This is a genomic window from Azospirillum sp. FG154, from assembly GCF_057809575.1.
In genome coordinates this window covers 57,672-147,249 of sequence record NZ_JBMDKF010000015.1, presented here as the reverse complement: position 1 = coordinate 147,249, position 89,578 = coordinate 57,672, and the positions used below count along the sequence as shown (strand labels likewise).

Annotated in this window: 87 protein-coding genes and 1 tRNA gene (1 of these 88 running past the window's edge); 50 read left to right on the top strand and 38 right to left on the bottom strand. The window is 66.5% G+C overall.

Features of this window, described 5'->3' with window-relative positions; genetic code table 11:
• Positions 1-285 precede the first annotated feature (285 nt).
• From ACODS4_RS17985 to ACODS4_RS17950, 8 genes are all read right to left on the bottom strand, one after another.
• Positions 286-1,164, bottom strand: coding sequence for a 3-hydroxybutyryl-CoA dehydrogenase (locus tag ACODS4_RS17985; protein WP_488866071.1), 879 nt, complete (start codon positions 1,162-1,164; stop codon positions 286-288).
• 52 nt (positions 1,165-1,216) lie between these two features.
• On the bottom strand, positions 1,217-2,158 hold the full coding sequence (locus ACODS4_RS17980) for an electron transfer flavoprotein subunit alpha/FixB family protein (protein ID WP_488866069.1): 942 nt from the start codon (positions 2,156-2,158) through the stop codon (positions 1,217-1,219).
• Between the two features lie 2 nt (positions 2,159-2,160).
• Positions 2,161-2,910, bottom strand: a complete 750-nt coding sequence (locus tag ACODS4_RS17975) for an electron transfer flavoprotein subunit beta/FixA family protein (protein WP_488866067.1) — start codon at positions 2,908-2,910, stop codon at positions 2,161-2,163.
• A 130-nt stretch (positions 2,911-3,040) separates the two neighbouring features.
• Positions 3,041-3,610 (bottom strand): cob(I)yrinic acid a,c-diamide adenosyltransferase, encoded by a 570-nt coding sequence (locus ACODS4_RS17970; RefSeq protein ID WP_119831130.1) that lies wholly within the window; start codon positions 3,608-3,610, stop codon positions 3,041-3,043.
• A 7-nt stretch (positions 3,611-3,617) separates the two neighbouring features.
• The gene (locus tag ACODS4_RS17965; protein WP_488866064.1) at positions 3,618-3,812 is read right to left on the bottom strand and encodes a twin transmembrane helix small protein; all 195 of its coding nucleotides are present in this window, start codon (positions 3,810-3,812) and stop codon (positions 3,618-3,620) included.
• A gap of 76 nt (positions 3,813-3,888) precedes the next feature.
• Complete coding sequence (locus ACODS4_RS17960; protein WP_488866062.1) at positions 3,889-4,596, bottom strand: hypothetical protein; 708 nt, start codon at positions 4,594-4,596, stop codon at positions 3,889-3,891.
• Positions 4,597-4,600: 4 nt separating this feature from the next.
• Positions 4,601-4,726, bottom strand: a complete 126-nt coding sequence (locus ACODS4_RS17955) for a hypothetical protein (protein WP_274379630.1) — start codon at positions 4,724-4,726, stop codon at positions 4,601-4,603.
• A 5-nt stretch (positions 4,727-4,731) separates the two neighbouring features.
• Positions 4,732-5,073, bottom strand: coding sequence for a hypothetical protein (locus ACODS4_RS17950; RefSeq protein WP_488866060.1), 342 nt, complete (start codon positions 5,071-5,073; stop codon positions 4,732-4,734).
• A 217-nt stretch (positions 5,074-5,290) separates the two neighbouring features.
• On the opposite strand from ACODS4_RS17950, the gene ACODS4_RS17945 reads away from it, so the two are divergent.
• The gene (locus ACODS4_RS17945) at positions 5,291-6,727 is read left to right on the top strand and encodes a GH1 family beta-glucosidase (RefSeq protein ID WP_488866058.1); all 1,437 of its coding nucleotides are present in this window, start codon (positions 5,291-5,293) and stop codon (positions 6,725-6,727) included.
• Between the two features lie 6 nt (positions 6,728-6,733).
• On the opposite strand, the gene ACODS4_RS17940 is transcribed toward ACODS4_RS17945, so the two are convergent.
• The gene (locus ACODS4_RS17940; protein ID WP_488866056.1) at positions 6,734-7,324 is read right to left on the bottom strand and encodes an NAD(P)H-dependent oxidoreductase; all 591 of its coding nucleotides are present in this window, start codon (positions 7,322-7,324) and stop codon (positions 6,734-6,736) included.
• A 142-nt stretch (positions 7,325-7,466) separates the two neighbouring features.
• Here ACODS4_RS17940 and ACODS4_RS17935 point away from each other — a divergent pair, with 142 nt between their 5' ends.
• Entirely contained in the window at positions 7,467-7,895 is a 429-nt protein-coding gene (locus tag ACODS4_RS17935) for a hypothetical protein (RefSeq protein WP_488866055.1), read from the top strand.
• Positions 7,896-7,917: 22 nt separating this feature from the next.
• Here the strand turns inward: ACODS4_RS17935 and ACODS4_RS17930 are convergent, their stop codons facing one another.
• On the bottom strand, positions 7,918-8,175 hold the full coding sequence (locus ACODS4_RS17930; protein WP_488866053.1) for a hypothetical protein: 258 nt from the start codon (positions 8,173-8,175) through the stop codon (positions 7,918-7,920).
• 205 nt (positions 8,176-8,380) lie between these two features.
• Between ACODS4_RS17930 and ACODS4_RS17925 the strand changes: the two genes are divergently transcribed.
• Positions 8,381-9,247, top strand: coding sequence for a peptidoglycan-binding domain-containing protein (locus ACODS4_RS17925; RefSeq protein ID WP_488866051.1), 867 nt, complete (start codon positions 8,381-8,383; stop codon positions 9,245-9,247).
• A gap of 143 nt (positions 9,248-9,390) precedes the next feature.
• Positions 9,391-10,575: a sensor histidine kinase gene (locus ACODS4_RS17920; RefSeq protein WP_488866049.1), complete on the top strand. Its 1,185-nt coding sequence runs from the start codon at positions 9,391-9,393 to the stop codon at positions 10,573-10,575.
• Positions 10,576-10,599: 24 nt separating this feature from the next.
• Here ACODS4_RS17920 and ACODS4_RS17915 read toward each other — a convergent pair whose 3' ends face one another.
• Positions 10,600-12,951: a GGDEF/EAL domain-containing response regulator gene (locus tag ACODS4_RS17915; protein WP_488866047.1), complete on the bottom strand. Its 2,352-nt coding sequence runs from the start codon at positions 12,949-12,951 to the stop codon at positions 10,600-10,602.
• Positions 12,952-13,313: 362 nt separating this feature from the next.
• On the opposite strand from ACODS4_RS17915, the gene ACODS4_RS17910 reads away from it, so the two are divergent.
• Together ACODS4_RS17910 and ACODS4_RS17905 are read left to right on the top strand one after the other, a co-directional pair.
• On the top strand, positions 13,314-13,550 hold the full coding sequence (locus ACODS4_RS17910; protein WP_488866045.1) for a hypothetical protein: 237 nt from the start codon (positions 13,314-13,316) through the stop codon (positions 13,548-13,550).
• A 60-nt stretch (positions 13,551-13,610) separates the two neighbouring features.
• Positions 13,611-15,200 carry a sensor histidine kinase gene (locus ACODS4_RS17905; protein ID WP_488866043.1) on the top strand — a complete coding sequence of 530 codons (1,590 nt, stop codon included), beginning with the start codon at positions 13,611-13,613 and terminating at the stop codon, positions 15,198-15,200.
• Between the two features lie 49 nt (positions 15,201-15,249).
• Here ACODS4_RS17905 and ACODS4_RS17900 read toward each other — a convergent pair whose 3' ends face one another.
• Positions 15,250-17,526 (bottom strand): GGDEF/EAL domain-containing response regulator, encoded by a 2,277-nt coding sequence (locus tag ACODS4_RS17900; protein ID WP_488866041.1) that lies wholly within the window; start codon positions 17,524-17,526, stop codon positions 15,250-15,252.
• Positions 17,527-18,065: 539 nt separating this feature from the next.
• On the opposite strand from ACODS4_RS17900, the gene ACODS4_RS17895 reads away from it, so the two are divergent.
• The 15 genes from ACODS4_RS17895 (at position 18,066) to ACODS4_RS17825 (ending at position 36,377) form a co-directional block, all read left to right on the top strand.
• The gene (locus tag ACODS4_RS17895) at positions 18,066-19,415 is read left to right on the top strand and encodes a chemotaxis protein CheW (protein ID WP_488866039.1); all 1,350 of its coding nucleotides are present in this window, start codon (positions 18,066-18,068) and stop codon (positions 19,413-19,415) included.
• Complete coding sequence (locus ACODS4_RS17890) at positions 19,412-21,349, top strand: methyl-accepting chemotaxis protein (protein ID WP_488866037.1); 1,938 nt, start codon at positions 19,412-19,414, stop codon at positions 21,347-21,349. Before ACODS4_RS17895 ends, ACODS4_RS17890 begins: the two co-directional genes overlap by 4 nt.
• Positions 21,350-21,382: 33 nt before the next feature.
• On the top strand, positions 21,383-22,864 hold the full coding sequence (locus tag ACODS4_RS17885; protein ID WP_488866035.1) for a mechanosensitive ion channel family protein: 1,482 nt from the start codon (positions 21,383-21,385) through the stop codon (positions 22,862-22,864).
• Between the two features lie 72 nt (positions 22,865-22,936).
• On the top strand, positions 22,937-23,974 hold the full coding sequence (locus ACODS4_RS17880) for an eCIS core domain-containing protein (protein WP_488866033.1): 1,038 nt from the start codon (positions 22,937-22,939) through the stop codon (positions 23,972-23,974).
• 42 nt (positions 23,975-24,016) lie between these two features.
• Positions 24,017-25,024: a hypothetical protein gene (locus ACODS4_RS17875; protein WP_488866031.1), complete on the top strand. Its 1,008-nt coding sequence runs from the start codon at positions 24,017-24,019 to the stop codon at positions 25,022-25,024.
• Between the two features lie 55 nt (positions 25,025-25,079).
• Entirely contained in the window at positions 25,080-27,731 is a 2,652-nt protein-coding gene (tssH, locus tag ACODS4_RS17870; protein WP_488866029.1) for a type VI secretion system ATPase TssH, read from the top strand.
• Between the two features lie 38 nt (positions 27,732-27,769).
• On the top strand, positions 27,770-29,794 hold the full coding sequence (locus ACODS4_RS17865; protein ID WP_488866027.1) for a type VI secretion system Vgr family protein: 2,025 nt from the start codon (positions 27,770-27,772) through the stop codon (positions 29,792-29,794).
• Between the two features lie 16 nt (positions 29,795-29,810).
• Entirely contained in the window at positions 29,811-30,449 is a 639-nt protein-coding gene (locus ACODS4_RS17860; protein ID WP_488866025.1) for a toxin-antitoxin system YwqK family antitoxin, read from the top strand.
• 21 nt (positions 30,450-30,470) lie between these two features.
• Positions 30,471-30,857 carry a DUF4280 domain-containing protein gene (locus tag ACODS4_RS17855; protein ID WP_488866023.1) on the top strand — a complete coding sequence of 129 codons (387 nt, stop codon included), beginning with the start codon at positions 30,471-30,473 and terminating at the stop codon, positions 30,855-30,857.
• 246 nt (positions 30,858-31,103) lie between these two features.
• Positions 31,104-31,796 (top strand): calcium-binding protein, encoded by a 693-nt coding sequence (locus ACODS4_RS17850; protein ID WP_488866021.1) that lies wholly within the window; start codon positions 31,104-31,106, stop codon positions 31,794-31,796.
• Between the two features lie 39 nt (positions 31,797-31,835).
• Positions 31,836-32,132, top strand: coding sequence for a PepSY domain-containing protein (locus ACODS4_RS17845; protein WP_488866019.1), 297 nt, complete (start codon positions 31,836-31,838; stop codon positions 32,130-32,132).
• 15 nt (positions 32,133-32,147) lie between these two features.
• Positions 32,148-32,696 carry a cytochrome b/b6 domain-containing protein gene (locus tag ACODS4_RS17840; RefSeq protein WP_488866017.1) on the top strand — a complete coding sequence of 183 codons (549 nt, stop codon included), beginning with the start codon at positions 32,148-32,150 and terminating at the stop codon, positions 32,694-32,696.
• On the top strand, positions 32,693-34,336 hold the full coding sequence (locus ACODS4_RS17835) for a methyl-accepting chemotaxis protein (protein WP_488866015.1): 1,644 nt from the start codon (positions 32,693-32,695) through the stop codon (positions 34,334-34,336). Before ACODS4_RS17840 ends, ACODS4_RS17835 begins: the two co-directional genes overlap by 4 nt.
• Before the next feature lie 2 nt (positions 34,337-34,338).
• Positions 34,339-35,049, top strand: a complete 711-nt coding sequence (locus ACODS4_RS17830; protein ID WP_488866013.1) for a response regulator transcription factor — start codon at positions 34,339-34,341, stop codon at positions 35,047-35,049.
• Entirely contained in the window at positions 35,046-36,377 is a 1,332-nt protein-coding gene (locus tag ACODS4_RS17825; protein ID WP_488866011.1) for a sensor histidine kinase, read from the top strand. The genes ACODS4_RS17830 and ACODS4_RS17825 overlap by 4 nt, the downstream gene beginning before the upstream one ends.
• A gap of 79 nt (positions 36,378-36,456) precedes the next feature.
• Here the strand turns inward: ACODS4_RS17825 and ACODS4_RS17820 are convergent, their stop codons facing one another.
• The gene (locus tag ACODS4_RS17820) at positions 36,457-38,664 is read right to left on the bottom strand and encodes an O-linked N-acetylglucosamine transferase, SPINDLY family protein (protein WP_488866009.1); all 2,208 of its coding nucleotides are present in this window, start codon (positions 38,662-38,664) and stop codon (positions 36,457-36,459) included.
• 169 nt (positions 38,665-38,833) lie between these two features.
• Here ACODS4_RS17820 and lptF point away from each other — a divergent pair, with 169 nt between their 5' ends.
• The 6 genes from lptF to ACODS4_RS17790 all read left to right on the top strand — a co-directional run bounded on the left by lptF (position 38,834) and on the right by ACODS4_RS17790 (position 45,722).
• Positions 38,834-39,967, top strand: coding sequence for an LPS export ABC transporter permease LptF (gene lptF / locus ACODS4_RS17815; protein WP_488866007.1), 1,134 nt, complete (start codon positions 38,834-38,836; stop codon positions 39,965-39,967).
• The gene (locus ACODS4_RS17810; protein ID WP_488866005.1) at positions 39,964-40,920 is read left to right on the top strand and encodes a glycosyltransferase family 9 protein; all 957 of its coding nucleotides are present in this window, start codon (positions 39,964-39,966) and stop codon (positions 40,918-40,920) included. The genes lptF and ACODS4_RS17810 overlap by 4 nt, the downstream gene beginning before the upstream one ends.
• Before the next feature lie 142 nt (positions 40,921-41,062).
• On the top strand, positions 41,063-41,593 hold the full coding sequence (locus ACODS4_RS17805) for a flagellar biosynthesis regulator FlaF (RefSeq protein ID WP_488866003.1): 531 nt from the start codon (positions 41,063-41,065) through the stop codon (positions 41,591-41,593).
• A 224-nt stretch (positions 41,594-41,817) separates the two neighbouring features.
• Positions 41,818-44,328, top strand: coding sequence for a cation:proton antiporter (locus ACODS4_RS17800; protein ID WP_488866001.1), 2,511 nt, complete (start codon positions 41,818-41,820; stop codon positions 44,326-44,328).
• Between the two features lie 21 nt (positions 44,329-44,349).
• The gene (locus ACODS4_RS17795) at positions 44,350-45,234 is read left to right on the top strand and encodes a DMT family transporter (protein ID WP_488865999.1); all 885 of its coding nucleotides are present in this window, start codon (positions 44,350-44,352) and stop codon (positions 45,232-45,234) included.
• A gap of 101 nt (positions 45,235-45,335) precedes the next feature.
• On the top strand, positions 45,336-45,722 hold the full coding sequence (locus ACODS4_RS17790) for a hypothetical protein (RefSeq protein ID WP_488865997.1): 387 nt from the start codon (positions 45,336-45,338) through the stop codon (positions 45,720-45,722).
• A 24-nt stretch (positions 45,723-45,746) separates the two neighbouring features.
• On the opposite strand, the gene ACODS4_RS17785 is transcribed toward ACODS4_RS17790, so the two are convergent.
• The gene (locus ACODS4_RS17785) at positions 45,747-46,709 is read right to left on the bottom strand and encodes a LysR family transcriptional regulator (RefSeq protein ID WP_488865995.1); all 963 of its coding nucleotides are present in this window, start codon (positions 46,707-46,709) and stop codon (positions 45,747-45,749) included.
• Positions 46,710-46,848: 139 nt separating this feature from the next.
• On the opposite strand from ACODS4_RS17785, the gene wrbA reads away from it, so the two are divergent.
• Positions 46,849-47,451 carry an NAD(P)H:quinone oxidoreductase gene (wrbA, locus tag ACODS4_RS17780; protein WP_488865993.1) on the top strand — a complete coding sequence of 201 codons (603 nt, stop codon included), beginning with the start codon at positions 46,849-46,851 and terminating at the stop codon, positions 47,449-47,451.
• Between the two features lie 16 nt (positions 47,452-47,467).
• Here the strand turns inward: wrbA and ACODS4_RS17775 are convergent, their stop codons facing one another.
• Positions 47,468-48,385, bottom strand: coding sequence for a LysR family transcriptional regulator (locus ACODS4_RS17775; protein ID WP_488865991.1), 918 nt, complete (start codon positions 48,383-48,385; stop codon positions 47,468-47,470).
• Between the two features lie 105 nt (positions 48,386-48,490).
• Here ACODS4_RS17775 and ACODS4_RS17770 point away from each other — a divergent pair, with 105 nt between their 5' ends.
• Entirely contained in the window at positions 48,491-49,732 is a 1,242-nt protein-coding gene (locus ACODS4_RS17770; protein ID WP_488865989.1) for an MFS transporter, read from the top strand.
• A gap of 12 nt (positions 49,733-49,744) precedes the next feature.
• On the opposite strand, the gene ACODS4_RS17765 is transcribed toward ACODS4_RS17770, so the two are convergent.
• The 3 genes from ACODS4_RS17765 to ACODS4_RS17755 are packed head-to-tail and all read right to left on the bottom strand — an operon-like array spanning position 49,745 to position 52,137.
• Positions 49,745-50,029 carry a hypothetical protein gene (locus tag ACODS4_RS17765; protein ID WP_488865987.1) on the bottom strand — a complete coding sequence of 95 codons (285 nt, stop codon included), beginning with the start codon at positions 50,027-50,029 and terminating at the stop codon, positions 49,745-49,747.
• Between the two features lie 34 nt (positions 50,030-50,063).
• Complete coding sequence (locus tag ACODS4_RS17760) at positions 50,064-50,642, bottom strand: Panacea domain-containing protein (protein ID WP_488865985.1); 579 nt, start codon at positions 50,640-50,642, stop codon at positions 50,064-50,066.
• 52 nt (positions 50,643-50,694) lie between these two features.
• On the bottom strand, positions 50,695-52,137 hold the full coding sequence (locus tag ACODS4_RS17755) for a helix-turn-helix domain-containing protein (RefSeq protein WP_488865983.1): 1,443 nt from the start codon (positions 52,135-52,137) through the stop codon (positions 50,695-50,697).
• A 219-nt stretch (positions 52,138-52,356) separates the two neighbouring features.
• Here ACODS4_RS17755 and ACODS4_RS17750 point away from each other — a divergent pair, with 219 nt between their 5' ends.
• The 8 genes from ACODS4_RS17750 (at position 52,357) to ACODS4_RS17715 (ending at position 61,049) form a co-directional block, all read left to right on the top strand.
• On the top strand, positions 52,357-53,889 hold the full coding sequence (locus ACODS4_RS17750; RefSeq protein WP_488865981.1) for an acyl-CoA carboxylase subunit beta: 1,533 nt from the start codon (positions 52,357-52,359) through the stop codon (positions 53,887-53,889).
• 11 nt (positions 53,890-53,900) lie between these two features.
• Positions 53,901-55,901 (top strand): acetyl-CoA carboxylase biotin carboxylase subunit, encoded by a 2,001-nt coding sequence (locus ACODS4_RS17745; protein WP_488865979.1) that lies wholly within the window; start codon positions 53,901-53,903, stop codon positions 55,899-55,901.
• A gap of 110 nt (positions 55,902-56,011) precedes the next feature.
• A complete protein-coding gene (gene scpA, locus ACODS4_RS17740) occupies positions 56,012-58,165 on the top strand; it encodes a methylmalonyl-CoA mutase (RefSeq protein WP_488865977.1) in 2,154 nt (717 codons plus the stop codon).
• A 104-nt stretch (positions 58,166-58,269) separates the two neighbouring features.
• The gene (locus ACODS4_RS17735) at positions 58,270-58,455 is read left to right on the top strand and encodes a type II toxin-antitoxin system CcdA family antitoxin (RefSeq protein WP_488865975.1); all 186 of its coding nucleotides are present in this window, start codon (positions 58,270-58,272) and stop codon (positions 58,453-58,455) included.
• Positions 58,455-58,775, top strand: a complete 321-nt coding sequence (locus ACODS4_RS17730; RefSeq protein ID WP_488865973.1) for a CcdB family protein — start codon at positions 58,455-58,457, stop codon at positions 58,773-58,775. Before ACODS4_RS17735 ends, ACODS4_RS17730 begins: the two co-directional genes overlap by 1 nt.
• Positions 58,772-59,464, top strand: coding sequence for a DUF2161 domain-containing phosphodiesterase (locus ACODS4_RS17725; RefSeq protein WP_488865971.1), 693 nt, complete (start codon positions 58,772-58,774; stop codon positions 59,462-59,464). Before ACODS4_RS17730 ends, ACODS4_RS17725 begins: the two co-directional genes overlap by 4 nt.
• A gap of 190 nt (positions 59,465-59,654) precedes the next feature.
• Positions 59,655-60,281 (top strand): MarC family protein, encoded by a 627-nt coding sequence (locus ACODS4_RS17720; protein ID WP_488865970.1) that lies wholly within the window; start codon positions 59,655-59,657, stop codon positions 60,279-60,281.
• A 75-nt stretch (positions 60,282-60,356) separates the two neighbouring features.
• A complete protein-coding gene (locus ACODS4_RS17715) occupies positions 60,357-61,049 on the top strand; it encodes a hypothetical protein (protein WP_488865968.1) in 693 nt (230 codons plus the stop codon).
• Between the two features lie 6 nt (positions 61,050-61,055).
• On the opposite strand, the gene ACODS4_RS17710 is transcribed toward ACODS4_RS17715, so the two are convergent.
• The 5 genes from ACODS4_RS17710 to ACODS4_RS17690 form a co-directional block, all read right to left on the bottom strand.
• Positions 61,056-61,619, bottom strand: coding sequence for a TetR/AcrR family transcriptional regulator (locus ACODS4_RS17710; protein WP_488865966.1), 564 nt, complete (start codon positions 61,617-61,619; stop codon positions 61,056-61,058).
• A complete protein-coding gene (locus ACODS4_RS17705) occupies positions 61,619-62,107 on the bottom strand; it encodes an HPP family protein (RefSeq protein WP_488865964.1) in 489 nt (162 codons plus the stop codon). The genes ACODS4_RS17710 and ACODS4_RS17705 overlap by 1 nt, the downstream gene beginning before the upstream one ends.
• A 63-nt stretch (positions 62,108-62,170) precedes the next feature.
• Positions 62,171-62,761, bottom strand: a complete 591-nt coding sequence (locus ACODS4_RS17700) for a HutD/Ves family protein (RefSeq protein ID WP_488865963.1) — start codon at positions 62,759-62,761, stop codon at positions 62,171-62,173.
• Positions 62,762-62,812: 51 nt separating this feature from the next.
• A complete protein-coding gene (locus tag ACODS4_RS17695; RefSeq protein ID WP_488865961.1) occupies positions 62,813-63,511 on the bottom strand; it encodes a hypothetical protein in 699 nt (232 codons plus the stop codon).
• A gap of 167 nt (positions 63,512-63,678) precedes the next feature.
• Positions 63,679-63,801, bottom strand: a complete 123-nt coding sequence (locus ACODS4_RS17690; protein WP_488865959.1) for a hypothetical protein — start codon at positions 63,799-63,801, stop codon at positions 63,679-63,681.
• 350 nt (positions 63,802-64,151) lie between these two features.
• Between ACODS4_RS17690 and ade the strand changes: the two genes are divergently transcribed.
• Together ade and ACODS4_RS17680 are read left to right on the top strand one after the other, a co-directional pair.
• The gene (gene ade, locus ACODS4_RS17685; protein ID WP_488865957.1) at positions 64,152-65,861 is read left to right on the top strand and encodes an adenine deaminase; all 1,710 of its coding nucleotides are present in this window, start codon (positions 64,152-64,154) and stop codon (positions 65,859-65,861) included.
• A 349-nt stretch (positions 65,862-66,210) separates the two neighbouring features.
• Positions 66,211-67,950 carry a CocE/NonD family hydrolase gene (locus ACODS4_RS17680; protein WP_488865955.1) on the top strand — a complete coding sequence of 580 codons (1,740 nt, stop codon included), beginning with the start codon at positions 66,211-66,213 and terminating at the stop codon, positions 67,948-67,950.
• Here the strand turns inward: ACODS4_RS17680 and ACODS4_RS17675 are convergent.
• Positions 67,869-68,639: a Fic family protein gene (locus ACODS4_RS17675; protein WP_488865953.1), complete on the bottom strand. Its 771-nt coding sequence runs from the start codon at positions 68,637-68,639 to the stop codon at positions 67,869-67,871. The genes ACODS4_RS17680 and ACODS4_RS17675 overlap by 82 nt on opposite strands.
• Before the next feature lie 224 nt (positions 68,640-68,863).
• On the opposite strand from ACODS4_RS17675, the gene ACODS4_RS17670 reads away from it, so the two are divergent.
• Entirely contained in the window at positions 68,864-69,265 is a 402-nt protein-coding gene (locus ACODS4_RS17670; protein ID WP_488865951.1) for a bacteriohemerythrin, read from the top strand.
• Positions 69,266-69,556: 291 nt separating this feature from the next.
• Here the strand turns inward: ACODS4_RS17670 and ACODS4_RS17665 are convergent, their stop codons facing one another.
• The 4 genes from ACODS4_RS17665 to ACODS4_RS17650 all read right to left on the bottom strand — a co-directional run bounded on the left by ACODS4_RS17665 (position 69,557) and on the right by ACODS4_RS17650 (position 71,764).
• Positions 69,557-69,901 (bottom strand): DUF6481 family protein, encoded by a 345-nt coding sequence (locus tag ACODS4_RS17665; RefSeq protein WP_488865949.1) that lies wholly within the window; start codon positions 69,899-69,901, stop codon positions 69,557-69,559.
• 319 nt (positions 69,902-70,220) lie between these two features.
• Positions 70,221-70,296: transfer RNA gene (locus ACODS4_RS17660), tRNA-Glu, on the bottom strand.
• A gap of 45 nt (positions 70,297-70,341) precedes the next feature.
• The gene (locus ACODS4_RS17655) at positions 70,342-71,376 is read right to left on the bottom strand and encodes a threonine aldolase family protein (protein WP_488865947.1); all 1,035 of its coding nucleotides are present in this window, start codon (positions 71,374-71,376) and stop codon (positions 70,342-70,344) included.
• A 55-nt stretch (positions 71,377-71,431) separates the two neighbouring features.
• Complete coding sequence (locus ACODS4_RS17650; RefSeq protein WP_488865945.1) at positions 71,432-71,764, bottom strand: hypothetical protein; 333 nt, start codon at positions 71,762-71,764, stop codon at positions 71,432-71,434.
• Between the two features lie 67 nt (positions 71,765-71,831).
• Between ACODS4_RS17650 and ACODS4_RS17645 the strand changes: the two genes are divergently transcribed.
• From ACODS4_RS17645 to ACODS4_RS17635, 3 genes are all read left to right on the top strand, one after another.
• The gene (locus tag ACODS4_RS17645; RefSeq protein WP_488865943.1) at positions 71,832-72,863 is read left to right on the top strand and encodes an RluA family pseudouridine synthase; all 1,032 of its coding nucleotides are present in this window, start codon (positions 71,832-71,834) and stop codon (positions 72,861-72,863) included.
• Between the two features lie 108 nt (positions 72,864-72,971).
• Entirely contained in the window at positions 72,972-73,856 is an 885-nt protein-coding gene (rpoH, locus tag ACODS4_RS17640) for an RNA polymerase sigma factor RpoH (protein WP_488865941.1), read from the top strand.
• A 23-nt stretch (positions 73,857-73,879) separates the two neighbouring features.
• Positions 73,880-74,356, top strand: coding sequence for an Lrp/AsnC family transcriptional regulator (locus ACODS4_RS17635; RefSeq protein WP_488865939.1), 477 nt, complete (start codon positions 73,880-73,882; stop codon positions 74,354-74,356).
• Positions 74,357-74,381: 25 nt separating this feature from the next.
• Here ACODS4_RS17635 and ACODS4_RS17630 read toward each other — a convergent pair whose 3' ends face one another.
• The 4 genes from ACODS4_RS17630 to ACODS4_RS17615 form a co-directional block, all read right to left on the bottom strand.
• Positions 74,382-75,596: a winged helix-turn-helix domain-containing protein gene (locus ACODS4_RS17630; RefSeq protein ID WP_488865937.1), complete on the bottom strand. Its 1,215-nt coding sequence runs from the start codon at positions 75,594-75,596 to the stop codon at positions 74,382-74,384.
• Between the two features lie 68 nt (positions 75,597-75,664).
• Complete coding sequence (locus tag ACODS4_RS17625) at positions 75,665-76,144, bottom strand: response regulator (protein WP_488865935.1); 480 nt, start codon at positions 76,142-76,144, stop codon at positions 75,665-75,667.
• A 283-nt stretch (positions 76,145-76,427) separates the two neighbouring features.
• Positions 76,428-76,877 carry a response regulator gene (locus tag ACODS4_RS17620; RefSeq protein WP_488865933.1) on the bottom strand — a complete coding sequence of 150 codons (450 nt, stop codon included), beginning with the start codon at positions 76,875-76,877 and terminating at the stop codon, positions 76,428-76,430.
• Positions 76,878-77,112: 235 nt separating this feature from the next.
• Positions 77,113-77,934 carry an IclR family transcriptional regulator gene (locus ACODS4_RS17615; RefSeq protein ID WP_488865931.1) on the bottom strand — a complete coding sequence of 274 codons (822 nt, stop codon included), beginning with the start codon at positions 77,932-77,934 and terminating at the stop codon, positions 77,113-77,115.
• Between the two features lie 173 nt (positions 77,935-78,107).
• Between ACODS4_RS17615 and ACODS4_RS17610 the strand changes: the two genes are divergently transcribed.
• Genes ACODS4_RS17610 through ACODS4_RS17580 form a run of 7 tightly spaced genes read left to right on the top strand, consistent with a single transcriptional unit; the run spans position 78,108 to position 84,807 of the window.
• A complete protein-coding gene (locus ACODS4_RS17610; protein WP_488865930.1) occupies positions 78,108-79,199 on the top strand; it encodes an ABC transporter ATP-binding protein in 1,092 nt (363 codons plus the stop codon).
• The gene (locus tag ACODS4_RS17605) at positions 79,199-80,059 is read left to right on the top strand and encodes an ABC transporter permease (RefSeq protein WP_488865928.1); all 861 of its coding nucleotides are present in this window, start codon (positions 79,199-79,201) and stop codon (positions 80,057-80,059) included. The genes ACODS4_RS17610 and ACODS4_RS17605 overlap by 1 nt, the downstream gene beginning before the upstream one ends.
• 7 nt (positions 80,060-80,066) lie before the next feature.
• Complete coding sequence (locus ACODS4_RS17600) at positions 80,067-80,861, top strand: ABC transporter permease (protein ID WP_488865926.1); 795 nt, start codon at positions 80,067-80,069, stop codon at positions 80,859-80,861.
• Between the two features lie 28 nt (positions 80,862-80,889).
• The gene (locus ACODS4_RS17595; protein ID WP_488865924.1) at positions 80,890-81,192 is read left to right on the top strand and encodes a (2Fe-2S)-binding protein; all 303 of its coding nucleotides are present in this window, start codon (positions 80,890-80,892) and stop codon (positions 81,190-81,192) included.
• Positions 81,189-82,598: an FAD/NAD(P)-dependent oxidoreductase gene (locus tag ACODS4_RS17590; RefSeq protein WP_488865922.1), complete on the top strand. Its 1,410-nt coding sequence runs from the start codon at positions 81,189-81,191 to the stop codon at positions 82,596-82,598. Before ACODS4_RS17595 ends, ACODS4_RS17590 begins: the two co-directional genes overlap by 4 nt.
• Positions 82,595-83,713 (top strand): NAD(P)/FAD-dependent oxidoreductase, encoded by a 1,119-nt coding sequence (locus ACODS4_RS17585; RefSeq protein WP_488865920.1) that lies wholly within the window; start codon positions 82,595-82,597, stop codon positions 83,711-83,713. Before ACODS4_RS17590 ends, ACODS4_RS17585 begins: the two co-directional genes overlap by 4 nt.
• A gap of 26 nt (positions 83,714-83,739) precedes the next feature.
• Positions 83,740-84,807: an ABC transporter substrate-binding protein gene (locus ACODS4_RS17580; protein ID WP_488865918.1), complete on the top strand. Its 1,068-nt coding sequence runs from the start codon at positions 83,740-83,742 to the stop codon at positions 84,805-84,807.
• Positions 84,808-84,862: 55 nt separating this feature from the next.
• Here ACODS4_RS17580 and ACODS4_RS17575 read toward each other — a convergent pair whose 3' ends face one another.
• From ACODS4_RS17575 to xylA, 6 genes are all read right to left on the bottom strand, one after another.
• Entirely contained in the window at positions 84,863-85,105 is a 243-nt protein-coding gene (locus ACODS4_RS17575) for a helix-turn-helix domain-containing protein (RefSeq protein ID WP_488865916.1), read from the bottom strand.
• 11 nt (positions 85,106-85,116) lie between these two features.
• Positions 85,117-85,428: a BrnT family toxin gene (locus tag ACODS4_RS17570; protein ID WP_488865914.1), complete on the bottom strand. Its 312-nt coding sequence runs from the start codon at positions 85,426-85,428 to the stop codon at positions 85,117-85,119.
• 104 nt (positions 85,429-85,532) lie between these two features.
• Positions 85,533-86,339: an ATP-binding cassette domain-containing protein gene (locus tag ACODS4_RS17565; RefSeq protein WP_488865912.1), complete on the bottom strand. Its 807-nt coding sequence runs from the start codon at positions 86,337-86,339 to the stop codon at positions 85,533-85,535.
• 11 nt (positions 86,340-86,350) lie between these two features.
• Positions 86,351-87,604, bottom strand: a complete 1,254-nt coding sequence (locus tag ACODS4_RS17560) for a sugar ABC transporter permease (protein ID WP_488865910.1) — start codon at positions 87,602-87,604, stop codon at positions 86,351-86,353.
• A gap of 94 nt (positions 87,605-87,698) precedes the next feature.
• On the bottom strand, positions 87,699-88,751 hold the full coding sequence (xylF, locus tag ACODS4_RS17555) for a D-xylose ABC transporter substrate-binding protein (RefSeq protein ID WP_488865908.1): 1,053 nt from the start codon (positions 88,749-88,751) through the stop codon (positions 87,699-87,701).
• 97 nt (positions 88,752-88,848) lie between these two features.
• Positions 88,849-89,578: the 3' portion of a xylose isomerase gene (gene xylA, locus ACODS4_RS17550; RefSeq protein WP_488865906.1), read on the bottom strand. It continues 590 nt past the right edge of the window; the window shows 730 of its 1,320 coding nt (coding positions 591-1,320); its start codon lies beyond the right edge, outside the window — the gene reads right to left on this strand; the stop codon is at positions 88,849-88,851.

The window sequence follows — 89,578 nt, the reverse complement described above, 5'->3', positions numbered from 1 at the left end:
AGCGACAAGGGCAACATCTTCCTCGCCCGCACCGATCTCGCTTTCTAAGCGGCGGTTTCTTCTGGTGATTTGACGCCTTCCGCCCCGTCGCGGTGTTCTCCATCCCGCCGTGATGGGGCGTCCCGGCGTGCTCGTTCCCCCGAGTGCGTTCGCCTCTTTCGCTCTCCTGGCAGAGGCTAACTTACGGCCAAGCGGCTCCCCGCTTGGCCGTTTCCTTTTTGAGACCGAACAAAAAGGCCCGCCCCGGAGACGCCGGAGCGGGCCTTTTGTCGAGCAAGCGACGGATCAGCGAGTCGGGACCGGCGGGGTCTGCGAGTAGTCGTAGAATCCACGGCCAAATTTTTTGCCGATCCAGCCCGCCTCGACATACTTCACCAGAAGCGGGCAGGGGCGGTACTTGCTGTCGGCCAAGCCTTCATAGAGCACCTGCATGACGGCCAGGCAGGTGTCCAGACCGATGAAATCCGCCAGTTCCAGCGGCCCCATCGGGTGGTTGGCCCCCAGCTTCAGCGCGGTGTCGATGGCCTCGACGCCGCCGACGCCCTCATACAGGGTGTAAACGGCCTCGTTTATCATCGGCAGCAGGATGCGGTTGACGATGAAGGCGGGGAAATCCTCGGCCACGGCGGCGGTTTTGCCGATGGCTTCGGTCAGTTCCATCACCGCGTTGAAGGTCGGCTCGTCCGTGGCGATGCCACGGATGAGTTCGACCAACTGCATGACCGGCACCGGGTTCATGAAATGCATGCCGATGAACTTGGCCGGTCGGTCGGTGGACGCGGCCAACCGGGTGATCGAGATCGACGAGGTGTTCGTCGCGATCAGCGCCTCGGGCTTCAGATGGGGCACCAGCTTCTTGAGAATGTCGCGCTTGAGCGCTTCATTTTCGGTCGCGGCCTCGATCACCAGATCGGAATCGGCGAAGATCGACAGGTCGGTGGCGGTGGCGATGCGGCCCAGCGCGGCGGCCTTGTCGGCCTCGCTGAGTTTGCCTTTCTGAACCTGACGGTCGAGGTTGCGGGTGATCCCGGCGAGGGATTTCTCCAGAACCTGCTCGTTCAGATCGGAAACGCTCACATCATAGCCCGCCTGCGCGCAGACTTGGGCGATGCCGCTGCCCATCTGGCCGGCGCCGATGATACCAATCTTCTTGATCGTGGACATTGGGCTTTCCCGAAGGGATGAGGATGGGTGGACCGAGGATCGACCGCGCCGGTTAGGACGCCTTCAGCGCCGCCGTCAGCTCCGGCACCGCCTTGAACAGGTCGGCGACCAGACCGTAATCGGCGACCTGGAAGATCGGCGCTTCCTCATCCTTGTTGATGGCGACGATGACCTTGCTGTCCTTCATCCCGGCCAGATGCTGGATCGCGCCGGAAATGCCGACGGCGATGTACAGCTCCGGCGCGACGATCTTGCCGGTCTGGCCGACCTGATAGTCGTTGGGAACGAACCCGGCGTCCACGGCGGCGCGGCTGGCGCCGACGGCGGCGCCCAGCGTGTCGGCCAACGCCTCCAGCAGCGGGAAATTCTCGCCCGACTGCATGCCGCGTCCACCCGACACCACGACGCGGGCGGCGGTCAGCTCGGGACGCTCCGACTTGGTCAACTCCGCCGAAACGAAGCTGGACAGGCCAGCGGCGCCGACCGAGGCGACGGAGTCGACCGACGCCGAACCGCCGGTGGCGGCGGCGCTGTCAAAAGCCGTGCCGCGCACGGTGACGACCTTCACCGCATCCTTGCTTTGGACGGTGGCGATGGCGTTGCCCGCGTAGATCGGGCGTTCAAAGCTGTCCGCCGAAACCACGCCGGTGATGTCGGAAATCGCGGCGACGTCGAGCAAAGCGGCGACGCGCGGCAACAGATTCTTGCCGACGGAGGTCGCGGCGGCCAGCACATGGCCGTAACCGCCCTTGGCGAGCGAGACGACCAGCGGGGCGACGTCTTCGGGCAACTGGTGCTCATAAGCCGCGTCGTCGGCCAGCAGGACCTTGCTCACCCCGGCGACGGCGGCGGCGGCGTCCGCGACGCTCCGCGCGCCCTTGCCCGCGACCAGGATGTGGATGTCTCCACCGATCTTCGTGGCGGCGGTGACGGCGTTGAGGGTTGCGGGCTTGAGGGCCGCGTTGTCGTGGTCGGCAATGACGAGAATGGCCATAATCAGATCACCCGCGCTTCGTTCTTCAGCTTGTCAACCAGGGCGGCGACGTCGGCGACCTTCACGCCAGCGCTGCGCTTGGCCGGTTCCACCACCTTCAGCGTGGTCAGTCGCGGCGCCACGTCCACGCCCAAGGCGTCCGGCGTGACGGTTTCCAGCGGCTTCTTCTTCGCCTTCATGATGTTGGGCAGCGAGGCGTAGCGCGGCTCGTTCAGGCGCAGATCGGCGGTGACGATGGCCGGAAGCTTGAGGTTCACCGTTTCCAGACCGCCGTCGATCTCGCGGGTGACGGCGACCACGCCCTCGCCGGGAACGATTTTCGAGGCGAAGGTTCCCTGACCCCAGCCCAACAGCGCGGCCAGCATCTGGCCGGTCTGGTTGCAATCATCGTCGATGGCCTGCTTGCCAAGGATGACCAGCGTCGGGCCTTCCCGCTCCACCAGGGCCTTCAGCGCCTTGGCGACGCCCAGCGGCTGGGTTTCCGCGTCGGTCTGGACCAGAATGGCGCGGTCCGCGCCCATGGCCAGCGCGGTGCGCAAGGTCTCTTGGGCGGTGGCGGGGCCGATCGACACAGCAATGATTTCGGTCGCCTTCCCGGCTTCCTTCAGACGAACCGCCTCTTCGACGGCGATTTCGTCGAAGGGGTTCATGCTCATCTTCACGTTGGCGGTTTCGACGCCGCTGCCGTCCGCCTTGACGCGGATTTTGACGTTGTAATCGACCACTCGCTTGACGGGGACGAGAACTTTCATAACCCACCCTGACTGGTTATGCGCGCGCCTTTTGGGGCGAACACCGCGAAAAATTGCTGTGGTTGCGAACGGACCATAGGATTTGCCGTTTCCACTGTCAATGTCGCCCAAGCGTTGGGCGTTCGTCGCCTCAACGGTTGGCGCCGGGAACCCACAACACATCGCTGGCGCCGTTGTCGTTCACCACACGGCCCAAAACGAACAGGTGGTCGGACAGCCGGTTGACGTATTTCAGCGCGGCGGGCGTCACCGGCTCGTGCCGCGCCAGATCGGTCATCAGCCGTTCGGCCCGGCGGGCGATGGTGCGGGCCAGATGCAGATGCGCGGCGGCGGGGGAGCCGCCGGGCAGGATGAAGGATTTCAGCGGAGCCAGATCGGCGTTCATCGCGTCGATTTCCGCCTCCAGCCGGTCCACCTGCGACTGAAGGACGCGAAGAGGGGGGTATTTCGGCTCCGGCTCCTCCGGGGTGCAGAGGTCGGCGCCCAGATCGAACAGGTCGTTCTGGATGCGGCCCAGCATCGCGTCGATGGCGGGCTGGTCCTTGGTGTGCAGGCGGGCGAGGCCGATGGCGGCGTTCGCCTCGTCCACCGTGCCATAGGCGGCGACGCGGCGGTCATGCTTGGGCACACGGGAGCCGTCGCCAAGCGAGGTTTCCCCGGCGTCGCCGCCGCGCGTGTAGATCCGGGTCAGACTGACCATGGCCGCTTTATCCTTGGGTCATCATGGCGATGACGAACAGCAGCAGGGCCAGCCCCTGCAAGGCCACGCGCACGCGCATGACCTTGTTGGAGCGTCGCGGGTCGCCCCCGCCGCCGCGCGCCATAAAGAAAAGACCGACGAACAGCGAGCCGACCACCGCCAGCATCGCCACGATCATGAGGATAGGGAAAAGTCCGTTCATGAACGCGACTATACCGCAGCCGACGGGCGCCGCCTATGGCGACGGCGCGCGTCGGCGTCGATCATCGTCAAACGGTTCAATCGTCGCTGGCCGCATCCACTGTGTAGAAAACCCGCAGCCCCAGCAGCCGGGCCGGCGCGTCCAGCGTGTCGGCGGGGTCTTCGGTCGCGCGGGCGATGGTCAGCAACGTCAGCCCGTCCGCCGTCGGGGTTCCGGCCAGCGTGATCGCCGGGCTTTCCGGGGCGGCGTGCAGGACGTCGGCGGTGGTCAGGGCGTCGGTCAAGGTCACAGGCGCGCCGCTCGCGGCGTCCAGCCCGTCGCCGTCGCCAAGCGCCACGCCGCCGACCGACCAGACCACGGATCCGACTCCGCCGCTGGCGGTCCACAGGGGTTGGACGGTCACGCTTCCCCGGTTCCAGGCTTTCGGCAGGGCGATCAGCGCCTGGGCCGTCGTCACCGCGTCGGCGGGGAAGTCGAATGAGCGCAGGATCACCCCGTGGGATGGGCCGTCCGTCGATCCGGCGACCGCGCCGCCGCTGGCTGGGGCGTTGAGCGCGGCGGCGGGAAGCCACAGGCCGCGCCGACCGACCGCGCGTTTGCTGGCCAGCGCGGCGGGCAGGCCGGTGACGTCGGCCTGCGTGTGGGCGTGGGCGCTTTCGGCCAGACCGGCGCGCAGTTGCGCCACGGTGGCGCGGACGGTGGCGCCGTCCTGCACGGCGGGAAGCAGCTCAACGCCGGTCAGGGCGGCGCTGGCGGGAAGCTGGCTGATGGGCAAGGCGGGCATGGGATCACTCCGCGCGCAGGGGAAAACCGGATTCGGTGGACAGGCGGGCGCCGGACTGGCTGGTCAGCAGAACGACGCGCCACAGGCGGGCGGCCAGCGGGGCCAGCCCCCGACCAAGACGGATCAGCATGGCGCTCACTCCATCTCGGAGACATGGAGGGTGCCGGGCGCCGAATCGGCGGCCAACGCGGCGATGTGGGTGTGGCGGACGCTCTGCCGGTTATCGCCGACCGACAGATAGAGATAGGTCCCGGCGGGCAGGAAATGGTCGGACGCGCTGGCGCTGACCGCCGCGTCGCCGCTGCGCAGAAAGGCGGGAACGTCGCTGTGCACTGCGATCACGCGGGTGTCGGCGGCGAAGGCGGCGGCGTTGCGGGCGCTGCTGTCGCCCACCGGGATGGCGTGGGCGCCGCCCGGCTTCAGGCGCAGGGCGGGGATAGGATGAAAATCTTCGTCGCGCGGCAAAAAGGTCGGCATGGCTGGCTCGCTCCGCAGAGGGCAAGTGGAAACGAAAAACGCCCGCAGGGCGGGAGCCTGCGGGCGCATGGGTGGCGTTGATTATTAAGCTTATAGTCCTATAATTAAGATCGCGTCAATCCATCCGTTGCGAAAGCCGCCGCGCGGCTTAGAGTGCGCGGCGGGACGGCGGCCAAAGAACGGCGCGCGCGTGGGGCTATGGTGGAGTGACGGTGTGATGCGGCGGCGGACGTTCCTGAAAGTGGCGGCGGCGACGGCGACCCTGGCGTCGGCGGGCGGCGGGGCGCGGGTTCTGGCCGCTCCCGGCGCCGTTCCGGCGACGGTCTTTCCCGAAGGTTTCCTGTGGGGCTGCTCGACCTCCGCCTATCAGATCGAAGGGGCGGTGGCGGAGGATGGGCGCGGCCCCAGCGTGTGGGACACGTTCAGCCACAGCTTTGGCCGCGTCGCCAACGGCGACACCGGCGACATGGCTTGCGACCACTACCACCGCTTTCAGGAGGATGTGGATCTGATGGCCCAGGCGGGGATGCGGGCCTACCGCTTTTCCATCGCCTGGCCGCGCGTGCTGCCGCAGGGGATTGGGGCGGTCAATCAAAAGGGGTTGGATTTCTACGACCGCCTGACCGATTCGCTGCTGGCCCGTGGGATCGAGCCGTGGCCCTGCCTGTTCCATTGGGATTTGCCGCAAGCCCTGCAAGACAAGGGCGGCTGGCTGAACCGCGACAGCGCCGCGTGGTTCGCCGACTACGCGCTGACCGTGGCCGCCCGGTTGGGTGATCGGGCGAAAAGCTGGACCATGCTGAACGAGCCGTCGGTGGTCGCCATCTTCGGTTATGGCGTTGGCCTGCACGCGCCGGGCGTCACCGGGCGGACAAATTGCTTGACGGCGATTCATCATCAAAATTTGGCGCAGGGCAAGGCGCTGGCGGCCCTGCGCGCGGTTGGCGGCGGCAAGGGCTGGCGGCTCGGCACCGTGCTGTCGCTGCAACCCTCCTGGCCGGTCGGCGGGCTGGACGCCAATTACGCAGCGTCGAAGATGTGGGACGCGGTGTGGAACCGCTCCTGCCTCGACCCGCTGTTCAAGGGCCGTTACCCCGAGGAGTTGGAGGCCGAGTTCGCCGCCATCGCCAAGCCCGGCGATCTGGAGGCGATCCGCCAGCCGCTCGATTTCCTGGGGGTCAATTACTACAGCCGGATGCACCAGCAGCCCGACCCGCAGGGGCTGTTCGGCACCGGCTACGGCTCGCCCCCGGAAGGAACGCGGCGCACCGCCATGGAATGGCCGTTTGAACCGGACGGGTTGGCGGAAATCCTTGGCGAGTTGCAGGAAAGCTACGGGAATCCCCCGGTCTACATCACCGAAAACGGCGCTGATTACGTCGACAGCGTCGGCCTCTCCGGTCGGGTCGAGGATGGCGACCGCATCGCCTTCCTGCGCGACCATCTGCTCGCCGCCCGCAAGGCGATGGACGAGGGGGCCAACGTCAAGGGCTGGCTGGTCTGGACCCTGCTGGACAATTTTGAATGGGCGGAGGGCTACCGCCGCCATTTCGGACTGGTCCAGGTGGACCGCAAGACGATGGCCCGCAAGCCCAAGGCCAGCTACGACTGGTACGCCAAGGTCATCCGCAAGAACGCCGTGCCGACGGCCTGACCGGCGTCACAGCCGCCGCATCAGCGCGTCCACCCGGCCCAGGTGGCGCGCCCGCGCCGCGTCGGTCGCCCGGTCCATGTCGTAGAGCGCCTGATAATGAAACCGCGCCTGCGGGGCGCAGGCGGTCAAAACGCCCTTCTTCAGAATGCGGCGAGCCGGGTTGCGCATGTAAAGCTCCGCCAGCCACCAGGGCGAGCCAAAGCTGGTCAGCACGGCGACGTGGCGCAGGTGGGTCAACAGCGGCAGGATCCGTCCGCCCGCGCGGTCATGGCGAAAGGCGACGCCGGGCGCCCACACCCGATCAAAATACCCCTTCAGGATCGCCGGTTGGTCGAACCACCAATGGGGATAGACCAGCGCCAGCCCTTCGGCCCAGCGCAGCCGCTCGACCAGCGGGGCGACGGCGGACCAATCATAATCCGGGGCGAAATAGCCCGTCCGTTCGGCGCGGGTCAGGGCCGGGGCGAATCCCTCGGCGTACAGGTCGGTTTCCACCACCTCATGGCCGCTGGCGCGCAGAGCGGTGGCGGCGGCGCGTTGAACGGCGGCGGCGAAGCTGTCGGGCAGGGGATGGGCGAGGATGGTTTGAACGCGCATGGTGCGGCGATCCTGTCATGGCGGGCGCTGTGCGTCTTTGTTGATCGGACGGATTCGCGCGTCAAACCGATTCCGGTTTCGCGCGATCCGCTCTAGAGTGCGCTTCCGCTCTTTGACCCGCCGCGACGCTCCGGTCCCGATCATGGCCGCTCCCCCCGCATCCCACCCCACCCGCTTCGCGATTCAGAAGGCGCGCGGCAAGGGCTGGAAAACCCTGGAGGTGGGGGAGGAGCTGCCCCACGCCAAGGCGCGGTTCGAGACGATGATCGGCGTCAACCCGCGCGCCTATTTCCGGCTGATCCAGTTGGATTACAACGCCGAGGCCAATTACGAGGGCATGGAGTTCAACTGGACGCTGATCGAACTCTACGACCCGACGCAGAAGAGCGTCCGCAAGCCGCCCCCCGCCGCCAAGCCGACCAGAGGCAAGCCGCGCGATCCGTCGCGCCCGGCGACGGCCAAAGGCAAGGAGAGGGTGCCGCTGCCGGTGCGCTTTTATCTGGCGGTGATTCTGATCGGCCTGCTGGTCGGCGGTCTGGCCTATCTGCGCTACGCGGCTCCGGGGCGGTAGGCGAGGCGGCGGTAGGCGGCGGTCACTCCGTCGTGTAGCCCTTGCGCCGCATGCATTGGCCGAAGATTTCCTTGCGGTACTGGAATTGCGGGGTTTCCGGCAGCGGGCGGTTGGGGTAGCCGCGCAGGCGCATGGTGACGTCCACCTCTTCGGTGCATTCGTCAAACGCCACGCTGGGAACCTCTTTGCTGGCGGTCCATTCCCGGTAGGAGGGGGGACCGCCGCAACCGGCCAGCAGCGCGACGCCCGCCAGCAGAACCGCACACTTCACCATGGTCATGACCCTGTCCCTTGTCCGAAGCCCCCAAGGGCCAAGGCTAGCACGCGGAGGCCCGTCCTTCCATTTATGGGCGCGCTTTTTTGGCAACGCTGCGCGACGGACATGGCGGCGTTCCAAAATTCGCGACCGGAAAGCCGCCGCAATCTGGTAACACCGTTGACAGGCATCGGTCGTGGCGGAGCGCCACGGGTGGAAGGGGAGAAGCATGTCTGGGGATCGGTGGCGGACGCTGCGTGGCGTCGCCGCAGCGGCGGCGATGATGGGCTGTTTGGCCGGGGTGACGGAGGCGCGGGCGCAACCCGCGACCGCCGACATCCAATGGGCGCAGACCATTCTGAAGGAAAAGGGGTTCGACATCGGCGGTCGGGCCAACGGCCAGATGACGGCGCAAACCCACGCCGCGCTCAGCGCCTATCAGAAGTCGGTCGGTTTGCCCGCCACCGGCCAGCTCGACGCCGCGACCACCGCCCGGATGATGGGCGACCGCGAGAAAAAGGCCGCCCCGACCATGGGCAGCCTGTCGAAAAGCCAGATCGGCCAGTCCCCGCGTGAGAAGGAGGTGACGCCCCGCGCCGCGCCGACCCACCGGGTGGACAGCGGCAACGAGACGGTCGGCGGCATGGCGCAATTCGGTTCGGCGCCGCCCTCCTCGTCCAGCAGCGGGGGCAGCAGTCCGGCGCGCTCTGCCCAACCGCAAGGATCCGTCGCCGAAACCCCGGTGAACCCCGCCGCAGCGGATGGTCCCGTTCCCCTGGCCGCGCCCCGCGCGGCGGTCACGGCGACGACCGCCACGGGGCAACCGGCTCCGCTGGTCGAGCCGCCCGCGATGGGTCCCGCCGGGATGCCCGGCTGGATGACCAGCGGCCTGCGCTATGGCGTCATGGGGTTGCTGGCGGCGACGCTGGGGGGAATCGGCTTCGCCTGGTGGCGCAGCGGTCGCGGCGTGTCGCCGGTCGAACGTCCCGCCGACGAGGCGCCGCGCGAGACCCGCGTCGAACCCAGCTTCGGAACCCGCCGTCGGGAGGAGTTGAGCGCCGGTCCGCGCCTGACCGCCGAGGCGCGGCGGCGTTGAGGGTTTGAATCCCCGCCGACGCCCGCCCCGTCGCCGTCCATGTCGTCGTCGCCCGCGCGGAAAACTGTAACGCGCGTCTGCTACCCATCGCCGTTGGCGTCAATCAGGCGATGGGCAGGCTTATGTCGGTGGCGGGTGGAGACGTGGCCGTTGTCCGGTCCTTGCGGCGCCCCGCCCCGGCCATCCCGCCGGAGACGCTGGGCAAGCAGGTCGCCCGCTTGTTTGAAGAGGACCGCGCCGTTCCGGCTTTCGCCGTGCTGCGCGGGCGGAGTCCGGTTGGTTTGATCGACCGGCTGGGCTTTATGTCGCGCTTCGCCGCCCGCTATGGCCGCGACCTGTTCGGCCACAAGCCGATCACCCAGATGATGGACCGCGACCCCTTGATCGTTGACGCCGCCCTGACGGTGGACGAGGTCAGCCGCCGCCTGTTCACGCAAAACCCCAAGGCGCTGCACACCGGATTCATCGTGACCGAGGACGGGGCCTATGCCGGGATCGTCACCGGCATCGATCTGCTTCAGGCGGTCGCCCATTCGTTGGCCACGACGAACGAGCATCTGCGCGAGGCGCAGGCCAGCCTGGTGCAGTCGGAAAAGATGGCGGCCTTGGGCGCGCTGGTCGCCGGGGTGGCGCATGAGATCAACACGCCCATCGGCTCCGCCCTGACCGCCGCCACCGCCTTTGGCGAGCGGGCCAAGAGTTTCGGCGCGCTGGCGGGCGGCGGCAGCATCCGCCGCACCGACATCGACCGTTTCGTCGGCGCGGCGCTGGAGGCGTCGGATTATATGGAGGCGAACATCCGCCGCGCGTCCGAACTCATCACCGGCTTCAAGCAGATCGCGGTGGATCAGACCAGCGACGAACGCCGTCACTTTCGTCTGGCCCAATGCCTGGACGACGTGATGCTCAGCCTGAATCCCCGGCTGCGCAAGGAGGCGGTGGGCGTCGCCCTGTCTTGTCCGCCCGATCTGGAACTGGACAGCTATCCCGGCGCGGTCGCGCAGGTGCTGACCAATCTGGTGATGAACGCCGTCGCCCACGCTTTCCGCGACGACCGCCCCCGCCGGATGACGATCACGGTCGCGCCCTTGGCGGGCGACGCGCTGGAACTGGTGGTGGCCGACAATGGCGGCGGCGTTCCGGCGGACGTCCAGCCGCGCGTCTTCGACCCGTTTTTCACCACCCGGCGCGGGCAGGGCGGCACCGGGCTTGGCCTGCACATCGTTTACAACCTGCTGGCCCAACGGCTGGGCGGCGGCATCCGGGTGGAGGACGCCGAGGGCGGCGGCGCCCGCTTCGTCGCGTGGCTGCCGCTGGTGGCGCCCTGAGGATGTCAGTCCGTCGGCGGCGCGTCAGTCGGCGGGGGCCAGCAGCAGCGGCGCGCTGCGGTGGATCAGGGCGGCGGCCTCATTGGCGGGCATCGGGCGGCCGAACAGATAGCCCTGCGACCAGCGGCAGCCGAGCGCGCCGAGCGCGTCGGCTTCCGGCTGGGCCTCCACCCCTTCGCCGACCAGTTCCATCCCAAGGTTGCTGGCCAGAGTGCAGATGGCCTGCACCACCGTCATGGTTTCCCGCCGGTGCAGCATCGCCTTGACGAACGAGCGGTCGATCTTCAGCACGTCGAAGGGGAAACGGTCGAGGTAGCTGAGGCTGGAATAGCCGGTGCCGAAATCATCCAGCGCCAGATGAACGCCCAACGCCTTCAGGGCGCGCAACAGCCGTTCGGCGGTGTCCGGCTCGTTCATGATGAGGCTCTCGGTGATCTCCAGCTTCAGCCGTTCGGGGGCCAAGCCGGTGCGGGCCAGCACCGCCGCGACCTCGCCGGTCAGATCGTGATTCATGAATTGGCGGGCCGACACGTTGACGCTGACCTGCAACCGTTCCGCGCCGGGGATGCTGGCCCCCCATTCGGCCAATTGCCGGGCGGCGCGGTCCAACACCCAACTGCCCAGCGGCAGGATCAGGCCGGTTTCCTCGACCACGCCGATGAAGGCGCCGGGCGCCAGCAGGCCGCGATGGGGGTGGCGCCAGCGGATCAACGCCTCGAACCCGCACAGATGGCCGTCGGCGGTGCTGACGATGGGCTGATAGAACAGCTCGAACTCGTGGCGGCGGATGGCGTGGATCAACTGCGTGACCAGCATCAACCGCCCTTCGCCGCTCAAGGGCGGGCGGTGGACGGTGAATTCATAGCGCCCGCCGCCCAACCATTTGGCCCCGCGCATGGCGCGGTCGGCGTCGGCGATCAAATCCTCGGCCCGCCGGTCGTCGCTGACCATGGTCAGGCCGGCGGCCATCGACGGGATCACCTCGCAGCCATCCAGCATCAGCGAGGCGCCGACCGCCGCCATCAGCCGTTCCGCCCACATCTCCAGCGCCGCGCGGTCGCCGCGCTTGAGCACGACGAACTGGTCGGCCCCCAGACGGGCGGCGACGTCGCCCCCGCCCCCGCCCCCATCCTCGCCGCCGCCATCGTCGAGCGCCGATTCGATCCGCCGCGCCAGCGTCGCCAGCAGCCGGTCGCCCGCCTCATAGCCCAGGCTTTCGTTGACGTCGCGGAAGCGGTCGCAATCCAGCACGCAGATCGCCATCTCGGTCCGATGATCGACGTCGGCCAACCGGGCGTTGAGGGACTCGACGAAGGCCGTGCGGTTCCACAGCCCGGTGACGGCGTCGTGGGTCTTTTCGTGGGTGATCTGCTCGAACAGATAGGCGTTGTCGAACCCGATGGCGACCTTGGAGCAAAAGACTTCCAGCAGCTTGCGGTCGATCACCGTCAAGGGGCGGTGGCCGCACAGATAGACGACGCTGGCCGAATGGTTGGCGGTCTTGAAGAAGATGACGCAACGGTCGTCGGCGAAGAAGCTCTCCTCCCGCTCCAGCACGGCGGCGATTTCCCGGCATACCGCGTCGGGCAGGGTGGCGCGGATCGGCGCGCCGGAGCGGAAGGCGAAGGGGGCGACCCCGGCCACCACCCGCACGTCGTCCAGATCGCCGGTGAAATGCCGCCCGCTGACGGCGCACAGCAAGGCCCCTTGCGCGTCGTGAATGATCGAGCGGATTTGCAGCACCACGCCATCGACGAATTGCGCGACGGAGCGCTGTTCGTACAAGGTGGTCGAGGCGGCGAGAATCTTCTCCAACCCCCGGCGGCTCATTTCCAACGCGGCGATCTGGTTGTAGGCGCGCAGCGCCGCCAGAACGGCGGTGAACAGCTTTTGCGCCGTCAGCTCGTTCTTCGCCTTGTAGTCGTTGATGTCGTAATTGACGATGACGTCCCGTTCGGGGGCCTGCCCCGGCTGGCCGGTGCGCAGGATGATGCGGACGAAGCGGTTGTCGAGGCGGCCCCGGATGTGTTCGGCCACCTCCAACCCGGCGGCGTCGGTTTCCATGACGACGTCGAGCAGGACCACGGCGATGTCCGGCGTGTCGCTGAGAATCGCCTTCGCCTCCCCGCCGCTGTAGGCGCTGAGGAAGGACAAACGCCGCCCCTCGAAGCGAAAATCCTCCAGCGCGAAGCGGGTGATGGAGTGAACCGACGGATCGTCGTCCACGATCAACAGCAGCCATCGCGCGTCGGCTTCGGATGATTCGTCGTTGGGGCCGTCTTCGATGATCGTCAGATGATCGTTGGCGGCGCTCTCGTCCAGGGGCAAGGCCGCCGCGCCGGATCCGGTTGGTCCGTTGTCTGGCTCAATCGTCATCAGGACATGTCCGCAAGCCTTGGGATCAAACGGGCGCCGTCTGTCCTCAGCGTTCCCTTCTACCCCTTGGCTTGTTGAGTTCTTGCGGCGGTTTTATAAAGTTTTCGTGTCTCCTTGCCGATGGTCGAGGCTGAGGCGAGGTTGTTGACGACGCATCACGCGCCGTTGTCCATCAAGGGCGCCGACCAAGGCCGCCAACACGGACCGGGCAGCGCGGATGACGGTGGAGTTCCAGGTCGAAAAAGGCGTGGAAGGATCGGCGGACTTGGTTGTACCCTTCAATCGTCAGACAATCGAAACGGTACGGTCACAATTCACGCGTAAGGTTTTTCCTCCTTCGGTCGATTGCCAACGGGAGTGTCATGCGCCTCACCATCGAAGTCTTGGACCAGAAGACGCTCAACTGGAATGTGCTCGCCTGCCATGAGGGCGTCGGCGTTGACGCGGCCCCGGCCATCGTCGCCGTGCTGCGCGACGGCTTGCCCGAAGTGACAAGCCTCCGTTGGAATTGGTCGCGATTGCGGCCACAATCTGCCGATGGCGCGCCCGCCCCGGCGCCGGTTGGGCGCGGCTATCGCAAGCGGGGCGTCCGCCGCTGACCCCTGGGCCTCCGGGTGGTCATGTGGGCGTCCGCGCCAATGGCCATCGGGAGAACCGGGATGCCGACCATCTTTGACCGCAGTCTCTTTGACAGCAGTCTCTTGGCCCGCACGGTGGCGTTGATCTGCGCCCCGTTGCTGCTGGTGGTCGCGGTGTCGGTGGTGGTCGCGATCGACTATTCCGACCAGGACGCCCGCCGCGCCTTGAGCGAGCGGGCGCGCCAAACGGTGGCGCTGCTGGCGGGCGGCGCCGGCGACGCGCTGTGGAACATGGACCGCAAGGCGGCGGAAGCGGTGTTGCAACCAATTCTGACCGACCCTGATTTTTCCGGGATGCGGATTCTCGATCAGGATGACACGGTGTTCGCCGCCTTCGGCGATTTCTCCGCGCCCGAACAGGGCCTGATTGTCGCGCATGAGACGCTGCGCCATCGCCAGGGACCGGGGGAGCTGCGGATCGGCGCGCTGGAGCTTCGCCTCGCCACCGCCCGCGCCGAGGCGGCGATTTTGGAGCGCGCCCGCAACATCGCCCTGATGGGGCTTGGTCTGCTGATGGCGATTTGCGGCTTGCTGGCGTTGATCGTCCGGGGCGTCACCGCGCCGATTCGGGCGATGACCCGCAGCGTGACGGCGCTGGCCGCCGGAGTCGTCGACGTGCCGATCCCGGTGGTTCGGCGGATGGACGAGGTCGGGCGCATGACGGTGGCGCTGGGCACCCTGAAGGAGCATGAGGCTGAGCGGCTGCGCTTCATCGAACGCCAAGCCCACCAGATGGAGGAGATCGAACGCACGGTCGCCGAACGCACCCAGGAACTGCGTGACGCGCTGGAAACCTTGCAACGGGCGCAAAGCGAGCTGGTGCGCACGGAAAATATGGCGGCGTTGGGCGGAATGGTCGCGGCGATCGCGCACGAGATCAACACGCCGCTTGGCAACGGTCTGACCGTCGCCACCACGCTGGGCGACAAGATCACCGAGTTCCGCGCCCTGTTGGAAGGCAAGGAGCTGCGGCGGTCGGCGCTGCGCGACTATTCCGACAGCTTCAACACCGCGAACCGACTGCTGGTCGGCAATCTGACGCGCGCCGCCGAACTGATTGGCCGATTCAAACGGGTGGCGGTCGATCAAACGAGCGAGTTGCGCCGGACCTTCGAGCTGGATGTGGTGTGCGGGGAGATCATCGCCATGCTGGCGCCCAGCTACAAGCGGTCGCCGGTGGTCTTCACCCTTGATCTGCCGTCGGGCATCGTCATGGACAGCTATCCGGGCGCCTTGGGGCAGATTCTGACCAACCTGGTCGCCAACGCCATGCTGCACGCCTTCGCCGAGGGCGCCGAGGGCGGCTCCATCCGGGTGTCCGCGCGGAGGTTGGAGGAATCCGAGGGCGACGACCGGATTCGGCTGTGCGTGGTTGACGATGGGGTGGGGATTCCCGCCACCATACTGCCGCGCATTTTCGATCCCTTTTTCACCACGAAATTTGGCGCGGGCGGCAGCGGCCTTGGTCTGCACATTGTGTACGCCATCGTCACGCGGGTGCTGGGCGGCAGCGTGACGGTGGAAAGCCGGGTTGGGGTGGGAACCACCTTCGCCATGACCCTGCCACGGGTCGCGCCGGTCCATTCGCCGGAGGCGTCTCCGGGCGACTGACCCAGCGACTGACCCAGCGGTTGGCTCAACGGTTGACCCGGTTTTGCCGCTACGGGGCGGCGAGTTTGCGGCTCTGAAGCCAAGCTTCCAGCGCGTCGAAAGGCAAAGGTTTGGCGTAGAGATAGCCCTGCCCGGAATCGCAAGACAGTTCCCGCAGCGTGTTTTCCTGCGTCGGGCTTTCCACCCCTTCGGCGAGAACCGTCATGCCCAGCTCATGCCCAACCTTGACGATCATCGCGGCGATGGAGCGGTTTTCCGGGCGGTTGTCGATGTCCATGACAAAAGAGCGGTCGATTTTCAGGACCGAGGCGGGCAGCTTTTGAAGCCGCGACAGCGACGAATAGCCGGTGCCGAAATCGTCGATGGCGATGCTGAACCCCATCTTGCGCAGCGTCTGCACCGCCGACAGGATGTGATCGTCCTCCATCGCGTTGCTTTCGGTGATCTCCAGTTCAATGTCCGTCGGATCGACGCCGCATTCCTTCAGCACCCGTTCGGCCATGGACAGGAACTTGTCGTCGCGCAACTGGCGAACGGACACGTTGACCGCCATGCGCAGACGGCCAAGCCCGCGCTGGCGCCACTTGGCCAAGTGCAGGCAGGCTTCGCGTAGAACCCATTCGCCCAACCAGACAATGTGCCCGGCGTCCTCGGCCACCGGAATGAAGGTGTCGGGACGGATCCAACTCCCATCCGGGCGCCGCCACCGCAACAGGGCCTCCGCGCCGATGACGGCGCCATCGGACAGGCGGAGCTGCGGCTGGTACATCAGCGAGAATTGATTGGTCGATTGCGCCTCGGCGATGCGGTTGACCAGCGACAGACGCCGGTGCAACTCGTCCTCCATTGCGCTGTCGAACAGCAGGATGTGGTCGCGCCCGTCGCGCTTGGCCCGTTTCAACGCCATCCCGGCCCGACGAATCTGGCGGTTCACGTCCAGTTCGGCGGCGTCGGCCAACGTGTAGCCGCCCGACACCCGGACGGTGATCGGGTGTCCGCCGATTAGGAAAGGTTCGGCGAAGCAGTGTTGGATGGCGCGCAGCAGGATGTTTTCGTCGCCTGGATTGAGCAGCCGGACCTGGACGCCGAACAGATCGCCCGCCAGGCGGCTGACGGCCCCCGCTTCGGCGAAGCCGCCATGCAGCCTTAGGGCGACGGCCTGGAGCAGGGCGTCGCCGGTGCGGTAGCCCAGCCCATCGTTGACGGTCTGAAAATGATCGAGATCAAGCAACAGGATGGCCAACCTGCCGCCGCCTTCCGACCGCAGGCGGGTCAGGGAGGCGGCGACCTCGTCCTGGAACAGGGTGCGGTTGGGCAGGCGGGTCAGCGGGTCGAAATAGGCCAGCGCCCGGATGTGGTCGAGCAGCGACGCGTTGTCGAATCCCAGGGCCACGTTTGACGAGAACACCTCCAGCAACTGCCGTCCCATCGCCCCAACCTTGCGGCCGGTGGCCAAGAAGATCGCCAGATCGTCGCCGGACCGGCCCCGTATGTGCAAAACGGTGGCGTGATCCTGAAAGATGCTGGTCCGTTGCTCCAGAGTCGTCCGCAGCAGCGTCTGGAGGGATTCGTCGGGGATCTGGCTCAACGGCGCGCCCGCCAGATGGCGGAAGGGACCGGCGGCGGCCAGGATGATCGGCTCGTCGGTTCCCAGCTCGTGACGCAGGCCGTTGAGCGCGGGTTTGGTCCGGGCCAGCACGATTCCGCTGGCTTCGATGTCCAGCAGGCTGCCCAACTGGATCAGGATGCCTTCGCAAAAGGCGGTGAGCGAGTTGCGGCGGAACAGCTCGGCGGAGGCGCCGATGATCTGTTCCAGCCCGCGCCGACTGGTTTCCAGCGCCTGGATGTGGTTGTAGGCGCGCAAGGCCGCGTAAAGCGAGGTCAGCAGCCGGGTGCGCGTCAGTTCCGATTTGGTGCGGTAGTCGTTGATGTCGTAATCGCGAATCACTGCCAATTCAGGGGCGTAGCCGGGTTGGCCGGTGCGCAGGATGATTCGTGGGCTGCTCAAGGCCAGATCTTCGCGGATCATGCGGACCAGCCGCAAACCGGCGTCGGGCGTTTCCATGACGACGTCGAGCAGGATGACCGCGAAATCGGAATCGCGGCGCAACAGCTCCAACGCCTCCGTCCCGGATCGGGCGTGCGACAACTCCAGCTTGCGGCCAAGAATTTCAACGCCTTGCAAGGAATAGGCGGTGGTGAGGTGCACCTCGTCGTCGTCATCGACCAGAAGCATCCGCCAGACCCGATCCGGCGGCGTCGCGCTGGATGTCGGCTCGTCATCCTCAATAATGGCGAGGATGTCATCATGATCTTGTTCGCTCATCAGAGAATACCCCGCCCGGTGGCTGCCTCATGATCGCGTGACACGGCGCAAACGACTCTAAGCCCATGAAATCGGACGGCGCAGCTTCTGAACAGAACCGGCCATTTTGTAATGGTGACGCAGGAACAGACCGCTGTCGATAGGGGAAACCCATGACGGTTGGCTGCATCTTTAAGATGTGGCGGCGACGCCAATTGATTGGGTTTCGACCGGCAAGGGTAAAACAGTCGCGCGCGCCGCTCGCGCCCGCAATCACTCCCCCGCATCCCACCGCGACGACCCGCCGTTGATCGCGCGTGGTTGGGGTTTTGTGAACAGGCGGTGACAGGCGGCGGCTTTCGGCGCGGCCAGCGTGAATTTGCGCTTGGATAAGACGTGGGTTGCCCTAGTCTGTCGCTCAACACGTCGGCGGCGGTTTGTCTCCCCGGCGGCAACGGTGATCGGGGTCAAGCTTGGCGCGGGGGATGGCAACAGGGGACTCGGATGCGCGGGGGCCTGCCGCAGGGGCGGGGCCGACGCTGACGGCGGCGTCGCCGCCCGTGTGGTTGACGATCGCCGGGCGGGTTTGGGCCGTGCCGGTGGCCAGCGTGCGGACCATCGCCGAAGCTGAGCCGGTCACGCCCTTGCCCATTGCGGCGCCTTGGGTCGAGGGCTTGGCCAGCGTCAATGATCGCCCTGTGGTCCGCGTCGATCTTGCCGCCGCGTTGGGGCTTGGCATGGATGGCGCCGCCGCATCCGGCGCCGCCCGGCGTGGGCGTGTGGTCGTGGTGGTGGCGACGATCATCGGGGATGTCGCGTTGCGCGTTGATGACGCGCGGTGGGCGCGCGAGGACGACGCGCCAGTCCTGGAGCTTGCCGAATTGTTGCCCTGGTGCGGCGGCTTTCGCGTGGAGGGGCGTGTCGAATCGGCGCCCTCCTCGGTTCGCGCGTCGCAGGGTGGCGAGCGGTCTTTGCTGCGCGTGAGCCAGGACGGCGGCGAGTTGGCGTTGCGGTTGGATCGGTTGGACCGGATCGAACGGGCCGAGCCGGTGGCCCCGCTGCCCGATTCGTCTGCGTGGCTGGTGGCCGTCGGCGGCGGGTTGTTGCCGGGCCGGGCTTTGTCCGGGCAAAGCGACAACGGCGGGCAGGGACCGGCTGGGCACGCGGTGGTGCTGCGGGGCGACGCGCCGGGGGAGCGCGCGGCTTTGCTGGTTGATCGCGCGATTGGGGTGGAGCGCTGCCCCTCGGACGCCCTGATTTCCGTGCGCCACCCCGATGGCGGGGAGTCGGTTTGGTGGCGGCGCGCCGACGCCCCGCCTTTGCGGGTGGTTGATCCCGGTCCCTTGTTTGGCTGGTCTCCGGCGGATGAGGCGGCGACCGAGTCCGCCGCCGCGACGTTGACGACGCGCGATTCGGGCGGCGGTCAACCGCGCTGGCTGGTGGTGGAGCGGGATGGCGTGGCCGTGGCGCTTCCCCTTGCGCGGGTCGCTCAGGTGACGAGCGGGGGCGCCGGACGTGGGACGGATGAGGCGGCGGGCGCCGCCGACCGCGTGCGTCTGGTCGGGCCGGGTCGTTGGCGGCGGCATCCGTTGCGTGTGGATCGCGTGCACGCCCTGGATGGCGGAACGGCGGCGTGGCGGCGCGTTCAGGGCGCCCCTCCGGTGGTCGCGGCGTTGTTCGACGCGGCCCGGCGCGACCCGATCACCGGGCGCTGGACGCTGCGTTTGAAAGACGATTCTGTGGATCATGCCCCGGGCAAGTTGCCTTGGCCGGTGCGGCGGCTGTTGGTGGCGGCCTGGCGGGATTGGGCCGACACCGGATGGCGGGGTGGGAGCGATCCACCGCCAGCGTCCACGGCCATGCCCCATCCCGATTCTGCCCCGAAACCGTCCGTGATTGCCAAAACATGACCATCAAGACCAAGCTTCGTCTGGCCTTCCTGCTGATGATCGTGCTGTTCGCCGCGTTCGGCGGGGCGGCCATGCACGCGCTGAACCTGTTGACGACGGACGTCGATAAAATCACGCAGCGCATTCTGCCCGCCGTGGCGGCGGTCAACGCCATCAACACGGCGACCAGCGATCATCGGGCGGCGGAGTTGCGGCATATTCTGGCCACGGATCCTCAAGAGATGCGGGAGCTTGACGCTGAGATCACCCAGTTGCGGGCGAAGATCGAAACATGGCGCAAGCGCTACGAGCCATTGATCGAAACCCCGGCGGAGCGGGAGCGCTACGGCTATTTCGCTCGCGACTACGCCACCTATTTGGCCGGCAGCGACAAGACGCTGGCGCTGTCGCGGAAGAACGAAAACACGGGCGCCCACGCGCTGGTGGTGGAGGCGACCCGCCTGTTTCTGGATTTCAGCGACGATCTGACCGAATTGGTCCGAATGGAGCAGGTTTCCAGCGAAGAAACGGGCGAGAAGGCGAAGCAGGTCGCCGCCCGTGGCCGGGCGGTCATCGTGATTGGCTTGGTCCTGGCCATCGGTTTTTCGCTGGCCTGCATGTGGTTGGTGGACATGTTGATTTCCCGCCCGGTCGCCGGGCTGACCGGCAGCTTGCGCAAGGTCGGCGCGGGTGATCTGGACGTGACGGTCGGCATGACCGAACGCGCCGACGACATCGGCGAGATGGCCCGCGCCACCGAGGCGACGATCGTCGCCGTGAAGGGGCTGGCCGCCGATCTTGGCGCGCTGGTGGACGCCGCCCAGGCCGGGGCGCTCGCCGCCCGCGCCGAAAAGGGCCAGCATCACGGCGAATACGCTTCGCTGATCGGCGGGTTGAACCTTCTGATCGAAACGCTGACCAAGCCGCTCTACGAGGTGGTCGGCGTCATGCAGCTTCTGGCCGCCGGCGATCTGAAAGGCCGGATGACCGGGCATTACGACGGCGATTTGCGGGCGCTGAAGGCCAACATGAACCGCAGCCTGGACGCGCTGGTCAGCCTGTTGGGCGAGGTTGGCGCGTTGGCCGGACGGATGGCCGAGGGCGATTTGGCGGCGACGGTCGCCGGATCCTATCAGGGCGATTTCGCCATTCTGAAGGGCAACGTCAACCGGGGGCTGGAGCGTTTGCGCGAGTTGATCGGCAACGTCGCGGGCGACACCGAACAGATCGCCGTCGCCGCCACCGAAACGTCGGCCGCCGCCCGGCAGGTCGCCGAGGAGTCGGATCGGCAGTTGGTCAGCCTGACCGCCGTCGCCGGGGCGGTGACGCAAACCGCCCAATCGGTGGAGGACATCGCCGCCAACGCCAACCGGGGCCGCGATCTGGCGACCACAACCGCCACCCTGGCGGACGAAGGACGCGGCAAGCTGGCCCAACTGTCCGACGCCGTGGGCCGGATCGCCAACGCCCATGACCGCATCGAACGGATCGCCGGAACCATCACCCGCATCGCCGACAAGACGCACATCCTGTCGCTGAACGCCGGGATCGAGGCGGCGCGGGCGGGCGAGCAGGGCATGGGCTTTGGCATCGTCGCCCAGCAGATCGGGCGCTTGGCCGAAGACGCGGCGCTGGCGGTGCGCGACATCGAGGGCATCGTCGCCGAATCGGCGCACACGGTGCGCGACGGGGTGACGACGGCGGGCGAGGCGCGCGGCTCCATCGACCGCATCGCCGAGGCCGCGCGCGACAGCGGCGCCGCCGTCCAGGCGATTTCGGCGGCGATGGCCCAGCAGACCGCCGCCGTGCAGGAGTTGGCCCGGCGTCTGACCGAACTGCGGACCAGCAGCGAGGGCAACGCCGCCGCCGCCGAGGAAATCAGCGCGACGATGGAGGATCTGGCCCGCATGGTCCATCGGGCGCGCGACCAGCTTGGCCGTTTCCGGCTCGTCTGATCCTGTTTGACCGTGTAAGGAGCCTGCCGCCCGATGCCCGTGCCGACCATCATTTCCCGGCTGAACAAGCTGCTGTTGCCGCTGGCCGGGTGTTTGCTGTTGGGCGGCGCCCTGTATCTGGAGGGCAGCGCCTATCAGGCCGCCGGGGCGGAGGCGCTGGAAAGTGGTTGGCGCGTGCTGGGCTACGCGCTCAGCGTCGGGTTGATCCTGTCCTTGGGCATGCTGCTGCAACGGGTCGTGCAGTATGTCCTGCTCGACGGGTTGGTCGCGGCGGCGTTGGGCGCGCCGGTGCCGCGCCTGCTCAGCCAATTGTCGGGCCTGTTGATCTTCCTGCTGTCCTTCGGCGCCATCGCGGGCTTCGTCTTCAAACAGGATCTGACGGTTTTGTGGGCCGCGTCGGGCGTCGCGGGCGTCGTCTTGGGCATGGCGCTGCGGGAATTGCTGCTCGACATCTTCACCGGGTTGGCGCTGAACCTCGACCGTCCGATCAAGATCGGCGACCATGTGGTGCTGCACAAGGCGGGCGACACGGTGTTGGAAGGGCGCATCGCCGAAATCAGTTGGCGCAGCACGCGGCTGCGCGACGACGCGGGCAATCTGGTGATCGTGCCCAACAGCCGGATCGCCGCCTCGACCATCACCAACCACTCGCTGCCGAATCCGTGGTTCGAGTTTATGACCACGGTGACGCTCGACGCCACCGTGCCGACGGAGCGCGTCCTGCGCATTCTGGAGGCGGCGGCGATTGAGGCGATCCTGCCCTACGCCTTGCCCGACGCGCCGCCGCCTTACAGCCGGGTGCGGGCGATCACCCCGCATGGGGTGGAATACGCGGTGTTTTTCAGCCCGCCCATCGACCGGCGTTATCGGGTGCGCAGCCTGATTCTGGAGCAGATTTTGCGTCATCTCGACCGCGCCGGTCTGCGCCCGGCCTGGCCGAAGGGGGAGCGCGCGGCGGGCGATCCGATGAGCGTCGCCGGGCGGACGGTGGACGTTGACGGCCTATCCCGATTGCTGGCGACCACCGCGCCGATGAGCGCCCTGTCGGTGTCCGACCGTCGTGTGCTGGCCGCTGAGATCCGTCAACGCCGCTTGCCAGCCGGGTTGACGCTGGTTCAGGCGGGGGAGGCGGCGGTGGCCTTCCACATCATCATTGAAGGGTTGATGACCGCCGAGGCCCCGCGTGGGCGCGCGGCGGCCCCGCCCCCGGCGCCGTTGGGGCCGGGACGTTTGGTCGGCGTCGACGCGCTGCTGCTTGGTACGACTCACGGTGAAACCGTGCGTTGCCGCACCGAAACGCTGGTCGGCGAGATCACCATGGACACGTTGCGCGTCTTGCTGACCCACAACCCGGACGCCGCCGACACGCTGAGCCGCGCCGCCGCCGCCCTGCTGGCGCAGGACAGTCCGGGCGAGCCGCGCGGATCTTTTGCCGGGGAAGCTGATCTGGCCGCCGACATGCTGTCGAACCTGCGGCGCTCCACCGGCGTCGGTCGGCTGATGGCGGCGGACTGAGAGCCGTTGACGGCGCATTGACAGCGCGCGCGTGCTCCGGGAAGATGGAACAACGCGCGGGAGGTGTGTTCCATGCCGTCTCAAGCTCTGCGGGATCAGGAAATGTCAGGTCGCGTCATACAGGGCCGATTCGCCGCGTCCGGGCCGCGCTTGCCGATGGCGGGCCGCACGGGAACGGCGCAGCCGATGGCGCAGGGCAACGCGCAACAACTGCCCTCGGGTTTGCTCCGCATGGGCGCGGGTGGACGGCCCTTGCCCGAGTCGGTGCGGCAGAAGATGGAATCCTTCTTCAAGACCGATTTTTCCGACGTTCGCGTGCATGTCGGGGCGGAGGCGCCGTCCATCGGCGCGCTGGCCTTCACGCTTGGTTCCAACCTTTATTTCGCGCCGGGGCAATACAACCCGGACACCCCGCAGGGCCAGCAATTGTTGGGGCACGAGTTGACCCATGTGGTTCAGCAACGGGCGGGCCGGGTGCGCAACCCGTTCGGCAACGGCATCGCCGTGGTGCAGGATCCCTCGCTGGAGTCGGAGGCCGACCGGATGGGCCTGCGCGCCGCCTCGCACGTCGTCGCGCCCAGCCTTCAGGCCAAGATGGCCTCGCCCAAGCCGGGCCAGCTTCCGGCGGTCTCGCCGAGTGTCGGGCAACCCAAAGCCGGGGCGGCGGTCGGATCGGGCTACCGCCTGATCGTCGGGGCGTATCTGCACCAGGAATCAGGCTTGCCCGACGCGATGGCCGGGCATGGCTTCGTCGCCGTCGAGCGGCCCGGCGGCAAGCGCGAAGCCTGGGGCTTTTCCCCCGCCAACCTGTCCGGTTTGGACGCCAAACGCGATCTGGGCCGCCTGACCACCGGCGTGCCGGGGCGGGTTCACCGCGACGAAAGCGCCTTCGCCAAGCCCGGCGTGCGCACCCGCAGCATCCCGATTTCGGCGGAGCAGGCCAAAGCGGCGATGGCGAAGGTTGAACAGCGCCAATCAAAGGGCGGCAATTTCAGCTTGGCGAACGGCCAATGCACGGCGTTTGTCGCCGAGGTGGCGCATGCGGCGGGGGTTGACGAGTTTGATGCGGTTCGGGGCGCCACGCCACGGCAGTTCTATCGGAAGATTTGACGGCTCGGTTCCGCGAATGACCGATAGAAGAGGCGTGATCGTATGACCAAACACTCAGCGCGGAATCCAACTCATCGCGCCCCGTCGGTTGGGGCGCGTCCTGCGCCAGGAGTGGTTTCAGAATCGCTGACCTTGGCGGGAAAGCCGCTGGCTTCCCATGTCCAGGCGCGGGTTGGGACGCTGGCGACGGCGCAGGCCAAGAAAGCGCTCTCTTCGATCCAGCCGCCGGGTCCTCCTCCTCCAGCGTGGCGACCGGCGCAGCGGGAAAATCCGCCATCCTCCTTTGGGGCGACGGTTCAGGCGCGGCCTGTTGCGGGGAACGCTTCGCATCCGGGGCCGCGCGCGCCGCACGTTCATCCCCTGAACGCGGCCCGATCCGTTCAGCGCCCGTTGACCGGCGCGATACAGCGCATGCAGAGCCTGTCGCTGACGAACAACAATCGGCCAATGATCGCCTATTGGCTTTATCAACTGGGCGAAGGCGTGGTTACGGCGTTTCAGAAGTTGAAAAGCCAAGAAATCAACGCATTGGTTGAGCTGATCGTTGATGAGGAAGACAAGGGAAATGACGGCGTCGCGATGTACAAGGGCGAAATCGAAAATATGCTGTCGGCTCTGACAAAATACATCTTCAGCAGCAATGGAATTTTGGCTGATGCGTGGTCTTCAGCGGTTAAAAAGACAAGAAGCAGTCTTTACAGTGATGTAGGGAGCAAATTTGGATATGAACTTCGCAGAATGCTCGATCAAATAGGAATGGTTGATCCAGATCAAAATGAATTGATTATAAAAATTAAGACCGATTTTATCAACAAGCATCATGTGTTGTTAAAAAGTAAATTCCCAGACTTGCAAATAAAGTCGTTCAATCTGTTGCATGCGGGTCATGGGTCGCAAGAATCGACAAATACGGATCTTCATAAGTCAATGCACAAAATGACTTCGGTGTCAAATTCGACAAATTATTCAAGAATGCATCAAGGCGTCACGGATCTGTTGAAGGCGTGGGTCGAAGAACTTAAGCTGCATACGGCAACATTGGATATTTAGGAGCGGCTGTGAAGGGGCTGACGAGCGGGGTTTGCGACAACGATCAGGTGGCGCCATGTCCCCGCTGAAGCCCCTCATCGGCAAGCTGAACCCCACGGCCAAGCGCGCGCTTGAGACGGCGGCGCAGTTGTGTCTGACGCAGACCCATTTCGCGGTGGAGGTGCAGCATCTGCTGCATTGCCTCGTGGCGCTGCCCGACTCCGACGTCGCCCGCCTGCTGCGGCATTACGGGGTCGAAGCCGGGGGGCTGTCCGCCGACCTGATGCGTTCGCTGGAACGGCTGCCGCGCGGCAACCGGCAGACCCCGGCCTTCTCCGAACATCTGTTGCGCTTGCTGGAACGCGCCTGGGTGGTGTCGTCGCTGCGGCTGGGCGGGGCGGCGATCCGGTCCGGGGCGATCCTGGCGGCGCTGCTGGACGATGACCTGTTGCGGGGCATGGCGCTGGAGGCCGCGCCGACGTTGGCCCGCATCCCGCGCGGCGCCCTGTTGGAGGAGTTGCCGAACCTGCTGCGCGGCGGGGGGGAGGATCAGGGCGGACCGACCGGCGGCCCTGCTGAGTCGGCCAACTCCATGGCGCCGACGACGGGCGCGACGGGGCCGTCGAAAACCCCGGCGCTCGACGCCTACACCATTGACCTGACCGCGCAGGCGCGGGCTGGGCGGATCGACCCCATCGTCGGGCGCGACGCGGAAATACGCCAGGTCGTCGATATTTTGATGCGACGGCGGCAGAACAACCCAATCCTCACCGGCGATCCCGGCGTCGGCAAAACGGCGGTGGTCGAAGGGTTCGCCCAACAGGTCGCGGCGGGGGCGGTGCCGCCGTCCTTGCGCGGGGTGTCGGTGCGGATTCTTGATCTGGGGCTGCTTCAGGCGGGGGCGGGCGTTCGGGGCGAGTTCGAGAACCGCCTGAAACAGGTGATCGCCGAGGTCGCCGCCGCCCCTCACACCGTGATCCTGTTCATCGACGAGGCGCACACGCTGGTCGGCGCCGGTGGCGCGGCGGGGCAGGGCGACGCCGCCAATCTGCTGAAACCGGCCTTGGCGCGCGGCGAGCTGCGCACCATCGCGGCGACGACCTGGGCCGAATACAAACGTTATTTTGAAAAGGATCCGGCGTTGGCCCGCCGTTTCCAACTGGTCAAGGTGGCCGAACCGGACGAGGCGACCGCCGCCGCCATGCTGCGCGCGCTGGCGCCGACGCTGGAGGCGCACCACGGCGTGCGCGTTCTGGATGAGGCGGTGGTGGAGGCGGTGCGGCTGTCCCACCGCTACATCACCGACCGGCAATTGCCGGACAAGGCGGTGGGCGTGCTCGACACCGCTTGCGCCCGCGTGGCGCTGGCCCAAACCGCCCCGCCGCCGGAGTTGCAGGAGGCCCAGCGCCGGGCCGCCGATTACGCCGCCGAACTGGCCCTGCTGGCGCGGGAAAGCGCCGCTGGCCGCGACCACGCCGAGCGGATGGAGCGGTTGGCCGACGTCCGCGCCGCCATTGAGGAGGACGGCCATCGCCTTGAGGCTCGCTGGCGGCAGGAGGTTGAGATGGTCGCCCGCATCAACGCGCTGGAAGACGCTCTGCCCGATCTCAACGGCGCGGCCTATCTCCAGGCGCGGGCGGAACTGGACGGGCTGCGGCTGGAGCTGGAGCTGGTGCAAGAGGATGACGAGCCGTTGGCGTCGTCATCGGTTGATCGCCGCGCCGTGGCGGCGGTCGTCGCGGGCTGGACCGGCATTCCGGTTGGGCGGATGATGACCGACAATCTCGACGCCGTGCGCTCCCTGCGCGCTAGGATGGGCGAGCGGGTGGTCGGTCAGGACGCCGCGCTCGACGCGGTGGCCCGGCGCATCCGCACCTATTTCGCCGGGCTGGGCGAGCCGGGCAAGCCGACCGGAGTCTTTCTGTTGGTTGGACCGTCCGGCGTCGGCAAAACCGAAACCGCGCTGACCCTGGCCGATCTGCTGTTCGGCGGCGAGCGCAGCCTCATCACCATCAACATGTCGGAGTATCAGGAGGCCCATTCGGTGTCCGGCCTGAAGGGCGCGCCGCCGGGCTATGTCGGCTTCGGCAAGGGCGGCGTGCTGACCGAGGCGGTGCGCCGCGCGCCTTATTCGGTGGTGTTGCTGGACGAGGTGGAAAAAGCCCATCCCGACGTGCTGGAGCTGTTCTATCAGGTGTTCGACAAGGGCACGCTGGAGGACAGCGAAGGGGTGGTGGTCGATTTCAAGAACACGCTGATCCTGCTGACGTCCAACCTGGGCGCCGACACCATCGCCCGGCTGGCGGCGGGCGGGGTGACGGCGGCGGATCGGTTGGCCGAGGCGATCCGCCCCGAACTGACGCGCCATTTCAAACCGGCGCTGCTGGGCCGCATGGTGGTGGCGCCCTATGCGCCGTTGGACGAGCCGCGCATCCACGCCATTGTTCGGCTGAAGCTGGCGCGGGTGCAGGAACGCCTGTTGGAAGCCCATCGGGCGGAGCTGACCTACGCCGACGCCGTGGTGTCGCACATCGCCGCCCGCTGCGCGGCGACCGACGCGGGCGCGCGGGCCATCGACCATCTGCTGACCAACACCCTGCTGCCGGAGCTGTCCACCGAATTGCTGTCCCGTCTGGCCGAGGACGCGCCGGTTGAGCTGGTCCATGTCGATCTCGACGCCTTTGGCGGGCTGCGCTACACCTTCGGTCTTCCCTCCTTCCGCGTTTAGGCGCCCCCCGTGAAAGCCCCCCTTGTGAAAGCCTCATCGTGAGCGACAAGGCCACCACGCAAGACAACGCCTCGCTGTCGGTCAGCACGCCGTTGGGCAAGGACGCGCTGATTCTGACGGAGTTCAGCGGCAGCGAATATGTCTCCGACCTGTTCGACTTCACGCTGGTCATGCAGTCGGCCAGCGGCGCGCAGGATTTGGATCTGTCCAAGCTGGTCGGCGCGCATCTGACGGTGACGCTGGTCGATGGGGCGGGGGCCAAGCGGATCATCGACGGACTGTGCGTCCGCGTGGTGCAGACGGCGACCTCCTACGTCGCCGAATTGCGCCCCTGGCTGTGGATGTTGGGGCTGAGCAGCGACAATTGCATTTACCAGACGATGACCGCCGTCGAGATCATCAAGAAGGTGTTCTCAACGCTGGGCTACAGCGACGTCAAGGATTCGACGACCGCCACCTACACCAAACGCGATTACTGCGTGCAGTATGGCGAGACCTGCCTGAATTTCGTTTCGCGGCTGATGGAGGAGGAAGGCATTTGCTATTTCTTCACCCACGCGGCGGGAACCCACACGTTGGTGCTGGCCGATGATTCCTCCGCCTTCACGGCGGTGGCGGGGGTGTCGCCGGTGCCCTACATGGCGCTGCCGGGCGGCAAGGATTGGGTGGATGGGGCGCATGTGACGAGTTGCTCGCTGGAGCAGGCCGTCACCAGCGGCGCTTATCAGGCCGACGACTACAACTTCATCACGCCCGCGACCGAGTTGAAGGCCAGCGTCAGCGGAAAATCCGGCGCGCCGCAAATCTATGATTACCCCGGCAATTACACCAGCAAGGGGCAGGGCGACGGCTTCGCCAGCATCCGTTTGGCCGCCTTGCAGGCCGACGCCAAGCGGCTGAGCGGCGCCAGCGTCGTGCGCGGCTTCACGGCGGGGCAGAAATTCACCCTGTCCGGCCACCCGCGCGCCGATCTGAACGCCGATTGGGTGTTGCACGCGGTTCAGCACCGCGCCACCTACCGGGAGTATGACAACCGCTTTTCCGCGTTGCCTTCGGCCACCGTCTACCGCCCGCCGCGTCGGGCCGTCGCGCCGCGCATCGCCGGAACCCAGCCCGCCATCGTCGTCGGCAAATCGGGCAAGGAGATCTACACCGACCAGTATGGCCGGGTGAAGGTTCAGTTCTATTGGGACCAGTTGGGCAAGAACGACGAAAACAGCTCCTGCTGGGTGCGGGTGGCGCAGGGCTGGGCGGGCAAGGGCTGGGGCAGCTTCTTCCTGCCGCGCGTCGGCATGGAGGTGATCGTCAGCTTCCTCGACGGCAACCCCGACCAACCGATCATCACCGGCTGCGTCTACAACGGCACCAACACCACGCCCTACACCCTGACCGACGACCAGACCAAAAGCACGATCAAGTCCAACAGCTCCGAAGGCGGCAAGGGCTTCAACGAAATCCGCTTTGAGGACAAGGCGGATTCGGAGGAGATCTTCGTCCAGGCGCAAAAGGACATGACCGTCCTCATCAACAACAGCCGCACCACCACGGTGGACGCCGCCGACGACACGCTGACGCTGAACAAGGGCAACCGTTCCGTCACCATCACCAAGGGCAACGACACGCTGACCGTCACCGAAGGCAACCGCACCTCGGCGATTTCCAAGGGCAACGAGACCCATTCGGTCAAGGGCACGCGCGGCGTGACGGTGGAGGGGGCGGAAACCCGCACCAACAAGGACGCCTTCACCCAGAACGTGACCAAGGATTACACCCTGAAGGTGGACGGCGACATCACCATCGAAGCCAGCGGCGCCGTGACCATCAAGGCGGGCAAGGGGCTGACGATGAGTTCGGGGCAGGCGATGAACCTCACCTCCTCCGCCGCGCTGACGGCCAAGGCGACCAGCGACGCGACCTTGCAGGGCATGAACGCCACGGTGAAGGCCGACACCGGCGCGACGCTTCAGGGCGGGGCGACGGTGACGGTGAAGGGCAGCGCCCAGGCCACCATCGACGGCGGCGGCATGACCACCGTCAAGGGCGGGCTGATCCAGTTGAACTGAACCCAACGAACGGACGATGACGCAACCTTCCGATTCCGCCGCTCTTCCAAACGACGAGGCTCCGCCGCCCGGCCTGACCCGTGTGGAAACCCGCGCCGAGGACGGGCGTTTGCTGTCGGTCGCCCATCTCAACGCCGACGGGGCGATGGACGGCCCCTTCATCGCCTACGCCGCCGATGGGCGCGTGCAGATGCGCATGGGCTACCGGGCCGGTCAGCCGGACGGCCCCGCCACGATCTTCCGCGACGGTCGGCTGCAAACCGAACTGACCTACGCCGCCGGTCAGTTGGATGGCGAACTGCGCGGCTATGATCTGGCCGGGCGGTTGGCGTCGGTCGTGCGCTATGTCCAGGGGCGCAAGCATGGGCTGACCGAGTGTTTTTCGCCCGACGGCGCGCCGCTGGTCAGCATGGCCTATGAGAACGACCGCCAGCACGGCCCGACCACCGAATATTTCCCCGACGGAACGCCGCGTCGCCGCACCCCCTACAAGGATGGGCTGGCCGACGGCGAGTCGCTGGAATTCCACCCCGGCGGCGCGCCCGCCGAACGCACGCTGTTCCGCGCGGGCGTGGCGGTGGAAGGGCCGACCCGTTTCGAGGATCCGGCGGCGCCGACCAAGACGTCGCTGTTGGGCCGTTTGCTGGGCAAGTGAAACAAAACCAGGAGAATCGCCATGGGCATGCAGGTTGTGATGGGCGCGATGATCCAGTGCAGCTTCGGGCTGGCGCCGGGCAGCCTGACGGTGTTGCCGACCAATTGCGTGATGGCCGGGGGCGTTCCCGCCGCCAACGTCATGGATTACGTGCCGATGATGAACATCCTGCCCTTCGGCATGTGCAACAGCATGGCCAATCCCACCGTCGCGGCGGCGACGGCGGCGGCGCTGGGGGTGTTGACGCCGATGCCCTGCATCCCGATGACGGCGGCCCCCTGGATGCCCGGCATTCCCACGGTGATGATCGGCAAGATGCCGACCCTGGACGACGGCAGCAAATGCCTGTGCAGTTGGGGCGGTTCCATCAGCATCAGCATGGCCGGACAGTTTCAGACTCAGGTGTGACGTCTGCGGTCTCATTGGATTGATGATCCCGATCAAAAGCAGGTCATTTTCCACATGCGGTTGGCCCAAGCCATGCCGCTTCCGACAACGAAGGCCGCGCCCGTCGCTTTGGTTCAGCGGCTTGATGGCGACCGCCACAGCCAACAATCGGCGGCGTCCATTTTAAAAATGGGCCGGACGTAATGTTGGCGTCAGCCTTCCCCCATAGCCTTCCGGTCATCGAAGCCAAAGCTATGGAGACGATCGATGAGCCGAGACAAGGGCGTCCGCAAAAGCGAGACAGACCACGAGAGCGACAGCGAACACCATGCCGAATCGGGCGACGACTCCCACAAGAAAAGCGACTGGGTGAGTTTGGGCGCTGACCATGCGTCCGATCAACATGGCGCTGGGGATGACGAGGCCGGTCATGACGGCGTGGCGTCTCCTTTGAGCCAACTGACCGAAGCCGATCTTCTGACCCAATTGCAGGGGCGTGGCCTTGTCTCGGGAACAGCGGGCGCGGACTCGCTGCTCGGCGGGGCTTCCAATGACCGGCTGTCGGGGGGCGATGGAAACGACACGCTGCTTGGCGGGCGTGGCGAAGACATTCTGATTGGCGGCGTCGGTGATGATGCCCTGTTCGGCGGACGCTCCGAGGATTGGTTGCTGGGCGGCGCCGGCAACGACGTTCTTGATGGCGGCCTCGGTCGGGATCTTCTGACTGGGGGAGCCGGGGCCGACCGTTTCCAGCTTTACCGTGGTGGCGGTCGCGACCTCGTCACCGACTTCAACGCCGCCGAGGGCGATCGCATCGGATTGACCGCAGGCGCCGCCTACACGGTGTCGACGGGGGCCGATGGTTTCGCGGCGGTGGCGATCGCCGGTTCCAACGACTGGCTGTCGCTGGCCGGTGTGCAGGCCAGTCAAGTCAACGCCGACTGGTTCCTCTTCACCTGAGCGTTCTCATTCTCTTTTCAAAACCCAGGAGTTCCTTTGATGACCCGTTTCTCTTTCCTCGCCCGTCCGCTGGCCGTTTCCGCCCTGGTTGGCCTGGGGGCGCTCGCCGCCGCCTCGCCCGCGCTGGCTGGGCCGAAATGCACGGATGAGGCGAAGACCGCCTGGATGACCGAGGACGCCATGAAGGCCAAGATCGCCGACATGGGCTACAAGGACATCCGCACGTTCAAGACGACCTCGGGCAATTGCTACGAGATCTATGGTTTCGACAAAGACGGCAAGAAGGCGGAGGTCTACTTCCACCCCGTCACCGGCGCCATCGTCGAAGCCAAGTAACGGGGGAAAGAACCGATGACCGCCCCACGCTTCATTCCATCGACCGATTCAGGCTTCGTCCGGGTGTGGGATCCCTTCGTCCGATTGTTTCACTGGTCGGTCGTTGGGGCCTGCGCGCTGAACGTCACCCTTCTGAACGACGGCAAGCTTGCGCATCGTTGGCTTGGCTATGGAGTGATGGCGCTGCTCGCGCTGCGTTTGATGTGGGGCGTCATCGGCTCCCGGCATGCCCGGTTTCGTGATTTCGTTCCCGGCCCCCGTGGCTTGCTCGTCTATCTGGGCGCCATGGCAAGGGGACGGGAACCGCGCTTCCTTGGACACAACCCGGCGGCGGCGGTGATGATCCTCGCCCTGATGACGCTGCTGACCACCATCGGCGTCACCGGCTGGATGATGACGCTGGACGCCTATTGGGGCGTGGAATGGGTCGAGGATCTGCATAAGGGGTTGGCGAACGGTTTGATCGTCCTGGTCGCCATCCATGTCGCGGCGGCGGTTCTGGAAAGCCTGCGGCATCGGGAAAACCTGATTCTGGCGATGATTACTGGAAGGAAACGGCTGTGACAACCTCCCCGTCCTCCCCTCATCGGGCCTTTCCTCTGGTCCGTCTGTTCGTGTCGGTCGCCGTCGCGCTGAGCATTCTCAGCGGACTGGCCTTGTGGCTGACCTTCGACCGGGCGACCCAGCGTTACGCTTTGGACGAAGGCATCCGAATCAATGAGATGATCGCTCGGCTGATCGGGAATTCGCTGGGCGCGACCTTCGCGGAAAACGCCGCCACGTTGAACGGGAAGACGCGGGAGGCGATCTTGCGGCGCCCTGAAACGGAGGCGGCGCGCAATGGCTTGCGGGCGCTTGCGGCGGGTTTGCCGGTGTTGAAGGTCAAACTGTTCACGCTGGACGGCTTCACGGTCTATTCGACCGACGAATCCAACATTGGCGAGCGCAAGGACGCCGCCATCGGCCCCTTCGCCCGCGCCAGCCGTGGCGGTTGGGACACCGAGCTGGCGCTGGGCAAGGCGTTGATCGACATGAGCGGTCGTTCGACGACGGCGGACGCCATCGGCACCTATGCGCCGTTGCTCGATCACGACCGGCAGGTCGGCGTGATCGAAATCTACAGCGACATTGGCGGCACCATCGCCAACAGCCGCCGCCTGTTTGAAACTCTGCTCGCGGTGACGGGCGTGTGCGGAGCGATCGCCTTCGCCATTCTGATGGCGGTGGTCTGGCGGGCGGACGGCGTCATCCGTCTGTCGCAACGTCAGGTCGCCGATTCCATGATGGAACGGGAGCGCGAGCAGGCCGCCAACCAGGCGGCGGCGGACGCCAGCCGCAAAGCGGCGGAAACCCGGCGGCGCGACCAATTGGCGACCTTCTCGCAAGCGTTGGACGACACCGTTCGCACCATCGTCGGCGCCTTGTCCCAGTCGGCGGAGCGGCTGCAATCCACCGCTGGCGGCGTGTCGCGCACGGCGGCCGACACCGCCCGGCGCAGCGCCGACGCCAACCAGCAGACCGGGCGGGTGGCTGACGAGATTGAGGACGTCATCGGTCAAACCGTCGCACTTGCCCAGAGGATCGAGGATGTCGGCGGTCGGATCGACCATTCCAGCCGGATCGCCGCCGACGCCGTCGGGCAGGCCGAGCGGACAAACCAGACCATTGAAGGGTTGGCGAAAGCGGCGGACCGGATCGGCGACGTGATCCGTCTCATCAACGACATCGCCAGCCAAACCAACCTGTTGGCGCTGAACGCGACCATCGAGGCGGCGCGGGCGGGCGAGGCGGGCAAGGGGTTCGCCGTCGTCGCCAGCGAGGTGAAGACGCTCGCCACCCAGACCTCGAAAGCGACCGAGGAAATATCGACCCAGGTCGGCGCCATTCAAACGACGACCGTCGAAGCGGTCGAGGCGATCCAGCGAATCAGCGCCACCATCCGTGAAATCGACGACATCGCCCGCGACATCGCCACCGCCGCCCGCGCCCAACGTGAGATTTCCGCCGCCATTGGCGCGCGCATTCAGGGGACGGCGGACAGCGTCGCCTCCGTCGCCGACAACATTGTGGCGGTCAACCAATCCGCCCTTGAAACCGGAATGGCGTCCGACCGGATTGAGGATATGGCCAAAAGCGTCGACAATGAGGCCAGTCGGCTCCGCGACGCCTTGAGCCATTTTCACGCCAGCTTGAAAGACGGTTGACCATGCGCCTTCTGATCGTTGAGGACGAAGAGGAGCTTGCCGCCGTGGTGCAAGCCAATCTGCGGCGCGACGGCTACGCCGTGGACGTCGTGACGACCGGAGAGGACGCGCGCGCGGCGATGGCCACCACCCGCTACGACGTCGTGCTGCTCGATCTTGGGCTGCCGGACGAGGACGGCTTGACGGTGTTGCGCGACATGCGGGCTGGCGCCGACAGCACGCCGGTGATCGCCTTGACCGCCCGCGATTCGATTGGCGACCGGGTGCGGGGGCTGAATGTCGGGGCCGACGACTATCTGACCAAGCCCTTCGCTCAGGAGGAATTGGCCGCGCGCATTGGCGCGGTTCTGCGCCGTCCGGGCGGGGCGCTCGGCAGTCGGCTGACGCTGGGGGCGCTCGTGTTCGACACGCCGACCCGCGCGGTGACGGCGGACGGGCGCGATCTGGCGGTTCCCCGTCGCGAATTGGCCGTGTTGGAAGCGCTGTTGCGTCGGGCGGGCAAGGTGGTGACGCGGGAGGCTCTGGACGGCGCCGTCTATGGTTTTGGCGAGGAAACCGAGTCCAACGCGCTGGAGGCCCATGTGTCGCGTCTGCGCAAACGCCTGTCCGAAGCGGGCGCGGGGGTCACGATCCACGTCGTGCGCGGCGTCGGCTATTTGATGAAGGCCGACGCGATCAAACATGATGGCGTCGTGGGGAGCGATGTTCCGTGATCGCTCAGGCTGGGCGGCGCGATCTGTTCCTGATTGTCGGCATCGTCGCGGTGACGTTGCTGGCTCTGGCCGGCGGTTATCTCGCCTCGCGGGCGTTGACGGAACGGGTGACGCAGGCCCATGCGCTGATTGTGGCCCGCGATTTCACCGCCGCGCTGGCCGACGCGCTGACCGTCTTCGACGACGATGGACGCTTTGTCGGCATTGAGGGGGGTGAAAAGGACGCGGTCCTGCGTTTCGCGCGCCGGGTCGCCCACATCGACCGCATGCTGGCGATCGGCGCGGATCTGATCGTGGCGTTCGACAGCGGCGGCGGCAAGACGGGGCGGCGCTATGACAAACCCTACATCCGCGCCGCCTTCGAGCGGGGGGCCGCGACCGTGATGTTCGCCGACCCCGACGACAGCCTCCATAGCGACGGCGAACCGTCGCTGATCGCCGAGGCGTATCTGCCGGTGCTGCGCGACGGTCGCCCAGTTGGGGTGTTCGAGCTGTATCTTGACGTCACCGGCCCAATGGAATCGGTCTCTGCGGTTTTTCGCATCGCCTACGCCACTTTTGCGGCGGCGGTGCTGGCGGCGACCGCTGTGGCGGTTGGGCTGGTGCATCGCTCCCTGCGGCGTCGGTTGGACGCGCTGCGGCAGATGCAGGCCTTGCGTGACGACGCGGAAGAGGCGCGCGCCGCTCTGGAGCGGGCGATGGAGCAGCAAAAGCGCTTCACCGCCAACGCCGCGCACGAGTTGCGCACGCCGCTGGCCGTGCTGCGCGCCCGCATCGACGGTCAACCGCCGTCGCCCGACCGCGAGGCCCTGCGCCGGGACATCGACCGCATGGCGCGGCTGGTCGAACAATTGCTGGCCGTCGCCCGGTTGGAGGCTCGACAGATCACGGTGACGGACGGCGTCGATCTGGTGGTGGTCGCACGCGACACCGTGGCTCGCCTGTTTCCGCTGGCGCTGTCCATGGGGCTGAGCCTTTCCCTGAACGCGCCCGATCATCCGGTTCCGGTGCGCGGCGACGCCTTCGCCTTGGAGGACGCCCTGCGCAATCTGATCGACAACGCCTTGCGCCACAGCCCGCCGGGCGAAACCGTCGAGGTGACGGTCCACGCCTCGCCCGCCGCGTTGGAGGTGGCCGATCATGGCCCCGGCGTCCCGCCTTCCCTGCGTCCCCATGTGTTCGAGCCGTTCAGCCGGGGAACGATTCGGCGGGGCGGGGCGGGTCTGGGCTTGGCCATCGTCGCGGAAACCGCCGCCATTCACGGCGCGACGGTCAGCGTGGATGATCGTTCTGGCGGGGGGGCCGTGTTTCGCGTGTCCTTCACCTGAAATCGTCAGCGTCGATTCATGGGACTGAACGCCGAGTACAAAGGCGAAGCGGGAAACCGACGGGATCGCCTCATCCGGGTCAATCCGCAGGATGTTCGGTGAGCCGCGCCGTGGAGGGCTGAGTCGCCAAACGCTTCAGGGCGGCGGCCAAGGACGCCGCCAGACGGTCTCCGTCGCACAGCGGCCCGGCGGCCATGCGCGCGCGCAGGCTGTGGCGCAAGGCGGTCAGGCGCTCTGGGTCGCTTGCCCAACCAACCGCGAGGTCCACATAGGCCGCCTCGTCCGTCGCGACGCAACCCTCGACTCCGGCGACGGTCAGAAAGGCCAGGGAATGACGGCTTGAGAAGGTGTCTCCCGGCAACGTCACCACCGGCACGCCCATCCACAGGGTTTCCAAGGTCGTCGTGCTGCCGGAAAAGGGGAAGGGATCAAGCGCCACATCGACCGAGGCGCACCAGCCCATATGCTCCAGATTGGTGCTGGCCCCGATCATCGTCACCCGGCGGACGTCGATTCCGGCCTGGGCCAGCCGGTCCCGCCACAGGGCGGCGGTGATTGGGCAAGACAACGCCTTGGTTTTCATCAACAGACGGGAATCGGGCGTCCGCGCCAGAATCGCCGACCAAGCGCGCAGAACCTCGGGGTTCAGCTTGGTCAGAATGTTGAAGCATCCAAACGTGACCGGCGCGCCGGACAGGCAGGGCGGCGGCGTCACGTCGGGCGCGCCGTCGGGCGGATCATAGGCGATGAAGGCGTCGGGCATGCGCAGGACACGCTCGCGGTAATGAATCTCGGCCCCGTCGGGGACGTGGTGGCGGTCGGCGATCAGGGCGTCCATCGCCGCCATGCCGGTGGTCGCCATATAGCCCGACCACGCGACCTGAATCGGCGCCGGTTTGCGGGCGAAGACGCCGGGCCGCCCGCGCGCGTTGTGTCCGGCCAGATCAATCAACACGTCGGGACGGTCGGCGCGGATCCGCTCCGCCAACTCCGCGTCGGACAAAGCGGCGACCGGCGTCCAACGTTCGGCCGCCGCGCGGAAACGGGCGGTCAGATCGTCGGCCTCGGTCTGGTTGGCGTAGAGGAACAGACGAACGCCGTGGGCGGGAAGGGCCTCCACCGCGCGGATGGCGAATTGACCGGCGGGGTGGCGGCGGAAATCGCCGGACAGGATGCCGACGGTCAGCGGCGGCTCAGCCCCGGCGGCGGGGGATTTTCGTTTGCCGGTGGGCTTCGGCCAACCCGCGCGCAGCGGCGCGCCATGGGCGTCGTCCCAGGCGCGGTGCGCGGCCAGAACCTTGTCCAACGTCACGCCGGGTTGGAAGAGTTGGAGATAGGCGAGGTTGGAGCGGACCTCCGCCAGATCCGGGCGCAGAATCAGAGCGCGTCGGTCGCCGCGTTCGGCCTCGTCAAGCAGACCTTGGGTTTGACGGACCACGGCGAGGTTGGCCAGCGCCTCCGCCAGATCGGGGGCGAGGGCGAGGGCGCCGGTGTAGGCGTCCGCCGCCTCGGCCAGCCGGTTGGCGCGGTGCAGGGCTTCGCCCAACCGCAGCCGGGCGTCGGCCAGATCGGGGCAGGCGCGCGCCGCCCGGCGGGCGGCGCTTTCCGCCGCCGTCGCGTCGCCTGCGGCCAAAAGCGCCGCCGCCCGGTTGGTCAGCGCCGTGGGGTGATCCGGGCGCAGGGCCAAGGCGCGGGCCAAAGCGGCAATGGATTCGGTCGCTTTGCCAAGCGCCAGCAGCAGGGATCCCCGGTTGGCGCGCGCCTCGACAAAGGTTGGATCGTCGGCGATGGCGGCGCGGAACGCCTGGTCCGCCTCGTCCCGGCGCCCCAACGCGGTCAAAGCGTTGCCCAGATTGAAGCGCGCCTTGGCGTAGCCGGGGCGGCGGGCGGCGGCCTGCCGGTAGGCGGTGACGGCCTCGTCCCGGCGGCCCAGCGCGTCGAGGGCGTTGCCCAGATTGTAAAGCGCCTGGGCGAAATCGGGGCGCAGCCGGATGGCCTGCCGGTGCGCGGCCACCGCCTCCTCCAGCCGTCCCAGCGCCTTGAGGGCGCTGCCCAGATTGTCGTGATAATCGGGCGCGCGCCGGTTGCTTTGGATGGCGGCGCGGATCCAGCGCTCCGCCTCGTCGGCCTGTCCGGCCTGGAGATGGGCGACGCCGAGAAGATGGGCCGCGTCGGCGTGGTTGGGCGCGGCGTCCAGCACCGCGCGGTAGCCCGCCGCCGCCTCGTTCAGCCGCCCGGCCTGATGGTGGGAGAGGGCCGCCGTCAACACGTCTTGAATCGTCGCCATGGGGGTCTGTCTAACCGTCTCGGTGGTCGCCGCGCCAGCGATTTCCAACGCGGGTTTTTCAAAGCGCGCCGTTCGCATGGCGGTGTTTCAGCGCGCTTCCGTTTCAACGCTTGACCCGGCGAGCGGAGACGGTCAGCTTGCCGCGCGCGCTGCATCTTTGGCTAGGCCCATGAACCGACTGCACCGGTATCTGTTTCGCAATCTGCTGATCGCCACGCTCTATTCCACCGCCGGTCTGACTCTGACGATCTGGTTGAGCCAGTCGTTGCGCCTGATCGAAATCGTGGTCAGCGCGGGCGCGCCGATGCAGATGTTCCTGTGGCTTCTGCTGTTGACCGTGCCGACCTTTCTTGGCGTTGTGCTGCCGTTGGCGTTGGTCGGCGCCATTTTGTTCACATACAACCGTTTGACGATGGACAGCGAGCTGGTGGTGATGCGCGCCGCCGGGGTCGGGCCGTTTTCCCTGTCGCGACCGGCGATCCTGTTGGCGTTGATTGTGGTGGGGATCGTCTACACGCTGAATGTCTGGGTGACGCCGTCGGCGCACCGCGAGCTGGTGCGGATGGAATACGCGGTGCGCAGCGACTATTCGCAATTGTTCCTGCGGGAAGGCGTGTTCAACGAGGTTGGCGAGCGGTTCAGCGTGTTTCTGCGCGAACGCGACTCCGATGGCAATCTGCACAAGGTGCTGATTCACGACGGGCGCGACGAGAGCAAACCCGTCACCGTGATGGGCGACCGCGCGGTGATGCTGACCGGGCCGGAGGGCGCCCGTTTCGTCGTGTTCGACGGCAACCGGCAGGAGCTGGACCGCAAGACCGGGCGGTTGTCCCAGCTCTATTTTGAACGCTACGCCGTTGATTTGAAGGTGCTGACTCCGACCGCCGAGGAGCGTTGGCCCGACGCGCGGGAACGCTCCACCGCCGAGTTGATGGCCCCCAACGCCATCGCGCAGGATGACCGCATGCGGCGCGGCTTGATCGCCGAACTGCATCACCGCTTCGCGTCGCCCTTGCTGGCGCTGGCTTACGCCGCCGTGGCGCTGGCGGCGCTGCTGTCGGGCGAGTTCAATCGCCGGGGCCAATCCATGCGCGTCACCATCGCCGTTCTGCTGGTGATGGGGTTGCAGGCGGCGGCTTTGGGGCTGACCAGTCTGGCGGGCAAGATGACGGCCTTTGTGCCGTTGATGTATCTGCTGCCGCTCTTGGTCCTGCTGCCCGCCGTCTGGGTGCTGTCGCGCGGCCTTCACCTGAAGCCGGGGCGCCATGCGGCGGCCCCCCCGGTTGCGGAAGCGGCGTCGTGACGCGGATTCTGTTCATCACCTCCAACCGTCTGGGGGACGCGGTTCTGTCCACAGGGCTGCTCGACCATCTGATTGAACGGCATCCCGACGCACGCCTGACGATTGTCTGCGGGCCGCTTCCGGCGCCGCTGTTTCGCGCCGTTCCAGGGTTGGAGCGTCTGATTCCGCTGGCCAAGCGGTCCTACGCCCGGCATTGGCTGGGTTTGTGGTTGGCCTGCGTCGGCGTCCGTTGGGATTTGGTGGTCGATCTGCGCAATTCAGCGGTCGGGCGGCTGGTTCTGGCCGGTCGGCGGGTCTTCCACAGCAAGGCGTCCCAGCCCATGCACAAGGTGGAGGAGATCGGCGCGGTTCTGGGTCTGTCGCCGCCCCCCGCGCCCCGCCTGTGGATCGACGCGCGGGCCGAGGCCGAGGCCGACGCCCTGCTGCCCCCTGGGATTCCACCGTTTCTCGCCATTGGGCCGACGGCCAACTGGTTGAGCAAGGAGTGGCCGGTGGATCGTTTCGCCCGGTTGGCGCGGCGGTTGACCGGCCCGGACGGGCCGCTGCCGGGCGCGCGTGTGGCGGTTCTGGCCGCTGGGCCGGAGCGGGAGCGCGCCCGGCCCTTGCTGGAGTCGTTGGGCGATCAGGCCATCGACCTGACCGGGCGCACCGATCCGTTGGCCGCCGCCGCCTGCCTGCGTCGGGCGGCGCTCTATGTCGGCAACGACAGCGGTCTGATGCACATCGCGGCGGCGGTGGGCGTTCCGACCGTCGGCTTGTTTGGTCCGGGCTTTCCCGAAATCTACGGACCGTGGGGCCGCCATGCCCAGGCCGTGACCGGGTCTGTTCCCCGCGACGCGTTGCTTCGTCGGGTGGCGGTGGACGCCAACGCTCAGGGCCTGATGGACGGCGTTTCGGAAGATCGGGTGGTCGAGGCCGCACGTTTTCTGTTGGATGGCGCGCGCAAAACATAGTCAAGTTGTGGCAAATGCTTGCGAATTCGCGGAAATGGCCCCGTCGCGTTGACAAAACCGCGAGGATGACCGACACTTCGCAGAGAAACGAACGCGGGCAGTCCGTCTGCGGTCGATTGGGTCTGTCACCCGAGGGTTTGGAATGAAGCCGACACCCACCTACGCCAACAAGCCGACCTCGGACAATTCGCGCGACGTCGAATCCTGGGCCTTGGCCGAAGCCGCGCGTCGCTTGATCTCGTCAAGCCACGCGAAGGATGAGGACGCGTTCCAGGCCGCCTTGCAGCTCAACCAACGGCTTTGGACGATCTTCCAGGCCGCCTTGACCGAAGAGGATTGCGGCCACCCGCAAGAGGTGCGGACCAATCTCGCCGCCTTGTCGCTTCTGGTGGACCGTGAAACGACCGCGCGTCTGGTCGATATGGATTTCAGCAAGATTGACACGTTGGTCAGCATCAATCGCTCGGTCGCCAGCGGGTTGACGGCGCAAAACGACTTCATCGCCGCCCAGCAAGCGGCCCAGCAGGACGCCCCGTCGGCGGTCGCCCCTTCTCCTCACGGCGTCGTGGGCGGCGTGCCGGGCTTGCGTCCCGCCGCTCCGATGGCGCGCCCGCCGGTTCCGGCGGCCGACGCTCCGGCGGTCAACCGGGAATCGCTGCGGATTTCGATCTGATCGGGCGCGGTCGCCCAACCGCTTCCTTTGGTTCCAAAACCGGCGTTCGCCCTTGGGCGACGCCGGTTTTTGCGTTTGGGCGAGTCATGCCCTGACGCGGCTTCCTCGTCGGCGCCGATCCTGGCTCATATTTGCCGCACAGGGCGGGACGGCTTGGCCTTGCTCCGGCCATAAGTGGGCGATACCGTGCAGCCCCACGGTCGCAGATGGCGCAGCAAGGATCCATGCACGACATCGTCATTCATGTACTTGGCGTCGCCGGACTTCTGGCCCTGGTCAGCTTCCTGCCGCCGCTGGCGGCGCGCTTCCAGGTTCCCTTCACCGTGCTGCTGGCGGCGGTCGGGGTGGCGTTGGGGGCGGTCATCCAGACCTTCGCCGGAATGCCGGGCGCCGGGCCGTTCCATGATTTTCTGAACTCGCTGGCCGAGCTGGACATCTCGTCCGAAGTGCTGCTGCACATCTTCTTGCCGATCTTGTTGTTTGAAACCGCCTTGGCGGTCGACGTCCGGCGGTTGTTCGACGACATCGCGCCGATTCTGCTGATGGCGGTGGTCGCGGTGTTCGTCTGCACCTTCGCCGTCGGCTACGCGGTCAGCCTGTTCACCTCGTTGGGGTTGGTGTCCTGTCTGCTGTTGGGATCCATCGTCGCCAGCACCGATCCGGCGGCGGTCATCGGCATCTTTCGCGATCTGGGCGCGCCGCGCCGCCTGACCACGCTGGTCGAGGGCGAAAGCCTGTTGAACGACGCGGCGGCCATCGCGCTGTTCACGCTGCTGCTGGGGATGTTGACGCGCAAGGCCGACGGCGGCGCGATGGCGGCGACCGTGGAGTTTTTGCGCGATTTCGCGGGCGGGGTCGTCGTCGGCTATGTCTGCGGGCGGGTTGTCTGCATGCTGGTGGAGCCGGTGCGCAACCAGCCGATGGCGGAAATCACCCTGACGGTGGCCCAAACCTATCTCGCCTATGTGTTGGCGGAGCACTATGTCGGGGCGTCGGGCGTCGTCGCCGTCGTCACCTCGGCGCTGGTCATCAGTTCGGTGGGGCGGACGCGCATTTCTCCGACAACCTGGGGGGCGTTGGAGCATGTCTGGCGCCAGTTGGGGTTCTGGGCCAACTCCATGATCTTTCTGCTGACCGCCATTCTGGTGCCGCGTTTGATGGCGCAGGCCGGGTTGGAGGAGGTCGGGTTGGTGTTGGTCGTCACCGTCGCCGCCTTCGCCGCGCGCGGGCTGGTGCTGTTCGGCCTGCTGCCGCTGTTTTCCTGGGCCGGGCTGTCGCAACGGGTCAGCCATTCCTACAAGGCGGTGATGCTGTGGGGGGGCTTGCGCGGGGCGGTGTCGCTGACGCTGGCGCTGGCCGTGACCGAGAATGTCCGGGTGCCGGAGCGGGTGCAGAGCTTCATCGCCGTGCTGGTGACGGGCTTTGTCTTCGTCACGCTGTTCGTCAATGGGGCGACGCTGCGGCCTTTGATCCATCTGTTGAAGCTGGACCGCCTAAGCCCGGTGGAGCGCGCCATGCGCAACCGGGCGCTGGCGCTGTCGATGGACAACATCCGCGACCGGGTGAGCGCCGTCGCCCGCACCTATGAGGTGGACGCCGCCGTCACCGACGTGATGCTGACGCGCTACGCCGATCGTTTGCAGGCCATCGACCTGGAACGGCAGAAGGAAGCGCCGCTGCGCGACGAGGACCGCGTCACCATCGGGCTGGTCATCCTGGTGAACCGGGAGGAGGAGCTGTATTACGCCCACTTCTCCGAAGGGGTGGTGTCGCGCGCGGTGATGGACATGCTGGCCGGGCGGTCCGGGCGGCTGCTGGACGCGGTGAAGACGCAAGGCCGCAACGGCTATCGCGCCTTTGAGGAGCCGTTCATCGCCTTTTCGGTGTGGATGCGCGGGGCGAGCTGGCTGCAACGGCGCTTTGGGATTCACGCCCCGCTGGCCCGCCGCCTGTCGATGCGGTTCGAGGTGCTGGTCGCCGTCCGCACCGTGCTGCGCGAATTGCTGGCCTTCACCCGCGACAAGCTGGCCCGTTTGCTGGGCGAGGACGTGGCGTTCGAGCTGGAAGGGATGCTGGTTGGCCGTTTGGGCATCGTCGAACAGGCGCTGTCGGCGATGAAGCTGCAATACCCCGATTACGCCATGGTCCTGCAAGGCCGCTACGTCGGTCGCGCCGCCTTGCGGCTGGAGCACGCCGATTATCAGGCCATGCGCGCCGAATCCATCATCAGCCAGGAGGTCTTGAGCGACCTGGAGCGGGAGCTGGACGTGCGCCGCCGGGCGTTGGAGCGGTTGCCGCAGTTGGACGTGCGGTTCGACGTGGCTGAGTTGATCCGCCGGGTGCCGCTGTTCACCGGGCTGCCGGAGGAGCGGGTGTCCACCATCGCCACGCTGCTGCGCGCCCGTTTGGCCCTGCCGGGGGAAACCATCGTGCGGCGCGGCGAGCGGGGCGACGCCATGTTCTTCGTCGCCTCCGGCGCGGTGGAGGTGCTGGTTCCCAATCTGGCCGAGCCGGTGAAGCTGGGCACCGGCGATTTCTTTGGCGAGATGGCGCTGTTGACCCGCCAACGGCGCAATGCAGACGTGCGCGCCATGGGCTATTGCCAATTGTTGGTGTTGGATGAGAAGGATTTCCGCCGTCTGGTGCAGAAGGATCCGAATCTCCGGTCCCATTTCCAGGCGGTCGCCGAGGCGCGCCGACAACAACCGGCGCAACCCGCCCCGGCGGTGAGTTGACGACGGGACGCGAGAGCCGCCATGACCACGACGACGACCCAGGACAACCCCGGCTGGGTGCGTCTGGCCCCCGCCCTGTTCGTTCTGCTGTGGAGCACCGGCTTCATCGGCGCCAAATACGGGCTGCCCTACGCCGAGCCGCTGACCTTTCTGCTGTGGCGTCTGGGGCTGGTCTCGTTGATTCTGGCCCTGGTGGCGCTGGCGACCCGCGCGCCCTGGCCGCAGAGTTGGCGGGCGGCGGGCCGCATCGCGCTGGCCGGGCTGCTGGTCCATGGCGTCTATCTCAGCGGCGTGTTCCTGGCCATCGCCCATGGGCTTCCGGCGGGCGTCACCGCCTTGGTCGTCGGCATCCAGCCCTTGTTGATCGCCGCCCTGTCCGGCCCGCTGCTGGGCGAGCGCGTGACCGGGCGGCAATGGGTCGGGCTGCTGCTGGGGCTGGTCGGGGTCGGGCTGGTGGTGCGTGAGAAATTTTCCATCGACGCCGATCATCTGGTCGGCATGGGCTACGCCGTCATGGCGTTGATCGGCATCACCTTTGGCACGCTGTACCAGAAGCGGCACGGCGCGGCGATGGATCTGCGCAGCGGCACGGCCATCCAATACGCCGCCACCGCCCTGGCGCTGGCCGTGCTGGCCCCGCTGTGCGAAACCATGACCATCCAATGGACCGGCGAGTTCCTGTTCGCCCTGCTGTGGTTGGGCTTCGTGTTGTCGGTGGGCGCCATCTTCCTGCTGTTCGGCCTGATCCGCCGGGGGGCCGCCGCGCGGGTCGCCAGCCTGTTCTATCTGACCCCGCCGGTGACGGCGCTGGTCGCCTGGGCGATGTTCGACGAGCGGCTGGGGCTGGTCGCGCTGGCCGGAATGGCGGTCGCGGTGGCGGGGGTGGCTTTGGTCAACCGTGCATAACGGCGGATTGCCAGACGGCGGCGCACGGATTATGCTTTGAGGATCGTGCAATCCGGGCGGGGCCTTGGCCTGTCCCGCCTGAGACGAACGGAACGAACCGCATGACCGCACTAGACCTTTCCCTGGACGACAGCCAGACGCTGCAAGCCATCGGCATTCTGGCCGACGTGCTGGACGGGGTGGATGGGCCGGGCGGCCTGGACACGGTTCTGGTCTCCAAAGCGTTGCGGCAGGTGATCGCCACCAAATCGCAACCGGCGTTCGAGTTCGCGTCCCGCGCCTTCAACACGTTGGATCCGGCGGTGCGCCGTCAGGTCGCCAGCACCGCCGACGTCGCCGCCCACAGCGCGGTCGAACTGCGGGCGCGGGTCGGCGGCTTTCTGTCCACCGCGCCGAAAAAGCCGGTCCCGCAAGGGCCGGTGGTCAGCCAGCAACCCAGCCTCATCACCGCGCTCAATCTGCGCTCGCGCCGTCGCTCCACCCCGTAACGCTCCGCAGCGCGACGGGCTGGGTCAGCTTGGCTCGAAGAGTTCGATGTCGCGTTCGGCGTCCGGCTGCAAGGTTTCCAGCAGCGCGCAATCCCAATAGGGCCGTTGGCCGAAGCGTTGGACCAGGAAGTCCACGAAGACGCGCACCTTCGGCGACAAATGGCGGTTTTGCGGATAGACCGCGTTGACGCTGGCCTCGGCGATCATGCAGTCGCTCAGAAAGGCGCGCAAGGCGCCGGACGACAGGGCGTCGCCGCACAGGAAGGTTGGCGACAGCACGATTCCCACCCCGGCGATGGCGGCGTCGCGCAGCAGGTCGCCGTTGTTGCCGCGCATCGGGCCGGACACCCGCACGCCGCGCACCTCGCCATCGACCTTGAAATGCCAGACGTCGGGTGTGGGCAGATTGGTGTAAATCAGGCAACGATGGTTGCTGAGATCCTCGGGCGTCTGCGGCGTGCCGTGCTGTTCCAGATAGGCCGGGCTGGCGCAGACCACGGCGCGGGCCGGGGCCAAGCGCCGGGCGATCAGGGAACTGTCGCGCAGCCGACCGATGCGGATCGCCAGATCATACCCTTCGTCCACCAGATCGACGAAGCGGTCGTTCAGTTCCAGATCGATCTCGATCAACGGGTAGCGATTCAGGAATTCGGCGACGGCGGGGGCCAGATGACGCACGCCGAAGGACACCGGGGCGTTGACCCGCAAGCGTCCGCGCGGCGCGGCGTGCAGGTCGGCGACCGCCTGCTCCGCCTCCTCCAGATCGGCGAGGATGCGGGCGCAGCGCTCGTAATAGGCCTGTCCGACTTCCGTCAGGCTCAGCTTGCGGGTGGTGCGGTTGAGCAGCCGGGCGCCCAGCCGGTTTTCCAGCTCGCCAATGCGGCGGGACACCACGGATTTCGACAGATTCAGTCGATCCGCAGCGGCGGTGAAGCTTTTGGTGTCCACCACCTTGATGAAGGCGAGCATGTCGTCGAGTCGGTCCATGGCATTGTTCTACACCTAGAAACAATGATGTGCCAAGAACCTCCATTACCAGAATCGGCCCAGCGGACTATCTCTATGGAACCGCGACCGCCGGGGCGTGCATCGGCGGTGTTCGCGCCAACCATGGGGAGTGCTGACGATGGCCAAGGTTCTGGTGCTTTATTACAGCAGTTGGGGGCATGTCTCGACGATGGCGCAGGCGGTGGCCGACGGCGCTCGCTCCGTCGCTGGAACCGAGGTGACGGTCAAGCGGGTTCCCGAATTGGTGCCGGAGGCCGTGCGCCAGAACGCCCATTACAAGGACGAAAGCGACGTCCCCGTCGCCACGGTGGACGAGCTGGCGACCTACGACGCCATCATCTTCGGCACGCCGACGCGCTTCGGCAACATGGCCTCGCAGATGAAGAACTTCCTGGATCAGACCGGCGGTCTGTGGATGAAGGGGGCGTTGGTCGGCAAGGTCGGCAGCGTCTTCACCGCGACCGGCACCCAGCATGGCGGGCAGGAAAGCACGATCCTCAGCACCCACATCGTGCTGTTGCACCAGGGCATGGTGATCGTCGGTCTGCCCTACGCCTTCCAAGGCCAGATGGGCGTGTCGGAAGTCATGGGCAACTCGCCCTACGGCGCCAGCACCATCGCGGGCGGCGACGGTTCGCGTCAGCCGAGCGCGGTGGAGTTGGACGGCGCCCGCTATCAGGGCCGCCACGTCGCCGAGATCGCGACCAAGCTGCACGGCTGACGCCGGGGTTTTGACGTCATCGCTGAGATTCGGGTTTGGTCTGGGGCGCGGTCGTCGCGTCCTGGGCCAACGCCCGTTTCAGCGTCGCGATGAACACGCGCAGCTTGGGCAGAATCAGCCGGGCGGGCGGGTAGACGGCCCAGATCGGCAACTCCTCCAACGTCGCGTCGCTCAGGACCACGGGGACCAGACGTCCGGCTTGCAAATCCTCTCGCGCGTTCCAGGTGGCCAGCAGGGTGATCCCCGCGCCGCCAAGGCAGGCCTCGTGCAGCCCCTCGATGCTGCTGGCGGAGAAACGGCCCTGCACGCGCACCCGGCGTTCCCGCCCGTCCACCTGGAAGGGCCAGTGGGTGGCCCCGCTCAGCAGCAGGCAATCATGGTCGGCCAAATCCTCGATCCGGGTCGGCGTCCCGCGTTCGGCGAGGTAGGCGGGGGCGGCGCACAGAACCCGTGGGCCGTCGGCCAGCCTTTGCGCGATCAGGCTGTTGTCGCGCAGATGGGCGATGCGGATGGCCAGATCGGCGCCGCTGGCCACCACATCGACCACCCGGTCGGTGAAATCCAGATCAATCCGCAAATCGGGATTGGCCCGCAGCAGGCCGGGCACGAGCGGCGCCACGATCTTCCGGCCAAAGGCGGTGGACACCGACACCCGCAGCAGGCCCGACGCCCCCGCCGCCGCCGCGCGCAGATTGGCGCGTCCCGCCGCTTCGCTTTCGACCAGCGCCTGGGCGTAGGGCAGGAAGGCCTCCCCCTCCGGCGTCAAGGACAGGGAGCGGGTGGTGCGGTGCATCAGGGTGACGCCCAAATCACGCTCCAACGCCGCCAGACGGCGGGTGGCGATCATCGGGGTGACGCCCAGCCGCCGCGCCGCCGCCGACAGGCTGCCCGCCGCCGCCGCCGTCACCAGAACCGCCACCGCGTCCGTGTCCATTCCATCGCCTTTTGATAAACCGGCCTATCAAACACACCATCTACAACGTTTTTCGATAAGCTGCCACAGTGCGGCCACGACGCCTTCCACCGAAAGACCCGACCGATGACTCCGCCCCTGGCCGCCGCCCCACCGCAAGCCCCTTCCGCTGACGCGCAAGCCCCGCTGGGTCGTGGGCTGACCTTCGCCATGGCCGCCGCCTGCGGCGTCGCCGTGGCGAACATTTATTACAACCAGCCGATGCTGGCGGAGATCCAGCGGAGTTTCGCGGGGCAGACGGCCACCGGCCTGATTCCAACCGCCACCCAGCTTGGCTACGCGGCGGGCTTGTTCCTGCTGGTGCCGTTGGGCGATCTGATGGACCGGCGGCGCTTGATCGTGGCGCAATTCCTGTGCATCGCGCTGGCGCTGGTTCTGGCCGCCTCCGCCCCGACCGCCGCGCTGTTGCTGCTGGCTTCGGTGCTGGTCGGGGCCAACGCGGCGGTGGCGCAGCAGATCGTTCCCTTCGCGGCGGCGCTGGCCAGCCCGGAGCGGCGGGGTAGGGTCATCGGCACGGTGATGGCGGGCCTGCTCTGCGGCATCCTGTTCAGCCGGACGCTGGCCGGGTTCGTCGCCACCCACGCCGGGTGGCGGGCGATGTTCTGGGTGGGCGTGCCGTTGGCGCTGCTGGGGGCGCTGTCGATGGCGCTCGCCCTGCCGCGTCGCGCCGCCCCGGCGTCCGGGCTGCGCTATGGCGCGGCGTTGGCCTCGCTGCGGCATCTGTGGCGGGAGGAGCCGACCTTGCGCCGCGCCACCCTGACGCAATCGGCGCTGTTCGGCGGCTTTTCCGCCTTTTGGACCATTCTGGCTTTGCATCTGGAGGAACCGGCCTTCGGTTTGGGGGCCGACGCCGCCGGGCTGTTCGGGGTCGTCGGGGCCATCGGGGTGTTCGCCGCGCCCATCGCCGGACGTCTGGCCGACCGGCGCGGGCCGCATCGGGTCATCCTGTCAGGCGCGGCGTTGGTGCTGGCGTCCTGGTTGATCTTCGGCTTGTGGAACAGCCTCATCGGGCTGGTGGTTGGGGTGATCGTGCTGGATCTCGGCATGCAGAGCGCGCTGATCTCCAACCAGCACGTCGTCTACGCCCTGCGCCCGGAGGCCCGCAGCCGGTTGAACACGCTGTTCATGACCGGCATGTTCCTGGGCGGCGCCTTTGGTTCGGCGGGGGCGACGGTCGCCTGGAACAACGGCGGCTGGTGGGCGGTGAGCCTGTTCGGCGTCGCCCTGGCCTCGGTCGCGCTTGGCGCGCAAATTCTCGGCCATCGGGAGCGGCGGGCGAAGAGCGATCTGGCCGCCGAGACGCCGTGACCGGGCGCTCGCTCAGAAGGGAAGAGCGCGCAGTCGGATCAGGTACAAGCCGGTGTCGTCGTAGCGGTAGAGCACCACCAGCCCCGGAGCCTTGATTGCAGGATCCGGGGCTATTTTGGCCATGCGATTGTTGGGATCGACAGGAACGCCGTCTTCTGGAGCCAGAGCGATCCGATGGCGCAAACCAGAAAACACGGGCTGGAACTTATCAAATTGCAAGCTTGCTTGCCGACAATCCTCATCGAACTGTGTGGTGGATTTCACCCAGCGCACACCGATTTGACCGAAAATTCCCATCGTTGACGCTCAAAATCCTGTGGCCTGATGGAATTCAGGATGCGGGCCGCATCAAGAGATCAAGCTCTCGCGCAGCGTCGGCGGTGAAAGCCGCGTCTGCCCAATCCAGGTCCTGCTGCGATGGTTCCACCAATTCAAGTGCGAACACGGTTTCCAAAGGAATGACCTCGCGATCTGGCGTGATCTCCCAAATTCGACTGTGACTCAGATCGCTGATTGAGCTGGCGGTGTGATTGTAGCAGATGGCGGAAATCATGGAATCAACCGTGCTGATTTCCTCAGCGGTGAAACCGGAAATATCGGGATCTCGGGTGGCAAAGAAGCGCCGCTGGATTTTGTTGTAGTGCGGCATCGCCTTCTCAGCCACAGCGCCGCTCATTTTCAGACGGGTTAGCGCGTCTTCGGCGTGAATGGCCCAAGGGCCGCGCGGCATCTTGATGTAAGTTTCCCCGGCGATGGAGCGTTGGCGGCTGGCAAACAGGGCAAGGTCGGAAAACCACAAAACCTTGTGCAGCTTGGTCGCGCCAAGATCCGATGGATTTTCCACCCTGTTCACAATGTACAGGACCAGCGCGTCCAGTTTGGCGCTGTCAAACTCGGCGGTCTGGGTCATCTGTCGCCTCCATTCCTGAACGCGAGGATAGGCTTGCGCCCATATGGGCGCATCATTTTTCTGCCGCCTGATCGAACAGGTAAGGCACGAAGCTGCGGTGGTGTTCGTTCACCCGCAATTCGCTGCCAATGGGGGGGAAGGCGCGTTGTTGGCAGTCGGTGCGTTCGCACAGGCGGCAGTTGACGCCGATGGGGACGGCGGCCTTCAGATCGGCGGTGTTGATGCCGGCGGCGTAGACCAGTTCGGCGGCGTGGCTGGTCTCGCAGCCCAAGCCGACGGCGAATTGCCGGGAGGGTTTCAGATAGGCCCCGCCGCGTTTGGTGACGGTGCGGGCGATGCTGATGTAGGTGGTGTGGTCGGGCATTTCGGCGAACTGCACCAGGATCTTGCCGGGCTGGGCGAAGGCCTCGTGGACGTTCCACAGCGGGCAGGCGCCGCCGAAGCGGGCGAAGTGGAAGCGGGTCGCCGAATGGCGTTTGGTGATGTTCCCGGCCATGTCCACCCGGACGAAGTAAAAGGGCAGGCCGCGCGCGCCCGGCCGTTGCAGGGTGGAGAGCCGGTGGCAGACCTGCTCGAAACTGGCGGAAAAGCGGCTTTGCAATTGCTCGATGTCGTGGCGCAGGGCGCGGGCCTGGGCGGCGAAGGCGCGGTAGGGCATAACCAGCGCGCCCGCGAAGTAATTCGCCAGACCGACGCGGCAGACCGAGCGGGCGTCCTCGCTGGAGAATTTCGCCTGCTCGACCAGTTGGTCGATGACGTCGCCATAGCCCAGCAGGGCGATCTGGTTGGCCATGTGAAAGGCCCGGCTTGGCCCGTTCAGCAGGGCGGACAGGCGCAGGGTGCCGGTTGAGGCGTCGTAGCTGCGCATGGCGGTGTCGCCCGCCTCGTCGGCGACGATCTTCACCCGCACGTCGTGGCGGCGTTTCAGATAGGCGGCCAACTCGTTCAGCAGAAAGCCGGAGTGGATCTTCTCGTCGTTCCACAGCTTTTCCGCCGCCTCGTCCAGCGGGCCGATGTAGTTGTTGCAATAGTGGAAATAGTCCCGCACCTCCTCATAGGGGAATTGCGGCCCGGCGAAGCTGTCGCCCTGCTCCTGGTTCGACAGGCTGTCGGCCAGCGAATGCACCCGTTCGTGCAGTTTTTGATAGGCTTGGTGCAGGCTGAGCACCCGGCGGGCCAATTCGGGGCTGGATCCCACCGCGCTGCGCAACTCCGCCGCCGTCAGCGGCGCCCCGGCGAACAAGGGGTCGGCCAACGCCTCGCGCAAATCGGCGACGAGGCGGCTGTCCTCATCCTCCAAAAAGGCGGACAGTTCAACCTCGAACACGGCGGAGATTTTCATCAACACCGGCAGGGTCAGCGGGCGTTGGTTGTTCTCCAACTGGTTGAGATAGCTGGGGGACAGATCCAGCGCCTTGGCCAGCGTCGCCTGAGTCAGCCCGCGCTGCTCCCGCAACCGGCGCAGCTTGTAGCCAAGGAATAATTTCTTTTGCATACGTGTGATTCTCCGGCCTTGGAAAACCGCCATTCTTCGCAAGTGTGGCAAAATTAAAGCCTGTTTTGCAAAGACATTCGCAACTTCACACGTTTTTGCGAAGAGCGTGTTTGAACCCATGCGAAGTTTGTGAATAATCCGCGTCGATCCGGTGAGGGAACGCGTCTGCCGCAACCGGGGCGGACAATCAGGACGCGACGACAGGATTGGGAACGCCCGATGCAAGACATTCTGGCCAAGTTGGAGTCCATGCGCGCCGGCGCGCGGCTGGGCGGCGGTGAAAAGCGCGTCGCCGGGCAGCACGCCAAGGGCAAACTGACCGCGCGCGAACGCATCGACCTCTTCCTGGACGAAGGGTCGTTCGAGGAGTTCGACATGTTCGTCGAACACCGCTGCATCGATTTCGGCATGGAAAGCCAGAAGGTTCCCGGCGACGGCGTCGTCACCGGCCACGGCACGGTGAACGGTCGTTTGGTCTTCGTCTTCAGCCAGGATTTCACCGTGTTCGGCGGCTCGCTGTCCGAAGCCCATGCGGAGAAGATCTGCAAGATCATGGACCAGGCGCTGAAGGTCGGCGCCCCGGTCATCGGTCTGAACGACAGCGGCGGCGCGCGCATCCAAGAGGGCGTCGCCTCGCTCGGCGGTTACGCCGAGGTGTTCCAGCGCAACGTCGACGCCTCGGGCGTCATCCCGCAAATCTCCCTCATCATGGGGCCGTGCGCGGGCGGCGCGGTCTACTCCCCGGCCATGACCGACTTCATCTTCATGGTGAAGGACAGCTCCTACATGTTCGTCACCGGCCCCGACGTGGTGAAGACCGTCACCCACGAGGTCGTGACCGCCGAAGAGCTGGGCGGCGCCGTCACCCATTCCACCAAGTCGGGCGTGGCCGATCTGGCCTTTGAAAACGACGTGGAGGCGCTGCTGCAACTGCGCCGCTTCGTCGATTTCCTGCCCTCCTCCAACCGCGAGAAGGCCCCGGTCCGCCCCTGCGCCGACCCGCTGGACCGCGAGGATTTCTCGCTCGACACGCTGGTGCCGGAGAACCCCAACAAGCCCTACGACATGAAGGAGTTGATCCTCAAGATCGTGGACGAGGGCGATTTCTTCGAGCTTCAGCCGGAATACGCCAAGAACATCCTGATCGGCTTTGGCCGGATGAACGGCTCGACCGTCGGCGTCGTCGCCAACCAGCCGATGGTTCTGGCGGGTTGCCTGGACATCGACAGCTCCAAGAAGGCCGCGCGTTTCGTGCGCTTCTGCGACGCCTTTGAAATTCCGATCCTGACCTTGGTGGACGTCCCCGGCTTCATGCCCGGCACCAGCCAGGAATACAACGGCATCATCAAGCATGGCGCCAAGCTGCTGTACGCGTACGCCGAAGCCACCGTGCCGAAGGTGACGGTCATCACCCGCAAGGCGTACGGCGGCGCGTACGACGTGATGTCGTCCAAGCATCTGCGCGGCGACATCAACTATGCGTGGCCGACGGCGGAAATCGCCGTCATGGGGTCGAAGGGCGCGGTCGAGATCATCTTCCGGGGCGACATCGGCGACGCCGAGAAGATTGAGGCGCGCACCGAAGAGTACCGCCAGAAATTCGCCAATCCCTTCGTGGCGGCCTCGCGCGGCTACATCGACGACGTCATCATGCCGCACGGCACGCGCCGCCGCGTCGTCCGGGCGCTGTCCATGCTGAAAAACAAGCAGCTCCAGAACCCCTGGCGCAAGCACGACAACATTCCGCTGTGAGGGCTGGCCGCATGTTTGAGAAAATTCTCATCGCCAACCGTGGCGAAATCGCTTGCCGCGTCATCCGCACGGCGCGTCGTTTGGGCATCAAGACGGTGGCGGTCTATTCCGACGCCGACAAGAACGCCCTGCATGTCGAGATGGCCGACGAGGCCGTTCACATCGGCCCGCCCGCCTCGGCGCAGAGCTATCTGCTGATCGACAAGATCATCGACGCCTGCAAGAAGACCGGCGCGCAGGCCGTCCACCCCGGTTACGGCTTTCTGTCGGAAAAGCCCGCCTTCCAGGAGGCGTTGGCCGCCGCCGGGATCGCCTTCATCGGCCCGGACGCCCACGCCATGCGGGCGATGGGCGACAAGATCGAATCGAAGAAGCTGGCCAAGGCGGCGGGCGTCTCCACCGTTCCCGGCTATCTCGGCGTCATCGCGGATGACGACGAGGCGGTGAAGATCGCCCGCGAGATCGGCTATCCCGTCATGATTAAGGCGTCGGCGGGCGGCGGCGGCAAGGGCATGCGCGTGGCCTGGAACGACGAGGAGGCGCGCGAGGGCTTCCGGTCGGCCACCAACGAGGCGCGCTCCAGCTTCGCCGACGACCGCGTGTTCGTCGAAAAATACATCCAGCAGCCGCGCCACATCGAAATTCAGCTTCTGTCGGACGGCCAGGGCACGTCCCTGTATCTGGGCGAGCGTGAATGCTCGATCCAGCGTCGTCACCAGAAGGTGATTGAAGAAGCCCCCAGCCCGTTCCTGGACGCCGCCACCCGCAAGGCGATGGGCGAACAGGCCGTCGCGCTGGCCGACGCCGTGCAGTACAAGTCGGCGGGCACCGTTGAATTCATCGTCGATGGCGACCGCAATTTCTACTTCCTGGAGATGAACACCCGTCTTCAGGTCGAACACCCGGTCACGGAACTCATCACCGGCTTCGATCTGGTCGAGCTGATGATCCGCGTCGCGGCGGGCGAGAAGCTGACGATCAAGCAGGAGGACGTCCGTCTGCATGGCTGGGCCATCGAGGCGCGCGTCTACGCGGAGGATCCCTTCCGCAACTTCCTGCCCTCCACCGGCCGTCTGTCGCATTACCGGCCGCCGTCGGACGATCCGCATGTGCGGGTTGACACCGGCGTGTTCGAGGGCGGCGAGATCTCGATGTTCTACGACCCGATGATCGCCAAGCTCTGCACCTGGGGATCAACGCGCGACGCGGCGATTGGCCGGATGCGCGAGGCGCTCGACCAGTATTACATCCGAGGCGTCAGCCACAACATCCCGTTCCTGGCCTCGCTGATGGCGAACCAGCGCTTCGTCGATGGCCGTCTGACCACCAACTTCATCGCCGAAGAATACCCGAACGGCTTCCACGCCTCCGATCTGCCGCCCGAAGACCCGGCGGTGCTGGTGGCGGTCGCGGCGGTCATCCACCGCAGCCTGAACGACCGCGACATCCAGATCTCCGGCAAGATGGCGGGCAACACCGTCAAGGTGCGCGACGATTGGGTGGTGGTGCTGGACGGAACGCCGCACCCGGTCCATCTGCACCCCGCCGACGGCAGCCCGCAGCGCGTCGGTTACACGGTGGACATCGCCGGCAAACACCACACGGTGTGGAGCGACTGGCGGATCGGCGAGCCGCTGTTCCGTGGCACGGTGAACGGCGAGCATGTCTGCATCCAGGTTGACCGCGTTGGCGTCGGCTACCGCCTGCACCATTCCGGCGCGCAGGCGATGGTCAAGGTGCTGACGCCGAACGCCGCCCGTCTCGACGCGCTGATGCCGGTGAAGGCGCCGCCGGACATGTCCAAATTCCTGCTGTCGCCGATGCCGGGCCTGCTGGTCTCGCTGGCGGTGACGGAAGGGCAGGAGATCAAGGCGGGCGAAGTGCTGGCCGTGGTCGAGGCGATGAAGATGGAAAACATCCTGCGCGCCGCCCAGGATGGCACGGTCGCGAAAATCCACGCAGCCCCGGGCGGCAGCCTGGCGGTCGATCAAAAGATCGTGGAATTCGCGTAACTGGGGTTGGAAACGCCCTGCACCGACCCATCCCTCGCCGCTGAACAACGGCGGCGGGGGATGGGTTTCAAAGACCGCCCACGCGCACAAGAAGCCACCAGGAGGCGTCGATGACCGAGTTCCCCAAGAAGAGCCTTGCCGATTGGGACAAGCTGGCCGCCAAGGATCTCGGCGCCGACGCCGACCTTTCCAAGCTGGTGTGGAAGACGCCGGAGGGGTTGGACGTCAAGGCGCTCTACACCGCCGCCGATCTGGAAGGGCTGGAACTCGACACGCTGCCGGGCTTCCCGCCCTTCACGCGCGGCCCGCGCGGCACGATGTACGCGGTGAAGCCCTGGACCATCCGCCAATACGCCGGTTTCTCGACCGCCGAGGCCAGCAACGCCTTTTACAAGGCCAACCTGAAGGCCGGGCAGATGGGCCTGTCGGTCGCCTTCGATCTGGCGACCCATCGCGGCTATGACAGCGACCACCCCCGCGTGGTCGGCGACGTCGGCAAGGCGGGCGTCGCCATCGACAGCGTCGAAGACATGAAGATCCTGTTCGCCGACATCCCGCTCGACAAGATGTCGGTGTCGATGACGATGAACGGCGCGGTTCTGCCGATCCTGGCCGGTTACATCGTCGCGGCGGAAGAGCAGGGCGTGTCCCAGGACAAGCTGAGCGGCACCATTCAGAACGACATTCTGAAGGAGTTCATGGTCCGCAACACCTACATCTACCCGCCCGAACCCTCGATGCGGATCATCGCCGACATCATCGAATACACCTCCCAGCACATGCCGAAGTTCAACTCGATCTCGATTTCCGGCTACCACATGCAGGAAGCCGGGGCGACGGCGGTGCAGGAGTTGGCCTTCACCATCGCCGACGGTCTGGAATATGTCCGCGCCGCGATGTCGAAGGGGCTGCCGGTCGACAAATTCGCGCCGCGCCTGTCCTTCTTCTTCTCCATCGGCATGAATTTCTTCATGGAGATCGCCAAGCTGCGCGCCGCGCGCCTGCTGTGGTCCACCCTGATGCAGGAGAAATTCGCGCCGAAGGACGCGCGCTCGCTGGCGCTGCGCACCCATTGCCAGACGTCGGGCGTCTCGCTGACCGAGCAGGATCCGTACAACAACGTCATCCGCACCACCATCGAAGCGATGGCGGCGGTGCTGGGCGGCACGCAGTCCTTGCACACCAACGCCTTCGACGAGGCGTTGGGCCTGCCGACCGCCACGTCGGCCCGCATCGCCCGCAACACCCAATTGGTCATCGCCGAGGAAACCGGCGTGACCAAGGTGGTCGATCCGCTGGGCGGCTCCTTCTACGTCGAAAATCTGACCCACAGCCTCGCCAAGGCGGCGATGGAGCTGATTACCCGCGTGGAAGAGCTGGGCGGCATGACCAAGGCCGTGGAAAGCGGCATGCCCAAGCTGCTGATCGAGGAGGCCGCCGCCCGCCGTCAGGCCGCCATCGACCGGGGCGAAGAGGTGATCGTCGGCGTCAACAAATACCGCCCGGAAAACCCGGAGGGCGTGGACGTTCTCGACATCGACAACACCGCCGTCCGCGAATCGCAAATCGCCCGCCTGAAGACCATCCGCGCCAGCCGCGACGAGGCGGCCTGCCGCGCGGCGTTGGACGCGCTGACTCAAGCGGCGACGGACAAGTCGGGCAATCTGCTGGCCTTGGCGGTGGTCGCCACCCGCGCCCGCGCCACGGTCGGCGAAATCTCCGACGCGCTGGAAAAGGCCTTCACCCGTCACGTCGCGGTCATCCGCTCGGTGTCGGGGGTCTATGGCTCGGCCTATGACGGCGACGCCGGGTTCAAGAAGATCCAGGAGGACGTCGCCGCCTTCGCCGCCGAGGAAGGGCGCCGCCCGCGCATCCTGGTGGTCAAGATGGGTCAGGACGGCCATGATCGTGGGGCCAAGGTGATCGCCACCAGCTTCGCCGACATCGGCTTTGACGTGGACATCGGCCCGCTGTTCCAAACCCCGGACGAGGCGGCGCGTCAGGCGGTGGAAAACGACGTGCACGTCATCGGCGTGTCGTCTCAGGCCGCCGGTCACAAGACGCTGGTGCCGCAACTGGTCGAAGAGCTGCGCCACCAGGGCGCGGGCGACATTCTGGTGGTGTGCGGCGGCGTGATCCCGCCGCAGGATTACGATTACCTCTACAAGGCGGGCGCGGCGGCCATCTACGGGCCGGGCACCAACATTCCCAAGGCGGCGGCGGAAATCCTGGAGATTCTGCGCAAGAAGACGCTGGCGGCGTAACGCCAGCCCGCGTCTCTGTCCCCGCGTTTCTGCCCCCGCGTCTCTGGACGGCGTTCGGCTCATGGGCCATACTCCGCATGTTGAAGGTGCAGGAGATGACCGTCATGAGCCGCTTCGCCGTTCACCGCGCCGTGGTCGAAGAGCGCGCGGCCAAGACGGCGCGCGAAAAGCCCCGCGCGACCGACGCCGAGATCCAGAAATGGGTCGAGGAAAACCGGGAAGCCTTCGCCGCCTATGACGCCATGGTCGACCGGCTGGGCGTTTTTGGTGAGGATGATCGGTTTTTCTGATGCGTTTTCTGGATGTTTGCCTCAATCCGGCGGCTCGCGGCAAACCTGCCCATCCCATCCCGTATCTGCTGATCGTGCAGGGCGACTATGTCGGCGTTGATCGGTCGCGCGCGGTCGTGCCTCTGTTCAGAGCGTCTGAGGTTGATCGGTCCATTGCCCGAATCATGCCGTTCATCCGTGTGGGCGACGAAGAGCTTGTCGCCGTGACGCCCCAGATCGGCGCGTTGCCGGTCACAAGGATCGGAGCCGTTGTGGCGTCGGCGCAAGACGCGCATTCGGAGATCCGCCGCGCCATCGACGTGCTGACGGGCGACTTTTGACCGTCGCCGCTGAAACCGACCTCTACGCCCCGGTGAAAGCCTTTCTCGAAGGGCAGGGCTACGCCGTGAAGGGCGAGGTCAAGGGTTGCGATCTGGTCGCCGTGCGCGGCGACGAACCGCCGGTCATCGTTGAATTGAAACGGCGCTTCACCCTGGATCTGGTGCTTCAGGGGGTGGACCGGCTGGCCGTGACCGATTTGGTCTATCTGGCGGTGCCGCAGCCGGGGCGGCGGGCGACCGGGGCGTCGCCGCTGGATTCGGGCGTCAAGAAGCTCTGCCGCCGTCTGGGCGTTGGCTTGATGATCGTCGATCCGGCGCTGGCCGAGGGACATCGCGTCACCGTGCTGCTCGACCCCGTCCCTTATGTTCCGCGCAAGGACAAGAAGCGAGCCGCGCGCTTGCTGGGCGAACACGCGCGCCGGGTCGGCGATCCCAACCGGGGCGGCTCGACCCGCGTGCCCATCGTCACCGCTTACCGCCAGGACGCCTTGCGCTGCGCCCGGCTGTTGCGCGACGGGCCGCAAACGGTGGCGGCGCTGCGCGCCGCCGGAGCGCCGAAGGACGTCGGCGCCCTGTTGCAACGCGACGTCTATGGCTGGTTCGAGCGGGTGGCGCGCGGAACCTACCGCCTGACCCCCGCCGGTTTGGCCGGGTTGGACGCTTTCGGCCCGGCGCTGAACGGGGCGTGACGCCCAGGCTGACCGCGCCTATGATTGCGTCGGCCAAGCGATTTTTGACAAACGGGCGAGGGAACGCGCGTGATGCCGATGGCCGACGTCACGGAGTTTCCGGTTCTGACCACCGACCGGCTCCTGTTGCGCGCGGTGACGCCGCCGCCCGCCGCCGGTCTTTGACACTCTTGCGACAGGAGCCGCGCCCGTGTCCGATTACATCAGCAACCTCGTGATCTTTTTCGTCGTGGTCGATCCGCCGGGGCTGGTGCCGCTGTTCATCGCGCTGACGCGCGGGTTCGAGGCGCGGCAAAAGCGGATGATCGCCTATCGCGGCACGGCCATCGCCTTTGTCGTGCTGGTCTTCTTCGCCTATTTCGGCAAGCTGGTGCTGCAAACCCTGTCCATCGAAATGCCCGCCTTCCGCATCGCCGGCGGCGCGCTGCTGTTCTGGATCGCCTTTGAAATGCTGTTCGGCAAACGCTCCGACCGAAAAGAGCGTGACGCCGACGCGGCCTTGACCGACGAGGACGCCCATGACCTCGCCGTCTTTCCGCTGGCGGTGCCGTTGATCGCCGGGCCGGGGGCCATCACCTCGATCCTGCTGTTGATGGACCGTTCCGGCGGCTCGGCAGCCGGGCAACTCAGCGTGCTGGGGGCGGCGGCGACGGTGATCGGCGGGGTGACGTTGATCCTGCTGGGGGCCGACATGGTGCGCAAGATGCTGGGCCGCACGGTGATCCACACGGTCAGCCGGGTGTTGGGCATCGTGCTGGCGGCGCTGGCGGCGCAAACCATCCTGTCCGGCGTGACCAGCGTCTATCCGCCCCACTGACGCGCAAACGGTTGAGCCGACCCGCCCGCTTGTCCTACAAACAGCCCCCAACCGCGAACAAGGGGGAGAGGCGCCATGGACACCGACATCAGCTTTGCCGAGGCGATGCTGCGCCGGGGCGCCGGGCTGTTGCAGGACGCGGCGGCGGACGCGGCCAGCGACGCGGCGACGCCGACCGACCCCTTGGCCTTCCTGTCCCGCCTGCTGGCGACGGCGGCGGCGACCGACGCCCCGCTGGTGGTGCTCAGCGAGGGCGGCCACCCTGACCTGTTCGACGAGGCCGCGCGCCTGACCGCCGCGCCGTTGACCGCCCGCATCCACCCGCTGGGCCGCTTGCGGCAGACCGAACGTGCGACGATGTACGAGTTTGACGGCGGCGGCGCGCTGACCGGCAACCGCGTCGTCGCCGCGCTGTTGCGGCCGGAGGATCGCGCCGATCTGCTCGACGTCTATGTGGCGATTGGCCGCCTGCGCGGCGGCGCGGCGCAACTGACCGTCGCCCCGGCCTTGCTGCGCTTCGACGCGGCGGCGCTGGCCCGCACCCTGTCCCTGATTGGCGAGGCGGCGACGCGCAGCGTGAACGCGGCCGCCGCCGCGCTGGGCCACGCCGCCGCCATTCTGCCGCTGCCCGGCCATGAGGAGGGCGGCATGCCCGCCCCGCTGCTCGACCTCTATTGGCAGGCGTTGACCATGGCGGCGGCGCGCGCGGATCGGAGCGAGGAGGGGCGGGACGGCTTGGCGACGATGGAGCCGCTGGGAACCGCCTGACGGCGGCTATTCCGCCAGCCCGCAGCGCCGCCGCAGACGGTCGAGCACGCGCCCGAACAGCGCCGGATCGTCGGTGGCGCGCGCCATCACCAGCGCCCCCTGGACGCCCGCCACCACCTCCTCCGCCACGCCGCGCGCCTCGTCCGCGTCCTGTCCGGCGCGGACCAGGGCGATGGCCAGAGCATCGACCCAGCGCTGGAAATAGCCCTGAATCCGCGCGCCGAACGGGTCGCGGATGTCGCCCAGCGCGAAGACCCCGACCAGACACATCCGGCGGCCTGACCGGAAATAGCCGTCCACCGCCGTGAACATCGCCGCTATGGCCGCCGCCCCGTCGGGCGCGTCGGACAGCGGCGCGAACAGGTTGGCTTCAAACCAGTCTTCGACGTTGGCGAGGACCGCCGCCGCCATCTCCTCCTTCCCGCCGGGGAAGAAATTGTACAGGCTGCCCTTGCCAAGCCCGGTGGCCTTGGCGATCACGGCAAGACTGGCCCCCTCGAATCCATGGGCGCGGAACAGCTCGCCCAGAACGGGCAGGACGTCGGCGCGTTCAGCGACGCTGCGGGCCATCAGGCGGGCTTCATCGGGTAGGGGGTTTTGGTCAGCCGGTGGTAGAACACGGCGATCATCACCATGCTGACCGACCCGGCCAACACCGGCGTCAGCAGATAGGAAAAGCCGGGATCGGCGGCGAACACCACGATGGGATCGGCCCCGGCGGGCGGGTGGGTGACGCGGAACGCCGCCATCAGGGCGATGGCCAAGCCGACGGCCAGCGCCACCGCCCACCATTCGTTGGGCAGGGCCAGACGCAGCGCCAAGGCGACCAGGGTGGAGAGAAGATGCCCGCCGACGACGTGCATCGGCTGCGACAGCGGGCTGCCCGGCACGGAAAACAGCAGAACGCAACTGGCCCCGAAGGGCGCCATCAGCAAAGGCGTTCCCACCTGAAGGCTCAAGCCGCCAACCAAACCGACGGCCAGAACAGCCCCCAGCCCGGCGAGCAGGCTGCGCGTCAGCGGCGCGGCGGGCAGATGGGGGATGAGGTAACGGCGCATCTTTGTACCTTTCGTTCCAGTCATGACCGAACAGTACAAAGATGCGGGCGCGCGGTCAAGCGGTCAGGGGGCGCCCCCGCTTTCGCGGCGGCGGATTTCGGCGACGACGGCCTCCGCCCCGTCGGAAGCCGACACTAGGGCCGTCGTCACGCCGCGCAGCAACAGGCTGTGGCCAGGAGGAACCGGAATGGGGTCGCCGTCGGCGGGGCGCACCCGCGTGCTTCCGTTCAGCGCATGGACCAGCACGGCGTCGCCCGACGTGAGGCAATCCCCGCCGCTCAGCAACGTGACGGCCCCTCTAGCGGTGGCGCGGTCCAGCATCAGGTTGAAATCACGAATTGGCCCGTCGAGCAGAGCGCAATCGACCGCCGCTTCGCCGGGGAAGGCGAAGGCCGACTCCATACGTCGGCGCGCCACCGGGGCGCCGCCATTCACCGACAGGGTCATGCCGACGCCCTCGATCACGGCGATCAGCCGATCATAGCCGGTGAAGTTGGAAAAGGGGCCGGGCGCGGCGACGTCGGCGATGCTGACGCGCCACAGGAAGCGGTCGGCGGTCAGCGCCTCGACGGCGATTTCGGTGGTCGTCCCCAGACCGTTCTTCCAGGGGACGCGGCGGCAATCGGCGGGGGTGAGCAGGGTGTAGGACGGCATGGGGGCGTCTCCGGCGGCGGGGCGGGAGACGCCTCATAGCATTGCCGACGCTCAGACGAACAGGCTGAAGCTGCCCATCAGTTTTTCAGTGCCGGTCTGACCATAGGAGATCGAGTTCATCGAGCTGATCGCCGTGTTCAGGCCGTCCAGCATGGATTGTTGGGCGGTGGACATCTGGAACGGGTTGTCGCCTTTGGCGGGTTGCTTGGCGACGGTGTCGTAATCCTGGCTGTAGCTGCCCATCACCAACTGGAGGGCGTAGTTCTTCGGATCCTTGGCTGACTCGCCCTTGTCGCGGGTGACGCGCAGGGTGTAGTCGCCCTTGTCGAGCGACAAGCTGCCCTTTTCCAAGGATTTGAACGAATCATACTGCCCCCCGGCGTTGGGGTCGCTGTCGGCCAGAACGGTGCCCAGCCGGTTCATCAACTGGATGTGCACCCCGTCGTCGCCGACATGGCCCAAGGTCGCTTCGCCCGCGCTGGTCGTCTTGAACTTGTAGAAATCAACGGTGTCGTTGGCGGCCAGCGTGCTGGCGACGTTCAGGCGGGTGGTGTTCTTGGCGAGAATGCCGATGTCGGTGGCGGCGCCCGAGTTGCTCAGCGTCGATTTCTTGACGGTCTTCTCGTAGGTCTTCACCTCGTCGGCGGAACTGGTGGTTTGCGAGGCCTGAAGCGCCGACACCGCGTTGGCGATGGAGGCGTTGAGGCTCGACACCATGGAGCTGACGCTTGAGACTGCATCGTCGGCCATGACCCGGCATCCTTTCCGTTCCGACGCGGCCCGCCGCCCCGTCCTGCACAGACATCCCTGTGTGAAGGGATACGGACGGGGGGCGCGGCTCCTGCGCGGACATCGGAAATTTTTTCGGACGTTTTTCCGGGCGGGCGTTGGCCGCCGTCATGCCGGGAAATTCCCGGTCAGGACGGCGTCGGGGCGTCCGCCTTGGCGGGGGACGGGGCCGGGTCCGCCGCCGGCGCGGGTTCGCTGGCTGGGGGCTGGGGGGCTTGGGTCGGGCCGGTGACGACGTCGAAATCGAACATGACAACCTCATTCAATCAGGATGAGGCCGCCCCGGTGATCCGCTGTGGATCGGTCCTGTGATTTGGATTGGATGCCGCGCCGCCTGGGGACACGAAACACGAAAGCCGCCTCAAGGACTTGGGGCGGCTTCGGGATGGGGCAACGTGTGCGCGATCCTAGGCCGCCGGTGGAAACCAGCGGCCAAAATATCGGGACAGGCCCGACGAAGCGAGGAGAAGCGCGTGTTGCATCTGACGACCGTAACCCAAGCCCTCGGCGTTTGCCAAGCGAATCTTGAACGCAGGCTTGCGCGAGCCGCGCCGCCGCGCCACCTTGCCGCACAGGCGGGCAAACGAACGGGGCGACGGCGATGACGGTTGGACGGGATGGGCTGAAGACGCGGATCGGGCAGGCGCTGGGCGACCACAAGGCCGATCTGGTCATCAAAAACACACGCTTTCTCAACGTCGTGACCGGGGAAATCGCTGACGGCGACATCGCGCTGTGCGGCGACGTCATCGTCGGCACCTATGAATCTTATGATGGGGTGGAGGAGATTGACGGGCGCGGGCTGACCGTGGTTCCGGGTTTCATCGACACCCATCTGCATTGCGAATCGACCTGCGTCACCCCCAGCGAGTTCGACCGCTGCGTTCTGCCGCGCGGCACCACCACGGCGATTTGCGACCCGCACGAGATCTGCAACGTGCTGGGCGAGCAGGGCTTGCGCTATTTCCTCGACAGCGCGGGCGGCACGGTGCTGGACCTGTTCGTTCAATTGTCCTCCTGCGTTCCGGCGACGGAGCTGGAAACCTCCGGCGCGCGGCTGGAGGCCCCCGATCTGGTCCGCCACATGAACCATCCCAAGGTGCTGGGGCTGGCCGAATTCATGAATTTCCCCGGCGTCTTCCACAAGGTGGACGGGGTGCTCGACAAGCTGGCGGCCTTTGACGGGCGGCACATCGACGGCCACGCCCCGCTCGTCACCGGCAAGGAATTGAACGCCTATCTGTCCTGCGGCATCCGCAACTGCCACGAAACCACCAGCGCCGCCGAGGCGATGGAGAAGCTGCGCAAGGGCATGCAGGTGCTGATCCGCGACGGCTCGGTGTCGAAGGACGTCCACGCTCTGGCTTCCGTCATCAGCCCGGAAACCTCGCCCTTCCTGGGCTTTTGCACCGACGACCGCAACCCGTTGGACATCGCCGAAGAAGGCCATATGGATCATCTGATCCGCAGCGCCATCAAGCTGGGCGCGCCGGTGGCCCATGTCTACCGCGCCGCCACCTGGTCGGCGGCGCGCGGTTTCCGCCTGTTCGATCGGGGGCTGGTGGCGCCGGGGCAGCGCGCCGATCTGGTGCTGTTGGATGATCTGGAGGACTGCGCGGTCAACCGGGTGATCCGGGGCGGTCGGGTGGTGACGGCGGAGAGCTTCGCCAACCGCCCGGCGGTCGCGCCGGTCGGGCTGGATTCGGTGAAGCTCGACCCGGTGGAGCTTGGCGATTTCGCGGTTCCGGCGGGCGGATCGGCGCAGTCGGTCATCGGGCTGCTGCCCGGCAAGATCATCACCGAACATCGCCGGATCGAGGTTCCCGTCGTCGATGGCCGGATGCTGGCCGATCCGGCGCGCGATCTGCTGAAAATCTGCGTTTTCTCCCGCCATGGCGTCAACCGCAACATCGGGCGCGGCTTCGTCCAGGGCTTCGGCTTCGGCGCGGGGGCCTTGGCCTCGTCGGTCGGCCATGACAGCCACAATATTTGCGTCGTCGGCGCCAGCGACGCCGACATGATGGTCGCGGTGAACCGGCTGATCGAATTGCAAGGCGGCTTCGTCGCCGTCCGCGACGGGCGGGTGGTCGGCGAGTTGGCCTTGCCGCTGGCCGGTCTGATGAGCCTGGAGCCGTTCGAGACGGTGGAGGTTCAATTGCGCGCCCTGCGCGCCGCCGTCCGCGCCATGGGCTGCCCGTTGGCCGAACCCTTCCTGCAATTGGCCTTCCTGCCGCTGCCGGTGATCCCGCATCTGAAGATCACCGACCGGGGCATGGTCGATGTGGACCGCTTCGAGCTGATCGCCGCGTGAACGGGCGGTTTGTCTGTTTTTTGGGCGATTGATTGAAAAAGGGGCTGGGTGGCGCGGGCGTGGGATCCGGCGGCGTGAACTCCACGGATTCCTAGGGCGATTGTTGGAAGGGTTTTGGCCCGATTTTGGTGATGTCCCGTCATCCCCGCGACGGCGGGGATCCAGACTTTGCAAGACGAATCCTGTGGATAGGCCTGGATCCCCGCCGTCGCGGGGATGACGGTTTTGCCGTTGAATGGAATCTCAAGCCAGCGTGCGAACGCCCGAACGGCGCAGGATCCTGCGCAACCGTCTCTGGCACAGGCTTTGCCATGGGAGTCGCGCATCTGACCCACAACGCCGTCGCCGCATGACCCATCTCGCCCCCGTGTTCCTCGAATCCCCCACCACCCTCCTGCCGGTCCGGCCCCCTGAAACCGTGTCGATGCGGACGCGGGACGGGGTGCGTTTGGACGCCGATCTCTATCGGCCCGACGCGGCGGGGGTTTGGCCGGTCTTGCTGTTGCGCGTCGCCTGCGGGCGGCGGACGGCCTTGACCAGCCATTACGCGCACCCGCGCTGGTACGCGGCGCGCGGTTATGTGGTGGTGGTGCAGGATGTGCGGGGTTGCGGCACCTCGGACGGGCGGTTCCGCCCCTTTGAGGCGGAGCGCGAGGATGGGGCCGACGCCGTCGCCTGGGCGGCGTCGCTGCCGGGATCCTCGGGCGCGGTCGGGCTGTATGGCTGCGGCTATGCTGGGATGGCGCAGTTGCTGACGCTGGCGGCGGCGCCGACGGCTCTGCGCGCGGTCGCCCCGGCCTTCGCCGGGTGGGACGTCTTTTCCGACTGGGCCTATGAGGGCGGAGCCTTCCGTCTGGCTGACGCCATGGGCTTGGCCCTGCGCATGGCGGCGGAATCGGCCCGCCGGGTCGAGGATGGCGTGGCTCACCGCGTGTTGAGCGACGCGGCGCTGCGCCTGCCGCTGGACGACGAAATTCCCTCGCGCCCGCAGGCGCTGCGCGATTACGCCCGCTACGCCCCTCATTACGACGATTGGCTGACCATGCCGACGCCTGGACCAAGCTGGGACGCGCTGTCGCCGCGCGCCCTGCTGGCCGACATGCCGTCGGACGTCGCCGTCTTGCAGGTCGGCGGCTGGTTCGACCCCCGTTTGGCGGGAACGCTGGACGCGCACGACGCGCTGGCGGGCCGCTCGCGCGCGCCGGTTCGGCTGGTGGTCGGCCCCTGGACGGCGGCGGGGCCGCAGGACGGCCCGTCGCTCGACAACCTGCAATTGGCCTGGTTCGACCGCACGCTGAAAGGGGAATCCGCGCCGCCCGCCGAGCGCGGCGGCGCAGTGCGGCTGCACGACGTCGAGGCTGGGCGCTGGCAGGATTTGACCATTCTTCCGGCGGCGACGACGGCCTTCTGGCTGTCCAGCGACGGCTTGGCGACCCGCCAGGGCGGGCGGCTGTCGCCGGAGCCGGGGGAACTGGCCGAGTTGGACGTGCTGGTCCATGACCCACGCGGCCCGGTCCCGGCGGTTGGCGGCCACGCCGTGCCGGACGCCGGACGTTTCGATCGCGCCAGCGTGGACCGGCGGCCCGACGTGGCGGTCTACACCAGCCTGCCCGTTCGCGAACCGCTGACGCTGGCCGGTCGGGTGGCGGTGGATGTGTGGGTGGAGGCCGACGCGCCGTCCTTCGACGTCAACGCCGTGCTGTCGGTGCTGCGCCCCGATGGCCGCGTGCTGCCGTTGACCCAGGGGCACGCGCGGGTGGAGCCGGGCGATCCGACCCGCCCCTTGACCATCAGCCTGCGCGCGGCCTGCGCGACGCTGGCGCCGGGGTCGGCCCTGCGCCTCAGCTTGGCGGGAGCCTGCTTCCCCGCCTATCCGATCAACCCGGGGACGGGGGCGGAGCCGGGGGAAACCCGGCGGGTGGACGCTCAGCCGATCACCCTGTTGATCCACAGCGGCCCCGACCGCCCGTCGCGCCTGCGCTTGCCGCTGGCGCGCGACGGGGAGGATCAGGCTTCGGCGTCGAAGGGCGGGATGATCGGGTCGGTCGGCCCCTTCGCCGCCGCGACCAGACAGACATCCAGGCTCTGATCGAGGAAGCGCATCATCAGGTCGCGGAACGGCGTCTTGTCGCCGACCGACCACGCCCGTTCGACCAGATCATTGTACAGCGCGCGATCCTCCGCCCGGACCACCACCGGGGGATAACCGGCGCGGTTCAGCAGCAGATTGCACAGCAGCAGGGCGGTGGCGCGGTTGCCGCTGTTGAAGGGGCGAATCGCCATCAGCCGGTGGTGCGCCTCGAACGCGGTGTCGGGCGCGGCCTCGGCCCGGCGCAGCCAACCCGACAGCGCGGACATCGACACGCGCAGCTTGGCCGGGTCGGGGGCGTTGCCGGTCTCGTCGTCCTTGGGCGGGGCGTTGCGGTATTTCCCGGCCTCGTCGTCGATGCCCTGGTGCAGCACGCCGTGGAAAGCGGCGATGGTGCGTTCGTTGACCACGCCCGCCGGTTCAAAGGACAGGCGGGCCATCAGTTCCAGCGCGCCGCGATGGTTGAGGGTGAAACGCTGCTCCTCCACCGCGCGGTGGCGCAACAGGGTTCCCCGATCCAGGATCGCCTTGATGTCGGCGCGGCTCAGCGGCACCCGTTCGATTCCCACCGCCGCCACGGTCAACTCCATCTCGAACCAGTCGGCCAGATCATGGACGGTGTCCTGCGGCAGCGGGCGGGCGCCGTCGAGCACCCGTTTCTTGTCCGCGATCTCATCATGCAAGGCCATGAGCCGATTCTCCGAAAACACCAGACATCAAAGGGAGAGAGGCTTGGGGCGGGGGATTAGGCCCCGCGTGAGGACCGGGATGACCACCCCCCCTGCGGGGATTTGCCGCTTTGTCTTGGCACCGTTGCCGGTTTTAGGATCCCTGTCAAGACATCGACAATTTAGACTGTTTGGCCAGCCGTCGCCCAGAAAAACAGGGGCGCGCGCGGGGGGAGGATGGGGCCATGGATCATGTTGTCTGGGACGAAACGATGAGCGTCGGCGTCGCCGTGTTGGACGGGGAGCACCAACACCTTCTCAAGCTGTTCAATGGTTTGCTGGAAAGCGGCATCACGCCGGCGAACCGCGAGGAATTGTCTGGCTTGCTCGCCAGCCTGAACGATTACGTCACGGTTCATTTCGCGCGCGAAGAGGGGCTGATGGCGGGTGGTTCCTATCCCAATCTTGACGAACACATCGCCGCTCACCGCTATTTCGCCGGTGAAGTCGCCAAGCTGCATGAGGAATTTGACGGCGACAACACGACGATGCTGCGGATGGATTTGATCCTTCTGTTGAAGGACTGGTTTGTTGAACATATCCAGCAGACCGACGCGCTCTACAAACCCTACCTCAAAGACGCTTGAGCCGCCTGTTGTGGGGCGAGCGAAAGCCCGTGGCCTTGGCGTCAAGGGGGCATTGAGAATGACAACCCTTATTTCCAATGAGTTGAAAACGTAACGCAACCAAGTGTGCATGCGACGCGACCACAGCGACCGTTGGAGACAAAAAGCACCACCGCGCCGGTCTGGCGGGACGCGGTCGTTTGGGCTGACTTGCGGAGACCGTGAACGACAAAACCCCGCGAGAGTCTGATGACTGTCGCGGGGTCTTAAGAGCGCGGTGGGCCGAAGCCCGCCGAACACCGGTAAAAGCTGTTATTTGCGCGCCTTGCGAGCGGCGTAACGGGCATCCCGAGCGGCTTTTTGCTCGATCAGGAGATCTTGATGGCTGGCGGCCTGCGCCGCGATCTCTTGAGCGGCCTTGCTCTCAGCGGCAAGCTTCTCTGCGGCGAGCTTGGCCGCTGCGGCCTCGCGCTCCGCTTGGCGCTCGGCGGCGCGTTGCTCGCGAGCGACACGAACAGCGAGGCGGGCGGCCTGCTGTTCGGCAAAAATCGCGTCATTCACGATGGAATTTTCGCGGAATTTCCTCAATTGATCTTTCTTTGCGGCCATCGCCGCGCCCTGCCGATCACCAAAACCCTGTTCCTTAAACCCGCTCATTAACGAATACTTCTCTATTATTTCTTCAATCGCGCAAACAGTCTATACCACTGCGCGTTCATCCCGACACGCAATATTCGTGTTGCTCCCTTGCAATTCAGAACATGACGCTTCCAACGCGTAGCCAGCCACCGCAGGCCGACACGAGATTGGCCCGGACATGGAAAAGCGTCACCGACCTTCAACGCGGCTTGTGGGAAGCGACAGCTTTGCCTGACCGCAGAGTCGAGCTTTCTGCTCGTGCGGCGCAATACATGAAGCAATTTGAAGGATATTGGCGCGCAACGCTTGCAAACTGTCCAACTCTCCAAAGAGAGAGTGGCGTCCCCAAGGGGATTCGAACCCCTGTTACCGCCGTGAGAGGGCGGTGTCCTAGGCCTCTAGACGATGGGGACGTCGTGGCGGCGTGGGCGAGTTTTTAGCGGCCCACGCCGGATCGATCAAGCCTTTTCTTGGCTCTGGGTGAAGATTTCCAGGAAGGCGTCCACCGCCGCCGCCGGGGTGTCGAAGGCCGTCACCAGACGGATCAACCCGTCGTCCCAGCGGTAGAACTGGAAACCCGCCGCCTCCAGCGCTGTGATGGTCGCCTCCGGCAGGCGGACGAACAGCTCGTTGGCTTCCACCGGATGGGCGATGTCGACGCCGGGGCGGTCGCGCAGGCCAGCGGCCAAGCGGTCGGCCATGGCGTTGGCGTGGCGGGCCAGACGCAGCCACAGATCGTCGGTCAGCCAGGCGTCCAACTGCGCCGACAGGAAGCGGGTCTTCGACACCAGATGACCGCCGCGCTTGCGGGCGAAGCCGAAATCCTCGGCCATCGCCGGGTTGAAGAAGACCACCGCCTCCGCCGCCAGACAGCCGCCTTTCGTGCCGCCCAGCGTCAGAACGTCCACGCCCGCCCGCCAGGTGACGTCCGCCGGGGCGCAGCCCAGACGGGCCACCGCGTTGGCGAAGCGCGCGCCGTCCATGTGCACGGCGACGCCGTTGGAATGGGCGGCCTCGACCAGCGCCTCGACCTCCGCCGGGGTGTAGATCGTCCCGGCCTCCGTCGCTTGGGTCAGGCTGAGCGCCGCCGGTTGCACCTTGTGGACGACGCCGACGCCCGCGCGGGCGATGGCGCGGGCGACGACGTCGGGGGTCAGCTTGCCGTTGGCGCCGGGCAACGGAACCAGCTTGGCCCCGCCGGTGTAGAATTCCGGCGCGCCGCACTCGTCCACCATGATGTGGGCGTCGTCGTGGCAATAGACCGCGCCATAGGCCGGGACCAGCGCCGACAGGGCCAGCGCGTTGGCCGCCGTGCCGGTGGCGACCGGGAAGACGGCGACGTTGGTCTCGAAGATCGCCGACAGGCGTTCGGTGACGCGCGCGGTCAGCGGATCCGCGCCATAGGGGGAGGCGGAGCCGATGGACGCGGCGGCGAGCGCGTTGACCACCTCCGGCGCGGCGCCCGCCACATTGTCGCTGCGGAAATCATGCATGGGTGCGGATCCAATCGGTGTATCAGGGGGCGGGCGAAACGGCGCGCGGATGGGGTCAGGGCGCGGCCTTGCCGGCGGAAATGGTGGCGGTGACGGCGCCGTTGCGCGGGTCCACCACATAGAGCCGGTCCAGCCCCTGCGGCAGCGTCACCTTGAACAGGACGCGGTTGCCGATGACCATCGTGTCGCCGATGCGCGACCCGGCGGGAACGTCCAGCGTGACGTCGACCGGGTCACGCCCCGACGGCGTCGCGCGTTCGGAATCGGCGGCCTGGGCGGCGGCGCGGGCGGGGTCCGACATCCGCTTGTACAGCTCCACGCCGATGACGGCGAAGCCCGCGATGATGAGAACGCCCATGATGACGACGAGTGCCTTGAGGATCTGCACGGTTTGGGGTCCACTCCCGACGATGCGACTGCGTGATGATGAATTGACACTGGAACATGGCCGACCGATGTCCGAGTCCCCCCACAGCCAACCGATCCCCAGCCCTGCCGCCGACGACGCCCGCGCGCCGCGCGTCTGCACGATACCCGTCGATGGCGGCGGAGAGCGGTTGGACAAGGCGTTGGCCGCCGGATTGCCGGATCTCTCGCGCTCGCGCGTGCAGGCCCTGTTGGAGCAGGGCCATGTCCGCGAAGCGGGGCGAACGATAACGGACGCGTCCCTGCGGGTCAAACCCGGCCAAACTTTCGACGTTTTTATCCCCGAGGCTGAGCCTGCCGAACCGGAAGCCCAGGACATCCCCCTGGCCGTGGCGTTCGAGGACGAGGATGTTCTGGTGATCGACAAACCCGCCGGTCTGGTGGTTCATCCCGCCGCCGGCAACCCCGACAACACGCTGGTGAACGCGCTGCTGGGCCATTGCGGCGACAGCCTGTCGGGCATCGGCGGGGTGAAGCGGCCCGGCATCGTCCACCGGCTGGACAAGGACACCAGCGGCTTGATGGTGGTGGCCAAGAACGACCGGGCGCATCACGGGCTGACCGAACAATTCACCGACCGCTCCTTGAGCCGCACCTACCACGCGCTGGTCTGGGGGGTTCCCAGCCCGCGCCAGGGCCGGATTGAGGGGGCCATCGGGCGCAGCGGCGCCGACCGCAAAAAGATGGCGGTGGTTGAGCATGGCGGCAAACACGCCGCCACGCGCTACCGTGTGCTGAAATCCTTTGGCATGGGGGCGGCGCTGGTCGAATGCGTGTTGGAAACCGGACGGACCCATCAAATCCGCGTGCACATGGCCCACATCGGCCACCCGCTGGTCGGCGACCAACTGTATGGCCGGGGCCGCTCGGGCCGTCCGGGCGGCAAGCACGCGTCAAATCTGCCGGACGCGGCGCGCGGGGCGTTGACCGGCTTTCCCCGTCAGGCGCTGCACGCGGTCGGCCTGACCTTCAAACATCCGGGCAGCGCCGAGGTCATGAGCTTTAGCGCGCCAATGCCCAAGGATTTCGATGAACTGCTTGTCATCTTAGAAGCACTTTAAATTAATTCGCCGCTCTCGGACTCTTGGTTTAACGTCACGGAATGGTTATGGGGCTGTGGCCCCGCGCCGCCTTCGGGTGGAACAGGTGTTGAAGAAAGGTTTTGCGTCATGGCGTCAGCGTCCAATCTTCCGGTCATCAGCGCGGAGAGCGGTCTTTCCCGCTATCTTCAGGAAATCCGCAAATTTCCGATGCTGGAGCCGGAGAAGGAATACATGCTGGCCAAAAGCTGGCAGCAGCATGAGGATTCCGGGGCGGCCCATCAACTCGTCACCAGCCATCTGCGCTTGGTGGCCAAAATCGCCATGGGCTATCGCGGCTATGGCCTGCCGCTCTCCGAACTGATTTCGGAGGGCAACGTCGGCATGATGCAGGCGGTCAAGCGTTTCGACCCGGAACGGGGTTTCCGTCTGGCGACCTACGCCATGTGGTGGATCCGCGCCGCCATCCAGGAATACATCCTGCACAGTTGGTCGCTGGTGAAGATGGGCACCACGGCGGCGCAGAAGAAGCTGTTCTTCAACCTGCGCCGTCTGAAGGGCCAGATGCAGGCGATTGAAGAGGGCGATCTGTCCGCCGAACAGGTGAACGCCATCGCCACCAAGCTGGAGGTGCCGGAGCAGGACGTCGTCAACATGAACCGCCGTCTGGCCAGCCCCGACCATTCGCTGAACGCGCCGCTGCGCGTCGATGGCGAGGGGGAATGGCAGGATTGGTTGGTCGATGAGTCCGACAACCAGGAAATCACCCTGGCCGACAGCGAGGAGCTGAAGAAGCGCCGCAAGCTTCTGGTCGGCGCGATGGAGCATTTGAACGAGCGCGAACGCGACATCCTGATGGAACGCCGCCTGCGGGAAGCGCCGACGACGCTGGAAGAGCTTTCGCAGAAATACAACATCAGCCGCGAGCGGGTTCGCCAGATCGAGGTGCGGGCGTTCGAGAAGCTGCAAAAGGCGATCAAGAACGCGGCCATCGACCAGAAGCTCGCCTTTTAGAACACTGAAAGGAACGGACGGCGGTGACGGTCAAGCTGGATCGGCATGAAAAGGGCATTCTGGCCGCGTTGCAGGACAACGCCCGCCTGACCATGCAGGAGCTTGGCGAGGCGGTCGGGCTGTCGGCGTCGCCCTGCTGGCGCCGGGTGCGCTCGATGGAGGAGATCGGCGTCATCCGCCGCTACACCGTCCATCTCGACCCGCGCAAGCTTGGGTTGGCCGAATGCGTCTTCGCCCACGTCACCCTGGAGCGGCACAAGGAAAACGCCGTCGATCAGTTTGAAACCGCCATCGCGGCGATGCCGGAGGTGCTGGAATGCTTCGCCGTGACCGGGGAGGCGGATTATCTGCTGCGCATCGTCGTGCCGTCCACCCAGGATTACGGGCGCTTTCTCAGCGAACGGATTTTCGCGATTCCGGCGGTCGCGCATGTGAAGTCCAGCGTGACCTTGAAAGAGGTCAAATTCGAGACCCGGTTGCCGTTGACGCATCTGGAGTGATCCGGGGCGTGTTCGGAGCCAAGCCTCACAACGCCGCCGCCAGCGCGGGGGCCAGATCCCCGGCGCCGACCACCGTCACCCGCTCCAACCCCAGCCATCCGGCCAACCGCCGCAACTCCACCGCCAACGCCTCGGCGGTTGGGCCGGGGGCGGCGTCGGGTTCGGCGTGGACGGCTTGCGCCAGCAGGGCGCCGGCTTTGCGGTCGGCCTTCAGATCGACCCGCGCGGCGATGCGGTCCCCCATCAGGAAGGGCAGGACGTAATAGCCATGCTCGCGCTTGGCGGCGGGGGTGTAAATCTCCAACCGGAAGCGCAGGCCGAACAGCCGTTCGGTGCGCTGCCGCTCCCAAATCAGCGAATCGAAGGGGGAGAGCAGGGCGTTGGCCGCGATTTTGCGCGGGCGCCGAGCATCCGGGCTGAGATAGGCGGGCTGGTCCCACCCCTCCACCGCCACCGGCAGCAACTCCCCCGCTTCGACCAGTTCGGCGATGCGGGCCTTGGCGTCGGCGGTGGGCAGGCGGTGGTAATCGCGCAAGTCGCGTTCGGTCGCCACGCCATGGGCGCGGGCGGCGACGCGCAACAGGGCGCGCTGCGCCTCCTCCGGCTCCGGCGTCGGGGCGGCCAGCACGGCGGCGGGCAACACCCGTTCGGGCAGATCGTACAGCCGCTCGAAGCCGCGCCGGGCGGCGGTGGTGACGCGGCCCGACCAGAACAGGAATTCCAGCGCCCGTTTGCCGTCGCTCCACCCCCACCAGCCCCCGGCGCCGCGCCCGGCCTCGGTCAATTCCGACGCGCCGAGCGGGCCGCGCGCCGTGACCTCCGCCAGCACTTGGGCGATGTAGGCGCGCTTTTCCTGGGCGAAGCGGACCAAACCGCTGTAGGTCCCCTCGCCCCGCTCCGCCCGCGCCATGCGCCAGCGAAACAGCGGCTGTTGGCTCACCGGAATCAGCGACGCCTCATGCCCCCAATATTCAAACAAGGCCCGCCGCTTGCCGTCATAGGCCAGCCGGTCGAGCAAACCGGCGTCATAGGCCCCCAACCGGGAAAACAGCGGCAGATAATGGGAGCGCACCAGCACATTGACCGAATCGATCTGCACCAACCCCAGCCGGTCGATCATCCGTCGGGCTTGGCGCGCCTCCACCGCGTCGGCGTGGTCGGACGGCGCCGCGCCGAATCCCTGGGCGGCGATGGCGATGCGGCGGGCGTCGCGGAGCGACAGCGAGGCGGGGGACGGCATGATGGGGAGCGCGCAAGGGGACGGGAGGCGCGATGATACACGCGGCGGACCCGGCAAGCGCGCGTTTATCAATGATGCGGCAGCGGAACGCGCGACCGGGTGACGCGCTCGTCGCAACGCAGGGTCGGCAGGGTGCTGTGGCAAAGCTTTTCAATCAGATGGGTCAGGCGGTTCGGGACCAGCGGTTTGACCAGATAGCCGTTGGCTCCGGCCTTCATCGCCGCCATCACCAGCGTTTCGTCGGCGTGGGCGGTCAACATGATGATCGGCAAGGTGGCGGCGTTGACGATCGGCATCATCTTGCAGCGGATGGTCTTGACGAACTGAATGCCGCTCATCCCATCCATCACGATGTCGCAGATCACCAGATCGTAAAAGCTGGCATGGAGCTGCCGCAGCGCGTCCTCGCCGCTGGCGGCGGGTGTGACGTCGGCGATGCCGAAGGACACCAGGATTTTCCGCAGCAAATCGCGGGTGAATTTGTTGTCGTCAACGATCAAGATCGACAGCCCATGGTGATCGCGGGGGGAGATGTCGTCAATCATCATGGTGGCGCCTGATCGCTGAAAGCCTGTTGAAAACGCGATCATAGAGGAAATTCGTAAAATCAATCTTCAAGAATCATGGATAAAAATCTAGGGTTTACCCGTATATGACGAGTGTTTCTGCGAACAATCGGGCGTCTGGAAAGATAAAATTTTTCACAATATAGGAATGCGTGGGGGGATTGCTGAGAGTGTTTTAATATAAATTGCCAACCATTTTCTTTTCATATTGTTCGTGTTTCACGTTGTGGCGGATTGATGAAAAACGAAAAGGGGTAAGTCCATCTTATTGATGTTTGTGGCAGCGTAGGGTTGGCAGAGTGCTGCGGCAGAGCTTGGCGACCAACTCCATCAGGCGTTTGGGAATCAGGGGTTTGACCAGATAACCGTTCGCCCCGGCTTTCAGCGACGCGATGACCAGCTTTTCATCGGCGTGGGCCGTCAGCATGATGATGGGCAGGCTGCTGGCGTTGGCCGACGCCACGCTTTTGCAGCGCAGGGATTTGACGAACTGAATCCCGTTCATCCCATCCATGACGATGTCGCAGACCACCAGATCGAACAGGCTGGCGTGCAGTTGGCGCAAGGCGTCCTCGCCGCTGGCGGCGGCTGTGATATCAGAAATTCCAAAGGACACCAGAATCTTGCGCAACAAGTCGCGGGTGAATTTGTTGTCGTCGATGATGAGAACCGAAAGCCCCCGATGATCGCGGGTTAAAATGTCATCAATCGTCATAGGGTGACTCTGGGAGAGAAGATTGGGTGTCTGCTGAGTTTAATAATGCACAGTGATTTATTAAAAAATGGACCGGAATCATGAGGGCGGCGATAAGGGTTATCTCTGAGTTAAAAGAAACATTTTAATTGTGAGTATAAGCGGCTCAGAAGGGGATAACGCCCGATAACCTGCTTTGAGCGCTTTTTATGGCCAAAAGCGCCCGATAAAATTGTCCCGCTGACGGCGCTTCCGGTCACGCCGCGCCGCTGCCCAGAACCGCCGCCGGGCGGCGCAGGACCGGATCGAAGGGGTTCAGTTGGCGGCGCACCCCGGCGGCCTCGCGTTTGAGGATGTCCACCACGACCGGCAAACGCTCTTCGTTCAACCGTTCGGTGATGGTGCCGACGCTGAGCGCGGCGACGGCGTGGCCTTCGCGGTCCAACACCGGCACGGCCACGCCCGACATGCCGGGCAGCAGGCCGGTGGAGCGGCTGGCGTAGCCCAGATCCCGCACCCGTGCGATTTCCGTGCGCAGATACACCTCGTCCAGGATGCCGACGCCCTGCATGCGCGGCAGGTTGAAACGGATGACCTCCTCCCGCTCCTCATCCGGCAGGAAGGCGAGGATGGCGAGGCTGCCTTGCCCGACGCCCAGCGTCACCCGCCCGCCAATGTCGCCGGTGAAGGAGCGGATGGGGAACGGCCCCTCGCTGCGGTCCAGGCACACGGCGTCGAAGCCGCTGCGCACCAGCAGGAAAATGGTGTCGCGCAAGGTGGCCGACAGGCGCAGCATGATCGGGCGGCAGATGTCGCGCAGATTGTTCGGGTTGCCCGCCCGCGCCGCCATGGTGAACAGGTCGATGCCCAGGCGGTAGCGCTTGCTCGTCTTGTCCGATTCCACCATGCCTTCCTCGACCAGCGTTTTCAGGATGCGGTGGACGGTGGGCGGGGTCAGGCCCAGATCGCGGGCGATGTCGGTCAGCCGCGCCCCGGATTCGTTGCTGTCGGCGAGCAGGCGCAAAATGGCGACGCCACGTTGCAAGCTGGATTTCGCGCCCGCGTCGTCACTGGTCATCGGTTGATCCTGTCCAAAGGCATGGTGGCGATTCCGGGTCATTTATTCCGTATATCGGAAACTTTCTCAAATAGTTTTCTCTCCGTGGAAAAGCCGGTTGACGCCAAACGGTCACACACGGAACCATCAGCGCCAACAGGTGAGGCTCAACCGACCAAGAGGGAGTAACCCCGGTGTCGTTCCTCGAATTGAGAGACATTACGAAACGCTACGGGACCCTGAACGCGGTCAGCGACGTGACGCTGTCGGTGGAAAAGGGTGAATTCATCTCCCTGCTGGGGCCGTCGGGCTGCGGCAAGACGACGACGCTCCAGATGATCGCGGGCTTTGTCGAGGCGACGTCCGGCTCCATCCGGCTGGACGGTCGCGACATCACCCACGCCAAGGCGAACACGCGCGGGCTGGGCATCGTGTTCCAAAGCTACGCGCTGTTCCCGCACATGACTGTGTTCGACAACGTCAGCTTTGGCCTGGACATGCGGCGCGTGCCCAAGGCCGAACGCAAGGACCGCGTGGACGAGGCGCTGGGGCTGGTGCATCTGTCGCCCTACGCTGGGCGCTACCCGCGTGAATTGTCCGGCGGCCAGCGCCAGCGCGTCGCGCTGGCCCGCGCCATCGTCATCCGCCCGCCGGTGCTGCTGCTGGACGAACCGCTGTCCAATCTGGACGCCAAGCTGCGCGAGGCCATGCAGTTCGAGCTGCGCGACATTCAGCGCAAGGTCGGCACCACCACGGTGATGGTCACGCACGATCAGGCCGAAGCCTTTTCCATCAGCGACCGCGTGGTGGTGATGGAGGCCGGGCGCATCACCCAGATCGACCAGCCCTATCGCATCTACGAACACCCGGAAACGGAGTTCATTTCGCGCTTCGTCGGCAAGACCAATCTGCTGCCGGGAACGGTCCAGGTGGTCAACGACCGCGCCGCCACGGTGTCGCTGGGCGGGGTTCCGGTGGAGATCGACGCCGGGGCGCTGGTGCGCGGCGAGACGGTGACTCTGTGTGTCCGGCCCGAAAAGCTGCGGCTGATCGCGGCGGGCCAGGGGCGCTTGCCGGGCCGGGTGGCTGAACGCTATTTCCTGGGCAGCCAGTGGCTCTACCACATCGACGGGCCGCTCGGCACGCTGATGGCGGTGACGCCGAACGATGGTTCCGCGCCGCTGGACACCGGGGTTCCGGTCGGCATCGATTGGAACCCATCGGTCGTCCGCGTCCACCGTGGCCGTCTGGCCGAGGCGCCGGACCCGACGCTGGAGGCGCATTGATGAGCGCGACCGCCTCGCGTTTCCCAACGCCGCTGATCCTGTCGGCCCCCGCCGCCCTGCTGTTCGCCGCGCTGATCCTGACGCCGCTGGTCCTGACCGCGCTGCTGTCCTTCAACGAGTTCGAGCACGCGACCGGGCGGACCCACGGCTTCACGCTGGACCATTATCTGGCGGTGCTGACCGACGGCTATTATCTGGAAATCTTCCTGCGCACCTTCCGCGTCGCCGCTTTGGCCACCGCCATTTGCGTGGTGATCGGCGTGCCGGAGGCCTACATCCTTAGCCGGATGGGCAACCCGTGGCGTTCGGTGTTTCTGCTGGTGGTGCTGGCCCCGCTGCTGGTTTCCGTCGTCGTGCGGGCCTTTGGCTGGAGCATGTTGCTGGGGCCGGAGGGGCCGATCAACATGGCGCTGATGGCCATGGGGTTTGACCGGGTGCGGATGCTCTACAGCGAAGGGACGGTGATCGTCGCGCTGGTCCATGTCATGCTGCCCTTCATGGTCATCCCGGTCTGGACCTCGCTGCAAAAGCTGGATCCGGCGGTGGAGCAGGCGGCGCTGTCCTTTGGCGCGTCGCGCGGGACGGCGATCCTGCGGGTGGTCGCGCCGCAGATTTTGCCGGGCATCCTGTCGGGCAGCCTGATCGTGTTTGGCCTGAGCGCCAGCGCCTTCGCCATTCCCGGTCTGTTGGGCGGGCGGCGGCTGAAGATGGTCGCCACCATCGTCTATGACCAGTATCTCAGCGATCTCAACTGGCCGATGGGGGCGGCGGTCGCCGTGCTGCTGCTGGCCGCCAACCTTGTCATCATGCTGACCTACCACCGCGTGGTGGAAGGTCACTACCGCCGCCGACTGGGGTGAGGCCATCATGACCCGCAACGGACCCTTGGCCCTGATCTTTCACACGCTGGTCGTCCTGTTCATGCTGGCGCCGCTGGTGATCGTCTGTCTGGTCGCCTTCACCCCGGAAAACACGCTGTCGCTGCCGACGCGCGGCTTTTCGCTGCGCTGGTTCCAGGCGGTGTTCCATCACCCGGACTTTGTGCAATCCTTTTGGAACAGCCTGTGGCTGGCCCTGCTGTCGGCGACGCTGGCGGTGGCGCTGGCGGTTCCGGCGGCCTTGGCGATCACCCGTTGGGAGTTTCGCGGGCGCGGCTTTCTCAACACGCTGTTCCTGTCGCCGCTCATCATCCCGCATCTGGTGCTGGGCGTGGCGATGCTGCGGCTGTTCGCGCTGGTCGGGGCGACGGGAAGCTTCGGCTGGCTGGTGGCGGCGCACATCGTCATCGTCACCCCCTATGTCATGCGCCTGCTGATCGCCGCCATCACCGGCTTTGACCGCAGCGTCGAGCAAGCGGCCTATTCACTGGGGGCAAGCGAGGCGACGGTGTTCCGCCGCGTCACCTTGCCGATCATCCTGCCCGGCGTCACCGGCGGCTGGCTGATCGCCTTCATCAACAGCTTCGACGAATTGACCATGTCCATCTTCATCACCTCGCCGTCCACGGTGACGCTGCCGGTGCGGATGTACATGTACGCGACCGAATCCATCGACCCGATGATGGCGGCGGTGTCGGCGATCATTGTTGGAATCACGGCTGTGGCGGTTCTGCTGCTTGACCGCGTCTATGGCCTGGACCGGATCCTCGTCGGTCAACATTGACCGGCTGACCTTTTCGGAGAGCGTTCTCATGGCTTTGTTGCAGCGCGTGGCCGAACAGGGCCGCCGCGTGGTCCGCTTCACGCTCGACGGCCGCCCGGCCGAAGCGTTGGAGGGCGACACGATCCTGACCGCCATGTTGACCAACGGCGACCAGTTGCGCCGGTCGGAGTTCGCCGACAGCCCGCGCGCCGGTTTTTGCCTGATGGGCGCCTGTCAGGATTGCTGGGTGCGGACGGAGGATGGCGAGCGGCTGCGCGCCTGCGGAACCTTCATCACCGAGGGGCTGCGGCTGGTCAGCGCCAGCGAGTGGACCGGGGAGGGCGTGTCGTGACCGCCCCGATTCACCCCGTCATCGTCGGCGCCGGTCCGGCGGGCGTGCGCGCGGCGGAACGGCTGGTCGCCGCTGGTCTGCGCCCGCTGGTGATCGACGAGGCGGCGCGCTGGGGTGGCCAAATCTACCGCCAACCGCCCGATGGCGGCTTCACCCGCCTGAAAACCGCGCTTTATGGGTTCGAGGCGGGCAAGGCCGACGCCGTGCACCGCGCCATGGCGTCCATCCGAGACCGGGTCGATTACCGTCCGCGCACGCTGGCGTGGAATTGCGAGAGCGGGGCGCTGGATCTGCTGTGCGACGGGCGGACGGAGACGGTTCCCTTCACCCATCTGATTTTGGCGACCGGGGCGACCGACCGGGTTTTGCCCTTTCCCGGCTGGACTTTGCCCGGCGTCTTCACGCTGGGCGGCTCGCAGGTCGCCTTGAAGTTCCAGGGCTGCGCGGTTGGCAAGCGGGTGGCCTTTCTGGGAACCGGGCCGCTGCTCTATCTGGTCGCTTACCAGTATCTGAAGGCCGGGGTCGAGGTGGTCGGGGTGTTCGACACGACGCCGCTGCCGGTTCAGGCCCGCGCGCTGCCGGGGATGCTGCGCGATCCCGTCACCCTGGCCAAGGGGCTGTGCTATGTCGGTTGGCTGCGCGCCCATGGCGTGCCGATTCACAGCAACGTCCGCCCCGTCCGCGTCGAGGGAGACGAGCGGGTGAGCGCTCTGGTCTGGCGGGGCGCTGGACCAGCGGATGGGCGGGAGATTCGGGTGGACTGCGACGCCGTCGCCTATGGGCTGGGCCTGCGGTCGGAAACCCAACTGGCCGATCTGGCGGGTTGCCGTTTTCGCTTTGACGCGATGGATCGGGCGTGGCTGCCCGAACGCGACGCGGCGGGGCGCAGCTCGGTCGCGGGCGTCTATGTCGCGGGCGACGGCGGCGGGATCGCTGGGGCCGACGCGGCGGAATTGGCTGGGGAGCGCGCCGCCTTGGCGCTGCTGGAAGACGCCGGGCTGCCGTTCGACGCCGGGCGGGCGACGGCGCTGGACCGCCGCCTGTCGCGCGTCGCCGCCTTTCGCCGGGCGCTGTCCGCCGCCTTTCCCTTTCCGGCGGATTGGGCCGACGCCATCGCCGACGACACCATGATGTGCCGCTGCGAGGGGGTGGCCGCCGGAACGTTGCGCGCCGTCGCCGCCAGCGGCCAAGCCCGTGAAATCAACCGGGCCAAGGCGTTGACCCGCGCCGGGATGGGCCGTTGCCAGGGGCGGATGTGCGCGGCGGCGACGACCGAATTGCTGGCCCGCGCGCTGGGAACCGGGCCGGACGGGGTGGGACGGCTGCGCGCCCAACCGCCGATCAAGCCCTTGCCGGTCTCCGCCACCCCCCGGGCCACCACCCGGTGTGAGGAGGCGGGGCGATGAGAGAAATCATCGCGTGCGACGTCGCCATCGTCGGCGGCGGCATCGTCGGCGGGTCCGCCGCCCTGTTCCTGCGCCAGATGGGCTTTTCCGTCACGCTGCTGGAGCGGGATTGGTGCGGAGCCAAGGCCAGCGGCGTCAATTTCGGTGGCGTGCGCCGCCAGGGCCGCCCGTTGGAGCAACTGCCGCTGTCCCAGCGCGCCCACGCGATTTGGGGCCGCCTGCCCGCCCTGCTGGGGACCGACGCCGAATACATCCGCTCCGGTCATCTGAAGCTGGCGCGCAGCGAAGCCGATCTGGACGCGCTGATCGCCTATCGGGAGCGCAGCGCCGGGTTCGGCCTGGATCTGGAGATCATCGCCGGTGACGCGTTCCGCCGCCGCTTTCCGGCGCTGGGCGACCGGGCGGTCGGCGGCTCCCTCTGCCCGGAGGATGGCCACGCCAACCCGCGCCTCGTCTCCCCCGCCTTCGCCCGCGCCGCCGCCGCGTCCGGCGCGGTGGTGCGCGAACAGACCCCGGTGGAGCGGGTGGAGCGCGACGGCGACCGCTTCACCCTGCTGTGCGGCGGCGGGCTGGAGGTGAACGCGCGTTTCCTGCTGAACACGGCGGGCGCCTGGTCGCAGCGGATCGCCACCGCCTTTGGCGAGCCGGTTCCGCTGGAATCCCTGCACCCCAACATGGCCGTCACCGAACCGCTGCCGCGCTTTCTCGCCGTCAACATCGGGGTCGAGGGCGGCGGGGTCTATGGCCGACAGGCGCCGCGTGGCAACATGGTGGTTGGCGGCGGGCGCGGCTTCGCGCTGGACGCCGACCGCGCCCGCCCGCAGCGCGACGCCGTTTTGACCCTGATGCGCGACGCGGCGGAGCTGTTTCCGCAAATCGCCAAGGCCCACGTCATCCGCTGCTGGACCGGGGTGGAGGGCTACACGCCCGACCGCAACCCCATCGTCGGCCCCAGCCGCACCACCCCCAACCTGTTCCACGCCTTCGGCTTTTCCGGCGCCGGCTTCCAGATCGGCCCGGCGGTGGGGGAGGCGTTGGCCGAACTGGTGCGCGACGGCCAAAGCTCGACCCCGCTGGACGCCTTCCGCATCGACCGTTTCCCGCCCACCCCGTAAGACTTCATCCAACCAGGAGGACCGCCATGCCCATCCCGCGTTCGCTGCCCCGCACCGGCCTTGCCGCCGCCGCCCTTGGTCTGGCCGTTGGTCTGGCCCTCTCGTCGCCCGCCGCCGCGCAGACCAAGACGGTCTACATCGGCATGAACGGCGGCACGATGGAGAAGACCTACACCGAAAACGTCTTCCCGGCCTTCGAGAAGGCGACCGGCATCAAGGTGGTGGTGGTGCCCGGCACCTCGTCCGACATTCTCGCCAAGCTTCAGGCGCAGAAGGACAACCCGCAAATGCACGTCGTCTTCCTGGACGACGGCCTGATGTACCGCGCCATCGGCATGGGGCTGTGTCAGAAGACCGAAGCGTCGCCGGTCCTGGACGAGGTCTATCCGTCCTCGCGGATGAAGGGCGACATGGCGGTCGGCGTCAACATGGGCATGACCGGGCTGGCCTACAACAAGAAGATGTTCGACGAAAAGGGCTGGGCCGCCCCGACCTCCTGGATGGATTTGGCCGATCCCAAATACAAGGGCAAGATCGTCGTCCAATCGGCGGCCAGCAGCACCTTCGGTCTGCACGCCTTCCTGATGTACAACCGCATCCAGGGCGGGACGGAGGGCAACGTCGATCCCGGTTTCACCACCTGGCGCAAGACCATCGGCCCGAACGTGCTGGAATACATCCCCAGCTCCGCCAAGATCGCTGAAATGGTGCAGACCGGCGAAGCCGCCATCTTTCCGCTGACCCCGACCGGCGTCGGCAGCCTGAAGGAAAAGGGCATCCCGGTGGAATACGCCCAGCCCAAGGAAGGCTCGGTCGTGCTGATGGTCGGCCAGTGCGTGGTGAACAAGAACCCGGACAACGCCGCCGCGCAAAAGCTCGCCGCTTATCTGCTGGGTCAGGAGGCGCAGCTCGCCGCCCTGAAGTTCGGCGCGCAAATCCCGTCCAACACCAAGGTGTCGGCGCCGGCGGAGGTGGCCGACGCGATGGGCAAGTTCCAGGGCTACATGAAGACCGCCAACACGGTGGATTGGGACGTCATCAACGAGAAGCGCCCGGATTGGAACCAGCGCTGGAACAAGGAAATCGAACGCTAAGCCGAACAGACAGCCGGGGGTGCCGACTGGCGCCCCTGGCCGTGCGGCAAGCCTGTCATTCAGCGGCCAGCGCGTGCGCGACCAGATCGGGGGCCTTTTGGATCACATGGAGGTAAGATTCCACAGCCCCATCCGGTTCCCGGCGGCCCTGCTCCCATTCCTGAAGGGTGCGCAACGGAATGCCGAAGCGTTCAGCGAACGCTTCCTGCGACAGCCCGGTTGAGCGGCGCACCCGCTTGGCCAGGGGCGGGCGCTTCATCGCGGCGAGCTGTTCGTCGGTGAAGGTTTCCTCGGTCATTGGGTTCCCCATCAGATGTTGGCTTGGAAGTAGCGGTCAGTTTCGCGTTTGCCAGCCGCCCGTACAGAAATGAAACGCACACCGTCAGCCCGTTCCGTGTAGGTCACGGCATACAGCGTTCCGGCCACCATCCCCAAGGCGTTGAACCTTTCCTCACCATAGCTCATGCGGTCATCCAGGGCCTCGATCAGGTTGGGATCGCGCAAGACGTCGGCGCCGAAGGAGAGGTCCAACCCGTGCTTGGCGCGATTGATTTGATTCTTTGTGGGATCGAAGGGCGTCTTCACAACGCTTAAAATACGGCATTGACGGAGTTCGGTCAATCCCCTGCATGGCCCACAACATCCCAGGGTGCAAAACGCCGCTGGCCCCCGAAAATCATTCCATCTCCGGTTCGCAGCGGCGTTTTATTGGTTGAAAGCCGCCGTCAGCCCGACGCGCCCGGTCCCGGCGTCGCGCCGGGCGGGCATTTGCCCATGATAATCATCCCCAGAACCTCGTCCTTGGTGACGTCGGCCACGCGGGCGCTGCCGACCAGCTTGCCGTTTTTCATCACATGCAGGCGGTCGGCCAGATCGAACACGTCGTGGATGTCGTGGGAGATCAGGAAGATGCCGATGCCTTCCTTTTTCAGTTGCAGCACCAGATCGCCAACCTGTTTGGTTTCCGCCGGACCCAGGGCGGCGGTGGGTTCGTCCATGATGAGGACGCGCGCGTTGAAATGGATGGCCCGCGCGATGGCGACCGACTGGCGTTGACCGCCCGACAGGGCCTTGACCGGCTCCTTGAAGCGGCGGAAATGCGGGTTCAGGCGGCCCATGACGGCGCGGGCCTCCGCCTCCATCGCGTGGTCGTTCAGCGTGCCCCAGCGGGTCAACCGTTCGCGGCCCAGGAAGATGTTGGCGGCGGCGTCCACATTGTCGGCCAGCGCCAGCGTCTGATAGATCGTCTCGATGCCATAGCGTTTGGCGTCGCGCGGGCTGGCGATGTGGGCGGTTTCGCCGTTGATGCGGATTTCGCCCTGGTCGGCGGGGTAGGCCCCCGACAGGATCTTGATGAGCGTTGATTTGCCCGCGCCGTTGTGGCCGAGCAGCCCGACCACCTCGCCGGGGTGCAGATCGACCGACACGCCGTCCACCGCCTTGATGCCGCCAAAGGCGATGGAGACGTCGCGCATCTCGACCAGCGGGACGCCGCGTCCGGCGGCGCCGTTGTGGGTTGCGGTGCTGTTCATGTCACGCCCTCTCACTTCACGCCGCGACGATAGATGGTGTCGATGTAGACGGCGGCGACCAGAACGACGCCGACGACGATGTTCTGCATCGGCGTGTCCACCCCCAGCAGAACCATGCCCGATTGCAGGGACTGCATCACCAGCGCCCCCAGCATCGCGCCATGGATGGTGCCGACGCCGCCCGCCAGCGAGGTGCCGCCGATGATCGCGGCGGCGATGACGTAGAGTTCGTCCAGAGTGCCGTTGGCGTTGGTCGCGGCGTTCAGGCGCGCGGTTGCGATGCAGGCCGACAGGCCGCACAGCGCGCCCATCAGGCCGAACACCGACACCAGAACCCAACGGGTGTTGATGCCCGACAGTTCGGCGGCCTCCGGGTTGCCGCCGATGGCGAAGACGTAGCGCCCGAAGCGGGTGCGGCTGGACAGGAACGTCACCAGCGCGCCGACCGCCAGCGCGATCAACACCGGAATGGCGAAGCCGTGCGCGATGATCGGCAAGTCGCCGTCGCTCGCCAGCCCTTGCGCCTCCAGCATCCGCCGCACGATGGGGGCTGGCAGGGGGTAGGCGTTGACCACCAGGACCGCGCCCAGAATGGCGACGCTTAGCAGGGCGATGACCACGCCCTCCGCCCAGGGCGGGCGGACGGGAAAGCCGTATTGCGCGCGCCGCCGACGGCTGACGAGCGAGACGGCGATGGCGAGCAGGGTGGCGGCGACGCCGATCATCCAGCTTGGCCCGGCGCCGATGGCGCCCTCGAACCCGCCGCCCAGCCGTTTGAACAGGCTGTCCATCGGGGCGACGGTCTGGCCGGTCGTCACCCACCACGCCCCGCCGCGCCAGACCAGCAGCCCGCCGAGCGAGACGATGAAGGACGACACGCCCAGAACGGCGATGATGACGCCCTGAACGGCGCCGATGGCCCCGCCGACCAGCACGCCGACCAGCACCGCGACCACCCAGGTCAAGGGATGGTCGAAGCCCCAGAGGTCGGGCAGGAACTGCGTCTGCACGACGCCGATCACCATGCCGGTGAAACCGAGGATCGAGCCGACCGACAGGTCGATGTTGCGGGTGACGATGACCAGCACCATGCCGGTCGCCATCACGGCGATGGAGGACGCCTGCACCGACAGGTTCCACAGATTGCGCGGGGTCAGAAAAGCGCCGCCGGTCAGGATGTCGAAGCCGATCCAGATCACGGCCAGCGCGCCGATCATCCCGATCAGGCGGAGATCCAGCTCCAAGGCTCGCAGGGCGTCGCGCATGCTTGGGTCCATTGTGTGGTGAGGTGACGTCAAGGATGGGAAAGCCCCGCCGCGCGCGTCAGCGGCGCGCGGCGGGGCCGTAAACCGGAAAGGATCAGTCGCAGACCTTCGCCGTCCCCTTCTTGACGCCCTGGCAGACGACATCCTTCGTCACCCAACCGGCGTCGATGACGAGGTTCAGATTGTCCTTGGTGATGGGAATCGGCGTCAGGAACAGCGAAGTCATTTTCTGCTTCTTCGGCCCACCGTCGAAGGTCGTGGCCCCCGCGACCGCCTTCATCGCCTTGCCGCCCGCCAGATCAATGGCGATTTCCGCCGCGCGGCGGCCCAATTCGCGGGCGTCCTTCCACACCGACACGGTTTGCGTGCCTTGCGCGATGCGGTTCAGCGCGGCCTTGTCGCCGTCCTGGCCCGACACCGGCACCGACCCGGCCAGACCCTGGGCGCTCAACGCCGCCACGGCGCCGCCCGCCGTGCCGTCGTTCGAGGCGACCACGGCGTCGACCTTGTTGTTCGCCTTGGTCAGAATCTGCTCCATGTTCTTCTGGGCGTTGGCGGGCAGCCATTTGTCGGTGTAGGCCTCGCCGACATTCTTGACGTCGCCGCGCGCCATCGCGTCCTTCAGCACCTCCATCTGGCCGGAGAACAGGAAGTCGGCGTTCGGATCGGTCGAGGACCCCTTGATGAAGGCGTAATTGCCCTTCGGCTTGGCGGCCAGAACGGCGCGCGCCTGCATCCGCCCGACTTCCTTGTTGTCGAAGGTGATGTAGAAGGCCGAGGGGATTTCGATCAGCCGGTCATAGCCGACGACCGGAATGCCTTCCGCCGCCGCCTTTTCCACCGCCGGACGGATGGCGTCGGAATCCTGGGCCAGAATGATGAGGGCCTTGGCCCCGCGCGCGATCAGCGCCTCGATGTCGGAAAGCTGTTTGGCGGGGGAGGATTGGGCGTCCGCCGACACGTAGGTTCCGCCCGCCTTTTCAATCACCGCCTTGATGGCGGCCTCGTCGGTCTTCCACCGCTCTTCCTGGAAATTCGACCAGGACACGCCGACCGTCGGCCCCGCCGCCAGAGCGACGCTGGCGGTCATGGTGGCGGTCATCGTCAGAAGCAGACCGGCGACGGTGGACGCGATGCGCTGTTTCATCGTTGTTTTTCCTCCCAAGATCGACCCGCCGTCGTTTGCGGGGGCCGTTGCGTTGCGGCGGTCGGCGTCGCGCCGACCGCTCGGATGAAGGCGGGTGTTAGACGTAACGGTTGACGATGTTCTCCAACCGCTCTTGACCGCCCGAGTTGGGTTGCGGACCGGCGCCGTTGGCCAGCGCGCGGTCGGCCAGCGTGGCGAGGCTGACGTCGCCCGCCAGGATGGCGCGGGCCTCCGGGCTGTTCCATCCGGCGTAACGGTCGGCCAGCGGGGCTTCCAGCGCGCGGTCCTCAAGCATGGCGGCGGCGTTGAGCAGGGCGCGGGCGGAGGAATCCATGCCCCCGGCGTGACCGTGCAGCAGATCCGCCGGGTCGATGGATTGGCGGCGGATCTTCGCGTCGAAATTCAGGCCGCCGGTTCCCAGACCGCCATTCTTCAGAATCTCGTGGAAGACGATTGTCATCTCGCCGATGTCGTTGGGGAACTGGTCGGTGTCCCAACCCAGCAACCCATCGCCGCGATTCATGTCGAGCGAGCCGAAGATCCCCAGCGCGTAGGCCAGCCCGACCTCGTGCTGGAAGCTGTGCCCGGCGAGGATGGCGTGGTTCTGTTCGATGTTCACCTTGACGTCGGCCAGCAGATCGTAGCGTTCGAGGAAGCCGTAGACGGTGGCGACGTCGAAATCATACTGGTGCTTGGTCGGTTCGCGCGGCTTGGGTTCGATCAGCAGCGGGCCTTTGAAGCCGATCTTGTGCTTGTGCTCGGCCACCAGCGACAGGAAGCGGCCCATCTGGTCCAGCTCGCGCTTCAAATCGGTGTTCAGCAGGGTT

What these genes read in the sequence shown, in the direction of transcription:
- ACODS4_RS17985 (WP_488866071.1), bottom strand. Translation starts at nt 1,164, where the DNA reads ATGTCCACGATCAAGAAGATTGGTATCATCGGCGCCGGCCAGATGGGC.
- ACODS4_RS17980 (WP_488866069.1), bottom strand. Translation starts at nt 2,158, where the DNA reads ATGGCCATTCTCGTCATTGCCGACCACGACAACGCGGCCCTCAAGCCC.
- ACODS4_RS17975 (WP_488866067.1), bottom strand. Translation starts at nt 2,910, where the DNA reads ATGAAAGTTCTCGTCCCCGTCAAGCGAGTGGTCGATTACAACGTCAAA.
- ACODS4_RS17970 (WP_119831130.1), bottom strand. Translation starts at nt 3,610, where the DNA reads ATGGTCAGTCTGACCCGGATCTACACGCGCGGCGGCGACGCCGGGGAA.
- ACODS4_RS17965 (WP_488866064.1), bottom strand. Translation starts at nt 3,812, where the DNA reads ATGAACGGACTTTTCCCTATCCTCATGATCGTGGCGATGCTGGCGGTG.
- ACODS4_RS17960 (WP_488866062.1), bottom strand. Translation starts at nt 4,596, where the DNA reads ATGCCCGCCTTGCCCATCAGCCAGCTTCCCGCCAGCGCCGCCCTGACC.
- ACODS4_RS17955 (WP_274379630.1), bottom strand. Translation starts at nt 4,726, where the DNA reads ATGCTGATCCGTCTTGGTCGGGGGCTGGCCCCGCTGGCCGCCCGCCTG.
- ACODS4_RS17950 (WP_488866060.1), bottom strand. Translation starts at nt 5,073, where the DNA reads ATGCCGACCTTTTTGCCGCGCGACGAAGATTTTCATCCTATCCCCGCC.
- ACODS4_RS17945 (WP_488866058.1), top strand. Translation starts at nt 5,291, where the DNA reads ATGCGGCGGCGGACGTTCCTGAAAGTGGCGGCGGCGACGGCGACCCTG.
- ACODS4_RS17940 (WP_488866056.1), bottom strand. Translation starts at nt 7,324, where the DNA reads ATGCGCGTTCAAACCATCCTCGCCCATCCCCTGCCCGACAGCTTCGCC.
- ACODS4_RS17935 (WP_488866055.1), top strand. Translation starts at nt 7,467, where the DNA reads ATGGCCGCTCCCCCCGCATCCCACCCCACCCGCTTCGCGATTCAGAAG.
- ACODS4_RS17930 (WP_488866053.1), bottom strand. Translation starts at nt 8,175, where the DNA reads ATGACCATGGTGAAGTGTGCGGTTCTGCTGGCGGGCGTCGCGCTGCTG.
- ACODS4_RS17925 (WP_488866051.1), top strand. Translation starts at nt 8,381, where the DNA reads ATGTCTGGGGATCGGTGGCGGACGCTGCGTGGCGTCGCCGCAGCGGCG.
- ACODS4_RS17915 (WP_488866047.1), bottom strand. Translation starts at nt 12,951, where the DNA reads ATGACGATTGAGCCAGACAACGGACCAACCGGATCCGGCGCGGCGGCC.
- ACODS4_RS17910 (WP_488866045.1), top strand. Translation starts at nt 13,314, where the DNA reads ATGCGCCTCACCATCGAAGTCTTGGACCAGAAGACGCTCAACTGGAAT.
- ACODS4_RS17905 (WP_488866043.1), top strand. Translation starts at nt 13,611, where the DNA reads ATGCCGACCATCTTTGACCGCAGTCTCTTTGACAGCAGTCTCTTGGCC.
- ACODS4_RS17900 (WP_488866041.1), bottom strand. Translation starts at nt 17,526, where the DNA reads ATGAGCGAACAAGATCATGATGACATCCTCGCCATTATTGAGGATGAC.
- ACODS4_RS17890 (WP_488866037.1), top strand. Translation starts at nt 19,412, where the DNA reads ATGACCATCAAGACCAAGCTTCGTCTGGCCTTCCTGCTGATGATCGTG.
- ACODS4_RS17885 (WP_488866035.1), top strand. Translation starts at nt 21,383, where the DNA reads ATGCCCGTGCCGACCATCATTTCCCGGCTGAACAAGCTGCTGTTGCCG.
- ACODS4_RS17880 (WP_488866033.1), top strand. Translation starts at nt 22,937, where the DNA reads ATGCCGTCTCAAGCTCTGCGGGATCAGGAAATGTCAGGTCGCGTCATA.
- ACODS4_RS17875 (WP_488866031.1), top strand. Translation starts at nt 24,017, where the DNA reads ATGACCAAACACTCAGCGCGGAATCCAACTCATCGCGCCCCGTCGGTT.
- tssH (WP_488866029.1), top strand. Translation starts at nt 25,080, where the DNA reads ATGTCCCCGCTGAAGCCCCTCATCGGCAAGCTGAACCCCACGGCCAAG.
- ACODS4_RS17860 (WP_488866025.1), top strand. Translation starts at nt 29,811, where the DNA reads ATGACGCAACCTTCCGATTCCGCCGCTCTTCCAAACGACGAGGCTCCG.
- ACODS4_RS17855 (WP_488866023.1), top strand. Translation starts at nt 30,471, where the DNA reads ATGGGCATGCAGGTTGTGATGGGCGCGATGATCCAGTGCAGCTTCGGG.
- ACODS4_RS17850 (WP_488866021.1), top strand. Translation starts at nt 31,104, where the DNA reads ATGAGCCGAGACAAGGGCGTCCGCAAAAGCGAGACAGACCACGAGAGC.
- ACODS4_RS17845 (WP_488866019.1), top strand. Translation starts at nt 31,836, where the DNA reads ATGACCCGTTTCTCTTTCCTCGCCCGTCCGCTGGCCGTTTCCGCCCTG.
- ACODS4_RS17840 (WP_488866017.1), top strand. Translation starts at nt 32,148, where the DNA reads ATGACCGCCCCACGCTTCATTCCATCGACCGATTCAGGCTTCGTCCGG.
- ACODS4_RS17830 (WP_488866013.1), top strand. Translation starts at nt 34,339, where the DNA reads ATGCGCCTTCTGATCGTTGAGGACGAAGAGGAGCTTGCCGCCGTGGTG.
- ACODS4_RS17820 (WP_488866009.1), bottom strand. Translation starts at nt 38,664, where the DNA reads ATGGCGACGATTCAAGACGTGTTGACGGCGGCCCTCTCCCACCATCAG.
- lptF (WP_488866007.1), top strand. Translation starts at nt 38,834, where the DNA reads ATGAACCGACTGCACCGGTATCTGTTTCGCAATCTGCTGATCGCCACG.
- ACODS4_RS17805 (WP_488866003.1), top strand. Translation starts at nt 41,063, where the DNA reads ATGAAGCCGACACCCACCTACGCCAACAAGCCGACCTCGGACAATTCG.
- ACODS4_RS17800 (WP_488866001.1), top strand. Translation starts at nt 41,818, where the DNA reads ATGCACGACATCGTCATTCATGTACTTGGCGTCGCCGGACTTCTGGCC.
- ACODS4_RS17795 (WP_488865999.1), top strand. Translation starts at nt 44,350, where the DNA reads ATGACCACGACGACGACCCAGGACAACCCCGGCTGGGTGCGTCTGGCC.
- ACODS4_RS17790 (WP_488865997.1), top strand. Translation starts at nt 45,336, where the DNA reads ATGACCGCACTAGACCTTTCCCTGGACGACAGCCAGACGCTGCAAGCC.
- ACODS4_RS17785 (WP_488865995.1), bottom strand. Translation starts at nt 46,709, where the DNA reads ATGGACCGACTCGACGACATGCTCGCCTTCATCAAGGTGGTGGACACC.
- wrbA (WP_488865993.1), top strand. Translation starts at nt 46,849, where the DNA reads ATGGCCAAGGTTCTGGTGCTTTATTACAGCAGTTGGGGGCATGTCTCG.
- ACODS4_RS17775 (WP_488865991.1), bottom strand. Translation starts at nt 48,385, where the DNA reads ATGGACACGGACGCGGTGGCGGTTCTGGTGACGGCGGCGGCGGCGGGC.
- ACODS4_RS17770 (WP_488865989.1), top strand. Translation starts at nt 48,491, where the DNA reads ATGACTCCGCCCCTGGCCGCCGCCCCACCGCAAGCCCCTTCCGCTGAC.
- ACODS4_RS17765 (WP_488865987.1), bottom strand. Translation starts at nt 50,029, where the DNA reads ATGGGAATTTTCGGTCAAATCGGTGTGCGCTGGGTGAAATCCACCACA.
- ACODS4_RS17760 (WP_488865985.1), bottom strand. Translation starts at nt 50,642, where the DNA reads ATGACCCAGACCGCCGAGTTTGACAGCGCCAAACTGGACGCGCTGGTC.
- ACODS4_RS17755 (WP_488865983.1), bottom strand. Translation starts at nt 52,137, where the DNA reads ATGCAAAAGAAATTATTCCTTGGCTACAAGCTGCGCCGGTTGCGGGAG.
- ACODS4_RS17750 (WP_488865981.1), top strand. Translation starts at nt 52,357, where the DNA reads ATGCAAGACATTCTGGCCAAGTTGGAGTCCATGCGCGCCGGCGCGCGG.
- ACODS4_RS17745 (WP_488865979.1), top strand. Translation starts at nt 53,901, where the DNA reads ATGTTTGAGAAAATTCTCATCGCCAACCGTGGCGAAATCGCTTGCCGC.
- scpA (WP_488865977.1), top strand. Translation starts at nt 56,012, where the DNA reads ATGACCGAGTTCCCCAAGAAGAGCCTTGCCGATTGGGACAAGCTGGCC.
- ACODS4_RS17735 (WP_488865975.1), top strand. Translation starts at nt 58,270, where the DNA reads ATGAGCCGCTTCGCCGTTCACCGCGCCGTGGTCGAAGAGCGCGCGGCC.
- ACODS4_RS17730 (WP_488865973.1), top strand. Translation starts at nt 58,455, where the DNA reads ATGCGTTTTCTGGATGTTTGCCTCAATCCGGCGGCTCGCGGCAAACCT.
- ACODS4_RS17715 (WP_488865968.1), top strand. Translation starts at nt 60,357, where the DNA reads ATGGACACCGACATCAGCTTTGCCGAGGCGATGCTGCGCCGGGGCGCC.
- ACODS4_RS17710 (WP_488865966.1), bottom strand. Translation starts at nt 61,619, where the DNA reads ATGGCCCGCAGCGTCGCTGAACGCGCCGACGTCCTGCCCGTTCTGGGC.
- ACODS4_RS17705 (WP_488865964.1), bottom strand. Translation starts at nt 62,107, where the DNA reads ATGCGCCGTTACCTCATCCCCCATCTGCCCGCCGCGCCGCTGACGCGC.
- ACODS4_RS17700 (WP_488865963.1), bottom strand. Translation starts at nt 62,761, where the DNA reads ATGCCGTCCTACACCCTGCTCACCCCCGCCGATTGCCGCCGCGTCCCC.
- ACODS4_RS17695 (WP_488865961.1), bottom strand. Translation starts at nt 63,511, where the DNA reads ATGGCCGACGATGCAGTCTCAAGCGTCAGCTCCATGGTGTCGAGCCTC.
- ACODS4_RS17690 (WP_488865959.1), bottom strand. Translation starts at nt 63,801, where the DNA reads ATGTTCGATTTCGACGTCGTCACCGGCCCGACCCAAGCCCCCCAGCCC.
- ade (WP_488865957.1), top strand. Translation starts at nt 64,152, where the DNA reads ATGACGGTTGGACGGGATGGGCTGAAGACGCGGATCGGGCAGGCGCTG.
- ACODS4_RS17680 (WP_488865955.1), top strand. Translation starts at nt 66,211, where the DNA reads ATGACCCATCTCGCCCCCGTGTTCCTCGAATCCCCCACCACCCTCCTG.
- ACODS4_RS17675 (WP_488865953.1), bottom strand. Translation starts at nt 68,639, where the DNA reads ATGGCCTTGCATGATGAGATCGCGGACAAGAAACGGGTGCTCGACGGC.
- ACODS4_RS17670 (WP_488865951.1), top strand. Translation starts at nt 68,864, where the DNA reads ATGGATCATGTTGTCTGGGACGAAACGATGAGCGTCGGCGTCGCCGTG.
- ACODS4_RS17665 (WP_488865949.1), bottom strand. Translation starts at nt 69,901, where the DNA reads ATGAGCGGGTTTAAGGAACAGGGTTTTGGTGATCGGCAGGGCGCGGCG.
- ACODS4_RS17655 (WP_488865947.1), bottom strand. Translation starts at nt 71,376, where the DNA reads ATGCATGATTTCCGCAGCGACAATGTGGCGGGCGCCGCGCCGGAGGTG.
- ACODS4_RS17645 (WP_488865943.1), top strand. Translation starts at nt 71,832, where the DNA reads ATGTCCGAGTCCCCCCACAGCCAACCGATCCCCAGCCCTGCCGCCGAC.
- rpoH (WP_488865941.1), top strand. Translation starts at nt 72,972, where the DNA reads ATGGCGTCAGCGTCCAATCTTCCGGTCATCAGCGCGGAGAGCGGTCTT.
- ACODS4_RS17630 (WP_488865937.1), bottom strand. Translation starts at nt 75,596, where the DNA reads ATGCCGTCCCCCGCCTCGCTGTCGCTCCGCGACGCCCGCCGCATCGCC.
- ACODS4_RS17625 (WP_488865935.1), bottom strand. Translation starts at nt 76,144, where the DNA reads ATGATGATTGACGACATCTCCCCCCGCGATCACCATGGGCTGTCGATC.
- ACODS4_RS17620 (WP_488865933.1), bottom strand. Translation starts at nt 76,877, where the DNA reads ATGACGATTGATGACATTTTAACCCGCGATCATCGGGGGCTTTCGGTT.
- ACODS4_RS17615 (WP_488865931.1), bottom strand. Translation starts at nt 77,934, where the DNA reads ATGACCAGTGACGACGCGGGCGCGAAATCCAGCTTGCAACGTGGCGTC.
- ACODS4_RS17605 (WP_488865928.1), top strand. Translation starts at nt 79,199, where the DNA reads ATGAGCGCGACCGCCTCGCGTTTCCCAACGCCGCTGATCCTGTCGGCC.
- ACODS4_RS17600 (WP_488865926.1), top strand. Translation starts at nt 80,067, where the DNA reads ATGACCCGCAACGGACCCTTGGCCCTGATCTTTCACACGCTGGTCGTC.
- ACODS4_RS17595 (WP_488865924.1), top strand. Translation starts at nt 80,890, where the DNA reads ATGGCTTTGTTGCAGCGCGTGGCCGAACAGGGCCGCCGCGTGGTCCGC.
- ACODS4_RS17585 (WP_488865920.1), top strand. Translation starts at nt 82,595, where the DNA reads ATGAGAGAAATCATCGCGTGCGACGTCGCCATCGTCGGCGGCGGCATC.
- ACODS4_RS17580 (WP_488865918.1), top strand. Translation starts at nt 83,740, where the DNA reads ATGCCCATCCCGCGTTCGCTGCCCCGCACCGGCCTTGCCGCCGCCGCC.
- ACODS4_RS17575 (WP_488865916.1), bottom strand. Translation starts at nt 85,105, where the DNA reads ATGACCGAGGAAACCTTCACCGACGAACAGCTCGCCGCGATGAAGCGC.
- ACODS4_RS17565 (WP_488865912.1), bottom strand. Translation starts at nt 86,339, where the DNA reads ATGAACAGCACCGCAACCCACAACGGCGCCGCCGGACGCGGCGTCCCG.
- ACODS4_RS17560 (WP_488865910.1), bottom strand. Translation starts at nt 87,604, where the DNA reads ATGCGCGACGCCCTGCGAGCCTTGGAGCTGGATCTCCGCCTGATCGGG.
- xylF (WP_488865908.1), bottom strand. Translation starts at nt 88,751, where the DNA reads ATGAAACAGCGCATCGCGTCCACCGTCGCCGGTCTGCTTCTGACGATG.